General features: G+C 66.7%; 85 protein-coding genes and 2 tRNA genes (2 of these 87 only partly in view). 42 read left to right on the forward strand and 45 right to left on the reverse strand.

Annotation, left to right across the window (positions count from 1 at the left end; all coding sequences use genetic code 11):
* From IEQ11_RS02820 to IEQ11_RS02830, 3 genes are all read left to right on the forward strand, one after another.
* A protein-coding gene (locus IEQ11_RS02820) for a TonB-dependent receptor (RefSeq protein ID WP_191821291.1) crosses the window boundary here: on the forward strand, window positions 1–1,431 show its 3' portion. The gene continues 798 nt to the left of window position 1, outside the view; the window shows 1,431 of its 2,229 coding nt (coding positions 799–2,229); the start codon falls outside the window, past its left edge; it ends in the stop codon at window positions 1,429–1,431.
* A 49-nt stretch (window positions 1,432–1,480) separates the two neighbouring features.
* The gene (locus IEQ11_RS02825) at window positions 1,481–2,368 is read left to right on the forward strand and encodes an alpha/beta fold hydrolase (RefSeq protein WP_191821290.1); all 888 of its coding nucleotides are present in this window, start codon (window positions 1,481–1,483) and stop codon (window positions 2,366–2,368) included.
* A gap of 100 nt (window positions 2,369–2,468) precedes the next feature.
* A complete protein-coding gene (locus IEQ11_RS02830; RefSeq protein ID WP_191821289.1) occupies window positions 2,469–4,052 on the forward strand; it encodes a class I adenylate-forming enzyme family protein in 1,584 nt (527 codons plus the stop codon).
* A gap of 312 nt (window positions 4,053–4,364) precedes the next feature.
* Here the strand turns inward: IEQ11_RS02830 and IEQ11_RS02835 are convergent, their stop codons facing one another.
* The 17 genes from IEQ11_RS02835 to IEQ11_RS02915 form a co-directional block, all read right to left on the reverse strand.
* The gene (locus IEQ11_RS02835) at window positions 4,365–4,577 is read right to left on the reverse strand and encodes a hypothetical protein (RefSeq protein ID WP_056115669.1); all 213 of its coding nucleotides are present in this window, start codon (window positions 4,575–4,577) and stop codon (window positions 4,365–4,367) included.
* A gap of 119 nt (window positions 4,578–4,696) precedes the next feature.
* Window positions 4,697–6,772 carry a M13 family metallopeptidase gene (locus IEQ11_RS02840; protein WP_191821288.1) on the reverse strand — a complete coding sequence of 692 codons (2,076 nt, stop codon included), beginning with the start codon at window positions 6,770–6,772 and terminating at the stop codon, window positions 4,697–4,699.
* 79 nt (window positions 6,773–6,851) lie between these two features.
* Window positions 6,852–9,692, reverse strand: a complete 2,841-nt coding sequence (locus tag IEQ11_RS02845; RefSeq protein ID WP_191821287.1) for a type 2 lanthipeptide synthetase LanM family protein — start codon at window positions 9,690–9,692, stop codon at window positions 6,852–6,854.
* Window positions 9,693–9,802: 110 nt separating this feature from the next.
* Entirely contained in the window at window positions 9,803–10,012 is a 210-nt protein-coding gene (locus tag IEQ11_RS02850) for a DUF6229 family protein (RefSeq protein WP_096412480.1), read from the reverse strand.
* A 439-nt stretch (window positions 10,013–10,451) separates the two neighbouring features.
* Window positions 10,452–10,691, reverse strand: a complete 240-nt coding sequence (locus IEQ11_RS02855; protein ID WP_191821286.1) for a hypothetical protein — start codon at window positions 10,689–10,691, stop codon at window positions 10,452–10,454.
* 217 nt (window positions 10,692–10,908) lie between these two features.
* Window positions 10,909–11,862 (reverse strand): S24/S26 family peptidase, encoded by a 954-nt coding sequence (locus IEQ11_RS02860; RefSeq protein WP_191821285.1) that lies wholly within the window; start codon window positions 11,860–11,862, stop codon window positions 10,909–10,911.
* 52 nt (window positions 11,863–11,914) lie between these two features.
* The gene (locus IEQ11_RS02865; RefSeq protein ID WP_191821284.1) at window positions 11,915–12,910 is read right to left on the reverse strand and encodes a hypothetical protein; all 996 of its coding nucleotides are present in this window, start codon (window positions 12,908–12,910) and stop codon (window positions 11,915–11,917) included.
* Window positions 12,911–12,992: 82 nt separating this feature from the next.
* Entirely contained in the window at window positions 12,993–13,907 is a 915-nt protein-coding gene (locus IEQ11_RS02870; RefSeq protein WP_057920619.1) for a hypothetical protein, read from the reverse strand.
* A gap of 230 nt (window positions 13,908–14,137) precedes the next feature.
* Entirely contained in the window at window positions 14,138–14,719 is a 582-nt protein-coding gene (locus IEQ11_RS02875; RefSeq protein ID WP_057920620.1) for a hypothetical protein, read from the reverse strand.
* A 178-nt stretch (window positions 14,720–14,897) separates the two neighbouring features.
* Complete coding sequence (locus tag IEQ11_RS02880) at window positions 14,898–18,311, reverse strand: TonB-dependent receptor (RefSeq protein WP_191821283.1); 3,414 nt, start codon at window positions 18,309–18,311, stop codon at window positions 14,898–14,900.
* A gap of 314 nt (window positions 18,312–18,625) precedes the next feature.
* Entirely contained in the window at window positions 18,626–19,705 is a 1,080-nt protein-coding gene (locus IEQ11_RS02885) for a FecR family protein (RefSeq protein ID WP_191821282.1), read from the reverse strand.
* A 139-nt stretch (window positions 19,706–19,844) separates the two neighbouring features.
* Entirely contained in the window at window positions 19,845–20,417 is a 573-nt protein-coding gene (locus IEQ11_RS02890; protein ID WP_036102446.1) for an RNA polymerase sigma factor, read from the reverse strand.
* 198 nt (window positions 20,418–20,615) lie between these two features.
* Window positions 20,616–21,422, reverse strand: coding sequence for a TetR/AcrR family transcriptional regulator (locus IEQ11_RS02895; RefSeq protein ID WP_232526241.1), 807 nt, complete (start codon window positions 21,420–21,422; stop codon window positions 20,616–20,618).
* 324 nt (window positions 21,423–21,746) lie between these two features.
* Window positions 21,747–22,145, reverse strand: coding sequence for a hypothetical protein (locus IEQ11_RS02900; protein ID WP_191821281.1), 399 nt, complete (start codon window positions 22,143–22,145; stop codon window positions 21,747–21,749).
* A gap of 70 nt (window positions 22,146–22,215) precedes the next feature.
* Window positions 22,216–22,824, reverse strand: coding sequence for a DUF1294 domain-containing protein (locus tag IEQ11_RS02905; protein ID WP_191821280.1), 609 nt, complete (start codon window positions 22,822–22,824; stop codon window positions 22,216–22,218).
* 295 nt (window positions 22,825–23,119) lie between these two features.
* On the reverse strand, window positions 23,120–23,341 hold the full coding sequence (locus IEQ11_RS02910; RefSeq protein ID WP_247024707.1) for a helix-turn-helix transcriptional regulator: 222 nt from the start codon (window positions 23,339–23,341) through the stop codon (window positions 23,120–23,122).
* Window positions 23,341–23,763 (reverse strand): DUF2178 domain-containing protein, encoded by a 423-nt coding sequence (locus tag IEQ11_RS02915; protein WP_036102439.1) that lies wholly within the window; start codon window positions 23,761–23,763, stop codon window positions 23,341–23,343. The genes IEQ11_RS02910 and IEQ11_RS02915 overlap by 1 nt, the downstream gene beginning before the upstream one ends.
* Window positions 23,764–23,960: 197 nt before the next feature.
* Here IEQ11_RS02915 and IEQ11_RS02920 point away from each other — a divergent pair, with 197 nt between their 5' ends.
* Entirely contained in the window at window positions 23,961–24,377 is a 417-nt protein-coding gene (locus tag IEQ11_RS02920; protein ID WP_191821279.1) for a hypothetical protein, read from the forward strand.
* Between the two features lie 205 nt (window positions 24,378–24,582).
* Here IEQ11_RS02920 and IEQ11_RS02925 read toward each other — a convergent pair whose 3' ends face one another.
* The gene (locus IEQ11_RS02925) at window positions 24,583–24,837 is read right to left on the reverse strand and encodes a hypothetical protein (RefSeq protein WP_191821278.1); all 255 of its coding nucleotides are present in this window, start codon (window positions 24,835–24,837) and stop codon (window positions 24,583–24,585) included.
* 321 nt (window positions 24,838–25,158) lie between these two features.
* Here IEQ11_RS02925 and IEQ11_RS02930 point away from each other — a divergent pair, with 321 nt between their 5' ends.
* From IEQ11_RS02930 to IEQ11_RS02960, 7 genes are all read left to right on the forward strand, one after another.
* Window positions 25,159–25,641, forward strand: a complete 483-nt coding sequence (locus IEQ11_RS02930) for a fasciclin domain-containing protein (protein WP_157753766.1) — start codon at window positions 25,159–25,161, stop codon at window positions 25,639–25,641.
* Between the two features lie 164 nt (window positions 25,642–25,805).
* The gene (locus tag IEQ11_RS02935; protein ID WP_191821277.1) at window positions 25,806–34,586 is read left to right on the forward strand and encodes a glycoside hydrolase family 94 protein; all 8,781 of its coding nucleotides are present in this window, start codon (window positions 25,806–25,808) and stop codon (window positions 34,584–34,586) included.
* Window positions 34,583–34,816, forward strand: coding sequence for a hypothetical protein (locus IEQ11_RS02940; RefSeq protein WP_228464493.1), 234 nt, complete (start codon window positions 34,583–34,585; stop codon window positions 34,814–34,816). The genes IEQ11_RS02935 and IEQ11_RS02940 overlap by 4 nt, the downstream gene beginning before the upstream one ends.
* A gap of 109 nt (window positions 34,817–34,925) precedes the next feature.
* Window positions 34,926–37,769 carry a M16 family metallopeptidase gene (locus tag IEQ11_RS02945; RefSeq protein ID WP_247024709.1) on the forward strand — a complete coding sequence of 948 codons (2,844 nt, stop codon included), beginning with the start codon at window positions 34,926–34,928 and terminating at the stop codon, window positions 37,767–37,769.
* 304 nt (window positions 37,770–38,073) lie between these two features.
* Window positions 38,074–38,541 (forward strand): OsmC family protein, encoded by a 468-nt coding sequence (locus IEQ11_RS02950; RefSeq protein ID WP_191821275.1) that lies wholly within the window; start codon window positions 38,074–38,076, stop codon window positions 38,539–38,541.
* Window positions 38,538–39,494: a pirin family protein gene (locus tag IEQ11_RS02955; RefSeq protein WP_191821274.1), complete on the forward strand. Its 957-nt coding sequence runs from the start codon at window positions 38,538–38,540 to the stop codon at window positions 39,492–39,494. The genes IEQ11_RS02950 and IEQ11_RS02955 overlap by 4 nt, the downstream gene beginning before the upstream one ends.
* A complete protein-coding gene (locus tag IEQ11_RS02960; RefSeq protein ID WP_191821273.1) occupies window positions 39,494–39,910 on the forward strand; it encodes an OsmC family protein in 417 nt (138 codons plus the stop codon). The genes IEQ11_RS02955 and IEQ11_RS02960 overlap by 1 nt, the downstream gene beginning before the upstream one ends.
* A gap of 137 nt (window positions 39,911–40,047) precedes the next feature.
* On the opposite strand, the gene IEQ11_RS02965 is transcribed toward IEQ11_RS02960, so the two are convergent.
* The 3 genes from IEQ11_RS02965 to IEQ11_RS02975 are packed head-to-tail and all read right to left on the reverse strand — an operon-like array spanning window position 40,048 to window position 41,809.
* Complete coding sequence (locus IEQ11_RS02965) at window positions 40,048–40,482, reverse strand: hypothetical protein (protein ID WP_191821272.1); 435 nt, start codon at window positions 40,480–40,482, stop codon at window positions 40,048–40,050.
* Window positions 40,479–40,916, reverse strand: a complete 438-nt coding sequence (locus tag IEQ11_RS02970; RefSeq protein ID WP_191821271.1) for a hypothetical protein — start codon at window positions 40,914–40,916, stop codon at window positions 40,479–40,481. The genes IEQ11_RS02965 and IEQ11_RS02970 overlap by 4 nt, the downstream gene beginning before the upstream one ends.
* 14 nt (window positions 40,917–40,930) lie before the next feature.
* The gene (locus IEQ11_RS02975) at window positions 40,931–41,809 is read right to left on the reverse strand and encodes a tetratricopeptide repeat protein (RefSeq protein WP_191821270.1); all 879 of its coding nucleotides are present in this window, start codon (window positions 41,807–41,809) and stop codon (window positions 40,931–40,933) included.
* 422 nt (window positions 41,810–42,231) lie between these two features.
* On the opposite strand from IEQ11_RS02975, the gene IEQ11_RS02980 reads away from it, so the two are divergent.
* The 3 genes from IEQ11_RS02980 to IEQ11_RS02990 all read left to right on the forward strand — a co-directional run bounded on the left by IEQ11_RS02980 (window position 42,232) and on the right by IEQ11_RS02990 (window position 44,222).
* Complete coding sequence (locus tag IEQ11_RS02980; RefSeq protein ID WP_096412547.1) at window positions 42,232–42,666, forward strand: PepSY domain-containing protein; 435 nt, start codon at window positions 42,232–42,234, stop codon at window positions 42,664–42,666.
* A 154-nt stretch (window positions 42,667–42,820) separates the two neighbouring features.
* The gene (locus IEQ11_RS02985) at window positions 42,821–43,606 is read left to right on the forward strand and encodes an ATP-grasp domain-containing protein (protein ID WP_157753769.1); all 786 of its coding nucleotides are present in this window, start codon (window positions 42,821–42,823) and stop codon (window positions 43,604–43,606) included.
* A 196-nt stretch (window positions 43,607–43,802) separates the two neighbouring features.
* A complete protein-coding gene (locus IEQ11_RS02990) occupies window positions 43,803–44,222 on the forward strand; it encodes a VOC family protein (protein WP_057920628.1) in 420 nt (139 codons plus the stop codon).
* A 175-nt stretch (window positions 44,223–44,397) separates the two neighbouring features.
* Here the strand turns inward: IEQ11_RS02990 and IEQ11_RS02995 are convergent, their stop codons facing one another.
* From IEQ11_RS02995 to IEQ11_RS03010, 4 genes are all read right to left on the reverse strand, one after another.
* Window positions 44,398–44,958 carry a DUF3016 domain-containing protein gene (locus IEQ11_RS02995; protein ID WP_191821269.1) on the reverse strand — a complete coding sequence of 187 codons (561 nt, stop codon included), beginning with the start codon at window positions 44,956–44,958 and terminating at the stop codon, window positions 44,398–44,400.
* 126 nt (window positions 44,959–45,084) lie between these two features.
* Window positions 45,085–45,447, reverse strand: a complete 363-nt coding sequence (locus tag IEQ11_RS03000; protein ID WP_191821268.1) for an excalibur calcium-binding domain-containing protein — start codon at window positions 45,445–45,447, stop codon at window positions 45,085–45,087.
* Between the two features lie 75 nt (window positions 45,448–45,522).
* On the reverse strand, window positions 45,523–47,442 hold the full coding sequence (locus IEQ11_RS03005; protein ID WP_191821267.1) for a beta-propeller domain-containing protein: 1,920 nt from the start codon (window positions 47,440–47,442) through the stop codon (window positions 45,523–45,525).
* 227 nt (window positions 47,443–47,669) lie between these two features.
* Entirely contained in the window at window positions 47,670–48,044 is a 375-nt protein-coding gene (locus tag IEQ11_RS03010) for a YciI family protein (RefSeq protein ID WP_036102411.1), read from the reverse strand.
* Between the two features lie 277 nt (window positions 48,045–48,321).
* On the opposite strand from IEQ11_RS03010, the gene tsaA reads away from it, so the two are divergent.
* The 5 genes from tsaA (at window position 48,322) to IEQ11_RS03035 (ending at window position 53,315) form a co-directional block, all read left to right on the forward strand.
* Window positions 48,322–48,852, forward strand: a complete 531-nt coding sequence (gene tsaA, locus IEQ11_RS03015) for a tRNA (N6-threonylcarbamoyladenosine(37)-N6)-methyltransferase TrmO (protein WP_036102773.1) — start codon at window positions 48,322–48,324, stop codon at window positions 48,850–48,852.
* 283 nt (window positions 48,853–49,135) lie between these two features.
* Window positions 49,136–49,642 carry an SRPBCC domain-containing protein gene (locus tag IEQ11_RS03020; protein WP_191821266.1) on the forward strand — a complete coding sequence of 169 codons (507 nt, stop codon included), beginning with the start codon at window positions 49,136–49,138 and terminating at the stop codon, window positions 49,640–49,642.
* A gap of 221 nt (window positions 49,643–49,863) precedes the next feature.
* A complete protein-coding gene (locus IEQ11_RS03025) occupies window positions 49,864–50,886 on the forward strand; it encodes an ABC transporter ATP-binding protein (protein WP_191821265.1) in 1,023 nt (340 codons plus the stop codon).
* Window positions 50,883–51,644: an ABC transporter permease gene (locus IEQ11_RS03030; RefSeq protein WP_191821264.1), complete on the forward strand. Its 762-nt coding sequence runs from the start codon at window positions 50,883–50,885 to the stop codon at window positions 51,642–51,644. The genes IEQ11_RS03025 and IEQ11_RS03030 overlap by 4 nt, the downstream gene beginning before the upstream one ends.
* A 291-nt stretch (window positions 51,645–51,935) precedes the next feature.
* Window positions 51,936–53,315: an amino acid permease gene (locus tag IEQ11_RS03035; protein ID WP_191821263.1), complete on the forward strand. Its 1,380-nt coding sequence runs from the start codon at window positions 51,936–51,938 to the stop codon at window positions 53,313–53,315.
* A gap of 191 nt (window positions 53,316–53,506) precedes the next feature.
* Here IEQ11_RS03035 and IEQ11_RS03040 read toward each other — a convergent pair whose 3' ends face one another.
* Window positions 53,507–55,051 (reverse strand): vWA domain-containing protein, encoded by a 1,545-nt coding sequence (locus IEQ11_RS03040; RefSeq protein ID WP_425494673.1) that lies wholly within the window; start codon window positions 55,049–55,051, stop codon window positions 53,507–53,509.
* 354 nt (window positions 55,052–55,405) lie between these two features.
* Here IEQ11_RS03040 and IEQ11_RS03045 point away from each other — a divergent pair, with 354 nt between their 5' ends.
* Window positions 55,406–55,885 (forward strand): tetratricopeptide repeat protein, encoded by a 480-nt coding sequence (locus tag IEQ11_RS03045; protein ID WP_191821261.1) that lies wholly within the window; start codon window positions 55,406–55,408, stop codon window positions 55,883–55,885.
* Between the two features lie 210 nt (window positions 55,886–56,095).
* On the opposite strand, the gene IEQ11_RS03050 is transcribed toward IEQ11_RS03045, so the two are convergent.
* Entirely contained in the window at window positions 56,096–56,356 is a 261-nt protein-coding gene (locus IEQ11_RS03050; protein ID WP_036102402.1) for a DUF3297 family protein, read from the reverse strand.
* Window positions 56,357–56,569: 213 nt separating this feature from the next.
* On the opposite strand from IEQ11_RS03050, the gene IEQ11_RS03055 reads away from it, so the two are divergent.
* Complete coding sequence (locus IEQ11_RS03055; RefSeq protein ID WP_191821260.1) at window positions 56,570–57,280, forward strand: SIMPL domain-containing protein; 711 nt, start codon at window positions 56,570–56,572, stop codon at window positions 57,278–57,280.
* 122 nt (window positions 57,281–57,402) lie between these two features.
* On the opposite strand, the gene IEQ11_RS03060 is transcribed toward IEQ11_RS03055, so the two are convergent.
* A complete protein-coding gene (locus IEQ11_RS03060; RefSeq protein WP_191821343.1) occupies window positions 57,403–57,564 on the reverse strand; it encodes a hypothetical protein in 162 nt (53 codons plus the stop codon).
* Here IEQ11_RS03060 and IEQ11_RS03065 point away from each other — a divergent pair.
* From IEQ11_RS03065 to IEQ11_RS03075, 3 genes are all read left to right on the forward strand, one after another.
* Window positions 57,563–58,708 carry a lactonase family protein gene (locus IEQ11_RS03065; RefSeq protein ID WP_228464492.1) on the forward strand — a complete coding sequence of 382 codons (1,146 nt, stop codon included), beginning with the start codon at window positions 57,563–57,565 and terminating at the stop codon, window positions 58,706–58,708. The two genes, IEQ11_RS03060 and IEQ11_RS03065, sit on opposite strands and share 2 nt — an antisense overlap.
* A gap of 858 nt (window positions 58,709–59,566) precedes the next feature.
* Complete coding sequence (locus IEQ11_RS03070) at window positions 59,567–60,595, forward strand: aldo/keto reductase (RefSeq protein ID WP_036102393.1); 1,029 nt, start codon at window positions 59,567–59,569, stop codon at window positions 60,593–60,595.
* Between the two features lie 217 nt (window positions 60,596–60,812).
* Window positions 60,813–62,057: a hypothetical protein gene (locus IEQ11_RS03075; RefSeq protein ID WP_191821258.1), complete on the forward strand. Its 1,245-nt coding sequence runs from the start codon at window positions 60,813–60,815 to the stop codon at window positions 62,055–62,057.
* A gap of 81 nt (window positions 62,058–62,138) precedes the next feature.
* Here IEQ11_RS03075 and IEQ11_RS03080 read toward each other — a convergent pair whose 3' ends face one another.
* The gene (locus IEQ11_RS03080; RefSeq protein ID WP_191821257.1) at window positions 62,139–64,265 is read right to left on the reverse strand and encodes a hypothetical protein; all 2,127 of its coding nucleotides are present in this window, start codon (window positions 64,263–64,265) and stop codon (window positions 62,139–62,141) included.
* 324 nt (window positions 64,266–64,589) lie between these two features.
* On the opposite strand from IEQ11_RS03080, the gene IEQ11_RS03085 reads away from it, so the two are divergent.
* The 6 genes from IEQ11_RS03085 to IEQ11_RS03110 all read left to right on the forward strand — a co-directional run bounded on the left by IEQ11_RS03085 (window position 64,590) and on the right by IEQ11_RS03110 (window position 72,438).
* Complete coding sequence (locus IEQ11_RS03085) at window positions 64,590–66,509, forward strand: N-acetylmuramoyl-L-alanine amidase (RefSeq protein WP_228464491.1); 1,920 nt, start codon at window positions 64,590–64,592, stop codon at window positions 66,507–66,509.
* 265 nt (window positions 66,510–66,774) lie between these two features.
* On the forward strand, window positions 66,775–68,997 hold the full coding sequence (locus tag IEQ11_RS03090; protein ID WP_191821256.1) for a SpoIID/LytB domain-containing protein: 2,223 nt from the start codon (window positions 66,775–66,777) through the stop codon (window positions 68,995–68,997).
* A gap of 68 nt (window positions 68,998–69,065) precedes the next feature.
* Entirely contained in the window at window positions 69,066–69,833 is a 768-nt protein-coding gene (locus IEQ11_RS03095; RefSeq protein ID WP_191821255.1) for a M23 family metallopeptidase, read from the forward strand.
* A 164-nt stretch (window positions 69,834–69,997) separates the two neighbouring features.
* Entirely contained in the window at window positions 69,998–70,921 is a 924-nt protein-coding gene (locus IEQ11_RS03100; RefSeq protein WP_191821254.1) for a HEAT repeat domain-containing protein, read from the forward strand.
* A 532-nt stretch (window positions 70,922–71,453) separates the two neighbouring features.
* Complete coding sequence (locus IEQ11_RS03105) at window positions 71,454–71,666, forward strand: cold-shock protein (RefSeq protein WP_036102375.1); 213 nt, start codon at window positions 71,454–71,456, stop codon at window positions 71,664–71,666.
* A 220-nt stretch (window positions 71,667–71,886) separates the two neighbouring features.
* Entirely contained in the window at window positions 71,887–72,438 is a 552-nt protein-coding gene (locus tag IEQ11_RS03110) for a DUF6630 family protein (protein ID WP_191821253.1), read from the forward strand.
* A 257-nt stretch (window positions 72,439–72,695) separates the two neighbouring features.
* On the opposite strand, the gene IEQ11_RS03115 is transcribed toward IEQ11_RS03110, so the two are convergent.
* The 5 genes from IEQ11_RS03115 to IEQ11_RS03135 form a co-directional block, all read right to left on the reverse strand.
* Window positions 72,696–73,598, reverse strand: a complete 903-nt coding sequence (locus IEQ11_RS03115; protein ID WP_057920642.1) for a glycosyltransferase — start codon at window positions 73,596–73,598, stop codon at window positions 72,696–72,698.
* A 185-nt stretch (window positions 73,599–73,783) separates the two neighbouring features.
* Window positions 73,784–75,118 (reverse strand): condensation domain-containing protein, encoded by a 1,335-nt coding sequence (locus tag IEQ11_RS03120; RefSeq protein WP_096412619.1) that lies wholly within the window; start codon window positions 75,116–75,118, stop codon window positions 73,784–73,786.
* 126 nt (window positions 75,119–75,244) lie between these two features.
* Entirely contained in the window at window positions 75,245–76,867 is a 1,623-nt protein-coding gene (locus IEQ11_RS03125) for an N-acetylmuramoyl-L-alanine amidase (protein ID WP_191821252.1), read from the reverse strand.
* Between the two features lie 431 nt (window positions 76,868–77,298).
* Window positions 77,299–78,570, reverse strand: a complete 1,272-nt coding sequence (locus IEQ11_RS03130; RefSeq protein WP_046659968.1) for an MFS transporter — start codon at window positions 78,568–78,570, stop codon at window positions 77,299–77,301.
* A gap of 548 nt (window positions 78,571–79,118) precedes the next feature.
* Window positions 79,119–83,030, reverse strand: a complete 3,912-nt coding sequence (locus IEQ11_RS03135) for a M48 family metallopeptidase (protein ID WP_191821251.1) — start codon at window positions 83,028–83,030, stop codon at window positions 79,119–79,121.
* Window positions 83,031–83,390: 360 nt separating this feature from the next.
* Here IEQ11_RS03135 and IEQ11_RS03140 point away from each other — a divergent pair, with 360 nt between their 5' ends.
* The 6 genes from IEQ11_RS03140 to IEQ11_RS03165 all read left to right on the forward strand — a co-directional run bounded on the left by IEQ11_RS03140 (window position 83,391) and on the right by IEQ11_RS03165 (window position 97,792).
* On the forward strand, window positions 83,391–84,623 hold the full coding sequence (locus tag IEQ11_RS03140) for a M48 family metalloprotease (RefSeq protein WP_191821250.1): 1,233 nt from the start codon (window positions 83,391–83,393) through the stop codon (window positions 84,621–84,623).
* Window positions 84,620–90,130: an AAA domain-containing protein gene (locus IEQ11_RS03145; RefSeq protein WP_191821249.1), complete on the forward strand. Its 5,511-nt coding sequence runs from the start codon at window positions 84,620–84,622 to the stop codon at window positions 90,128–90,130. Before IEQ11_RS03140 ends, IEQ11_RS03145 begins: the two co-directional genes overlap by 4 nt.
* Window positions 90,131–90,261: 131 nt before the next feature.
* Window positions 90,262–90,939: a DsbA family oxidoreductase gene (locus IEQ11_RS03150; protein ID WP_191821248.1), complete on the forward strand. Its 678-nt coding sequence runs from the start codon at window positions 90,262–90,264 to the stop codon at window positions 90,937–90,939.
* Between the two features lie 723 nt (window positions 90,940–91,662).
* On the forward strand, window positions 91,663–92,673 hold the full coding sequence (locus IEQ11_RS03155) for a hypothetical protein (RefSeq protein WP_191821247.1): 1,011 nt from the start codon (window positions 91,663–91,665) through the stop codon (window positions 92,671–92,673).
* Window positions 92,674–92,981: 308 nt separating this feature from the next.
* Window positions 92,982–97,367 (forward strand): RHS repeat-associated core domain-containing protein, encoded by a 4,386-nt coding sequence (locus IEQ11_RS03160; RefSeq protein ID WP_247024711.1) that lies wholly within the window; start codon window positions 92,982–92,984, stop codon window positions 97,365–97,367.
* Window positions 97,364–97,792, forward strand: a complete 429-nt coding sequence (locus IEQ11_RS03165) for a sel1 repeat family protein (RefSeq protein ID WP_191821246.1) — start codon at window positions 97,364–97,366, stop codon at window positions 97,790–97,792. Before IEQ11_RS03160 ends, IEQ11_RS03165 begins: the two co-directional genes overlap by 4 nt.
* A 95-nt stretch (window positions 97,793–97,887) precedes the next feature.
* On the opposite strand, the gene IEQ11_RS03170 is transcribed toward IEQ11_RS03165, so the two are convergent.
* Complete coding sequence (locus IEQ11_RS03170; protein WP_191821245.1) at window positions 97,888–98,067, reverse strand: hypothetical protein; 180 nt, start codon at window positions 98,065–98,067, stop codon at window positions 97,888–97,890.
* A gap of 311 nt (window positions 98,068–98,378) precedes the next feature.
* Here IEQ11_RS03170 and IEQ11_RS03175 point away from each other — a divergent pair, with 311 nt between their 5' ends.
* From IEQ11_RS03175 to IEQ11_RS03190, 4 genes are read left to right on the forward strand one after another with little or no spacing between them, the layout of a single operon-like run.
* Window positions 98,379–99,575 (forward strand): efflux RND transporter periplasmic adaptor subunit, encoded by a 1,197-nt coding sequence (locus tag IEQ11_RS03175; protein ID WP_046659973.1) that lies wholly within the window; start codon window positions 98,379–98,381, stop codon window positions 99,573–99,575.
* 12 nt (window positions 99,576–99,587) lie between these two features.
* Window positions 99,588–102,782: an efflux RND transporter permease subunit gene (locus IEQ11_RS03180; RefSeq protein ID WP_191821244.1), complete on the forward strand. Its 3,195-nt coding sequence runs from the start codon at window positions 99,588–99,590 to the stop codon at window positions 102,780–102,782.
* Window positions 102,775–104,214 (forward strand): efflux transporter outer membrane subunit, encoded by a 1,440-nt coding sequence (locus IEQ11_RS03185; RefSeq protein WP_191821243.1) that lies wholly within the window; start codon window positions 102,775–102,777, stop codon window positions 104,212–104,214. Before IEQ11_RS03180 ends, IEQ11_RS03185 begins: the two co-directional genes overlap by 8 nt.
* Complete coding sequence (locus IEQ11_RS03190) at window positions 104,211–104,831, forward strand: TetR/AcrR family transcriptional regulator (RefSeq protein WP_036109060.1); 621 nt, start codon at window positions 104,211–104,213, stop codon at window positions 104,829–104,831. Before IEQ11_RS03185 ends, IEQ11_RS03190 begins: the two co-directional genes overlap by 4 nt.
* Window positions 104,832–105,222: 391 nt before the next feature.
* Here the strand turns inward: IEQ11_RS03190 and IEQ11_RS03195 are convergent, their stop codons facing one another.
* Window positions 105,223–106,644 (reverse strand): aminotransferase-like domain-containing protein, encoded by a 1,422-nt coding sequence (locus IEQ11_RS03195; protein WP_191821752.1) that lies wholly within the window; start codon window positions 106,642–106,644, stop codon window positions 105,223–105,225.
* 329 nt (window positions 106,645–106,973) lie between these two features.
* On the opposite strand from IEQ11_RS03195, the gene IEQ11_RS03200 reads away from it, so the two are divergent.
* Entirely contained in the window at window positions 106,974–107,885 is a 912-nt protein-coding gene (locus tag IEQ11_RS03200; RefSeq protein ID WP_191821753.1) for a DMT family transporter, read from the forward strand.
* 160 nt (window positions 107,886–108,045) lie between these two features.
* On the opposite strand, the gene IEQ11_RS03205 is transcribed toward IEQ11_RS03200, so the two are convergent.
* The 8 genes from IEQ11_RS03205 to IEQ11_RS03240 form a co-directional block, all read right to left on the reverse strand.
* Entirely contained in the window at window positions 108,046–108,330 is a 285-nt protein-coding gene (locus tag IEQ11_RS03205) for a hypothetical protein (RefSeq protein WP_046659980.1), read from the reverse strand.
* A gap of 227 nt (window positions 108,331–108,557) precedes the next feature.
* Window positions 108,558–109,778 (reverse strand): RtcB family protein, encoded by a 1,221-nt coding sequence (locus tag IEQ11_RS03210; protein ID WP_191821754.1) that lies wholly within the window; start codon window positions 109,776–109,778, stop codon window positions 108,558–108,560.
* The gene (locus IEQ11_RS03215) at window positions 109,775–110,662 is read right to left on the reverse strand and encodes a hypothetical protein (RefSeq protein ID WP_191821755.1); all 888 of its coding nucleotides are present in this window, start codon (window positions 110,660–110,662) and stop codon (window positions 109,775–109,777) included. Before IEQ11_RS03215 ends, IEQ11_RS03210 begins: the two co-directional genes overlap by 4 nt.
* A gap of 139 nt (window positions 110,663–110,801) precedes the next feature.
* Entirely contained in the window at window positions 110,802–111,932 is a 1,131-nt protein-coding gene (locus IEQ11_RS03220; protein WP_191821756.1) for a slipin family protein, read from the reverse strand.
* Between the two features lie 425 nt (window positions 111,933–112,357).
* Window positions 112,358–112,426 (reverse strand) — tRNA-Ser (locus IEQ11_RS03225).
* A gap of 1 nt (window position 112,427) precedes the next feature.
* A tRNA-OTHER gene (locus tag IEQ11_RS03230) sits at window positions 112,428–112,496 on the reverse strand.
* Window positions 112,497–113,524: 1,028 nt separating this feature from the next.
* The gene (locus tag IEQ11_RS03235; protein WP_191821757.1) at window positions 113,525–114,088 is read right to left on the reverse strand and encodes a cysteine hydrolase family protein; all 564 of its coding nucleotides are present in this window, start codon (window positions 114,086–114,088) and stop codon (window positions 113,525–113,527) included.
* A gap of 178 nt (window positions 114,089–114,266) precedes the next feature.
* Window positions 114,267–114,629 carry an antibiotic biosynthesis monooxygenase family protein gene (locus IEQ11_RS03240; protein WP_036109047.1) on the reverse strand — a complete coding sequence of 121 codons (363 nt, stop codon included), beginning with the start codon at window positions 114,627–114,629 and terminating at the stop codon, window positions 114,267–114,269.
* 129 nt (window positions 114,630–114,758) lie between these two features.
* Between IEQ11_RS03240 and IEQ11_RS03245 the strand changes: the two genes are divergently transcribed.
* Window positions 114,759–115,193: an Lrp/AsnC family transcriptional regulator gene (locus tag IEQ11_RS03245; RefSeq protein WP_191821758.1), complete on the forward strand. Its 435-nt coding sequence runs from the start codon at window positions 114,759–114,761 to the stop codon at window positions 115,191–115,193.
* A 37-nt stretch (window positions 115,194–115,230) separates the two neighbouring features.
* Here the strand turns inward: IEQ11_RS03245 and IEQ11_RS03250 are convergent, their stop codons facing one another.
* Window positions 115,231–115,343, reverse strand: partial view of a polysaccharide deacetylase family protein gene (locus IEQ11_RS03250; protein ID WP_191821759.1) — the end only. The gene runs 934 nt beyond the window's last position; the window shows 113 of its 1,047 coding nt (coding positions 935–1,047); the start codon falls outside the window, past its right edge; it ends in the stop codon at window positions 115,231–115,233.

Raw genomic sequence — 115,343 nt, forward strand, 5'->3', positions numbered from 1 at the left:
AATCCGCGCGGCGCCAAGATGCTTAAGGCCAACCGCTTCTATCCGTCGTACCGGCCGCTGGACAGCGATTACGACACCCGCAGCGGCATGCCGCAGGTCAATCACAGCGAACTCGAAGGCGCCGCGCTGACCTTCAAATGGATCGCCAATGCCGACTGGAGTTTCAAGTCGATCACCGCGTATCGCAGTTCGGAAACCCGCTCGAACATCGATTTCGACACCTTGCCGCAGAAGATCGGCGACGCCGGCGGCAGCTACAGCGATCACCAGTTCAGCCAGGAGCTGCAGGCGAATTTCGATTCCGGCGGCAGCGTGCACGGCGTGCTGGGCCTGTTCTATTTCAACGGCGCGGCCGGCGGCATCAACCGCAGCACGTTCCTGGGATCGCCGCCGTACACCTTGCTGGGCCTGTCGCAGTTCGCGGTCAGCAGCGGCAAGGTCGACACCCGCAGCGTGGCGGCCTACGCCGATTTCAGCTGGGACATCGACCCGGACTGGAGCCTGGACGTCGGCCTGCGCTTCACCGACGAAACCAAGCGCGCGCTGATCCTCAACTACGCCTACGCCGATCCGGCGTTCCAGCGGCCGATCGCGGAGCTGGCCAACTTCACCGGTTCCAATTCCTCGCGCAATGTGTCGCCGAAGGTGTCGCTGTCGTGGCGCGCGAACGACCGGATCAACCTGTATGCCAGCTACAACACCGGCTTTCATTCCGGCGGCTACAACATCCGCGCCAACTGCGCGGTGATCCCGAGTTCGTGCCGGCCGATCGACGACGAGAAGGTCCAGTCCTATGAACTGGGCAGCAAGATGAGCTTCTTCGACGATCGCCTGATGATCAACACCTCGGTGTTCCACAACGACTATTCCAACATCCAGCTGTCGGTGTTCACCTCCTACACCTTGCCCGGCGGCAGCACCGGCTTCTTCGGCGACTACACCAATGCCGGCAAGGGCTACATCCAGGGGCTGGAGCAGGAGTTCGCCTGGAAGCCGTCGGAACATTGGACGCTCAGCGGCAACCTTGCGTATCTGCGCACCAAGTACAGCGAATACCTGAGCGGCGGCGTCGATATCGCCGACAGCCAGCGCTTCACCAACGCGCCGCGCTGGTCGGGCGGACTCAGCCTGGAAGGGCAGTATCCGCTGGCCCGCGGCGGCAGCCTGGGCGGTCGGATCAATTACAGCTACCAGACCCGGATCTATCCGGAGACCACGTTGTCGCCGCTGATCGCGCAGCGCGCCTACGGGCTGTGGAACGCCGGGGTGATCTGGCGGATCAACGAGCCGTGGACGCTGAGCCTGCAAGGCAGCAACCTGGCCGACAAGTCGTATCGCACCACCGGTTACAACGTCGCCGCGCTGGACATCGTGACCGGTTTCTATGGCGCGCCGCGCACGGTGACCTTGTCGGCGCGTTATGAATTCTGAGCGCTCGCCAGTCGCGAACCCATCGCTTGCAGAGGATTTGACCGCCACCATGTCGGCCGAACGATTCAACACGCTGCGCTGGCGCAGCCAGGACGGATTGCAGCTGTACGCGCGCGATTACCCGGGCGCGCCCGGCGCCGAAGCCTTGGCGCGTTGTCCGGTGATCTGCATTCCGGGCCTGACCCGTAATTCGGCCGATTTCGACCAGATCGCGGCGACGGTGGCGGCGAGCGGGCGGCGGGTGCTCGCCGTGGATCTGCGCGGACGCGGGAAGTCGCATTACGCCACGGATCCCGCGACTTACGGCGTCGATACCTACGCGCTCGACGTCCTGGAGTTGATGCGTTCGCAATCGATCTCGCGCGCGGTGTTCATGGGCACCTCGCTGGGCGTGTGGGTGACGCTGACGATCGCCGCCAAGCGCGCCGACGCGGTGGTGGCGGCGGTGCTCAACGATGCCGGGCCGGAAGCGCCGAAGGCCGCGCTGGACCGGATCGCGCGTTACGCCGGCATCCCGGTGCCGCCGATGACGCGCGAGGACGCCGCGGCCTATATCGAGCGGATCGGCGCCGCAGCCTATCCGCGTTATACGCGGGCCGACTGGGTGGGCATGATCGACCGGATGTTCCGCGTGCGCGACGACGGGCTGCTGGTGCTCGACTACGACCCGCGCATCATCCGCACCCTGGGCCCGATCAAACTGTGGTTGCTGCGGCCGCTGCTGTGGCGCCTGTACCGCAAGCTCGCCACGCAGCGGCCGACCTTGATCCTGCGCGGGGAGTTGTCGGACGTGCTCGAAGCGCGCACCGCGCGGCGCATGGCGGCGGTGTCGCCCAACGCCCGTCTGGTCGAAGTCGAGCAGGTCGGGCATGCGCCGTCGTTGTCGGAGCCCGATGCGGTCGCCGCGATCATGGCCTTGTTGCGCGAGGTGGACTGAATCGATCGCCCGGGTTCGCCGCGACCCGGCGCAACGCATCGGGGCTCAGACCCGCCCATAAAACCTCGTGGCTGGCTCGCAGCCCGGAGACTCCCGCGCCATGCTCAACATCCCCGCGCCGTTGCTGCCCGAGATCTTCGCGACCCATGGCCGATGGCTCGGCGCCAAGCCGGCGATCGTCGCGCCGGACCGCAGCCTGGACTGGCGCAGCCTCGACGCGCAGACCAACCGCATCGCCAACGCGTTGATCGCGAGCGGCGCGCGCCATGGCGATCGCATCGCGATGCTGATGTCGAACTGCATCGAGATGGCCGAGCTCATCGTCGGCATCATGAAGGCCGGCTGCGTCGCGGTCCCGCTCAATACCTCGGTCAGCGATGCCAGCGCGGCGGCGATGATCGCCGACGCGGGCGCGACGATGGTGTTCGCGACCGCCGATCATGCCGCGCGTGTGCAACCCACGGCGGGCGTTATGCGGATCGAGGTCGGCGCGGTCGCGAGCGCTCGCGATGACAGTGCGAGCGCGGCCGGATGGAAGGCGTATCCGGATTGGCTCGGCACCGCCGGCGTCGAGCCGCCGAAGCTGCCGATCGCCGGCTCGGACCTGTGCAATATCATCTATTCCTCCGGCACCACCGGCGAGCCGAAGGGCATCGTGCACAGCCACCAGGCCCGGCTGCTGTGGGCTTACGACGTCGGCCTGGCCCTGCGCCAGCATTCGGGCACGCGCAGCCTGATCGTGACCGGGCTGTATTCGAACATCAGCTGGGCGGCCTTGCTGGGAACCTGGCTCAGCGGCGGTACCGTCGTGCTGCGTCACGGCTTCGATGTGGCCGACACCCTGGCGACGATCGCGCGCGAGCGGATCACGCATACCGCGATGGTGCCGGTGCAGTATCAGCGGCTGCTCGATCATCCCGCGTTCGCCGCGACCGATCGTTCCTCGCTGCAGATGGTGATGAGCGTGGGCTCATCGTTGCCGTTGGCGACGAAAGCGCGCTTGATCGAGACCTGCCGCTGCGATGTGGTCGAGGTGTACGGCACCACCGAAGGCATCCTCACCGCCTTGGCGCCGGAAGACGCGCAAGGCCGGCTGGCCTCGGTCGGCAAGCCGCTGCCCGGGGTGGAGCTGTCGATTCTCGATGCGGACGATCGCCCGGTCGCGGCGGGACAGGCGGGCGAGATCGTCGGCCGCAGCCGGTTCGCGATGGACGCGTACTGGCGCCGGCCCGCGGCGACGGCCGAGGCGATGTGGGTCGATGCCGATGGGCGGCCGTGGCTGCGCACCGGCGACATCGGTCGTCTCGACGACGAGGGCTATCTGTACATTCTCGACCGCAAGAAGGACCTGATCATCTCCGGCGGGCAGAACCTTTATCCGGCCGATATCGAGGCGGTGCTGATGCAGCACGAGGACGTCGGCGAATGCGCGGTGATCGGCATCCCCAGCCCGACCTGGGGCGAATCGCCGCTGGCGCTGGTGGTGCTCAAGGACAGCGACCTCAAGCCCCGCGGCGCCGGCGATGCCGAGCAAATCAAGGATTGGCTAAATCAGCGCGTGGGCAAGCAGCAGCGCGTGGTCGCGGTCGAGTTGCGCGAGCGCTTGCCGCGCAATCCCACCGGCAAGCTGCTCAAGCGCGAACTGCGCGCGCCGTATTGGTTGGATGTTCGGTCGGGGGGCTGAGCGGCCGCATCCGACTGTCGTCTGACAACTGCGGTGCTGGTGTCGCGCAACGATCGGCGGCGAGCCGTCACGACGATATCCGGTCGTAGGACCAGACGTTCGAACCGCCCGTCATCGGCTGCGAACGCGGTCGGCCCGCGCCGCGCCGTCGCGCGCGATCCGGACCGCGCGCCGGGGCCAGGCCCCGGCGGCGGCTTGTGCATGGCGAATGGCCGGACGCTTTCGATCCGCGCGGCCGATCCGCTTAGAGCGTCGACTATCCAGCAGGCCGGGCGTCAGCGACCGCGCGCGCGGCGCCACGCCCGTGCAGGCTCATTCGTCCTCGCCTTCCTCTTCCTCTTCTTCGTCCTCGTCTTCTTCGTCCTCATCTTCGTACTGCTGGCCCAGTGAGTAGCGAATCCACGGCTCGCCTTCGGTGTGCTTGCCGGTGGCGATGGCGATGAGCACCCAGCCTTCGTCCAGCAACCGATTGACGTCCTGCACGCTGTCGGTCTCCTGGACCGTTCCGATCGTTTCCAAATCCACGGTGAGTGTTTCCTTGAGGGCGGCCGACAAGGATAAATCAGCGGCGTGTCATCGGTAAGAACGAGATGTCGTCGGCGCCGACCCGGCGGGCGGCAGCAGGCGGATGCGGATCGCGGCGCTTACCAGACCGCGGCGCGCTGCTCGGGCGCGAGGAACAGTTTCGCCCCGGCGTCCACGTCGAACGCGTCGTACCAGGCCTGCAGATTGCGCACCACGCCGTTGACCCGATACCGCGAAGGCGAGTGATAGGCGCGCTCGATGTCGGCCCGCAGCGAGGCATCGGTGTCGAGCGAGCGCCACAGCTGCGCCCAGCCCAGGAAGAAGCGTTGTTCGCCGCTGAATCCGTCGCGCATCGCCCGGGTGTCGATGCCCCGCGCCGCCGCATACAGGCGATACGCGTCCAGGGCCACGGTGACGCCGACCAGATCGGCGAGGTTTTCGCCGAGGCTGCGGCGGCCGTCCAGATGCACGCCGGGCAGCGGCGCATACGCGGAGTATTGCGTCGCCAGCACCTGCGTCCTGGCGTCGAACGCGGCGCGCGCGGGCGGCGACCACCAATCGCGCAGATTGCCTTGATCGTCGAAGCGCGAGCCCTGATCGTCGAAACCGTGCGCCATCTCGTGACCGAGCACCGCGCCGATCGCGCCGAAGTTCACCGCGCTGTCGGCGCTGGCGCTGAAGGCCGGCGCTTGCAGCAGCCCGGCCGGAAACGTCACCGCGTTGAGTTGTGGGCTGAAACTGCCGTCGACCGACTGCGGCGGCAGATGCCAGCGATACGGTCGCTCGGGATCGCTGAGGTAGAGCGCATCGAGCTCGATCTGCGCGGCCTTGAGGCGATGGATATTGCCGATCGGATCGTCCGGCAGGATTTCGACCTCGGCGTAGTCGCGCAGATCGTCGGGATAGCCCAGGCGCAGACCCATCCGGTCGATCTTCGCCAGCGCGGTCGCGCGCGTCGCCGGGTCCAGCCAGTCGGCCTTGGCGATGCGCGCGCGGAACGCCTGCTTCATGAAAGGCGCCATCGCCTCGACCGCGTCGCGGTCGGCCGACTTGAAGAACTGCGCGACGTAGCGGGCGCCGACCAGTTCCGGCAGGTTCTGGCTGACGAACTGGATGCCGCGTTCGGCGCGCGAACGGCGGGTCGTCTGCCCAGCCAGGGCGGTGCCGTAGAACTGGAAGCTCGCGTCCTGGAACGCGGTCGGCAGCAGGTGCGCGTGGTTGTGGACCCAATGGAAGGCCAGGTACGAACGCCAGGTATCCACGGCAGTCGCGGCGAAGATGGCCGCGCTGTCGCGGATGGCGGTGTCGGTGTTGAGCACCACGGTCTCGACCGAGGGATAACCGCTGGCGGCGACGAACGCCCGCCAGTGGAAACCGGGCGCGTAGTCCGACAGCTCGGCGAACGGCATCGGGTGGTAGTTCAATTTTCGATCGCGCAACTGCTGCGCGTTCCACTGGACCTTGGCCAGCTTCGCCTCCAGCGCCAGGATCGCGGCGGCGCGGGCCGGGCCGTCGGCGATGCCGACGCGGGCGAAGGTCTGCGCGATGTAGTCGAGGTAAGCCGCGCGCTGGCCGGCGTATCGGTCGCTGGCGGTGTCGTAGTGGTCCGGATTCGGCAGGCCGACGATGCGGCCGCTCGCGGTCTGCTGGTCCAGGTGCAGCAGGCTGCGGCGGGTGTCGCCGGCATCCAGGAACACGTAGCAGCCCACGATGGTGTGCGAGAGCGGGTGGGCCATGCGCTGCGCGACCTGGGCGTGGTCGGCGATGGCGAGGATCGCATCCAGGTCGGCGCGGATCGGCGCGAGGCCGGCGCGGTCGATCGCCGCGACGTCCGCGTAGCTGGTGTACAGGTCGGCGAGCTTGTCGCCACGCGCCGGTTGCGCGGCGGCGGCTTCGATGATGGTCTTGATGCGCGCTTGCGTACGCAGGAACATCGCGTTCAATTCGCCGTATTGCGCATAGCCCGCGGGTCGCGCGGCGGTGTCGATCCAGCCTTGATTGACGTACTGGAAGAAGTCGTCGCCGGGCGTCAGTGTGTCGCTGATACGGGCCAGGTCGACGCCCCAGTAGGCGACCGGCGGCGATGCGGCAGCGGCGAACCCGGTGCGAGTTGCCGCGGCCAAGGGCAGCAGCGCCAGCCCCAGGCAGATCCGCCTGCGTTCGAGGGACAGACCCTGCGGTTCGCGCTCGCTCATGCACGTCTCTCGTGTGACTACAAGTGTAGTCACACTAGCACGAGGCGAGGCCGCGACGACGGGCCGGACTTGCCGCGCCTCAGGCCATCGACACCCGCCGTTCCAGCAGCAACGGCGAGGCCAATCCCGATTGCGGATGCATGCGGTTGAGGCCGTGGATCGCGCCCGACAGCCCGGTCATCAGGCCCGGGGTGAACGCGGCGCGGGTCAGGCCGCCGACCATGCCGCGATGTTCCTCGATCGAGGAGACGATCTGCGCGGTGGCTTCGTCGGGATCGGTCGCGCACTGTTCCGGATCCAGCGCGGCCGCGGCGACCAGCAATTCGCGCAGCGACATATCGCCGTGGCACAGGGTGTGGCTGGTGCCCCATTGGTCGCGCACGGTGGCGACCGCGCGGCGCATGGTGCGCAGGTGGCGCGGGCTGCGCGTGCGCGCGTACAGATCGCAGGCGCTCAGGCCGATGCCGACGCTGCCGTGGCACCAGGTCGGGAAGTTGAAGCTGCCGTCGAGCTCGCGCGAATCGAGCCAGTTGCGCAGGGTTTCGTCGTAGCACGATTCCTGAAAGGCGAAGGCGGCATCGGACAAGGCGCTCCAGCGCGCGCGTTGCTGCGCGTCGCCGGCGCCGGCCAGGACCAGCCGCGCCAGCGCCCAGGCGATGCCGGTGGCGCCGTGGGAAAATCCGTTCGACGGGTGCGGCGATCCGCTGGTCGGCCAACGCGCGCCGCGCTCGTCGACGATCGCGCCGGCTTCCAGCCGTTGCGCCGCGCGCGTGGCCAGCGCGGTCCAGCGCGCGTCGCCGGTCGCTTCGGCCAGTCCGAGCAGCGGCACGATCGCGCCGGCCGCGCCGTCGATGATGTCGAAGTGCTCGTCGTCGTCGAAGCCGCGCTGTTCCAGCGCCCGCGCGCTGGCGACCGCATGCGGCAGCAGCTCGGGGCGCTTGAGCAGATCGTGCAGGGTCAGCCAGGTCCATACCTGCGAGGCGTAACCGGTGAAGCCGCCGACCTTGTCCGGCACGTCGATCGCTTCCATCGCGATCTGGCTTTGCAGCGCGCCCTCCAGCGCCTGCTCGACCCCGTCCACCGGATCGGCGCGGCCGTGCTCGACTTCATGCAGATAGCCGGCGAGCACGACGGCGACGCCGCCGAGCCCGAAATACAGATCGGCGCGCACCGGCTGCACCAGCCAGCCGCCTTGGGTGATCTCGGGCGTGATCCAGGTCGCCGAGCCGTCCTCGCCGCGCACCGACAGCCGCAGCAGCCGCGCGATCGCCTCGGCCGCGACCTTGCGCCGGCGTGTTTCGAGTCGATCGCGATGCGGATGGCGGGCGACGTAACGATGGCCGCTGCGCTCTTCTTCGCGATCGCGCATGCGTTGATTGAGATCGGTGGCGACCAGCGCGCTGCGGATCGTCAGTTCCTCCAGATCGGTGCGCATGCCGCGCCAGTCCAGCAGCACGCTGTCGATGCGCTCGGCGCTCAAGGGCTCGACGAAGATCGGGACGTCGCCGTAGCGCAGCGCGTCGATCTCGGCCATGACGTCGGCGTCGCTGGAGCGCTCGTTGGGCAGCATGATCGCGTTGCGTTCGAACAAGTCGCGCGCGCGTTCGATCGCCTCGGCTTCCTTGTGCAGCGAAGCCGGGTGCCACAGCATGCGGCCGACTTCCACGTAGGCGCGGGTGGTGCGGCGGATGTCGCGCACCTTGCAGCCCTGGAAGCGCGCGAGCAGCGGCGCGAGTTCGCCGGCCTGGTCGAGCCGGCGCAGGCGGGCGGTGATGTCGAGGAAGCCTTCGCTGATCTCGTCCCAGTAACGCGACACGTCCGGGCGCGGGCTGGGGTGGTTCTGGGCGACGTCGACCTCGATCTCGATGACTTTCAGCCGCGCCTGGGTCGTGCCGTCGTCGACGATGGTCGGCGCGCGCACGCGCGGCTGCTGGTCCGGCAACGCGCCGGCGGCGGACATGTCGACGCCTTCGAAGCCGAGCGCGCGGGTGCGGAACGGCACGATGCCGGTGCGCAACACCGAATTGCGGATCAGCGACTGGGCGAAGTCGAAGGCCTGGCCATACGGCGTGGGCACCGGCTCGGGCACGATCTCGAACAGGCTTTCCACATCGATCACCACCGGCACCGGGCCGACCGCGATCAGATTTTCCAGGTGGATGTCGGTGCCGCCGAGCAGGCGCAATACCGCCAGCCAGTGGCCCAGGCCGCGATAGAAGCTGCGCAGTTCCTCGTCGCTGTCGCAGTGGCGATGCCTGGCGAACGCGGCCCAGCCGTAGCGGTCGCGATCGATCACCGCGGGCACGCGCACGCGATCGGCGAGGTCGCCGAAAACGCGCGCGAGGAATGCGTCGAGCACCGCGTCCACCCGCAGCGAACGCGGCTTGTACATGATCGTGCCGCCTTGCATCGTCAGCTTGGCCACGGTCTGGCCGCCGTCGTGCAGATCGCCCTGGCCGAGCGAAACGCCGGTGAGCCGTCCGCAGGGCGCGCCCAGCAGCGGCGTCAGCAGGTCGCGATCGGCGACGAAGCGTTCGACCATGGTTTCGATCGCGCGGCGCTGCAAGTCGAGCGTGCGTTGCAGTCGCTCGCGCAGCGGCGGGTAACGGCGGTCGAGGTGTTCGGCGAACGCCGGCGTCAGGCATTGCGCGACGAACTGGGCGAAGCGGCCGGCGTCGTCGTCGGCGGTCAGTTCGCCGGCGCGCCGCGCCGCATGCAGTTCCAGCAGCAGCACGCGGTTGAGCTTGAGCTTGGCGTTGGTGTACAGCGCTTCGTCGCCCGCGGCCTGGATCGAGGCGATTTCCGCGTCGTCGAGCTGGCCCGAGAACGTCGCGAGTTTGGCGGTGAAGGCGGCGCGCGTGGGCGCGGCGAAATGATCGATGATGCGGGCGAACGCATCCGTTGAAGCCGTTTCGCTCATCGCAGCTGCGAATCCTTGCGGTGGGACGGAACCGGTCGCGTTGCGCGACCCGTTATCGATGAAAGCACGCGGCCGGACGCGAGGCCCGGCCGCGCGCCATCACGCATTACTCAGCAGCAAAGGCAGCCGCCGCCGTAGCTGCAGGTGGTCCCGCCGAACGTGCCGCACACGCCGAGCGTGGCGCGCATGTCGGTGTTGCCGAGCGCTGCTTCGGCCACGGCCTGACCTTCGATGTAGAGCGAACCGGCCGGATTGTCCTGGCCGTCGATGCTGTCGGAACCGTTGAGCCAGCCGGACACGACGTCGTCATTGTTCTGCATTGCCCTATCTCCTTTTTGGGGTTCATTTAGAAGCGCGAATTCGGACAAGCCCTCCCCGGCTTGCGAGTCGAACCGTTCCGAATGTGGCGTATCAACGCATGCGGCGCCTGCGTCCGGCCAAGCTTTGCGAGTGTCGGCAGGACGCGCTTTTGGCGCCGCACACCTACGCTGCGCGCGAAGCGCAATGTGCGTCAACTGTTATTTTGGTGGTGCGTTGCAGCACATGCTGCGCGACCGAAACAAACTGTGATTGGCGTCTTAGGTGAACGCGACGCAGGTTGTCTGAACAGGCGAAAGCCGTTGCACGAGGCTATCCGAAGCGTCGATCGCAAGGCGGCGCATGCGGCGCGTGGTGAGGTCGGCACGTGTTTCGGCTTGGCCGAATGACGGCCGGCGGAGCGAGCGCTCTGCCGGCGTGGATCGAGTCATCGGGCGTCGTTTACTGCACCGGACCGTAGTAAGCGTCGATCAAGGTCAGATACCCGTACACGCTGTGATCCACGGTGGGGGCGCAGCGCGAACGCGACAGGAATTCGTATACGCCGCTGTTATCGGACTGATAGATGCAGTGCCAGTACGAAGCGGGAAATGCGGCGGCTCGTGCGTTGGTTGCGTCGGCGACGGCCGCGCCCGAGAAGCACAGCGCCATCAGTACCGCTGCGTTCGATAATCTGTTCATTGGCGAATTCCTTTTTCGGATGCGATGCCGGACGGCCTGTCCGGTCCGCCCATCTTGGACAGGCGTCGGCGCACGCGCCATCGGCATTTTTCGCTTGCTGGACGCAGTGCCCGCTGGGCGATGACATCCCGTCGCAAATCCACCGCCGATCGCATCGATGAATCCGGGCGTTCGCCGGGGCCGAGCGATCGGGTGCGCCAAGCTCTCGACGACATGCCTAAAACTCGCAGGCGTCCCAACCCGGTGGCGTGGTGTGGGTCGAAGGGCCGTGGAAATCGCGCAGCTTCGTCTGCGCCCATTCGTCGGCCTCGGCGCGTTGCGCCGGACTCAGGTTCGCCGCGGTCGCGGCCAGTTGCTGATCGAGCTGGGCGACACGATGCTGTTCCGCGCCCAGGCGATACAGCTTGAGGTAGCGATAGTGCCGCGCCGGATCGGTGCCGACCACGCCGGCGAGCAGGCCTTGCGCGCCCGGTTCGTACGCCTTCTGCAACAGATCGACGACTCGCCAGTCGCCCTTGGCCAGTCCGGCGTCGATCATCGAGGTCGCGGCGGCGCGATAGTTGCGGATCGAATCGGGATGCTTGAGCAGGCTGCGCGCGTCGTACAGCGGACCGCGTTCGAGATAGCACGCGCGCGCGCGCTCGTCGCCCAGACGCGCGGCCTGGGCGATGTTCGGCACCAGGCTGTCGAGCATCGCGTCGCTGACGCCGTCGCACAGTCGCAGGCTGTTGCTCTCGGCCTGCCGACGCAGTTCCACCGCGTCGAGCAGCATCTGGTAGGTGCGCAGCTGCGCCGCGCTCATTCCCTCGGTGGATTTACGGGTGAGCGTGTCGGTGGCGTTCGCGTTTTTCCATTGGGTGGCGCGCAGCTGAGTGCATTGGTTGAGATCGCGCAGCAGACGCGCGGCCGCGTCGACGTCGCCGGCGTTCGCGCGCGCCTGCAGCTTGGCGAAGATGTCCTTGAGCGGGGTTCCGGCGGTCGGCAACACGCCGCCCTTGATGACGGTCGGCGGCGTGGCGAAATCGGGCGTCGCATCGGTCACGCCCGCAGCGGCGTCGCGCGGGCCGACGGACGCGGCGGCGTGGGGCCGGCTTACCTCCGCGCGGCCGACGAAGTACGCGCCGGTCACCGCGGCGATCACGGCCACGCCCAACAGGATCGATCGCTTCATCTGCATAAGGTCCGGCCAGCCTGGGTCGGCCCACGGTCGCTCGTGGGCATGCTCATTCGTAGGGAAACACGCAAGGGTCCCACAGCGGTCCGTCCGCGCCGATCGGCTTGCCCTGGAAGTTGCGGGTAAAGGTCTGTTCGGCCCAGGCGTCGGCCTGGGTGATCTGGGCGGCGCTGAGTTTCATCGACGCCGCGCGCAGGTCCTGGTCGAGTTGTCCGGGGTCGGCGATCGAGCGGTCGGATCCGGCGCCAAGCCGGAACAGCTTGAGATAGCGATAGCGCTGGTACGCCTCCTTGCCCACCGCCGCCGACAGCAGATTGGCCGCGCCGGGTTCGTAGGCGCCGCGCAGCAGGCTGACCACTTGCCAGTCGCCGTTTTCGATGCCGGTGTCGATCATCTGTTGCGCGCTGCGCCGGTAATCGCCCAGCCGCTGCGGATGATCGAGCAGGCTGGCCGGGTCGTAGTTCGGGCCGCGGTCGAGGTAACAGGCGCGCGCATAGGCGTCGCCGAGTTGCGCGGCGCGTTGCAGGTTCGGCACCAGGCTGTCGAGCATGTCGGCGCTGGCGCCGTCGCACAGCGCGCGCAGGCCGCCGAGATTCTGCCCGCGCGATTCCACCGCGTCGAGCTGGGCGCGATAGTTTTTAAGCTGCTGCGGAGTCATGGTGTCGACGGCCTGGCTGAGCAGTTCGTCGGAGAGTCTGGCGTTGTCGCGATCCAGGCGCTCGTAACGGCGACACAGGTTGAGATCGCGGTACAGGCGAGTGGCCGCGGCGGCATCGCCGGCATTCGCGCGGGCCTGCAGATCGGCGAATACGTATTTCAACGGCGTGCGCGGGGCGGGGAGTTTCTGCGCTGCGGCGGAGCTCGCGGCGAGCGTCGGCGCGGGTTTTGCCTGGCTGTTCGCCGCTTCGGACGACACGGCGGCGGTGTCGATGCCGCCGGTCGCAGGGGCCGCAGCGGGCGCGCCTTGAACGCGACCGCCGAAATAACCGGCGGCCGCGGCGACCGCGGCCAGCATGATCGCGGCGGCTATGTTCCGGCCGCGCATCGCGCTACGACTGCGCAGCGGTTCTCGCGAACCGCTGCGCATCCGGAATGAAGCGAACTCGATGCATCGACACCCATTCCACTCAGTTTTCGCTGTCCAGTACGTAAGCCGCCGCGGCGATCGAGGCGTTGCCAGTCATGATCGCGGTGTTCTTGCCCGCGGCCGACGGCAAACCGACCTTGAGGTTGACCGCGCCGGAGACCAGGGCGTCGAGGATCGGGGTGATGATCGGCAGGCCCAGCGCAATATTGCCGCAACCGCTGGCTGCCGGCACGGCGAAAGCGTTGTCGACCAGGCTGGTGTCGTCGATCTGCAGGTAGCCGATGAAATTCGGCTCATCCGTCCATACCGTGGTCGCCGTGCCAGGACTGCCCGAAATCGGCAGGTTCGGCAACGGCGGCGCGGTGGTGCCGGTCTGCAGCTTGATCACCACCGGGTTCTGCGCCGAACCGATGTAGCAACTATTGCCGAGGAACGGATTCTGCAGGTGCACGCGAACGGCCAGGCGTGCCACCGTGGGATCGCTGCCGTCGGTCGGCGGAAACAGCGCGTTGCCGAAATTGGTCTGCAGGCCCTGCACCGGTTCGATCGTCGCGGTGACGTCGTTAAAGGTGGCGACGAAGCCCCAGAACGCCGTCCACAGCGGGCCGGGCCAGTTGGGCGCGGGGTTGACGATGCCGAGCAGGCCGCCGGGCACCTTGGCCGGAGGCGCGGACAGGGTTGGACCGCCGACCGCGGCGTACAGCGGCGAGGGGCCGATGCTTTCGATGCCGCCCTGCAGCACGATCGGCTTGTCGATCGGCATGGTGGTGTTGCCGATCTTGAGCACGCCGGAGTTGGTGGTGTTGATCACGCAACTGCCGACCGAAGGATTGGTGTACGGGCAGTACTTGAACATCGCATACGGGCCCGACGGCGTGCCGGCGATGGCCGCGGACGCGCTGGTGAGCGTCAGCGCCGCCGCAACCGCGGCCGTGTAAAGCGGGGTCTTGCGCATTCTGGGATCCTCCTGAAAGTTGAGTGCGGCCGACGCGCTTCATTTGCGGCCGGGCCTGCCCGCGACGACCGCATTGCGCGGTCGCGGACAAAAAGGGGAGGAAATACTCCTCCCCCGCGCCGAAATCCTTGTCGGCTCATCGACCTGTCCGGGGTTGTTGGAAACCGCGGTCCGCGCGCGCCACGCATGAAGCGCGGCGGATCACCGGTCAACCGGACGATGTCGGATGCTTACGGAACCACGCGTACCAGCGTAGTCGCTCCCAGCCAGCCGTTGTTCTGGGTCTGCACCGAGCAGGCGCCCAGCGCGCCCTTGAACACGAACTGGTTGTTCTGGGTGGCCGTGGAGGTGGAGTCCAGCACGCCGTTGATGCTGCCCGAGCCGGTCGAGCTGGGGCAGTAGACGTTCAACGGAGCCGGGATGTAGATACGCACGCCGCTGATGGCGACGCTCCATAGCGTCGGGGTCAGGGTCGGAGAGCCGCTGAACGGCGGATTCGCGCCGCTGTACGCGCTGGGCGTCATCGCCCACGGCAGGTTGTAGGCGGTGATGCCGGTGCAGGCCGAGGAACCGCTGAAGCTCGCGGCGGTCACCGAAGCGGCGCCGCCGCTCACTGTGACGGTGAAGCTGGCGTTGCAAGGCACGGCGATGCCGAGGTAGCTGGCGGTGGTCGGGCCGAAGAAGGTCAGCGAGCCGGTGTTGGTCCAGCCGCTGCCGTTCCACAGTTCGAACGATGCCGCGGAGGCCGAACTCGCGCCGAAGACGGCCGCGGCCGTGGCCAGAGCGAGAAGGGAGTTCTTGAGCTTGGACATTGCGTTTCTCCTGTGAGGCGTCGATGTATGCGGACACGGGGTGTGTCCTAACGGGCTGTCACGGATGTAGCGGGCGCCGTGGCTGCGCTGCCTGACGGCTACGGTGAGCGGTCCGTAGCCGTCAGGCTCTGCTCGTCGTCATCCCGTTCGCGAACGCGACCGGGGAACGACACTCAACTCAGAAAAAGCCCTTGCGCACGGACAAGCCGATGATGCGAGGGTCTTGCAGGAAGACATTGCTGCTCAAACCGGTGTCGTCGCTGTTGAGGAAGGTGCCGGTGATGGCTTTTCCACCCAGCGCGTTCTTCACGTACAACTGCACCGCCAGATCGTTTTCGATCTTTAGCCAGGTCAGTGACAGGTTGACGTTGCCCCAGTCGCTGAGGCGATCGATCTTGTCCTGGTAGATGCGCGCCCAGCTCGGACCCTGGTAGTACAGGTCCGCACGCGCGGTGAAGTCGCCGTGCGCGGTCATGAAGGTGTACTGCGGGCTTAGGCTGACGGTGATGTGCGGCGCATTGGGCAACTCGTTGCCGCCGACGTTCTTGGCGAAACCCGCGCCGCCGTTAGGAGCATCCCTCGCCGGATCGTAGGTGAATCCGTAGGCGCCGTCATAGGGTCCGCCGGACGAGAATCCTTTCCCGTTCAGCGGCAAATTGGTCGAGCAGAAACTGTTGAGGATGTTGGCGGCGTTGTTGAACGGAGGATCTTGCGGATAGGTCGCGGCCAGCACCGCTTCTACATATTCCTTGGGCGCGATGCAGTTGGACGCCAGCTGCAACCACGGTTTGACCACCACCCAATCGGAATTTCCCGCGGTGCGGTCCATCACGTCGATCGAGTACTGGTCCGAGCCGATTCGGGTACGCAGCAGACCGACATTGCCGCTGAGCTGAAACGCATCGGTCGGACGCCACACCGCTTCGAGTTCGGCGCCCCAGGTCTTGGCGTTGAAGTTCTCGTTGAAGGTGGAGCGGTCCTGGATCTGCGAGACCTGGTAGTCCTTGTAGTCGTTGTAGAACAAGGTGCCGTTGAGGATGAACTTGCCGCCGGCCATGACGTTCTTCATGCCGACTTCGATCGCGTTGACGAACTCGGGTTTGAACTCCACGTCGCGTTGGGCAAAGCTGAGCGCTTCTGGATTGGCGCCGATCGCCGGAGAGTTGGTGCCGCCGGCCTTGTAACCGCGCGAGAGCGAGGCGTAGAACATGGTGCTGTCGGTGAACGACAGGTCCGGCGACCAGTCCAGCACCAGGCGGCCGGTCGGCTCGTTCCAGGTCTGGGTGATCTTCGGCAGCGCCGGATAGCCGTAGCCGACATAGCCGCCGAAGAACTGCGGAACGCCGGTGGTGCCGGTCGAATCGGCGAGCAGGGTCTGGCTGGGATACGGCGTGGTGATCTTGCGGTCGTTGGTGAAACGCACGCCCGCGGTCAGCCGCACCGTGTCGCTGAGTTTCCAGTAGCCCTCGCCGAAGATCGCGGCCGAACGGGTTTCGGCGACGTTGCGGCTGCGGAAGTAGTTGTGGCCCATGCCGTCGATCGAGCCCAGCGGATTGGGATCGATGTAGACGCAGGGAATCATCTCGCCGGAGATCGGATCCAGCCGCGTCGCGCTGCCGGCCGGGCACTTGCCCGGCGCGTTGCCGGCGCCGTTGCCGTTGAAGAACAGGTCGGCCAAGGCGGTAAACACGTTGCTGAAGACGTAGTAGCTTTCGTCGACCTTGTACTCGAGGTAGTTGGCGCCGAGGCTGAAGTTGAAGGCGCCGTCGAACGAGGACTGCAGACGGAATTCCTGCGACCACTGGCGGCTGTCGGAATCGACCAGATCGGCGATCAGCAAGCGGTCCGAGCAACCCAGTTGCGGATCGCAGTAGGTGCCGTTGGGCAAGGAGTTGAACGCCGGTTCCACCCCGTCGGGCCCGAACCGCGACACCCCGGTGGAGGTGTTGGTGAAGATCGGCTGCGACTGGAAGCGGCCGTAGTCCTGGGTCGAGTAGTACTGGTCGCGGGTGTAGGTCGACTGCGAGATCAGGCGCAGATGATCGCTGAGGTCGGCTTCCAGGTTGAACTGGAAGATGTCGTTCTTGGCGTTGAACTTCGGGTCGTAGGTGGTCGCGATTTTGCGCAGGTCGTGCGACTGGGTCACGCCGGCATACGGATCCAGGCCGCGAGGAATCAGCGAGGCGACGTCGAGGAAATTGCCGTCGGGATCGAGCAGATAGCCCACGCCGGTGGTCTGCGCGCCGAGCACGAACGGAATGCTGGCGCCGTTGGGAACGCCGAACGCGCCGTTGTCGTACAGCGAGCCGTCCGAGCAGCCCTGGCTCATGTAGTTACGGTCGATCGTCGAAACCTGGGTCGCGCCGATCCGGGTCGGGCCCGGATCGTTGTGGCACAGCTGCTTGCCGGTGCGCGCGCGGCCGTCGTCTTCCTGGAAGTGTTCCCACACCAGGCTGGCGTTGAACTTGTCGCTGGGCTTGAACGCCAGCGAGGTGCGCACCGACAGCAGGTCGCGGTCGTTGACGTCGCGATTGGTCACGGTGTTTTCGTCGTAGCCGTCGCGCTTGGTGTATTGCGAGGCGACGCGGAAGGCGAAGGCATCGCTGAGCGGCACGTTGACCATGCCGGTGACCCGGCGGGTGTCGAAGTTGCCGACCTCGCCCTTGACCTCGGCTTCGAACGCTTCGGGGTTGGCGAGGTTGGGAATCATGTTGACCACGCCGGCGGTCGCGTTGCGGCCGTACAGCGTGCCCTGCGGGCCGCGCAGCACCTCGACGCGTTCCACGTCGAGGTATTCCTGTTCGAACAGGCGGTTGCGGATCATCGGCGTGCTGTTGAAGCTGACCGCCACGGCCGGGTCGGTGGTGACCGACAGCGCCTGGGTGCCGATGCCGCGGATCTGGAAGTTGTAGCTGGCGAAGTTGGTCTTGGAGAAGGTGACGTTCGGGGTCGCGGTGACCAGGTCGCCGCCGGTCTCGATCTTGCGGTCGCCCAGGTCCTTGCCGCCGAACGCGGTGATCGCGATCGGCACCTTCTGGATGTTCTCGACCTTCTTCTGCGCGGTCACCACGATGGTGTCGAGGGTCGTGGCGCTGGAGCGCTTAGCGGGGTTTTCCGCCGTCGTTTCGGCCGCCGATTGGTCTGCCTGGGCTTCTTGGGAGGGCGCCGTCGGCTGCGTTTCGGCGACCTCTTGGACGTTTCCCTGCTTCTCCCCGTCGAGCGGCTTGCCGCTCGCGCCGCCACCGCGGCTGCTGCCGTCGCTGATCAGGATCGCGCCGGAGGCGCTGGTGGCGTAGTTCAGGCCGGTGCCGGCGAGCAATTCGTCCAGCGCCTGGCGCGCGGTCTTCTCGCCGCGGACCGCTTGTCCGGTTTTCTTGCCGGTGGCGAGTTCGGGCGAGTAGAGCAATTGGGTGCCGCTCTGGCGCGCGTACTCGGACAGCGCGGTGTCGAGCTTCTGCTGCGGGATGTCGAACCTGGCGGTGCCGCCGGCGCCTTCGGCCGCGTAAGCGCTCAGGCACGGCAGCAGCGCGAGGAACAACACGCACGGCCGGGCCGCCTGCCTCCACGAACGTTTCGGATCTTGCACTTGCATTCGCTCTCCCCTCCGGTTTCGGGTCGTCTTTGGTTGCGACCTCAGTTAGTACAGACGCGAGCGCATGCAAAACCCGAACCTGCGAATGTGTCGATGTGTGTTCGCGCGTGTTGTTGAACCCGCGAGTTCACTTTTGCACTGCAACACCGATGAGGCGAGCGCGTGGTCGCGGGCGTGCGGTTGCGAGCGGTTCGTCGCGCGCGCGCGCGGGCGCTCGCGCGTGTCGATCACGCGTCGATGGATGTCCGCATGGGATGGCGCGCGGCGGCGCGATGCGAACGACGCATCCGGCCTCGCGCCGCGACACTCGCGGCTCAGCCGCGGCTGACGGGACGCGGCTTGAGGACGATGGTGTCGTCTTGCGCGGTGCTGCGCTCGATCGGGAAATACGCGGTCAGCGCTTCGACGAAGGTGCCGGTATCGCCGGTGTTGAACGCGCCGCTGATCTTCAGCGAAGCCAGGTGGGAATCGCTGAGCACGACTTGCCGGCTCGAATAACGATTCATCTCGGCGATCGCGTCTTCGAGCCGTTCGTTCTCGAACACGATCTGGCCATGGCGCCAGCTGACCACGCGCTTGACGTCGGCCACGCGCACCTGCGGCTGGGTCTTGGCGATCGCGACGAACTGCTGGCCCGGACGCAATTCGGCCAGCGGCGAAGCGGCGCTCGACTTGGCCGAGGCGACGGCGCGATCGCGGGTGACCGTCACCCGTCCTTCCAGCAAGGTCACTTCGAACGCGCGCTTGGACAGGTACACGTCGAACTCGGTGCCGAGCGCGGTCACCTGGCGTCCGGCCGCGGTCACCACGAACGGGCGGGTGTGATCCTTGGCCACCTTGAACAGCGCCTGCCCGCGTTCGAGCGTGACCGCGCGCAGACCGGCGCGGTAATGCGCCGAAATGCGGCTGTCGGTGTTGAGGGTGATGACCGAGCCATCGTCGAGCGTCACCACCGCGCGCTGGCCGACGCCGGTCTGGTAGACGTTGCCGGCCGACGCTTCGCGGCTGTCGCCGGAGCGGTTCCAGTTCATCTGCGAACTCAGCGCCAGCACGCCGAGCACGGCGGCGACGAACAGCGAGGCGGCGATCGACCAGCCGCGGGTGCGGCGCGAACGGCGCACGTTGCTGTCGACCATGCGCGCCATCGTCTCGTGGCGCAGCGATTGCATTTCCGGGGTGAACGCGAGCGCCGAGGCCAGCGCGTGCGCGGCCTGGGCGCGATCGAACGCGGCGGCGTGTTCGCGCGACTGCGCGCGCCAGGCCTCGAACGCCTCGCGGGTCATCGCGCTGGTGTCGTCGCGCAGGATCTCGCTCCAGCGCGCCGCGACCTCGTACACGCCTTCGGGCGCGAGGTCCGTCGCTTCGTCACCCAACTGCGAGATTTTGCATTTCATCTGCCGTTACCTCTTCGCGGGATCCGCTTACGTTTTCCAGCGCCGCCCCGACCCGCATGCCGATCCGTGACGGATCGCTCAACCGAACCCCGTGCCGATGCGCGGACTCACCTGCCGTCCGCGACGGTTCGCGCCCCGATCAGTCCCGATCCTGTGCCTTGCCCATGATGCCGCCCAATTGCGCCAGCGCCTTGGCCATGTGCTTTTCGGCCGCCCGCACCGATATCGCCATCATGACCGCAATTTCCGCATATTTCTTCTTCTCCAGCACCCGCAGCACGAACACGTCGCGGGTCCGTTCGGGCAGCGCGCGCAGCACGGCGCTGACCAGTTTTATTTCTTCCTTACCCAGTAAGACGCGCTCGGGCGAAATATCCGTAGCGGGCTGGTGAATTTCCGCGTCGAACGACTCGTGGGCCTCCTGGTTGCGGGCCCGCCGGCGCCGGCCCCAGTCGCGCAGGGTGTTGGCGGCGACCTGGAACACGTACTGCTCGACATGCTCGATCGGCCCGCCGCGGGCGCGGCGGATCAGGTGCAAGAACACCTCCTGGGTCAGGTCCTCGACCTCGGCGCTGTCCTTGACCCGCTTGGAGAAAAAGCCCCGCAACGGCACCCGGTACCGCAGCGACACGTTGTTCCATTGCTTGACGCAGTCCTCTCCGTAATCGGCTAGCGATGCGGACTCGTGCGGCCATGACGCCGGATCGGTCATTGTCTCTTCCCCGTACCGCATGGAATGGCGCCGGCGCTCAGGTCGGCGAGTGGACGCTATCGTCCGCCGATGTCGTCGGCCGCGACGGCGCGGGCCGTCGCTGCCGCCGCGCGCGCAAGGGTTTCGCCCGCGACCGGCCGTGGCCGGTCGCGACGCGGGGTCCGGCGTTCCCCAACGCCGCACCGTATTGCTTCGCCTTCATGTCCCCACCACTTTTTCGGCCCACAGCGGCAGGATCCCGCGCGGCTTGCGCGAACCGGCCGACTCGCCGTCGGCCTGGACCTTGGAGTCGGCCGCCTGCGCGGCGGCCGCGGCCATCTCCATGATCTGCTCCACGCCGCGGATGTGTTCGCGATTGTCGAACGGCACGGTCAGCATCGGCGAGACGAACGCGATCAGCCGCGCCAGCATCAGCGAGTCGCTGACCGGCTCGCCCATGCACAAGGCCGAAATCAGTTCGTCCATGTCCTCGCTGGCGAGCACGCCGGACAGCGCCTTGAGGGCGAAATGCAGGCGCATGCCCAGTTCGTTGCGCGACAGATGCGGCAGGGCGCGGGCGAAGGCTTCGAAGAAGCGTTCGTAGATCGGCTGGTAATGTTCGTGCAGATAATCGCGAATGAACGGCGACGGGTCGCTGTAGACGCGTCCGAGCAGACGCATGAAACCCATGCCGCCGGTGCGGTCGCGGCTGATCCGCACCGCCGGCACGAACAGCACCCCGAACACCGCCGAGGCGTCCATCGCGTGTTCGCCGTAGCGCGCCTCGCACAGCGACAACAGCGCCAGGCGTTCCTGGTTCAGGCGGTCCAGCCGCGCCGACAGCAGTTCCTGGACCAGCGCTTCCTTGCTGCCGAAGTGGTAGTTCACCGCCGCCAGATTGACCTTGGCGTGGCTGGTGATCTGGCGCAGCGACATGCCTTCGTAGCCGTGCTTGACGAACAGCAGCTCCGCCGCCTCGAGCAGACGCCCCCGGGTGTTGCCTGGGATAGGGCTGTGACTGTTCACGGCGGGTATCCGCGGAGGGTTTCAGCTCGGGCGGCCGACAGGGCGTTTCAATTCCCGGTCTGAGTGGCTGGATTGAAACGGGCGTTAGACTAATCAGATCAAATCGGCGCATGCACGCTGCAGCGCAATATCTGTGCCGCTGCGAGTCGGTGTGAGCGCGCCTGTATGTCGCGAATCTGGAATCTGCATCGCGCTATCGGGGTGCTCATCGCTCGCGCACCCCATCCGGGCCGCCGTGCCCCTGCGAGCGAGGGAGCAGGGAACGCCTGTGTGGCATGCAGACGCCGAGCTGATTCGTACCGAGGGTCCGGCGCGAGTTGATTGTCAGGTCTGTGAAGGCTTGGGGCGTTGCGCCAGGAGAACGGCAATCGCCGCCGCGCCGCTGATGGCGACGCCCGTGATGACAAACGGCGGGTGCCAACTTATCGAGGTCAGCATCCCCGACACGGCCGCTATGAGCAGGATCACAGCGGCACGGCGTCGAACCAAGAGCAATGCACCGCCCACGACGAGCAGCGCGGTCGACAACGTTGCCCCCACGAGTGCCACAGGCGCGATATCGCCGTGCTTGAGCAATTCGAACCCGCGTGGCAGCGAGAAAAACGTGACCGGCAGTTGCAAGGCAATCAAGCACGCCAGCAAGCGCCGGGTAGAACTTGCCAAGCCCGGTTGTGCCACGCAGACGGGCGCATTCGGCGGGGTGTAGGGGTTCGAATGATCCATTGATCGATCCAGCGAGGCCTGAGGTGTGAAGTACGCCGCATCCAGATGCTGGTTCGGCTTGAAGCGAGGGTTAGCCGCCGAACCGCCCGGCCAACTCGGCGAACATGCCGGACCTCAGAAGCCAGGCGACGACGGTCAAGTTGACGACGACCGTAGCCCAAAAAACCAGTTGGAACGATTGTTTCGCGGTCTTGTGGCGGAACTGTTGTTGGGCCACCAGCGCTCCCGGCCATCCGCCCAGCAGGTCCGCGAGATGCAGATTGGCCTCCGGCGTGCGCGGCGCCTGGCTCTGCGCGGCGATCTTGTCGGACCGGTACATCAGGTACGACAGCGCACTCATCGCGATGTATATCCCCACCAAGACCGCCGGGAGCAGGCCGAACGCGGCGGCCGCAACACCACCCAGCAGGGCTCCCAGGCCCAGCGACGCTCTTGGAACCCGAGAGGGCGTGCGCGGGGCTTCTATTTTTTGACCGGCATGACGAATCTGCCGAGCGTTGGTGCGTCCTCGCGCGTCGACGACAGGAAGGTAAGAAATCAGGTCGCCCACGAGCGGTCTACGCGAGCCGCGCTGAAACTCATTGATATGGACGAACGCGCGGGCACCGCCGCCGGCGGGTACGACGAAGCCAAAGCCTTTGTCGTCGTTCCAGTCCGTGATCCGACCTGCCAGTCGCATGGCTGTCCCCATCAGCGGTTAAGGCCTGAATTGAGTCGCGCGGCAAAGCCGGTTCGGCTTGAATGAATCATCGGGCATTGATCCAGGCGGATCGAACATGATGGGCGGTCATTGTCAGCTGCGAACCATGGCTGTCCATGGAGTCCTTGGAAAACTTTCTGTGCCGGTGATTAAAAAACCAAGCTGCGGTGATCCAGAAGGCAAGGCGCTTCTTTCTCCGTCGCCCGCGAAGCAACTTAGGCTATTGCACAACCGCCCGCGATTCGCCGGCACGCCTGTCGTCGCCGCACCGGCGTCAGTCAGAGGTATCCGGTTGCCACTGGAACACCTCGGTCAGCGGCACGCCGAAGACCTGCGCGATCCGGAACGCCGCCTCCAGCGACGGTGAGTACTTGCCGGCTTCGATCGCGGCGACCGTCTGCCGGGTCAGGCCGATGCGCTGACCCAACTGCGCCTGCGACATTTCGCCGTGGTGGAAACGCAAGGTCCGGATGTTGTTCGAAATCGTTCCTTGCATCAGGCCTGCCTGCGATAGTTCAACACGGCGATGCCGTAGTGAACGACCTGCGAGGCGGTGATCATCGCCAGCGCGGTATTGACCAATGTCCAGCCGCCGGTCGTGAACGGCATGATGCAGCCGACGACGATCATGCCGGCGATGAGCACGTAATAGGCCCAGGTGGTCGCGCGCTGACTGATGGCGCGATCGCGTTCGTCCGCGGGCATGCGCGCTTCCTCGGGCGAGGCGCGGCGCAGGTACAGGTGCCCGGCGCCCAGGATCAGCAACTGCACGATCGCCACCGTGGCGTACAGGCCGAGCTGGCGCAGGTTGGGCAGGGTGCCGCCCGGCGGGTTGATGGCCACCATGGCGAAGTAGGGGCCGAAGGTAACGGCCAGCGCGATCAGCGACAGCCAGGCGGTCTTCTCTCGGTGCGACACGTGGGCGTCCTCGGTTCAAGGTAGGATGAATGTAAAAAATACTTTACATGGTGTCAAGTAATGTTTGCATCCATGGCCTGGCGCCCGGTCCGGGCCGGGTGGTTCGACCGCCGCCGCGGCGCGCGAGCGCTTGCCGCGGCGGATCGCTTGCTTACTTATATGTGCGTCGCGCTGGACGCTTCGGTCCCAAGCGCGTCTTGTCCGGCGAGGGCGCGGGATTCGGACCGCGCGGCGACGACTGCAATGTGCGGCCTGCATGCGTGCGAACCGGCCAGATCGCGGGTTGGGTCTACAATCGCCGGATGGATCAACAACTCATCATCAAGTTCTGGCGCAAGTCGCTGGCCGACGAAGCTTTCCTGGCGACGATCGAGGACGAGTTGAAGGCGGTGCTGGGCAAGACGGTGGAGCTGGAGGGCTACGACGTCAGCGCGAAGGAGATCAATCTGTTCATGCTGACCGCCGACCCGCGCCACTCGTTCCGCCGCGCCAAGGACATCCTGGAAGGCAAGGGCATCCACAACGGCATGTCGGCCGCGTTCCGGCTGGTGGGCGGCGCGAAGTTCACCTCGATCTGGCCGCTGCGCTCGACGCGCAAGTTCACGCTGCCCTGATCGGTTCGCCCGCGCATGGGCAAGCGACGCGCACTCGTTCGCGCGAGCGCATGCGGCGCGATCGCGCCTGGGATGAGTTGACGGACGGGACGGCAAGGGCGTGCCGCCGACGCCCGTCGCGAACGCGCGATGCAAACCGGCGATGTTCATTTGATAGCCGGGCCGGTCGACCGCGACACCGCTCAACGCATCGGCATCGTCGGCGTCACTCGCGCCATGCACGCATCGATTGGACGATCGACCAGCGCCCCTGCCCGTCGTGGACCTGGATCGCGATCGATCCGCCGTCGTCGCCGAAGTAACGCCGGCCGGACATCGTCGCCGTCGCTCGTTCAGGCGAATCCGGCCGCATCGGCCAGCCTTCGCTTTCCGCCGTCTCAACCGCCAGGGCATAACCACGCGCCGCCGATTGCGCCGGGCGGTCGATGCGATTCAAGTGCGTGCGAACGCGCGAGTGCATGGGTGTTCCGGCTGCGCTTGTGGCGACGCGTGAGGGCGACGAACAGCGGTCGCGCGAGTACTTGCAGCGATACCACCATAGCAGTCATCGCCGCCGCGCATGTGACGATCGCCCGCTTCGAACGCGCACGGATCACGGTTAGCTAACACTCGGCGGCGCAGTGTAGGCCGGCGACACGACGCAACGTCGTGGCAGTGACTCAGGCGCGGCGATTGACATTGCCCAACCGCACGAGCCTAGAACTCCCCGCGTTTGTGGGAGATGCGGCTTAGGCCGTTGATTGATCCGTTTCTGACGGATCGTAGCGAAGGCGAAATCTTGATGAATACCCCGATGGCCCCGGCCGGCGCGATGGCCGATTCCGCTGCCCGTGCCTTGCCCGAAACGGCGCCGAAAAACCTGCTCGAAGTCGCCGCCGCGCAAGGCTCGTTCTCGATCTTCTGCGACGCGGTCGAGCGCGCCGGCCTGACCGAACTGCTCAACGGCAACGGCCCGTTCACCGCGTTCATTCCGATCGACGCGGCATTCGGCAAATTGCCCGAGGGCATGCTGGAGACGTTGTTCAGACCGGAAAACAAATCACAACTCGCCGACGTGCTGTATGGCCATCTGGTGCCCAAGCGCAAGACGGTGGTCGAGTTCGAACGCTGGGACGCGTTGAAGACCGTCAACGGTCGCAACGTCGCGATCCAGTCGGTCAACAAGCAGGTCAGCTTCGGTACCGGCAAGGTCATGCTGCCGAACATCTATTCGAGCAACGCGGTGATCCACGGCATCGACCGGGTCAACCTGCCGACCAATTAGTTTTTTCGTCGCGCCGCGCGGCCAGCGATCGCTGGTCGAGCGACGCGTGGTTCCGATGTTTTATCTACGGTACTTCCTTGGGTCTGCACGCCAGAGTTTTCGACCCCGACGGTGGATCGTCCGAGTCTGGCTGAACCTGGCGGCCGCTAAAGTTTGGATATCGTATGTCCTATGTGTGGCGAATTCTCAGTCATTGGTTGCGCCTGCACCGGCGTTTGTGGCGCTGGGGACGCATAGCGAAAGGCAGGCCGTGGCTGGCCGAGGAGCCGCTGCGATCGCGCCTGCTCAGCGCCGAGCAGATGGAGCAGCACGGCAAGGCGCTCGCCCAGAGTCATCGGGTGCAGGCGGCGGAAGGCTCGGACCTGCTGCTGGCGCGGCTGAAGGACAACGAAGGCGTGCTCGGCGACGCCAGCGCGCTGCTGACCCAGATGGTGCAGGACGAAGTCCGCATCACTCCGGCCGGTGAGTGGCTGCTCGACAACTATTATCTGATCGAAGAACAGATCCGCACCGCGCGCCGGCATCTGCCAAAAGGCTATAGCCGCGAACTGCCGGCATTGAGCGAAGGCCCGGGCACCGGCATGCCGCGCGTCTACGATCTGGCGATGGAGGCGATCGCCCACGGCGACGGCCGCATCGACGCTGAGACGATGACCCGCTTCGTCGCCGCCTATCAATCGGTCACTCCGCTCAAGCTCGGCGAGCTGTGGGCGATCCCGATCATGCTGCGTCTGGCGTTGATCGAGAACCTGCGGCGCATGGCGGTGCGGGTGATGCGCGACGGCCTGGACCATCGCCGCGCCGCGGAATGGTCGCAGCGGCTCAACGAAACCGCCGACAACAATCCCAAGGACGTGGTCCTGATCGTGGCCGACATGGCGCGTTCGGACCCGCCGATGACCGGCGCCTTCGTCGCCGAACTCGCGCGCGGACTGCACGGTCGCAGCGCGGCGCTGGCGATGCCGATCAGCTGGATCGACCAGTGGCTGACCGACAGCGGCCACAGCGTCGAGGAACTGGTGCGCTCGGAAAGCCAGCAACAGGCCTCCGATCAGGTCTCGATCAGCAACAGCATCGGCAGCCTGCGTTTCCTGGTCAACATGGACTGGCGCGAGTTCGTCGAGACCATGAGCCGGGTCGATCACATCCTGCGCGAGGATCCGCTCGGCGTGTACGCGCTGATGGATTTCAACACCCGCGACATGTACCGGCATGTGGTGGAAAAACTCGCGCGCCGCAGCGGCACCAGCGAGACCGACGTGGCTCAGATCGTACTCGAACTGGCGCGCGCGTCCGGCGATGCGCAAGGCAGCAAGGCCCATGTCGGCTATTACCTGATCGACGACGGCACCGCGCAGATCAAGCAAGCGCTGGCCGCGTCCGGACGCGCGCGCAAACCGGTAAGCCTGAGCCGGCGGCGGGTGCCGCTGGGCGCGTATCTGCTGCCGATCGGATCGGTCGCGGCGATCTGCACCTACGGCCTGCTGTGGCAGACGCGCGAGGTGTCGCTGAGCCTGACGCCGCTGCTGGTGTTGGCGGCGCTGGCCTTCATCGCCTTCAGCGATCTGGGCATCCATCTGGTCAATTGGCTGGCGACGGTGTTGATCGCGCCCAAGCCCTTGCCGCGCCTGGACTACTCCAAGGGTTTGCCGGCGCGGGCGCGCAGTCTGGTGGTGGTGCCGGCGATGCTGACCAGCGCGCAGGCCATCGATCGCCTGGTCGAAGGCCTGGAAGTGCGCTTCCTCGCCAATCGCGACACCTATCTGCATTTCGCCCTGCTGACCGATTTCCTCGACGCCGACGAGCAGACCTTGCCCGGCGACGAAGCGCTGGTGGCGCACGCGGCGCAGCACATCGAACGCCTCAACGGCCGTTATGCCGGCGAACGCGGCGACCTGTTCTTCCTGTTCCATCGCCCGCGCCTGTGGAACGCGCAGGAACGCAAGTGGATGGGCCTGGAGCGCAAGCGCGGCAAGCTGGCCGCGCTCAACCGCTTGCTGCGCGGCGGCGCGCGCGATTCGTTCTCGCAGGTCACCGGCAACACCGAGGTGCTGGAGAACGTGCGCTACGTCATCACCCTGGACACCGACACGCGCCTGCCGCGCGATGCCGCGCGCGAATTCATCGCGACCTTGTCGCATCCATTGAATCAGGCGCGCTTCGACGAGCGCCGCCAACGGGTCACCCGCGGCTACGGCATCCTGCAGCCGAGCGTCGGCAGCGGCATGAGCGAACGCCGCGGCTCGCGCTATGCGCGCATGTTCGGCAGCGAGGCGGGCATCGATCCGTACACGCGGATCGTCTCGGACGTCTACCAGGATCTGTTCGCGGAAGGCTCGTTCGTCGGCAAGGGCATCTACGATGTCGACGCGTTCGAGTACGCGCTGGCCGATCGCCTGCCCGACAACCGCGTGCTCAGCCACGATCTGCTCGAAGGCTGTTACGCGCGCGCCGGCCTGATCAGCGACGTGCGCCTGTTCGAGGACTATCCCTCGCGCTATGCGGCCGACGTGAAGCGCCGTTACCGCTGGATCCGCGGCGACTGGCAGCTGTTGCCGTGGCTGCTGCCGTGGGTGCCGCGCATGCATGGCGGCTTCGAACGCAATCCGCTGTCGTGGCTGTCGCGCGGCAAGCTGCTCGACAATCTGCGCCGCAGCCTGGTGCCGGCCGCCGCGTTGGCGTTGCTGGTGTGGGGTTGGGCCACGTTGCCGCAGCCGTTGGCCTGGACCTTGTGGCTGCTCGCGCTGTGGCTGGCGCCGATGCTGGTGCTGGCCGGGTGGGAACTGGTCCGCCGGCCCTCCGACATGGCGCTGGAAACCCATCTGGTGCAGGTCGGCGGCTCGCTGGCGCGGCAGTTGCAGCGCGCCTTCGTGACCCTGGCCTGCCTGCCGTTCGAAGCCTTCTTCGCGCTCGGCGCGATCGTTCGCACCTTGTGGCGGATGACGGTCAGCCATCGCCGCCTGCTGCAATGGAATCCGTCCAGCGAGGTCGAGCGCAGTCTCGGCGATCGCTTCGGCGCCGAGCTGCGCGAGATGTGGTCCGCGCCGGTGTTCGCGATCGCGGTCGCCGCGCTGTTGGTGCGGGTGCAGCCGATGTCGCTGTGGATCGCCGCGCCGTGGCTCGCGGCCTGGCTGATCTCGCCGCTGTTGATGGCTTGGCTGGGGCGTCCGCCCAGACAGCGCCGCGCCGGTCTGTCGCACACGCAGACGCGTTTTCTCGGCCGCCTGGCCCGGCGCACCTGGGCGTTCTTCGAAGTGCATATCCGCGCCGAGGATCACTGGCTGCCGCCGGACAATTTCCAGGAACACCCAACGCCGGTGGTGGCGCGACGCACCTCGCCGACCAATATCGGCCTGTCGTTGCTGGCCAACCTGAGCGCCTACGACCTGGGCTATGTGCAGGCCGGCGCGGTGATCGAACGCACGCGTCTGGCCCTGGCCACGCTGGAAACGTTGCCGCGTCATCGCGGGCATTTCTATAACTGGTACGACACCGAAACCCTGCAGCCGTTGCCGCCGCGTTACATCTCCACGGTCGACAGCGGCAATCTGGCCGCGCATTTGCTGACTCTGCGCCAGGGTTTGCTCGGCTTGATCGACGAACCGGTGCTAAGCGCTGTGGTGTTCCAGGGGCTGGCCGATACCTGCGGCGTACTCGAGGAAAACCTGCGCAACGCGCAGGCCGCGGCCAAGTCGCCGGCGCAAGCCCAGGCCGCGGCCGCGTTTCGCGAGCGGGTCGAAGCGATCCTGGCCGAACCGCCGCGGGCCGTGGACGCGATCGAACGTTGTCTGTCGGAGTTGTTGGCGCTGGCGCAAGCGATCGAATCCAGTCGTACCGACGTCGACAGCGCCGTCGACGACGAGACCGCCTCGCGCTGGCCGCGCGCATTGATCGACGCCTGCCGCGAGGCCCTGCGGGAACTGTCCGACTTCCTGCCCGCGCAGGCCGTTACGGCACGACCGTCCGCCGACGAAACCGAATCGACCCTCGGCGCCGCCGCCATTCCCAGCCTGCGCGACCTGCTGCGGCAATCCGACGACGGCAATGTGCGCGAACGCGCGCGCCGCCGCATCCGCGAACTCGAACGCCTGGCGCACATCGCCGGCCAGTTCTCGCTGATGGAGTACGAATTCCTGTACGACCGCGGCCGCCATCTGCTGGCGATCGGCTACAACGTCGACGAACGCCGCCTGGATGCGGGCTATTACGATCTGCTCGCGTCGGAAGCGCGCCTGACCAGCTTCGTCGCCATCGCCCAGAGCCAGTTGCCGCAGGAGACTTGGTTCTCGCTGGGCCGGCTGCTGACCGAGATCGACAGCGGCGCGACCTTGCTGTCGTGGAGCGGCTCGATGTTCGAGTACCTGATGCCGCAGCTGGTGATGCCCAGTTATCCGGACACCTTGCTCGACCAGACCGCGCAGCACGCGGTGCTCGCGCAGATCCACTACGGTCGTCAGCGCGACGTGCCGTGGGGGATTTCCGAGTCGGGCTACAACACTGTCGACACGCGCATGAACTATCAGTACCGCGCGTTCGGCGTGCCGGGATTGGGGCTCAAGCGCGGTCTCGGCCAGGACCTGGTGATCGCGCCCTACGCCAGCATCATGGCGCTGATGGTGATGCCCGAAGCGGCCTGCCAGAATCTGCAGCGTTTGACCGATCTGGGCTTCGGCGGCGAATTCGGCCTGTACGAAGCCATCGACTACACCCCGGCGCGGGTGCCGCGCGGCCAGACCCATGCGGTGGTGCGTTCATTCATGGCCCATCACCAGGGCATGGGCCTGCTCGCGCTGGACTATCTGCTGCGCGACCAACCGATGCAGAAGCGCTTCGTCGCCGACGCCGAATTCCAGGCGACCTTGTTGTTGCTGCAGGAACGCATCCCGCGCACCGGCGTGTTCCATCCGCACGAAGCCGAAGCCAGCGGCGCGCGCGCCGCCCCGCCGGTCACCGAGACCCAGCTGCGGGTGTTCCGCAATCCCGCGACCGCGCGGCCGGCCGTGCAGTTGCTGTCGAACGGCCGCTATCACGGGCTGCTCAGCAGCGCCGGCGGCGGTTACAGCCGCCTGGGCGACATGGCGGTCACGCGCTGGCGCGAGGACGCCACCCGCGATCATTGGGGCGCGTTCTGCTATCTGCGCGATGTCGACACCGGCGAGTACTGGTCGGCGACCCATCAGCCGACCTGCGTGCCGGTCGAGCATTACGAGGCGATCTTCTCCGACGCCAAGGCCGAGTTCCGCGGGCGCAAGAACCGCTACGAAACCCATCTGGAGATCGCCATCTCCGCCGAGGACGATATCGAGCTGCGCCGGCTGCGGGTGAGCAATCATTCGCGTCGCACCCGCACCATCGAGATCACCACCTACGCCGAAGTGGTGCTGGCGCCGGCGCTGTCGGACGAACTGCATCCGGCCTTCAGCAATCTGTTCGTGCAATCGCAGATCGACCGCGACAAGCAGGCGCTGCTGTGCACGCGCCGGCCGCGCGCGCACGACGAAGTGCCGCCGTGGATGTTCCATCTGATCGCGGTGCACGACGCCGACATCGGCCAGATTTCCTACGAGACCGATCGCTCGCGCTTCCTCGGCCGCGGCAACACCCCGCGCACGCCGCAGGCGATGAGCGGCGATGCCGCGCTGTCGGATTCGGTCGGCTCGGTGCTCGACCCGATCGTCGCGATCCGCACCCGGATCGAACTGGCGCCGGACCAGACCGCGATCATCGACATGGTCACCGGCGTCGGCGCCGATCGCGCCGCCTGCACCGCGCTGATCGATCGCTATCGCGACCGCCGTCTGGCCGATCGCGTGTTCGACCTGGCCTGGACCCACAGCCAGGTCGTGCGCCGCCAGATCAACGCCTCGCAGGCCGACGCGCAGTTGTACGAGCGCCTGGCCGGTTCGATGGTGTATGCGCATCCGTATTTGCGCGCCGAGCAATCGGTGCTGCTGCAGAACCGGCGCGGTCAGTCGGGGCTGTGGGGGCATTCGATCTCCGGCGATTTCCCGATCGTGCTGTTGCAGGTCAGCGAGGCCGACAACATCGAACTGGTCCGGCAGATGGTGCAGGCGCATGCGTATTGGCGTCTGAAGGGCCTCAATGTCGACCTGGTGATCTGGAACGAAGAGCAAAGCGGTTATCGCCAGCAGCTGCAGGAACAGATCCTGGGGCTGGTCTCGGCCGGCCCGGAAGGCAGCGTGCTCGACCGGCCCGGCGGCATCTTCGTGCGGCCGATCCAGCAGATGTCGCAGGAAGACCGGATCCTGTTGCAGGCGGTGGCGCGAGTCATCATCAGCGACAAGCGCGGCACTCTGGCCGCGCAGGTCAGCCGGCACGTGCCGCCCGAACGCGGCGCGGCCTTGCTGTGGCCCGACGGCGCGCCGGTCGCGACCGAACTGCCGGCGCTGCCCGCGCCGGCCGCGACGGGCGATTCGAACGTGCTGCCCGGCCTGCCGCCGCCGCATGTCGACGGCGACGACGACAGCCGCTTCGACAGTTGGCCGTTCGAACCGGTCAGCACGTCGTTGAATTTCGACAACGGCACCGGCGCGTTCGCGGCCGATGCGCGCGAGTACGTGATCGAGCTGCGCGAAGGCGAACCCACGCCGGCGCCGTGGTCGAACGTGATGGCCAATGCGCAGCTGGGCACGGTGGTCAGCGAGAGCGCGCCGGGCTATACCTGGTTCGAGAACGCGCACGAGTTCCGCTTGACGCCCTGGCATAACGACCCGGTCGCCGACACCGGCGGCGAAGCCTTCTATCTGCGCGACGAGGACACCGGCCGGGTGTGGTCGCCGATGCCGCTGCCGTGTCGCGGCCGCGGCGCGTATCGCACCCGCCACGGCTTTGGTTACAGCGTGTACGAACACGTCGAGGACGGCATCGCCAGCGAGCTGTGGGTGTATGTCGGGCTGGAAGACGCGGTCAAGTACTCGGTGCTCAAGCTGCGCAACCGCTCCGGCCGCGCGCGGCGGATCACCGCGACCGGTTATGTCGAATGGGTGCTCGGCGACATCCGCGCGCGTTCGCAGATGCACGTGGTCAGCGAAATCGATCCGGCCAGCGGCGCCTTGACCGCGCGCAATCCGTACAACACCGAGTTCGAAGGACGCGTGGCGTTCTTCGACACCGACAGCGACGGTTGCACCTTTACCGCCGACCGCACCGAGTTCATCGGCCGCAACGGCGACCTGGGCCATCCGGCGGCGATGCTCAACGAGCGTCTGTCCGGGCGACTGGGCGTCGGTCTGGACCCGTGCGCGGCGATCCAGGTGCCGGCATCGCTGGTCGCGGAGGAAACCTGCGAGATCGTGTTCCGCCTCGGCGCCGCCGCCGATGCCGCCAGCGCGGCGCAGCTGATCGATCGCTGCAAGGGCGAATCGGCGGCTTACGACGCGCTCGACGCGGTGCGCATGCACTGGACCCGCACCCTGGGCGCGATCCGGGTCGAGACGCCCGATCCCAGCGTGGATGCCTTGGTCAACGGCTGGCTGCCGTATCAGGCGCTGGCCTGCCGTTATGTCGCGCGCAGCGGCTATTACCAGTCCGGCGGCGCGTTCGGTTTCCGCGACCAATTGCAGGACACCATGGCGACCGTGCATGCGCGGCCGGCGCTGAGCCGCGAGCATCTGCTGCTGAGCGCCGAGCACCAGTTCCCGCAGGGCGATGTGATGCACTGGTGGCATCCGCCGTTGAACCGCGGCGTGCGCACGCGCTGTTCCGACGATTTCCTGTGGCTGCCGCTGGCGGCCTGCCGTTATCTGCAGGTCACCGGCGATATGAGCCTGCTCGACGAGCAGGTCGGCTTCGTCGAGGGCCGCGCGCTTAACGCCGACGAGGAGTCTTATTACGACCGGCCGTGGACCACCGATCGCCGCCAGCCGTTCTACGACCACTGCGTGCTCGCCTTGCAGCGTGGCATGGAGTTGCTCGGCGAACGCGGCCTGCCGCTGATCGGCAGCGGCGACTGGAACGACGGCATGAACCTGGTCGGCCAGGCCGGCCGCGGCGAGAGCGTGTGGCTGGGGTTCTTCCTGTTCGACACCTTGAATCGGTTCGAGCCGATCGCGCGCGCGCGCGGCGATGCCGCGTTCGCCGATGCCTGCGTCGATGCGGCAAAACGCCTGCGCGAGAATCTGCAAACCCATGCCTGGGACGGCGAATGGTACCGGCGCGCGTGGTTCGACGACGGCACCCCGTTGGGAACGCATGAGGGCGACGAATGCCGGATCGATTCGATCTCGCAGAGTTGGTCGGTGCTGTCGGGCGCGGCCGATCCGGCGCGCGCGCGCCAGGCGATGGATTCGCTCGATCGCCATCTGGTGCGTCGCGACGCCGGCCTGATCCAGTTGCTCGATCCGCCGTTCGACAAGACCGTCAAGGACCCGGGCTACATCCGCGGCTACGTGCCCGGCGTGCGCGAGAACGGCGGCCAGTACACCCATGCCGCGGTGTGGGCGGCGATGGCCTTCGCCGAGTTGGGCGACGGCGCGCGCGCGTGGGAACTCGCGCGCATGATCAATCCGATCCATCACACCGCCGATGCCGCCTCGACCGCGCGTTACAAGGTCGAACCGTACGTGCTGGCCGCCGATGTCTACGGCGTGGCGCCGCATACCGGCCGCGGCGGCTGGACCTGGTACACCGGTTCGGCCGGCTGGATGTATCGCTTGCTGACCGAATCCTTGCTCGGCTTGAATCGGCGCGGCGACCGCTTGGAACTGGCGCCGTGCATCCCACCCGAGTGGACGCAGTACAAGATGCATTACCGCTATCGCGAGACGCCGTACCTGATCCAGGTGCGGCAGGTCGAGCCCGGCGGCGATGAGAACGTCGCCGGCGTGAAACTCGACGGCGTCGCCCAGGACGGACTGAGTTTCCCGCTGGTCGACGACGGCGCATTGCATCAGGTCGAAGTGCTCTGGCCGCGCGCGCAGTCATGACTACGCGCCTGCAACTGGATATCGAGCTCGACCGGCTGGAGCAGATGCTGCCGCACTGGCGCGAGACGATGCGTCACGAAGCGCAGTTCTGGCCGCAGTTTCGCGCGCTGCTGGAGCCGATCGTCGACGGCCTGGACCGCGACGATCGGCGCTATGTGGAAGAGCGGGTCGCGCGCATGCTGACCTTGAACGGCTGCGATCCGGGCAAGCGGCACGGCGAGGGTTGGTAGCGCCGGCTCGCGTCGCCGACGCCCGGATGACTTATGCCATAGGGGGCGCGGCCCGGCGATTCGTGCAAACTCGGCGCCAACCCATGGCTCAGGCGTTCCGCGAATGCGCGTGCGGTATTTCCCCGTCTCTTTGGCCGTCGCGGTCGCCGTCCTGTCGTGCCTGAGCCTGCAGGCGACAGCCGCAGCATCCGGACCGTCCGCGCTCGAACCCGCGTACGAAACTTCGCTTCCGCCGGCGCCGGCCTTCACCCAACGCACCCTCGCCAACGGCCTGCGCGTCTACGCGATGCGCGACACCTCGGTGTCCGAGGTCGCGGTCAACGTGTGGTACGACGTCGGCGGCAAGGACGATCCGAAAGGCCGCTCCGGCCTGGCGCATCTGTTCGAACACCTGATGTTCAAGTCCAGCCGCAACCTGCCGGCGGGCGGTTTCACCGGCCTGGCCGAGGACGTCGGCGGCAGCAACGACGCGTCCACCGAAGACGACTACACCCGCTATTTCGAGACCGTGCCGGCCGCGTACCTGGAACGCATGCTATTCGCCGAGGCCGATCGCATGGCCGGTCTGGTCGTCGACGCGCCGACGCTCGCATCCGAACGCAAGGTGGTGAAGGAAGAAATCGGCACGCGCGTGCAGTCGCAGGCCTACGGTCGTCTGGTCCAGGAGTATCTGCCGGCGCTGTCGTACGCGCGCCTGCCGTATGCGCGTCCGGCGATCGGGTGCGGCGACGATCTCGACGCCGCCACGCTCGAGGAAGTTCGCGCGTTTCATGCCACCTATTACCGACCCGACAACGCGGTGCTGGTGGTCGCCGGCCATTTCGATCCGGAACAACTGGATCGCTGGATCGATCGCTACTTCGCGCCGATTGCGCGTCCCGCCACGCCGATCCCGCGCGTCGACTTGTCAGAACCGCCGCGCGAAACCGCCAGCCGCCAGACCGTCTACGAACCGGCGACGCCATTGCCGGCGGTGGTCAAGAGTTATCCCTTGCCGCGTGACGATCATGCCGATACGCCGGCGTTGATGGTGCTCGATGCGTTGTTGTCGGCCGGCGCGAGCGCGCGGCTCAATGCGCATCTGGTCCGGCAGCGTTCGCTCGCGCAGAGTGCGTCGACCCGGTTCGAACGGCGCAGGCTCGGCGGCTATCTGGCGGTCTACGCGATCCTCGCCGGCGATGTCGACGTGGATGCCGGCGAAGCCGCGTTGAGCGAAGAGGTGGCGAAACTGCGCGACGCGCCGGTGACGGCGGAGGAACTGAGCCGGGCGAAGAACCAGTTGCTGACCGCGGCGCTGCGCAGCCGCGAGACCCCCGACGGCCGGGCCATGGCGCTGGGTCGCGCGGTGTTGGTCGCTGGCGATGCGCGCGCCGATCAGCGTCAGCTGGCCGCGGCCTTGGCGGTGAGCGCGGCCGATGTACAGCGCGTGGCCAATACTTATCTGCTCGAGCGCCGCGCCGCGACCCTGCGCTATCTGCCGATCGACGCGGCGCCGGCCGGAACCAAGGGCGACACCATCGCGGTCCGGCCGACGGTGGTCGAAACCACGCTGACGCCCGCGCCTGACCTGCCGGTCGTGACCCTGGCGCCGCCGGACGAACGCATCGCATTGCCGGCCGCGGGGCCGGCGGTGCTGCCGACGATTCCCGCGCCGCTCGAATGGCGCCTGCGCAACGGCCTGCGCGTGGTGCTGGTGGAAAAACGCGGCGCGCCGCTGCTGACCTTGGCGATGGTGACGCCCGACGGCAGCGCCAGCGATCCGCTCGGACGCGCGGGTCTGGCCGAGCTGGGCACGGCGCTGATGACCACGGGTCGCGCCGCTGCATCGAACGGCGACATCGCCGCTCGGGTCGAAGCGCTAGGCGGCAGCCTCGGCAGCGGCGCCGGCCTGGATGCGGCCTCGGTCACCTTGAACGTCGGCGCGGCGTCGCGCTCGGCCGCGCTCGCGATCCTCGCCGACATCGTGCGTCGTCCGGCGTTCGCCGCCGACGATATCGAACGCGCGCGCGGTCAGGCGCTGGATGCGCTCGACGGCTACGGCGAAGACCCGATGCGGATCGCGCGCCGCGTTGCGTCGCGCGCGGTGTTCGGCGATGCGCCTTACGGCCGGCCATCATCCGGCACGGCGGCGAGCTTGAAAGCCATCACCCGCGACGACCTCGCCGCCGCGCATGCGCGCGCCTGGCAACCCGCGCGCGCGAGTCTGGTCATGGTCGGCGATGTCAGCGCGGCGCAAGCGCGCGAGCTCGCCGAAGCGGCGTTCGGCGATTGGCGGGTCGATGCGGTCGGTGAAGCATCGCCGCCGCAGGCGACCTCGACGCCCAAGCCGCGGGTGATCGTGGTCGACATGCCCGAGGTGAGTCAGGCCGCGATCGTCGTCGCCCGGCCCGCGCTCGCGCGCAACGATCCCGACTGGTACGCGGCCTTGGTCGCCAACGCCGCCCTCGGCGGCGGCAGCGCCTCGCGCCTGAATGCCGAACTGCGCTACAAGCGCGCATTGACCTACGACGCCGGCAGCGTATTGAGCCAGACCCGTCAGCCCGGTTCGCTGGTCGCGGCCACCTTGACCCGACCTGAGGTGGCCGCGAGCGCGGTCGAACTGATCCTGGCCGAACTGCGCCGGCTCGGCGCCGAGCCGATGGACGCGGCCGAATTGCAGGCGCGCAAGCAACTGGTGATCGGCGAATTCAGCCGCAGGGTCGGCACCGGCGCGGGCGTGGCCGGCCTGATCGGCGATCACGCCGCGCAGGCGATGGCCTTGAGCGAACTCGACCGATTCATCGCCGCGGTGGAGCGGGTCACGCCGCAGGCGGTGCGGCAGGCGGCGCGGCGATCGTTCGATCCGGACGGCGCTAGCATCGTCGTGGTCGGAGACGCCAAACGCTTCGCCGATGCATTGCGCAAGACGCATCCGCGGGTCGAATCGATGTCGGTGAGCGACGCGCTGCGTTGAGTGCGCGCGAACCGCGGCGTGACCCGGTGTGTTGTCGAATCCAGTGGCTAGTGGGGCCTTGTCGCGCTCGCGCGTCGGCGTCGCGATGCCAAGCTTTTCGCAGCTCCGCGGCAGGCTTCGCGGCGTGATCGGCGCCCACGCCCGCCTCGATCGATTGTTCGCCGGATGGGACTGTGTGTGTAGATTCCGGCAACCGCGATACCGCCGGGTCTGCGCTATGGTTCGCTCATAACCGCATCGCCGGTATGGCGCGTCGACGATCGGCGCGCGGCAAGGGCGATGCGCTTCATCATCAGGATATCCAATGCCCGACTCCAACCTCGTGGTTCCCAGCGTGCATGCCGCCAGCGCGGCCGCGCCGTACCGGGTCGACCTGCGCGACGATCTCGGCCATCTGTGGCAAGCCGACGAGCCGGCCGATCTGGGCGGCGGCGACACCGCGCCGTCGCCCGAGCGCTTGCTGCTGTCGAGCCTGGGCGCCTGCACCGCGATCACCGTGCGCATGTACGCGGCGCGCAAGCAGTGGCCGTTGACCGAGGTGCGGGTCGAGCTGCAGTTCAATCCCAACGGCAAGCCCGAGGCCGGTACCGAGCTGACCCGCGTCGTTTCCTTGCACGGCGATCTGTCCGACGAACAGCGCCAACGCTTGCTGCAGATCGCCAACGCCTGTCCGATCCACAAGGTGCTGACCGGCGAGGTGCGCATCGCGACCTCGTTGCAGGCGGCGGTCGGGTCGAACGAAGCCGCGCCGACCACAGGAGTATCGCCATGAGCCGTCCCGAAGCGTCCGCCGAACCGGTGCGCAGCAGCGACGGCGCGCAATGCGCCGGCCAGCCCGTGCTGGAACGCATCGCCACGCGCAGCCGCGAGATCGCGCCGGGCTTCGAAGTGCATCGCGCGGTGCCGTCGCGGACCCGGCGCAAGGTCGGCGCCTGGTGTTTTCTCGATCATGCCGGCCCGATCCAGCACGGTCCCGGCGCCGGTCCCGCGGTCGGCCCGCATCCGCATATCGGCCTGCAGACCTTCACCTGGATGCTCGAAGGCGAAGTGCTGCATCGCGACAGCCTGGGTTCGGAGCAGCTCATCCGTCCCGGCCAGGTCAATCTGATGACCGCCGGCCGCGGCATCGTGCACGCCGAAGAGCCGCCCGACGGCAACGCCGGCCGCGTGCATCTGACGCAATTGTGGATCGCGCTGCCCGACGCGCAGCGGCAGCGTGAGCCGTCGTTCCATCACTACCCCGACTTGCCGATCCTCGAGCGCGGCGGCTTTCGCATCACCGTGCTGGCCGGCGAAGCCCTGGGCGAGCGCGCGCCGGCGCGGGTGTTCACGCCGCTGGTCGGCATCGATCTGGCCGCCAGCGCCGCGGCTTCCACCGAGCTGCCGCTCACGCCCGGATTCGAACATGCGGTGCTGTGTCTGCAAGGCGAGATCGAGGTCGAAGGCGAACGCATCGAAGCCGACACCCTGCTGTACCTGGGCCTGGGCCGCGACACATTGCGATTGCGCTGCGACGGCGCGGCGCGGTTGTTGCTGATCGGCGGCGAGCCGCTGGAAGAGGACTTGCTGATGTGGTGGAACTTCGTCGCGCGCACGCCCGAGGAAGTGTTGCAGGCCAGCGAGGACTGGAATGCCGGCCGTTACTTCGGCGACGTGCCCGGCACCACGCTGGAACGTATTCCCGCGCCGGTGCCCGCCAACCTCAATCTCAAGGCGCAACGCTGATGAAAGCCATCTCGACCGCGCGGGTTTGCTCCGAAGGCCCGCAGTATCGTCATCGCATCCGAACCGGCGAGCACGATCTCATCGCCGACGAGCCGGTCGCCGCGGGTGGCCAGGATGCTGGCCCGGCGCCCTACGATTATCTGCTCGCCGGGCTGGGCGCGTGCACCGCGATCACCTTGCGCATGTATGCCGAGAAGAAAGGCTGGGAACTGGGTGAACTGCGGGTCGAGTTGACCTTGCTGAAAAATCGCGAAGGCGATACCCGGATCGAACGCGTCCTGCACAGCGATGCCGGCTTGAGCGAGGAGCAATGGCAGCGCTTGCTCGAGGTGGCGGGCAAGACGCCGGTGACGCGGACCTTGCAGGAGGGCGCGACGATCGACACGCGCCGTGGCGATGAGGCGCCGGCGGCTTAATCGTGAGGTCGCGGTGGGCTCGTCGCGTTCAACGGTTTGCGTTCGCGCCACGAATGGCTCGTGGCTTCTATGTCGGTGCGCGGCTGGTCGGTGCGGTGGTTTCGGATCGCGCGCCGCGCTTTTTATTTTCTGCGCGCTTAATTGATGATGCTGAAACCCGCCGGCGCCCGCGTCGGCCGCGGCGCATCGCAGTGGTACATATCCAGGTAGACGCGGATCTTGGTCTCGCCGCACGCCACCTCGTAGCCGTCGACGATGTGATAGTCGGCCTCGCCCGGCTGCAGGGCCTTGTAGCCCATCATGTCCTCGATCAGCCGATTGGTAGCGTCGTCGCTCAGATCGCCCGGCAGCGGCGTGCGTTCGCCGAAATTGCCGCTGCGCTCGAACGTCGCATGCTCGCTGTCCGGGCAGACCAGGCGGGCGAGGTACTCGTGTTCGCCGCGCGGCTTGCAGACCTCCACCGCCTGTTCCTTGGACAGGCCGTAGCTGTCGGCGGCGACCTTGGCCGGTGCTTCGGCGCCGGCGGCGCCGGTCACGAACAGCAGCGTCAATGCAGCGGTACGAAGATTCATCGCGGCGGTTCCTTGGTGGTGGGCGCGGTGGGGGGGCAGGTCGCGTCGTCGGCTGGCGGCGCGATCCATGGCGGCGTTTTCAGCCAGTACATACAGTGAACACAGTGGTCGATCCAGGTGGCGGCTTGCCTTTGCATGCCGGTCGGGTTGCGGCCGCAGTGCGGGCAACACAGATCGACGGCGTGGCGCTCGTGATCCAGCGCCAGCAACAGCGCCGCAAGCAGCGCGCCAGCCAGACCCGATCCAAACAGCACCAGAGCGACCGCGCCGCCATGCAGCGCGGGCACGCAACTCAATCCCAGGCCGGCCACCGCGACCACCGCCGCGACCGACGCGGCTTTGCGGAACAACGGCGGGTGTGCGGCCAGGGCCTGTTGCCAAGCGCGTACAACCCGCGGATCGTAGGTGGCGCGCATCGTCGGCGTGTCGGCCATGGCGGCGGTCTGGGTTAGTTATAGCCGCCGCAGATCGCGCACTCGCCGGCCTCGTCGCCGTCCTTGCGAGGCTTGGCCAGGATCGCGCGGATATGCGCCTGCCGGCGTTTCATCAGCGCGTCGTGCGGCGCGCCGTAGGTCACGGCGAGTTCGTACAGCGTGTTCGCGTTCTCGATCGATCCGCCGACCAGGTGCAGGGTCGCCCAGTCGCGCAGCACGTTGGCGACGATCGGGTCGGTCGGCTTGACGAACTGGGTGCGTTCGAACAGCTGATAGCTCATCGAACGTTGCAGCATGGTTGGAGTCACCGGCTTGCCGTCGTTGCCGGCCGGCATGGCCGGCATCGGCGGAACCAGCGCGTCGCCGAACTGCACTCCGGCCACCGAATGCTTGGCGAGATAGTTCGGGTCCTTCGCCAATGCGATCTTGCTTTCGAGAATCCGCGCATGCAGCCATTCCGATTGCAGATGGGCATCGTTGTTGCGGCGCATGCCGATGCGGATCCAGCGCAGCGCGACCTGATCGTAGCCGGCCAGTTCCAGCGCGGTGCCCAGGTTGGCCGCGGTCTCGTAACGTCCCGGCGAGGTTCGTTCGATCATCAGGAACTGGCGGATCGCGATCGGGTACTGCCCTTGATAGATCAGCAGCACGCCCAGGTTGTTGAGGTGATCGAAGGTGGGCTTGGCGCGCGCGTCGGCGATCACCTCCCTGGCCCGCTCCATCTGCCAGCGCCGTCCCACCTGTCCGGTCATGTGCTCGGTGAGCTCCTCGCCGACGATCCAGTCCGGCGAGAACGAGTGTCCCTGGTGATCGGTGCCGATGTAGTTGATGCAGGCCTGCGCGGCGGCGGCCGGCAGCAGCAACGCGGCCAGCAGCAGTGTCCTTGCGATCATTGCCATCCCCCAGGGCCGCATCCGGCGGCCGCATGCCGCCACGTTAGCCATTGGCGGGCGCGAAGCCAAGAGCCGCGCGGATGGGTTCGCGGGGCGCCTGCGCGAGACGTGCGGTCCAGCCGTATCGCGAGTGCCTGAAGGATGCGAAGGATCGCGGTCGAAACAAGCGCTTGTGGCAGCAGCGACGACTCGGGCTCTTGATCTTCCAATTCCCGATTCCCGGCTCACCCAAAGCGACGAACGCGGCGGCCGAAGAGACGTTAGTGAACAGTGAGCGCGGCATGATCCCGGGATAAGAATCGCGTAGGCAATTGGTGAGCATTCATGGCGAATGTAAGCTCGATATGACTGAACACGCGCACATTCATTCCGCGTTTGCATGCGCTGGCCACAATCGAAACCTCCTCAAGCAGGAGCACATCATGAAACCGATCATGCTGGCACTGGCCTTGGCCATCGGCGTACCGACCGTCGCCGCGGCGCAGGAACCGCAGGCCCAGACTTCGCTGACCGAGCATCAGATCCGCACCCGCCTGGCCGAGCAGGGCTATACCAAGGTCAACGATCTGGATTTTGACGAAGGCGTGTGGAAGGCCGATGCGCGCAGCGCCGACGGCAATCGGGTGCAGGTGCTGCTGGACCCGCGCACCGGCAACGTATACGCCAACGAACAAGTCACCCAGTTGAGCGAGCGCGACGTGCGCGCCGCGCTGTCGAGCGCCGGGTACACCGACATCCATGACGTCGATTACGACGAGGGCATCTGGAACGCCAAGGCCGAGGACACCGGCGGCCGCGACGTGAAGCTCAAGCTCGATCCGCGCAACGGCAAGATCTTCGGTATCGAGAAGAACTGATACGGCGCGGTAACCGCCTGATGATGGCCGCCCGGGCTCCGGGCGGCCATCGCCGGCGATCGAGCGGTGGCCGTCTCAGGCCATGCTGGCCAGCGCGAACGACCGCTTGCGCCGTTGCTACACTGGCCGCAGTTCCACTGCCGCGAACCGCGCCATGTTCCAGATCGCCTATATCGAGAGCCGGGGCAACGGCCCCCTGGGCGACGAGGAGACGCGCGTCGTCGGCGAACTGCAGCGACGCGGCGTCGCCATGAAGTTTTTTACCCGCAAGCAGATCGACCGGCGCAGCCTGCCGCTGGACGAACGCAGTTTCGTGATGGGCGCGATGCCGGCGATGCTCGGCGCGATCAAGCAACTGGGCATCGAGGTGCCGCCGCCCAACGATTATCCGCGGGTGCTGCGCGATCTGCTGCGTCGCGAGGTCTGGCAATCCACCCTGGGCGAGATCGAACAACGCATCTGGGACGACCGGCAGCAGCCGGTGTTCGTCAAGCCGGCCGAGCGGATCAAAACTTTCACCGGCCGGGTCTTCGAAAGCAATGCCGATCTTTACTTCCTGGGTTCCGCGTCGCGCCGGCAGAAGGTGTGGTGCTCGCAGGTCGTGAAGTGGCGCTCGGAGTTCCGCGCCTATGTGATCGGTACCCAGGTGGTCGCGCTGGATCCCTACGACGGCGACGCGCAGCTCGTGCCTTGCGCCCGGACCATCGCCGAGGCGGTGCGGGCCTTTCGCGACAGCGGCGAGGCGCCGGCGGCGTACGCGATCGATTTCGGTGTGCTGGCCGACGGCCGGACCGCCCTGATCGAGGTCAACGACGGCTATGCGCTCGGGGCGTACCGGATCGCCGCCGCGCCGTATACCGATCTGTTGCTGGCGCGCTGGGCCGAACTGCTGGCCGGGCGCCGGGTGCCGGCACGTGAAGCGGCGCTTCCGGCCGGTTGAGCGAGCGGGCCGATGTGGGCGCGGCCGGCGGATCGGGGCGGCCGGCCGCGGCCTCGGAACCGGCGCGAAATTTTTTTATCGGGCCTGTCGATTCCCGCAATCGTGGCTCGTCGCTAACAGGAGCAGGCAGCAAACGCAGGGTCATCCAGGCCTGCGCCGCCGGCCAAACCAATCCTCACCAACCAGGACCTTCGCCATGACCACCCACTCGCAACTGTTCGTCAATCTGTCCGTCAAGAGCCTGCCGCGCGCGGTCGAGTTCTACACCCAGCTCGGTTACAGCTTCAATCCAAAATTCACCGACGAAAACGCGACCTGCATGATCCTCGGCGAGAACATCTTCGTGATGCTGCTGGTCGAGCCGTTCTTCCAGTCGTTCACCAAGAAGACCCTGGTCGACGCGAGCAAGCAGGTGGAATCGCTGATCGCGGTCAGCCTGCCCGGCCGCGCCGAGGTCGATGCGCTGGCCGACAAGGCCGCCGCGGCCGGCGCGACGATGCATGAGCCGAAGGACTACGGTTTCATGTACCAGCGCTCCTACGACGATCTGGACGGCCACACCTGGGAAGTGTTCTACATGGACCCGGACGCGGACCCGAGCGCTGCGCAGCAGTAAGCCATCGCGCGATCGCGGCGGCGCGAACGGTTACAGCCGTTCGTGCCGCCTGGTCCGGGCCGCATGGTTCAAAGCGCTGGCGCGATCGAAGCGCGGCGATGCAGGAAACGAAAAACCCCGCGCGATGCGGGGTTTTTCATGCGGTCGACACCGGTGGGTTGCGACCTCGGCGCGATTACGCGCTCGGACTCTTGAATTCCTGATACAGCCAGTCGTCGATCAGGCGCTTCTCGTAGCGCAACGGATCGCTGTCGCTGCCGGTGCGCGGGCCCATCAGGAAGCTCATGTCGCGCAGGGTGCGCTGGCCTTCCTCGACGGTCTGGCCGTTGGCGTCGGTGCGCTTGAAGTTCAACACGATCCGCGGCGGGTAGATGTCGCGGATGAAACGGGTGTCGTCGAACTGCGGCCCGTGCCAGGGCTCGTAATCGCCGGCCCGCTTGATGTCGGTGATGTCGACCTGCAGGGTCTGGCCTTCGGGCAGCTGTTTCTGCGCGCGGGTGCGCAGATGCTGGGCGAGTTGTTCGACCCAGTTGCCGCGGCGCGCGTCGAAGCGGTTGCGGCTGTGCCGGATCTCGGTGAAGTTCGTCGGGTCTTCCCAGCGCACGCTGACCGGGCCCTGGTCGGGCAGGCTGCGCGGCGCGGCGGGATCGGTGACGGTGCGCGAAGCGGCGCCGACGTCCGCGGCCGCCAGCACGGCGACCGACAGGGCGATGGCGAATGCGGTCCGCAGGTTCATGACGGGCTCCGATGCGGTGGGGACGCTTCGATTCTCCGCCTCGCCACCGGCACTGCATAGCGGCAATGCGTTAAACGCCGTGGCCGTTGCCGCGAATTCACGATCGTGGCGATGCTGCGACCGGATTCATTCGCAGCCCTTGCCGTCGCCGTCGCGGTCCAGATGCGGGCCGTAGCCCGGGTCGCCGCGCCGCACCGGGGCCGCGCCGGCCGCGCGCGCGGCGCTGCAGTTGCGGTAGTAGGCGGGGCCGGATCCGGCCGCCAGCGCCGATGGCGCCAGGCCTTGCGCTGACTGTGGCCGACGCGGCCGCGGCGCCGCGTCGGGCATCAGCGACGCCGCGCCGGCGGCCGGGCCGCGATGGCAGTGATAGCCGCCGCGCTTGCGATCGTGATGGCAGCCTTCGGCGTTGAGACCGCCGCCGTGGGCGCCGGCCTGCGTCGCGCAACACAGCCCGACCAACGCGAGCCATCCGATCCGTACCGATGCCATGCTGTCCCCCTGTCCCGATCGCCACGGGACAGGGGTTTCAACGCGCCCCGGCGCGGGCGGCGGCCACGCCCGCGCTCAGGGCGAGACTTTGGCGCGCGGGGAGAAGTCGGTCCTGCGTCGTTCGCGGATGCGGTCGCCGTCCTCGCGGCCTTCGACCAGTTCGTAGCCGAGCAGGGCGAACACGCGATCGCCGATGAAGATCGGCCGCGCGTTGCCGTACCAGTCCACGCAGCTGACCTTGCAGCCGTCGTCGACGTTCGGGTCGCCCTTCGAACTCAGTTGGCCCAGCGCGCTCAACGTGAGTCGCTGGTTGCGCAGGAACAGCACGCTGGCCTGCTCGCGGTCGCTGTTGTCTTCGCTGAGCACGGGCAGGCCGAGAATGCCGCGATCCTCGTCCTGGGCGCGATAGAAAAAGCCGTGGGTGCGCTCGTCGCCTTGGCGGGCGTCGCGCTGCACGTAGGTGTCGGCGATGCGCGCGCCGCGGTCGAGGCGGACGCTGCTGAAGTACAGATGGTCGTCGTCGTCGTTGCCGCCGACCAGCACCGCGTCGTCGCCGAGCGCGTCGACGCGTTCGACCTGGTGCTTCAATGCCAGCGTGGTGACCGCAGCGGTATCGGCATAGCGCAGGGCATAGGCGCGCAACGGCGGGGCTTTGTCGCTCCAGTTGTCGCCGGCGCCATACACCAGCCAGTCGCCGATGAAGCGCGCGTGCAGATCGGCGTCTTCGCCATTGAGCTCGGGCAACACGCGGTAAGCCTTGCGCGCGGCGACCGCGCGGCCGTCGCCGAAGCTGTCCAGCCTGACCCGCAGCAGCGCCAGTTCGCCGGCGTTGCTGCGCGAAGACCACATGCCTTCGCCGTCGCTTTGCGAGCCGACCAGCACGTTGAGCCAGCCGTCGCGTTGCAGGAACGACATCTGGTCCCAGGGCGAACCGCTCGCGCGCAGGCCGGTCGGCGCGGCGCCGTCGAGCGGAATGCGCACGATCGCGGCGTTGGGCGTGCCGGGTTTCGGCCTCCAGCTCGAGGTCCAGACATAGACCGAATCGGACGAGACATAAAAGCTGCGGCTCGCCGGTCCGAGCACCGCGGTGGCGGTGCAGCGCATCGGCTGGGCGTCGAGATCGCACGAGGCGACGGTGTGCAGGGTGAGAAAGTCGTCGTGGTCGACCGGCGCGGCGCTGCGGTAGATGCGGGTCGCCGGCAGGATGCGCTTGAAGTCGGCCGGGGTGGCGCCGCGGCGCCAATGGCGCAGGGCCGGCATCGACTGGGCGAGGTCGCTGCCTGGGCGCAAGGCCAGCGGCGAATAGAAGATCAGGGTGCGGCCGATCAGACGGCTGGCGTAGTTGCTGGCCGAGTAATAGTCGTTGCTGCGCAGCTGATAGGTGGCGCGGTATTTCAACTGGCCTTGCGCGTTCAGATCGAACACGCCGACCTCGGTGCCGCCGCGGTCGTAGCTGTAGCCGATCACCACCACGGTGTCGCGCGAGACCAGCATTTCGTCGTACCAGGTCTGGTTCGGGTCCGAGTTCGGCGCGAAGGCGTCGATCGACGACACCGGCTGCAGGCGGTCGCCGCCGATGCGCACGGTGAACAGGCGGCCGCGGCGCAGCACGATCAGGTAGTCGCCTTGTTTCTTGACGATGTCGCCTTCGTCGACGCCCAGGGTCTGGACGTTGGTGATCGATTCGTCGGCCGGGGCGCTGACGCGCGAGCCGGTGACCTGAATGCGATCGAGCGTGGTCGAGTCGGCCTTCGCCGACGCGGGCGGCGACAGCATGGGCGCCGGCATCGACGCGACCGGGGACGGTGGCGGCGCTTCGTGGACCGGTTGGCTGCGCCGCAGGGTCGCGACGAACGCGCGGAATTCGCGCTCGCTGGCGAACGGGCGCAAGGTCTTGGTGTTGGTCTTGGCGGCGGCCGCGGCTGACGCCGGATACGCGCCGAGCGACGCGGCGAGGGCGAGCAACAGCCAACAGGTCAGGTGCGGCAGTTTCATGCGGACATCCTTGTAGCGTTCGGGCGGTGGGCGAAGCGCGTCGGCGACCTCGCGATGCAACTGCGAACGCGCCGGGTCGCGGTTCGGGGTCGATGCCGTGTCGCTGCATCGACCTGTCGGCCGGACCGGCCCGTGCGGCGGGTCCGTCCGCCTTGCTTATAACGCAAGCAAGCCGGCATGCGCCGGCTTGCTAAGGTGATGCGGGGTGGCGACGTGGTGCCGGCGGGTCAGGCGTCGAACGCGAGCCGCACCTGTTCGAAATCCATCACCGGGCGCACTTCGATCCGGCCGGTGCGGCTCCAGGGGAATTCCTGAGCGACGCGGACCGCTTCGTCCATGTCGGCCGCTTCGATCAAGTTGAAGCCGCCCAGGTACTCCTTGGCTTCGGCATAGGGACCGTCCATGAAGGTGGTGCGGCCGTTGCGGGTGCGCAGCGAGGTCGCCTTGGCGGGCGCGGCGAGCATCTGCGAATCAAGCAGCACGCCGGTCTCGCGCAGGTCGTCGGCGTGGGCGATGCAGCCGCGCATCATGGTTTCGTATTCGCCGGCGGGCAGGGCTTCGATCAGGCTGTCGTCGTTGTAGATCATGACCAGGTATTTCATGGCGTCCTCGTGGCGGGCGGGGGAGACGGCAGCGCGGGGCTGCGGCGCGTGCGCTCGGCGCCGAGCATACCGCCATCGGCGCAGGGTGCAGCAGTGACAAAACGCATGCGCTGGCGGTCGTGCCGGGGCTTGAGCGGGTCGAGCGGCGCAGCCTGGGCCGCGGCGGTCTCGCAGGCTGCGATGAGGGTCGCTGGCGTTGTTGGAAGCGCGGACCCGTTCCCACAAACACGCTCGTGGCGGCGACAATGATCGCCGCACCGCCGCGAAGCCTGGTCCGATGTCCGACGCGTTTTCCTGCCGCCCGATCGCCTATCTGCGCTCGCCGTATGCGCAACGCATCGATGCGCCGCACCAATCGACGGTGGTGCAGGGCACGCAGAGCGGCGAGGCGATCGAGGCGCGGCTGGAATTCGTCGACGAGCTGCCGGCGCTGGCGTACGCCGATCTGCACGGGTTCGAGCGCATCTGGCTGATTTTCGCGTTCCACCGCAGCCAGGGCTGGACGCCTCAGGTCAAGCCGCCACGTGGCGGGCCCAAGCGCGGGGTGCTGGCCACGCGTTCGCCGCACCGGCCCAATCCGCTCGGGCTGTCGGCGGTGGAACTGGTCCGGGTCGAGCCGCGGGCGTTGATCGTGCGCGGCGTGGATTTGCTCGACGGCACGCCGATCCTCGATATCAAGCCGTACGTGCCGTACGCCGATGCCTTCGCCGGGTCGCGCGCGGGCTGGATCGACGAGATCGATGCGGCGCAGGGCCGGCATTCGGCGCCCGGGCCGAAGCGGCCGCGCAAGGCCACGCCGGCGGGCTGAGGATCTGCGGCGCCGGGAAGGCCGCAATCGGGATGTGTGTGTGCCCGACAAGATGCCCGGACACAAGGTTCGAACGCCGCGAGCCGCCGTCTCAGGCTCTGGGACGAAGACGTGGATTCTGTGTGCCGATCGGCTTGACGCTTGCACCTTCGGGTTGTAGTTTCCCGATTGGTTAATTAGCAGGCCGATTCATCCGCCGGCGTCCATGCCGGCATCCGGCCCGCAGCGCGCGGACCGCGGCCTGGCCGTGGCCGGCGCGGTTATCCATGCTCAGGAGTTCGACATGACGTCCGACGGTTCCGGCACGCTCGTCGCCGCGCCCGCGCGCACCACGCATTGCATCGACGAACGCAGCATCACCGTGCAACGCATCATCGACGCGCCGAGCGATCTGGTGTTCCTCGGTTGGACCGACCCGATCCATGTCGCGCGCTGGTGGGGGCCGCGCGGTTTTCGCGGCGTGGTGCGGCAGATGGATGTCGCGGTCGGCGGCCGGTTCCGGATCTGCACGGTCGGCCCGGACGGCGCCGAATACCCGATCAAGGGGACGTATGAGGAGGTCGTCGAACCCCAGCGGTTGGTCTACGTCGACGATTGGGACGACGAGCGGCCGTCGCAGCCGTCGCGGGTGACCGTGCTGTTCGCCGGACACGGCCCGGAGCAGACCCTGCTGAGCGTGCGGATCGAGTTCGCCGGCCAGGCCGAACGCGAGGCGGCGCAGGCGCGCGGCATCGTCGCGGGCTGGGGCGAAAGCTTCGAGCGCCTGGACGCGTACCTGGCCGAGCGTTGAGCGCGCTTGGACGCACGCGTGCAACGGTGCATCGCATCGGCATGAATCGCGCCGTCGTCGCATCGCTCTACCCTGCGCCAGCCGTACACTGAGCGCCACGCACGCGATCGCGATGCAGTGACGTGCCGCTGTATCGATCCACGCCCGCATCGCATCGCGCTTCCGCTCGACCGTCCGTTTCCGGCGCAGCATCGCCACGCACCCTTCGCCACGGAGAGTCCATGCCGTCCGATTCCACGTCCGTCCGTCCACCCGCCGCCCACGCCGCGGGTGCGTCCTCCATCGTCTCCATCCAGGGTTTGACCAAGACCTACGCCGGCGGTTACCGCGCGCTCAAGGGCATCGACCTGGAGATCCGCCGCGGCGAAATCTTCGCCCTGCTCGGGCCCAACGGCGCCGGCAAGACCACCTTGATCAGCATCGTCTGCGGCATCGTCAACCCCAGCGAAGGCCGGGTGCTCGCCGACGGTCACGACATCGTGCGCGACTACCGCGCCGCGCGTTCGGCGATCGGGCTGGTGCCGCAGGAGCTGCACACCGATGCGTTCGAGACCGTGCACGACACGGTCCGCTTCAGCCGCGGCCTGTACGGCAAGGCTCCGAATCCGGCGTATCTGGAAAAAATCCTGCGCGAGCTGTCGCTGTGGGACAAGCGCGGCGAGAAGATCATGGCGCTGTCGGGTGGCATGAAGCGGCGCGTGCTGATCGCCAAGGCGCTGTCGCACGAGCCGAGCATCCTGTTCCTCGACGAACCCACCGCCGGCGTCGACGTGGAACTGCGGCGCGAGATGTGGGCGATGGTCTCGCGCCTGCGCGACAGCGGCGTCACCATCATCCTGACCACCCACTACATCGACGAGGCCGAGGAAATGGCCGATCGGGTCGGGGTGATCAACCAGGGCGAGATCGTGCTGGTCGAGGACAAGCGCGTGCTGATGCGCAAGCTCGGCAAGAAACAGCTGAGCCTGCAACTGCAGGCGCCGCTGGACGCGGTGCCGCGGGCGTTGGCCAGCGATGCGTTGACCCTGTCGGACGACGGCAACGAACTGGTCTACACCTTCGATGCGCAGGCCGAGGACACCGGCATCGCCGCGCTGCTCAAGCGCCTGGCCGAGCACGGCATCGAATTCAAGGACCTCAACACCAGCCAAAGCTCGCTGGAGGAAATCTTCGTCAACCTGGTCAAGTCGCCGCAGGCGGAGAAGAAGCCCGCGCCGGGCGCCGCGCAGGAGGTGCGCGCATGAACCTGCACGCGATCAAGGCGATCTATTTCTTCGAAATGCATCGCACCTTCCGCACCCTGATGCAGTCGATCGCGACGCCGGTGCTGTCGACCTCTTTGTACTTCATCGTGTTCGGTTCGGCGATCGGCTCGCGCATGGTCGAGATCGGCGGGATCAGCTACGCGGCCTTCATCGTGCCGGGCCTGATCATGATGTCGCTGCTGACCGAGAGCATTTCCAACGCGTCCTTCGGCATCTACCTGCCCAAGTGGTCGGGCACGATCTACGAGCTGCTGTCGGCGCCGGTGTCGTTCGTCGAGGTGATCTGCGGCTATGTCGGCGCGGCGGCGAGCAAGTCGGTGATCCTGGGCTTGCTGATGCTGATCACCGCGCGCTGCTTCGTCGATTTCACCATCGTCCATCCGGTGTGGATGGCGGTGTTCCTGGTGCTGACCGCGGTCACCTTCAGCCTGTTCGGCTTCATCATCGGGGTGTGGGCCGACGGCTTCGAGAAGTTGCAGATGATCCCGATGATGATCGTGATGCCGCTGACCTTCCTGGGCGGCAGCTTCTATTCGATCGACATGCTGCCGCCGTTCTGGCGCGGGGTCTCGCTGTTCAATCCGGTGGTGTATCTGGTCAATGGGTTTCGCTGGAGTTTCTACGGCAAGTCGGATGTGGATATCGCCTTGAGCATGGGGATGACGGCGGGGTTCATGGTGTTGTGCCTAATTGCGGTGTGGTGGATCTTCCGCACGGGGTACAAGCTCAAGAGTTGAGGGCTTCCCTTCTCCCTTAAGAGCCGGCTGTTTTCCTTCTCCCGCATGCGGGAGAAGGTGCCCGAAGGGCGGATGAGGGCAAGCGCTGTCGCCAACTGCGGCGCGCATGCCCTCACCCCAGCCCTCTCCCGCAAGCGGGAGAGGGAGTAGGTGCGGCGGAAGAGGGAGCACGCGAAAGCGGCCGCTAATCCGCCGCTGCGCAGACACCCGGAGTATGCTTCGCCGATTCCGGACCGGTCGCGTTGAGCGCAGCGCCGCCGTCGCGCCGGGAGCCTGCGGAGAGTCCGGCGGATGCAGACCAATCAACAGCAACTCCATCGCGGCCTGAGCGAGCGCCACATCCGCCTGATGGCGCTGGGCGCGGCGATCGGCGTGGGCCTGTTCCTGGGCTCGGCCAATGCGATCAAGCTCGCCGGTCCCGGCATCCTGCTGGCCTACCTGCTCGGCGGCGCGGCGATCTTCATCATCATGCGCGCGCTGGGCGAGATGGCCGTGCACAACCCGGTCGCCGGCTCGTTCAGCCGCTACGCGCGCGATTACCTCGGCCCGCTGTCGGGCTATCTGACCGGCTGGAACTACTGGTTCCTGTGGCTGGTGACCTGCGTGGCCGAGATCACCGCGGTCGGCATCTACATGCAGATGTGGTTCCCGGATTCGCCGCAGTGGGCGTGGGCGCTGGCCGCGCTGATCGCGATGGGTTCGGTGAACCTGATCACGGTCAAGGCCTACGGCGAGTTCGAATTCTGGTTCGCGATGATCAAGGTCGTGACCATCGTGGTGATGATCCTGGCCGGCCTGGCGATGATCGTGTTCGGCTTCGGCAACAACGGCGTGGCGATCGGCATCAGCAACCTGTGGGCGCACGGCGGGTTCTTCCCCAACGGCGCGCAGGGCGTGCTGATGTCGCTGCAGATGGTGATGTTCGCCTACCTGGGCGTGGAGATGATCGGCCTGACCGCGGGCGAGGCGGCCAATCCGGCCAAGTCGATTCCCGATGCGATCAATTCGGTGTTCTGGCGGATCGTGATCTTCTACGTCGGCGCGCTGTTCGTGATCTTGTCGCTGTACCCGTGGAACGAACTGGGCACCACCGGCAGCCCGTTCGTGATGACCTTCGAGCGCCTGGGCATCCGCGAGGCGGCCGGCATCATCAACTTCGTCGTGCTGACCGCGGCGTTGTCCTCGTGCAACGGCGGCATCTTCAGCACCGGGCGCATGCTCTACAACCTGGCCCAGCAGAAGCAGGCGCCGGCGTTCTTCGCCCACACCTCGGCCGGAGGCGTGCCGCGCGCCGCGATCCTGGTGTCGGCGGTGGCGTTGCTGATCGGCGTGGTGGCGAACTATCTGGCGCCGGCCAAGGTGTTCGTGTGGGTGACTTCGATCGCGACCTTCGGCGCGATCTGGACCTGGGGCGTGATCCTGGTCTCGCACATGAAGTTCCGTCAGCGCCTGAGCGCGCAGGACAAGGCGGCGCTGGCGTTCCGCATGCCGATGTACCCGGTCGCCTCGTGGATCGCGCTGGCGTTCCTGGTGCTGGTGATCGGCCTGATGGCGTATTTCCCGGATACGCGCGTGGCCTTGTACGTCGGGCCGGCGTTCCTGATCTTGCTGGTGGTGCTGTACTTCGCGACGGGGATCAACAAGCGCGATGGCGCGGTGCCTTCGGCTTGATCGTCGAGCGTCTAAAAGCCCCTCTCCCGTTTACGGGAGAGGGGTTGGGGTGAGGGAAGCGCGTAGCGCGAACTGTGTGGCTTGTGAATTCGAGCCGGAGCGGCCCTCACCCTAGCCCTCTCCCGTAAACGGGAGAGGGAATTCAGCGCGGATCTTGAAGGTTGTACGGTAAGTCTCAGGAACCGTCGCGCTTACTCGCCCGCGACCGCCACGCCCTTCACCGGCCCGCTCGCCTGCAGGCTGCTCGCGGTCTGCGCCAGTTGCAGGAACTCGCCGCGGTAACCGTTGCGATCGTCCCCGCGCGCGCCGCGGGCCAGGCCGATCACCCCGTTCCAGCCGAAATCCTGGCCGACGTAGGTGCCGCCTCGCAGCAGATCGCCGAAGGCGGCGACCGAGGCGGCGAAACGCAGGCGTTCGCTGGGTTCGCCGGCGATGTCCTTGCGCAGCAGCGGGGTCTCGATCAGGCGGCTGTCGTTCTCGCCCGGACGCTTGTAGCGCAGCCGCAGCAAGGCCAGTTCGCCGCTCTTGGCATCGCCGGCCGCGGCCCGCGGCGCTTTCGCATCGGCCGCCGCCTCGCTGCCCTTGCCGTAACGCAGCGGATCGACCGACTCGCCGCCGGAACCGACCAAGGTCACCTCGTACAACGCGGTGACGTCGTGGCCGGCGCCGATCTCGCCGGCGTCGACCTTGTCGTTGTTGAAATCCTCGCGCTTGAGCATGCGGTTTTCGTAACCGATCAGGCGGTACTCGGCGACCACGGCCGGGTTGAACTCGACCTGCACCTTGACGTCGCCGGCGATGGTCAGCAGGGTCGAACCCAGTTCCTCGACCAGCACCTTGCGCGCTTCCAGCGCGCTGTCGATGTAGGCGTGGTTGCCGTTGCCGACATCGGCCAGTTGCTCGGCCATCGCATCGTTGTAGTTGCCGGTGCCGAAGCCCAGCGTGCTCAGCGCGATGCCGCTCTTGCGCTGGTCGGCGACCAGGGTTTCCAGCGCCTCCTGATTGGCGGTGCCGACGTTGAAGTCGCCGTCGGTCGCCAGCAGCACGCGGTTGATGCCGCCGTCGACGAAGGCCTGGCGCGCGACGGCGTAGGCGAGCTGGATGCCTTCGCCGCCGTTGGTCGAACCGCCGGCCGCCAGGTTGTCGAGCGCGGCGAGGATTTCGCCGCCGCGGTCGCCCGGGGTCGGCGGCAGCACCAGCCCGGCCGAGCCGGCGTAGGCCACGATCGAGATCCGGTCCTTCGCGCGCAGTTGCGGCACCAGTTGCGCGAACGCCTTCTTCAGCAGCGGCAGCTTGTCGGGTTCGTCCATCGAACCGGAGGTGTCGATCAACAGCACCAGGTTGGCCGGCGGCAGTTCGGCCTTGTCGACGTCATAGCCCTGGATGCCGATCTGCATCAGCACGTGCTTGGCGTTCCACGGCGCCGGCGCCAGCTCGGTAGTGACCTGGAACGGGGTGTCCTTGGACGCCGGCTTGGGATAGCCGTAGTCGAAGTAGTTGAGCAGCTCCTCGACCCGCACCGCGTCCTTCGGCGGCAGTTCGCCGGCGGCGAGCATGCGCCGCACGTTGGCGTAGCTGCCGGTGTCGACGTCGATGGAGAAGGTCGAAACCGGTTGTTCGGCGACGCGGTGGATCGGGTTGGCGGCGATCTTCTCGTAGTTTTCGGTGTTGGCCGCGACGGGGGCTTCCTGCAGGAAATAGGTTTTGCTTTCCATGGCCGGCACGGGCGCCGACATGGCGACCGATTCGGCTTGATCCATGGCCGGCGCATCGGCGCGGTCGACTTTCTTGCCGCAGCCGGCGACAGCCAGGACGACGGCGATGCCGAGCGCGAGCGCGGCGACAGGGGCGGTACGGGGAGTGGCGCGCAGCAACATGGTGATCCTCCAATGATCGGGTTGTGCGACTTGAGAACGCCGGCCGGGGCCCGACGGGGTTGGACCGTCGGAAATTCCTTGGCGAGGCGAGCGCAACATAAGCAAGCGCGTCTTCGCTTTTCGTTATGACGAGCGTCGTTTTTCGTTGGCCCCGGCTGGGGCACAATGCCCGGCCATGAAACGGCGCGCGCCGGGGAGGCGCGGCAGTCACGCATGATCGACGAGCGGCTCGACACTGCGACCTTGTTGCGCCACGCGCTGGACGCCATCCAGGGCGCGCGCGACGTCGAGGCCGTGCGCCTGCTCAAGACCGTGCTCGAACGCGAGCCCGACAACCTGCACGCGCAGTACCTGCTGGCGATCCAGCACGCCCAGCTCGGCCTGTTCGAGCGCGCCGAGGAGCGCCTGCGCGCGCTGTTGACGGTGGTGCCGGAGTTCGTGGTCGCGCGCTTCCAGCTGGCCCAGTTGCTGGTGATGCGCGGCACCGCCAAGGACGCGCGCGAGTGGCTGCAGCCGGTGCTGGTCCAGGCCGATCCGCTCGGCGCTTACGCGCGCGGCCTGCTCGCCGCGGCCGAGGGCGACCGCGACTGCGCGACGATCGAGGCGGCCTTGCGCCTGCCGCAGCCGGTGCCGGTGCTGGCCGAGGATATGCGCCGCTTGTGCGGGCAGTTGCGCGACAGCGCGGCGGCATGAGTTCGCAGGGTCCGGGCGAACCGGATCGGGGCTGAGGTTCTTCCCTCAACGCGGCTTGTTGCCACGCCGGCCGTGTGGGTGCCCGCGGACCCTCGACGCTCCGGTGCGAGCATCGGCATCCATCGCCTGCAACGGCGCGGTCGCTGAATCTCCATGGACGGGGCTTCAGCCCCGACGCGCGTCGTCAAGTCGCCGTGGCGAGGGCGGCGCTTACTTGCTGTCGGCGTCCGGCGCCGGCGACAGATACCAGGCTTCGACCTGGCCCTTGTGCTTCATGGTCATGGCATTGCCGCGACGGTCGAGCGACTTACCGACCGGCAACCGCACCCAGCCTTCGCTGATGCAGTATTCCTCGACGTTGGTGCGCTCCACGCCGTTGAAGCGGATGCCGATGCCGCGTTCGACCACGGACGGATCGAAGAACGGGCTGCGGGGATCGTTGGAGACGCGGTCGGGCGGGGTATCGGTCATGACGGGACTCTTGAGGCGGACGTACGAAAGGGCCGCGGGCGCGACAGCGGCCGGGCGGCGCCTAGGATACGCGCGCGCGGCGGCGCGGCCCAGTCCGGGCGGCCTCGGGCCGGCTCGCGGACGAGCGTGGAATCCGTGGGATTCGCCCGGTCGCATCGACACCGGCCGGCGACGGCAGCAGAATCCGGCCATCGCCCGCGCCCGGAGTCGCCGATGAATTACCTGGGCTTGACCTTGCTCGCGGCCGCACTGTGGCTGTCGCCGACGGCGCGCGCGCAGGACGTCGACGGCGGCCGTTTCCACGTCGCCGGATTCGGCCGCGTCGCCTATCAGCCGGACCTGTTCGAACTGTCGTTTGCGGTGGTCAGCGACGCCGCCGATGCGCGCGCCGCCCTGCAACGGCATCAGCCCGTCGTGGCCGCGGTGCGGCGGGTGCTGCAGACGCACCGTGGCGAGCTGAGCGAACTGTCGGTCGACGCGCCGCGCCTGACCACGCGCGACGGCGGCGAGGGCGCGGCGGGCTATCGCTACTCGACCCGCTTCGTGCTGCGGGTGCGCGGCGACGATGCGCTGGCGCTGTTGCAGCAACAACTCAGCCAGGCCGGGGTCGGCGAATTCGAAAGCTTGCGTCCCTTGTCCGATCGCCTGCCCGAGTACGGCGACCAGGCGCGTCGCCTGGCCTTGCAGGATGCCAGGCGCAAGGCCGCGGTGATCGCCGCCGAACTGGGCTGGACCCTGGACGCGGCCACCGCGGTGAAGTTCGAGGACGATCGGCCGTGGTGGACGCCGCAGACGCCGACCGCGCGGCAGTACGGCGCGCGCGCCTACGACTATGCGGCCGAGGCGCCGGCGCAGACCGGCGAGGTGACCGCGCAGGTGGACGTGGAGTATCGGTATTCGCGCTCGGGTGGCGGGGTGCGTTGATGCGGCGGTGCTTGCGGCGCCGGTCGTTGCGGCCGTCGTCGCATGCGCGCTGTCTGTCTTGAGTTGCGGTCGTCGTGATCGGCGCGCAGCGCACCGGGGCTCGAGCTTCGGCGCGCTTCGCTTCAATCGCGACAATCCCACATTCGCCCGACCCGACAACCGCGCAGTTTCATCCCGAGCGGCTTGGCTATTTGGGTGATGTGATCCAGGATCGACCCTCGCGCCGCCGCGCCGGAGAACCCGATGAACCCGCGATCCATCCTGCTTGCCTGGAGTGTGCTCATGACCTCGATCCTTGCCGGCGCCGATGCCGCGCCACGCACCGCCGAGGGATCGGCCGAACTCCTGGTCGGTTGCTACACCGGCGCGAGCTGCAAGGGCATCGGCCGTTATCGCTTCGACCTTGCGAGCGGGCAGATCCAGGCGCAGCTGTTGGAAGTGATCGAAACCGACAATCCGTCGTGGGTGACGTTGTCGGCGGATGGACGCCAGCTGTTCGCGGTCAACGAGAACGGCCCGGCCTCGGCCGATCCGGTCGGACGCGCGAGCAGTTTCGCGCTCGCGCGCGGGCCGGCGGCGTCGCGTCGGCTGTCGCAGGCCAACAGCCTCGGCGACGACCCCGCGCATGCCTCGGTCAGCCGCGACGGCCGTTACCTGTTCGTCGCCAATTACTCCGGCGCGCAATCGCCCGGCGGGACGTTGGCGGTGTTGCCGATCGATCGCGAAGGCCGCTTGCAACCCGGCGTACAAGTACTGAGCCATCGCGCCAGCCTGGCCGACCGCGAACGCCAGCTCGGGCCGCACGTGCATGCGGTCGTGCCCGCGCCCGACGGCCGCTACGTGCTGGCCGCCGATCTGGGCGCCGACAAGGTCTATGTGTACCGCTACGATCCGGCCCGCAGCGCCGAACGGCCGTTGCTCGCCGCGGCGACCGCGTCGGTGGACCTGCCGCCCGCCAGCGGCCCGCGTCACCTGCTGTTCGACGTTGCCGGGAAGCACGTGTATCTGACTCTGGAAATGACCGGCGAGTTGGTCGTGTTCGATTACGACGACGGCCGCTTGCACCCGGTGCAGACCGTGGCGATGGACCCGGGCCGGCGCGACGGCAACGCCGCCGCGGCCCTGCACCTGTCGGGCGACGGCCGTTTTCTGTATGCGAGCAACCGCGGCGAGGACAACCACATCGCGGTGTACGCGGTCGACGCCGCCAATGGAACGCTCACCGCCATGCAGCGCCGCAGCACCGAAGGCCGGGGCCCGCGCGAGTTCGCGCTGTCGCCCGACGGCCGGCACGTGGTGGTGGCCAATCAGCACAGCAATACGCTGGTGGTGATCGAGCGCGACCCGCGCAGCGGGCGGTTGGGCGATACGGTGCAGACGATGGAGGCGGTGTCGCCTTCGGATGTGAAATTTGTGTCGGTGGAGTGAGGCGTCATCGGATCGGTTGAACCGCAATCGCAATCGCAATCTCGACCTCGACCTCTGAGCCCGTCATCCCCGCGAAGGCGGGGATCCAGAGCCTTCAGCGACATCTTTCCAGATCGCCATCTCGCGGAGCCTTCAGCGCCATCCCACCAGAACGTCATTCCCGCGAACGCGGGCTCCGCTTTACTTCGGCGCAGCCGAACATCCAGTGACTTTGTCCTCGCAAGACTTCAAGCGTTCCCGCGCGAAAGGCCCTGGATGTTCGGCTACGCCGAAGTGAAGCGGAGCCCGCGTTCGCGGGAATGACGGTAGGAGAGCGGCGCGCAAGCGTGCTGTTTCGTCTGGATTCGGATTTGGACTCAGCACGGCGCCAGGGCCATCTCCCGGACCGCCATCCCGCGGAGTCTTAAGCGTCATCCCACCAGACCGTCATCCCCGCAAAGGCGGGGATCCAGAGCCTTCAGCGTCATCTCTCAATACCGTCATTCCCGCGAACGCGGGAATCCAGCGACTTTCCTCCCAAAACTTCAAGCGTTCTCGCACGAAAGGCCCTGGATGTTCGGCTGCGCCGAAGTAAAGCGGAGCCCGCGTTCGCGGGAATGACGGTAACGAGTGGCGCGCGAGCATGTAGTTCGTGTTTGGACTCAGTGAAGGCCCGGCCGTCCCCCGGATCGCCATTCCTACCTTCGCGACAATGACGGTAGGTAGATGCGTAATGGTTTGACCGACACGCATCCAGCGCATTTCAACCCGCCCCACCGATCCGGCACCCCATCCCAAAACGCACCATCCCACCCATCCCCTTGAGCCCCCGCACCCATTGGCGTGCAATGCCCGTCTGTCCCCCATCAGGAGTGCGGCATGGAACATCGTTTTCTGGGCGCGTCCGGTCTGCGCGTGCCGGTGCTGAGTTTCGGCACCGGTACCTTCGGCGGCGAAGGCGACTTCTTCAAGGCCTGGGGCCAGACCGACGTCGCCGGCGCGCGGCGCCTGCTCGACATCGCGCTGGAGGCCGGGGTCAACCTGTTCGACAGCGCCGACATCTATTCCAAGGGCGCGGCCGAGTCCATCCTCGGCGAAGCGATCAAGGGCCGCCCGCGCGACAGCCTGCTGATCTCGACCAAGGCCACCTTCCGCTTCGGCGACGGCGAGAACGAAGTCGGCTCTTCGCGCCATCATCTGATCCGTTCGATCGACGCCGCGCTCAAGCGTCTGGGCACCGACTACATCGACCTGTTCCAGTTGCACGGCTTCGACGCGCGCACGCCGATCGAGGAAACCCTGTCCACGCTCGACGATCTGGTCCGCGCCGGCAAGCTGCGCTACCTGGGCGTGTCGAATTTCTCCGGCTGGCATCTGATGAAATCGCTCGCGATCGCCGAGCGTCACGGCTGGTCGCGCTACGTCGCCCATCAGGCGTATTACTCGCTGATCGGCCGCGATTACGAATGGGAGCTGATGCCGCTCGGCCTGGATCAGGGCGTCGGCGCGGTGGTGTGGAGCCCGCTGGGCTGGGGCCGACTGACCGGCAAGATCCGCCGCGGCCAGCCGCTGCCGGACAACAGCCGCCTGCACGTCACCGCCGACATGGGGCCGCCGGTGCAGGACGAGTATGTCTACCGCGTGGTCGACGCGCTCGACGAGATCGCCGCGGAAACCGGCAAGACCGTGCCGCAGATCGCGCTGAACTGGCTGTTGCAGCGGCCGACCGTGGCGACCGTGGTGATCGGCGCGCGCAACGAGGAGCAGCTCAAGCAGAACCTCGGCGCGGTGGGCTGGAATCTCACGCCCGAGCAGGTCGCCCGACTCGATGCGGCCAGCGCGACGGCGAAGGCGTATCCGTATTGGCATCAGGCCGGGTTCGGCGAGCGCAATCCTTCGCCTGTCTGATCGCGCAATAGTGGCTGCGGGAATGTTCGCTGCGCGGCGATCCCGGACGAGCGCGTCGGGCTGAAGCCCGCCCGCAACGGGCTTGGTCAGCTGCGTCGAGGGTGGTGGGAACACGGCGTCGGGCCGGATGCGCTCCAGTGGGATCGGCGCGCACGCGCAAGCGGTTTTGACGCCGTTACCCGAGCGCGTCGACACTGTGCGTCCTGTCGGATCAAGGATGACCCATGCCGCGCCGCCCACCCGCGCTGTGTCGACGCCACACCGGTTCGTCCGCATGGACGCGCATATGTACCTGACGATTCTCGAACAGGGCGACGAACTGATCGTCCGCCGCAGCCGGTGGCTGGCCACGCTGGGCTTCGTCGCGGTGAGCCTGCTGTTGATACTCAGCGCTCCCCTTCTGATCGGGCTGGACGAAGCCTATGGCACCGGTACCTTCCTGCGCCGCATGCGCAGGCAGGGCGGACTCGATGTACTGCTGATGCTGTCGATGTATTCGCTGGTGTGCGCGTTGGGTGTCGGCTTGCTGTTGCAGGCGCGGCCATGGCTGGAGCTGCGGCTCGCGCTCCAGGCCGGTCGCTGCGAGTGCGTCGGCTGGGATGTGTTCGGCCGGCGCCGATTGCAGCGCAGCGCGACGTTCGCAACACCGCGAGCGGTGCAGGTGCGTCATTGGAGCGGCAAGGGACTGTTTCGCCGGACCGGCCTGACCCTGATCGATGCGGACGGCCGCGAACACGCCATCACCGACGAGGAGTTCGCGTTGCCGCAGTGGACCGGCGAGATGCATCGTCTGCACGAACGGGTGCGACGTTACCTCGGGCTGGACGCGACGGTCGGCAGAACGCGGGCCGGCGCGTCGATCGCGGCGGCGCGGGCGGCCGCCGCCAAAGCCACGCAAACCGCTGCGGTCGCGCCGGAACCCACGCCGGAACCCGCCCCAATCCGCGAAAAGAAAGTCCGCCGCAGCGAACGCATCCGCCGCGAGCGTGAGCGTGTTCGCGCCGACCGCGAGCGCCGCCGCGCCCGTGCTGCCAACGGTCATCACGACGACCACGCCCGCGCTGCAGCCCCGCCGCGGCCACGGCCGCCGCAACGACCGCCGCAACACACGACCGCCGCGCCCGCGCGCGAACCGGAACCTCGCGAACCCGCCCGCATCACCGCCGCGCGGTCGAGCGCCGGCACGCGCATCGCCGGCGCTCTGGGCGGCGCGTTCTTCGGTCTGCTTGGCGTGTCCATGGCGCGCGATATGTTCGTCGCGCTGACCACCGGCGCGCTGTACATGGGCCGGTCGCGCTTTGGGTCGTCCAGTACGCTCTTGCTGTTTTCCGATGCGCCGGTGTGGTTTTCGTTCGGGGTGTTTTGCCGGGGCCTGCTCGTGCTGCTGTGCCTCGGCCTGGTCTGCGGCGGTCTCAAGATGCTGTTCGGCGATCCCGACGATACGCGCGCGCGCCGACGCTGATTCGTCCCGGACGCGGCCGACGCAAACGAAAACGCCCGGCCAGGCCGGGCGTTCGCGCAAGCATCGCGAGCGATGCGGTCCTCAGCCGGCGTCCTTGATCTGGAACGTGCCCGGCAGCGCGGTATTGCGCTGGTCGCCCCACATCATCATCGTCACGAAATCCTCGCAGCCAGCCTGGCCGCTGCGCGAGATCGCCGCGAACACCTCGTCGGGCGTCTTGGCGATCGCGATCTGCTCGGTCAGGTCGTTCGGGAACGGGGTGATGCGGCCGGCATCCAGGTCTTTCAGGCGCTCGCCGCCGTGCTCGTCGCCGCCCAGGTTGCCCACGCTCTCGCGGGCGCGGTCGCGCAGCGACATCAGGTCCTTGTCGCTGAACTCGAACTGCAGATGCTGCTTGCCGTCGAACTTCTTGTTGAGTTCGCCGGGACGATAGGACGAGTTGAAGTACGAAGCCGCGACGTCGCTGGTGTTGGGCAGCACCAGCGTCCACTCGGTGGAGTCCTTGACCGGCTTGCCGTCGGCGCCGACCTGGAACTGCACCTCGGTGGTCTGGCCCGCGCCCTGGTAGCTGTTGGTCTGGTCGATGGTGCCGTCCTGCCAGACGTTGCGGGTGATGGTGAGCTGGCTGCTGTTGCCCACGCCGATCGAGATCGGGCCGGCGTCGATGCCCAGGCGCGCGGCGTGTTCGGCGTTGAACACTTCGGTGGTGCCCGAGCGCTGCACGCCCGGCGGATTCCAGTCGGGAATCTTGCCGCCGCTCATGAAGGTCTGGTACGCCTGCTGGCCTTCTTGCGTCGACAGGTCGATGCGCGCGGTCTGCAGCGAACGGTTCTCCATGCTGGTTTCCACGCTCAGGCCGATCGAGGCGGTGCCGACCTTGCCCAGGCCGAACATGGTCGCGTTCTCGACGGTTTCCATCGGGCCGGCATAGACCTCGACCACCGAGCCTTCCATCTTGCGCACGCCGAAACCGGCGCCGTCGAGTTCGGTGTGGGTGCCGCCGATGCCGCCGTACATCTTGTAGTTGATGGCGAAGTCCGAACCGGTGAGGTTCTGCCCGCGCATCAGCACCGAGGTGCCTTCGGGCATCGCCTGCGGATCGAGCGGGTTGGGCATCGCGCTCATGTCGCCGGCATCGAGCTTGGCGCCCTGCTGCGGGGTGACCGTGGCTTCGTAGCTCAGGCGGGTGCCTTCGAAGGCGACCAGATGGCCCGACACCGGCAGGCCCTTGACCACGTTGCGCAGCAGCGGCGAGCTTTCGACCATCTGCTTGGTCTCATCGGAGACCTGACGCAGCAAGGTGGCGGCCTTGTACAACTTGTTGAGCGGGGTCTTGCCCACGTCCAGGCCGGCTTCGCCGCGCACTTCCACCGAGGCCTTGAACTGCTGGGTCTGCTCGAAGTCCACGCCGGTCTGCACGTCCGACAGCTCGACCTTGCCCTCGACCACCACGTCGGCGCCGACCCGGGCCGGAATGAACGACGGCGTGCTGACGCCGGCGACCGGGGTGGTGTAGGTGACCGCGGTTCCGGGATTGATCGCATACGACAGCACGTCCTGCGGCAGCGCGCCGAGCAGTTCGTAACCCGAGGCGATCTGCTGCGGGGTCGGATTCTCCGGCAGCTTCACCCCGAGCGTATCGAGCGCGGTGCGCACGCTGTCGAGCTTGAGGTTGGACACCGCGCTCGGATCGGCCTGGGTGCTTTGATTGGTCAGATAGCTCGGTACCTGGGTCGGCTTGTCGGTCGCCTCGGTGACGATGCGCTGCAATTCCTTGACGTAGGGATTGCTGTTGAACGCGTTGCGCGACTCCTGGTACTCCATGTTCGCGGTGGCGCCGTTGAGGCCGCTGTTGCGGAAGTCCTCGAGCTTCGGCTCCATGCGGTCGAGCGCGGCCTGCGCGTCCTCGCGGCGCGCGGTGGTGAACTGCTCCACGCGCGGCTTGTAGATCGAATCGAACACCGGGCCGGGCATGCCGCCCAGGTCGTCGGTCTTCGGCAGCGGCTGGGCGTTGATCGAGGCGACCGCCTCCTGCGGGGTCTGCGCATCGGCCGGCTTGGCCGGCGGCGGCGCCGGCGGCGGCGCGGGGTCGGCGGCCGGTTCGGCCTGCACCTGCGGCGGCTTGGCGGCCGCGTCGCGGATCGCCTGCTGATCCTCCGGCGGGAGGTTCTTGTAGACCTGCCAGCTGACGCCACCGATTCCGCTCATCTTCGTTATTCCTCAAGTCGTCGTTTTCGCACGCGCAGTGCGGCGTAAGCGCTAGACGATAAGCAAGCCGGGGTCGCCGGGGAACTGGGGCCAACCCGAGTATGAACAGGGTGAACGAGGCGATTTTGGCGCAGCGCACCACGTCCGCAGGGTCGCGGCGGGCGGTTTCGGGGCCGGTATCGGCCGTGCGGCGCAATCGCGAAGTGATCGCAGTCGCGGATCGGAAATCGCCCTACAAAAACCGGACCTGACAGCACTTGCCGGTCGGACAAATGCAGTACAAGAGCCCCGCGGGAATTATTAATTCTTCTGGGGAGATTTGATATGAATGAATATTCCATTGCGCGCCATGGGGCCGGTACCGGCGTGCGTTCGCTGTCGTGGTCGCTGACCCTCGCCCTGCTGGCGCTCGCCGCGCCGTGGGCCGCGCAGGCCCAGGCCGCACCCGAAGACCGCGCCCTGGCCCAGCGCCTGCAGATCGAGGAGTCGCTGCAACGCGTCGACCGCGCGCTGTACGCGGACTACTTCCGCCAGGCCTATGCGCGTTACCCGTCGATCCCGGCCGGCACGCTGGAATCGATCGCCTACGTGATGAGCCGCTGGCAGCAACTGCAGCCCGGCCCGGCCGCGGGCTATGGCGAACAGCACCAGCACATGCCGCGCTCGTACGGCGTCATGGGCCTGTACCACGGCGAAGGTTTCGCCGATCAAGTCAGCGAAGGAGCGCGCCTGATCGGCGTGCCCGCGGCGCGCGTGCAGCGCGATCCGCTCAGCAACATCCTCGCCTCGGCGGCCTTGCTCGATCGCGAACTGCGCGCCGACGGGGTTGGCGCCAAGTCGGCGATCGAAGCCACGCGTCCGGCGCTGGAGCGTTACGCCGGTTTCGCCGGCAACGTGGGCAAGAGCGTTATCCAGGATCACGCCCGTTCCAGTTTCGCCTTCGACGTGCTGCTGGCGCAGGACAAGGGCGTCAACGACCGCGGCATCGTCGTGCCCACGCGCGCGGTCGCCTGGGAACGCGCCTTCGACGCGCGCAAGCTGGTGCAACTGCGCGCGCCGTTCGTGCGTCTGGACGTGAGCCGCGATCGGGTCGAGGCCGGCGCGTTGAAGGACGACGGCGCGTTCGCGATCGATCCGCTCAGCGAAACCTTGCGCGCGCCGTCGCTGACCGCGGCCGACGAAAAGAGCACCGATTACGGCCCGGCGCTGTGGGTCGCCTCGCCCTATCACTCCACGCGCACGTCGTACGACTCGGTGACCATCCACACGATGCAGGGCTATTACGCCGGCAGCATCTCGTGGTTCCAGAACAACCCCAACAGCGTCAGCGCGCATTACCTGATCCGCAGCTCCGACGGCCAGATCACCCAGATGGTGCGCGAGAACCGCGCGGCCCATCACGTCGGCGTGCATAACAAGACCACGCTCGGCATCGAGCACGAAGGCTTCATCAACAACGCCAGCTGGTACACCGCGGCGATGTACAACGCCTCGGCGGCGTTGACCCGGCATTTCTGCGCGACCTACAGCGCGATCAGCTGCGCGAGCGCGTTCAAGGGCCCGGCCGGCAGCGGCATCAACGTGTTGCCGGCCAGCGTCAAGGTCAAGGGCCACCAGCACTACAGCAGCCAGACCCACACCGATCCGGGCATCAACTGGGATTGGGCGCGCTACTACAACCTGCTCAATCCGGGCAATCCGCCCGGCAGCGGCAGCGTGATCGACAGTTTCGAAAGCACGGTCGGGCATTTCGACACCGGCCCGGCGTATTCGGGCAGCACCACCGGCATCGCCGCGACTTCGCTGAGCGAACGCAACTGCACCACGCGCAAGAACGGCGAGTGCTCGCTGCGGCTGCTGTTGAAAGACGATGCCGCCAGCGCCGATGCCTGGGCGGTGCGGCTGTTGTCGGGCAGTGGCAATCCGGGCAGCAACGCGGCCCTGACGCGCGCCAACGGCAAGGTCGGTTTCTGGGTCTTCACCGGCGCGACCGGGATGAGCGCGGCGATCGGCATCGACGACAGCGACGGCACCGAGCGCTCGGTGAGCCGCGCGATTGCGGCCAACACCTGGACCTATCTGGAGTGGAGCTTGACCGACGACGCGCAGTGGGATGCGTGGGTCGGCGGCGCCAACGGCGCGATCACCGCCGCGTCGGTGAAGCTCGATGCGGTGTGGTTCTACCGCGATCAGACCTCGTTCGATGTGAACGTGTACGTCGACGATGTGCAGGTGAAGAACTGAGGTCCAGGCGCGCGGTCCGCCGGGTGGCGGTCCGCGCGCTGTTTGAATGAACGAGAGCGGTTGAATGCGCGATCGCGGCGCCGGCGCAGGAACAGGGGAAGCGCCGTCATGCGCGGTTTGGGCGTTGCGAATGCGATGTCTTCGTGGGCGACCGCGGCAACGCACGCACGACCTCGCGATCGCCGGGTGATCTTGGTCGCGCTTCGCGCAATCCGGGTCGCCGCGCCGCCGATCACCGCCACCACTGCAACATCGCAAGCCGATCATGAGCGACTCGCCGAGCGACCAGCGCCGACCGGCCTCCAGGGGAACGCCGATGCACGATTCCAACCCATCGCCGTCGTCGCCCGATCCGGGCAGCGAGCGGCCGCATCGCGCGCGCCGCGTGCCGACCTGGCTGGCGATCCTCGCCCTGCTGATCGCCGGCGCGGTGTTCGCGCAATGGCTGCGCGCCGCGGCCGCGCCGGCGACGATCGCCGCCGCCAGTCCGGTCGATGCCGCCCGCGCCGCGCCGGTGAACCAGCGCAGCCTGGACATCCGCGTGCGCGACGCGGTCAGCGGCCGCGCCTTGGACTCCAACCTGCTCGTGCATCCGCGCGGCGAGACCGCGCGGGTGCACGACCTGCGCGTCACTGGCCCGGGCGGCCGCTTCGCGACCCTCGCCGCGGGCGAGTACGAACTGGTCGTGAGCGCAAGCGAGCACGCCGGCCTGAGCACGCGCGTAAGCATCGACGCCGCGCAGCCGTTGCCGCTGACGCTGTGGTTGCCGCCGTCGCGACCGTCCGACGCGCTCGATCTGCTTGCCTTGAAGGCCGCGTCCTGCGCGCGCTGCGCGGTGTTCAGCGGCCATGTCTACGACCAGGTCAGCGGGCGACCGCTCGGCGGCGCGCAGGTGCGCAGCAGCCAGGGCACGCGCACGAACACCGACGATCAAGGTTATTTCGAACTGCCGGCCACGTTGCCGGCCGCGCTCAATCGCGACAGCGAGGCATTGCCGGCGACGATCGAACTGAGCATCGCCGCGGCGAATCACCGTACCCAGCGCCTGCTCGGTCTGCCCTTGCTCAACGACAGCCGCCATCTGATCGTCGACCTGATGCCCGGCGCCGGCAGCGCCAGCGAGGATCGCAGTCACGTGCAGACTCAGGCGCGTCAGCGCCAGGATCAACAACGGCCCGTATCGCCCGCCGATGCGGCGCGCAATGCGGCCGATGCCGAACGCATCGATGCCGACGCCGCGCTCGATCCGCGACGGCCGGCCTCGGTCGCGATCGCGAAGAAGCTCGCCGCGCAGGCCGCGACCGTGCCGGTGCCGGCCAGCATCCGCGTCGGCACCAACTGCTCCGGCCGCTCGTGCAGCGCGGTCTCGGTGTACGCGTTCGAAGACTATGTCGGCCGCGGCCTCGACGAAGAATGGATCCCGTCGTGGGACGCCGATTCGCTCGCCGCCGGCGCGGTCGCCTATCGCAGCTACGCCGCGTACTACGTCGCCCATCCGGTCAACAGCCGCTACGACATCTGCAGCAGCACCTCGTGCCAGGCCTTCAACGCCGACAGCGTGGCGGCGACGGTCGCCGCGGCCGCGGCCACCCGCGGCGTGCTGCTGACCCGCGACGGTCAGACCGCGGCGTTCAGCGAATACTCCTCGGAAAACAACGCCTGGGACGATCCGGGCGACGGCCTGTCGTGCGTCAACAACGATCTGAGCTGCGGCAACGGCCGCAACGGTTCGCCGCGCAACAACTGGCCGTGCATCAGCGATGAAGTCGGGCGCGGCCGCGGCTGTTTCGGTCACGGCCGCGGCATGAGCCAATGGGGCAGCCAGCGCTGGGCCGCCAACAACGGCCGCGACTGGAAGTGGATCGCCAACCACTACTTCAATAACAACAACAGCCCGGCCGGCCTGCGCAACGCCTTCCTCGCCAACGACGGCGGCGGCGCGCCCGGCGGCGACGCGATCGTGTTCGATGCGTTCGAAAGCGGTGTCGGCCGTTTCAATAGCGCGCCGACGTTATCGGGCAGCACCACTGGTATCTCGACTGCTTCGCTGGCCCAGCAAGACTGCGCCACGCGCAAGAACGGCAGTTGTTCGCTGCGGGTGTTGCTCAAGGACGATCCCGCGGTCGCGACCGCTTGGGCGGTGCGCCTGCTGTCCGGCGGCGGCACCCCGGCCAACAATCTGGAATTGATCCGCGCCGGCGGCAAGATCGGTTTCTGGATCTACACCGGCGGCAGCGATCTGAGCGCGTCGCTGAGCATCGACGACAGCGACGGCGCCGAGCGCGCGATCGCGCGGACCATCCCGACCGGCCAATGGACCTACCTGGAATGGGCGCTGGACGATCCGGCGCAGTGGAACGCCTGGGCCGGCGCCAGCAACGGCCAGATCGACGCCGCCAGCGTTCGCCTGGATGCGGTATGGCTGCTGCGCGAGCAGACCAGCTTCGACGTCAATCTCTATCTCGACGATGTACAGATCGCGCACTGAGTTGTTGTCTCGTCCCTACCGTCGCGCCGTCGGCAACGGCGCGGCCTCATCGATGGAGTGATCCCGCCATGAATCCACGCAATCGCACCGCCGGCGCCGCCGCGCTGTTCGCTTTCGCCGCCTTGTTCGGCACCGCCGCGCAGGCCGCGCCGACCTTCCAGATGCCGTTTCCTTGCGGCCAGGTCTGGTCCGGCCAGACCCGCACCAATCACAGCCCGCAGAACTCGGTGGACTTCAACCGCGCCAACGACGAAGGCGACACCGTGGTCGCGGCCGCGGCCGGCACGGTCAGCGTGGTGCGCAACCTGGGCGACACCAGTTACGGCAAGTACGTGGTGATCGATCACGGCGGCGGCTGGACCAGCCTGTACGCGCATCTGAATTCGTACTCGGTCTCGGTCGGCCAGAGCGTGGCGATCGGCAAGTCGATCGGCACGGTCGGCACCACCGGCGGTTCGACCGGCCCGCATCTGCACTTCGAAGAACGCCTCAACGGCAGCGCGCAGAAGATCAAGTTCAACGGCGCGCAGATCAACTACTTCGGCACCGCCAACTACACCAGCCGCAATTCCTGCGGCGGCGGTGGCGGCGCGAGCGGCACGGTCAACACCAACGGCACGCCGCTCAACGTGCGTTCCGGCCCGGGTACCTCGTACTCGATCGTCGGCAGCCTCAGCGACGGCGCGGGCGTGACGATCCAATGCCAGACCACCGGCACTTCGGTGACCGGCACCTACGGCACCAGCAATCTGTGGAACCGGATCGGCAGCGGCCGCTTCATTCCCGACGCCTACACCTACACCGGCTCGGACGGACGGGTGGCGCCGGATTGCTGATTCACTGGACGGTGTTCGATCCAACCCCTCTCCGGTGCACCGGAGAGGGGCGGTTCCATCGCCGCCCGCGCGCTGCGTTCGCAACAGCGGCATCGCGCCGGCCTTTCATTCGTGACCCGCGAGGCGACCGGTATGCTTGCAGCGCTTCCCTTGCCTCCGGACCGATGAACTTCAAGCACGCGCTGTCGATCGCCGTTGTTTCGGCCGTGGCCGGCGCCTTCGCCGGCGGCGCCTATGTCGCCCATCGCGCGCCGGCCGTGCCGACGCGCGATGCGAAGCCGCCCGCGGCCGAAACCGACGCGAACGCGCATCGCGCGAACGGCGCGCAGCCGCATTCGCCCTATCCCGACTATCTGTCGCTGGGCGGCGACGCGCCGGTCAGCTTCGAATCGCTGCGCCAGCGCGCCAGTCGCGATCCGGCCTTCCTGCAAAGCCTGCTGCAGCGGTTCCGCAACGAAACCGATCCGGCCGCGCGCGGCGAACTGCTGTCGCTGCTCAATGCCGTGTCCGGCGAGGAGGTGCTGCGCTTCGCGCTGTCGCTGAGCGCGAGCACGCGCGCGCAGGACGAGCGCGACGGCCTGGCCTTGCTCAGCGCGTACTCGATGGACCGCGCCGAAGTACGCCAGACCCTGTTGGCCAAGCTGGAGCAGGGCGGCGATCCGCAGCGCCGGACCGAACTGGTGGCGATGCTGACCCCGGCGACGCTGCCCAGCGAAGACGCCGCGCCGGTGGTGGCGCAGCTGGCCGCGCTCGCGCGCGATCCCGACCCGGCGCTGCGCGCGCAGGCGGTGCTGCAGCTGGCGCAGTGGGACGACAGCGAGCAGACCGAGGACCTGCTGCATCGCGCGATCCTCGACTCGTCCGCGCCGGTGCGGGCCAGCGCGATCGCCGGCGTGCAGGGCTCGCGCCTGCGCAGCGACCGGCTCAAGGAAGCGCTGCTCGACATCGCCGCCGACCCTGCCAGCAGCGCCGCCGATCGCGGCGCGGCGACCTTCGCACTGCAGGACTTCCGCCTCAACCGCGCCGAGTACGGCATCTGGCGCCGCGCCCAGGCGCAGGCCGACGCCGACAGCGGCGAGGGCGGTTGAGCCGGGCGGCCGGCCCAGCCGAGCTTCATTCCGGCCCGCCGGCCCGGGACGCCGGGAGGCGCGGTTCGCGCTGGGGCGACCGATTCGGCGCGGATTTGTCCCAAAAGCGACGATCCGGCGATCGGGAGTGCCGTTCAGGCACATTCATTCGCCTGGGCCGCGGCGGCTTTGCCGAAATCGGTTTTTCGACCCGGCGCCGAAGCATTAAAGCCATCAAAATCAATCGGCTAGGCGCGCGATCGGGTCCGGGAACCGGGCGAAAACCGGGCTGAGTCGCAAAGACGGATGTGCCAAACCGTGCGCCAGTTGTCGAATCGGCTGAACATCGGTGGCCCTTGCCAATTGATTTTCGGGTCAGACGCTACTACGGTGTGCGAGCTGAGTTAGTCAAGGGTCACCGTAGGCCGTGACCCGATGCCGTAGATCGTCGATTCACAGATCCACTCCATCGTTCCACCTCGCTTCCTCCTTGCTACCAGCCCCAACGCCGTGAAAACGGCATTCCAACACCATGTTTCAAGGAGTTAGCAATATGTCGGACGCTCGCGAAGTCGGTACCGTCAAGTGGTTCAACGATGCCAAGGGCTTTGGCTTCATCTCCCGCGAGAGCGGCGATGACGTGTTCGTGCATTTCCGCGCGATCCAGGGCCAGGGCTTCAAGAGCCTGCAGGAAGGCCAGAAGGTCTCCTTCGTCGTGACCCAGGGCCAGAAGGGCCTTCAGGCCGACCAGGTCCAGGCCATCTGAACCTGACGGTTCTGTGATGACCTCGCGACTCGCGGCGCAAGCCGCGGATCGCTAGAAAAGCCCGGCGCAAGCCGGGCTTTTTCGTTTCCGGCCGCGGCCCGCGCGGCGGCCGCCGCCGTTCGACGCGCCGACTTGTCGCGCGCGGGCGAATGGCCACGCCGGCTTTTCAAGCCGCGCCCCAGGTCGCACCATGCGCGCATCCCCTTGCGAAGCCACCGCCATGACCGCACCCGACAACGAATCCGATTACGAAGACGACGGCTTCGACTTCACCGGTGACGAAAACGAGGAGCTCAGCCAGGAGGCGTTGATCTGGCAGCTGTTGCTGCTGATCAATCCCGGCGACGAGGAGACCGCGCTGCAGCAGTTCTCGCGTTACCGCGAAGCGCGCGAAGCCGAGCAGGACGAGAATTTCGGCGAGATCGACACGCTCCAGGACGTGATCGACTGGACCTCGGGTTTCCACGTGGACTGGAAGGACACCGAATCCTTCGTCGATTCGATCGCGGAGATGGCCGCGCGCTGGAACCTGCAGGTGGACTGGGGCGTGGAAGACCCCACCGACGACGAATTCCTCGACGGCACCGACGTGCCTGAGCTGATGGCGCGCGCCCACGATCGCCTGCGCGAGTACGGCTACACCTTGTGGAACCGCTCGACCGGCGGCGACTCCTATGCCGGCTGGATCACCTTGCGCCGCGACGACGAGAACATGCAGGCGGTGGCGGTGGGCCTGGGGATCGATGTGCGGCCCGGCAGCGACGCGTACTGAGGGCGCGGGTGTCGTCCGATCAAGCATCGGGCGATCCGATCGAACAGCGTCGGGCCTGAAGGCCCTCCCACAAACGACCTCGCGAGCGCGCGAGGTCGTCCTGCCGATTTATCGGTGGCTGTCCCAGCGATGGTCCCACTGATGACGGATAAGACGGTGGCGGATCCACAACGCCATCGGCGTCGCGGCGAGGTTTATCGTGGGAGGGCCTTCGGGCCCGACGCTCTCGACTCAGCTCGCCTTGAACCCACCCGGCCTCAATGCCGGCAGAACGCCGCCAGCCGCGGATGCCGCTGCTCGAACGTCCCCAGCTTGCCGAACACGCCGTCGACATAGCCCACCGCGATCGCGATCACCTTGCGCAGCTTGTGCTCCTCGCACACCAGCACGCAGGCCACCTGGTGCAAGGTCAGCAATTCGATCAGCCAATGGATCGACCAGCGATCGGCGTTCGAACGCAGCGCATGCACCGCGTTGCGCGAGGCGTAGTAGCGCCGCCACGCGACGTGGTTGCTGGTCGAGAAAATGCCGCGCTTGACGAACTGGCCGACCTGCTGGCGCAGTTCCACCGCGGTGTTGATGTAGACCGGCACGCCGTGGCGGGTCGCGCGCAGGCCGTATTCGATGTCGACGTATTCGATGAAATAGTCCTCGCGGAACGCGCCGATCTTGCGGTACGCCGTCGCCGAGATCGCCGAGCCCGAGGAAATCACGAACAAGGTCGGCACCAGGCCCTCGGGGTGATCTTCGATGCGTTCGGGCTTGGGCATGCGCGCCTGCGGCGAGAATACCGGCAGGTAGCGACCCAGATTCACCTCGAACACCTTCGGCCCGACGATGAAGGTGTCGCTGCCGGTGTTGGCGCAGGCGCGCATCATGCCGTCGAAGAAATCCGCGCCGAGCTGCGAATCCTGGTCGAGCAGGAACAGCACCTCGCAGCCGCGCGCGAGCAGGCACTGCGCGCCCTGGTTGTAGGCGCCGGAAATGCCGCCGTGGTTGGCGTTGTGGATCACTTCGATGCCGGCCGCGCGCAGCCGCGCATGCAGCCCGGTATCGGCTTCGGGCGAGTTGTCGACCGCGACCACGTGCCGGCAGATCGCGCGGGTATCGTCCAGGTGGATCAGGTGCGAGGCGTTGGGCTGCCATAGCACGAAGATCACCCCAAAAGCGTCCGGATCAATGGAAGTCCCAGCGTAAGTGAAGCCTCGAGCGGAGAGTTCCGGCCCACCCGCGGCACGGTCCGAAGCGACAACGAGATCGCCCAAACCCTCACGCCGGCCGCCCGGCAAAACCCCATCGCCGCCACTCATCGCGGCCGTATCCACGCCATCGTTGCGATCCTCGCTCATGCCGCTTCCCGTACAAGCGCCGCATCGCGCGCCGGCGCGGCCGCGCCGCGTTCGCGCATCAGGCGAGTGGCGAAGTCGCGCACGCGCGCGGCCTGCTCGCGGGTCAGCGAGGCTTCGTCGCAGGTGAAGGCGAAATCGAGCTCGCCGGCATACCCCGACATCAGCACCGCGGTGGTCGAACGCCACGGCAGGCGCGCGGTCGGGCTGAACACCGTTTCCACGCGGAAGCCCTGGTACTGCTGCTGAATCTCGATGCGGCCGATGTTGGACAAGGTGGTGTCGAACTGGTCCAGGTCGGAACGGCGCTCGGCGATGAACTGGCCAAAGATCGAATGCAGCATCTCCAGGCCGATGAAATATTCATGCACGTTGCGGGTCAGGCGTTCGACCCGCTGGTTGAGCCGGGTCTTGAACGCGCGCGCCTGCTCCCAGAAACCGGCGTCGTCGACCTGTTCGGGCGCGGTGCCGGTGTCGAGCGCGACGATCGTGCCCGGCGCGGCCGAGAACAAACCGTCGGGGCGGATCAACGGCAGGAACTTGCGGATGTCGACCGGCGAGAACACCTTGCCGTTCGCGCTGGCGCCCTTGACGCTGCGGAAGGCCAGCGAGAACGCCACCGCGAGCGCGGCGAACAAGGTCACGCCCTCGGCGCGCGCGCGCGCGGCCAGCGCGGCGGTGTCATCGCGCGACAGCTTCCAGTGCAGCACGTAGAACTCGCCCTGCGGCACCGGCTTGCGCTTGCGCCGCAACGAGAAGAACAGCCGGAACGCGAGCGCCTTCAACGCCGCCTTGCGGCGGATGCGGCGGTCGCCGAGGATTTGCGCCGGAAGAATGTCTTCCAGGCCGTTGAAGCCGCTCAGGCGGCCGATGTCGAGTTCCGGACGTTCGCACAACGCCAGCGTTTCGCGCAGCAGGGTCATCATCGACATGCCGTCGCAGATCACGTGATGGCAGACGATCAGCAGTTCGCCGACCGGCTCGCCGTGGCTGTCGTCGCCGTGGATCCACACCGCGCGCATCAGCGGCGCGCGTTCGCTGGCGAAGCGGGTCTCGCGTTCGATGTGCGATTGATGCTGCCAGTCCTCGTCGCCCTTGCGTTCCACCAGGCGCAGCGGGATCGGCGCCGGATCGTCTTCGAGCACGACCTGCGGCGGGTCGCCGTCCTCGATCGAACAACGCAGCATCGGATGCTTGAGCTGGATCCGGTCGAGCGCGTGCCGCAGCCGCGCCGGATCGAGGCGGCCGCGAATGCGCGCGGCCTGGACGATGGTGAAGGTGGTGTCGCGATCGACGTACATGACGCGCTCGCAGAGCATCATTTTGCGTTTCATCGTGGACTCTGCAGGAGTGGGGAGTGGTGCCGGCGAGACGGAAACCCGTCTCGCCGTTGTCGTCGCGGCGCAAGCCGCCGTCGCCGGTGGTCCGCGCCGCGGCGGATGACGCATGCGCCGGAACGATCAGCAGTCCGGGATCACCGCGCCGTTGTTGTCGCGCGCTTCGTCGTTGCCCCAGCGGCTGAGGTAATACGCCGATACCCAGGCGCCGGCCGGGCCGACGTCGAGATCGGTCTTGAGCCAGTAGTGGTTGTAGCTGCTGCCCGAGCGCACTTCTTCGCCCCAGGCCTTGCAGTAGACGTAGTTGGTGCCCTGGTACAGGGTGCCGACCGGGGTCAGCGTCGACGGCCATTTGTAACCGATGGCGTTGGCGAAGGTGTCGACCCAGTACTTGCCCGGCGGGTTGGGCGGCGTGCCGCCGCCGTTGATGAGGCCGTAGTAGTTCGACCACGGGAAGTACTTGCCGGGGTCGTAGCGGTTCTCGTTGCCGGTCAGCATGCCGTGGCCCTTGACCCGCACGCTGTCGGGGACCAGGTGATAGGTGTCGTAGCCCGGCCCGCTCCACGCGCTGGCGCAATTGACTCCGCGGCGCGCGCAGATGCTCTTGGTCAAACGCGCCGAGGCATTGACCATCGCCGCCGACCAGTTGCCGGCGTCGGCGGCGCGCCCGTCGTGCTCGATGCCGATCGTGTAGTAATTGTGGTTCTTCGCGTGCCAGGCCTGATGGTACTCGCGCACCATCTGGGTGATCTGGCCGTCGGACTTGCGGATCAGGTAATGCGCCGACACTTGCGCGCTGGGGTTCTGGAACCACGAGATCGAGCCCGCGTACGAACCTTCCATCGTGTGCAGGATCACCGCGCTCGTCGCATTGGAGGCAGTGCTGTAATTACTGGAGCTGGCCGGGTTCCAGATCGCCTCGCCGAAGTCGACCGCCTTGGTGCCGACATCGGTGGCCGGCGCGGCCGTGATCGCGGGGGCGGCCAGATCGTTGGCGAGCGCGCGGTTGAGCTGGACGCTGTCGTCGCCGGTATTCATCAGCAAGGCCGGCGCGCGCAGTTTGCGCAGCTGATCGGAATCGAAGGCGCGTTCGAGTTTGAGCGGCTGCGCCTTGATCTGGATGCCTTGCTCGGCGACGCCGCGCTGCAAGGTCTGCAGCACGCCGTAGGCGAAGCTCTGGCGCGCGTAGTCGGCGATGCCGCCGTTGCCGGCGCCGTAACCGGCGTAGCGCGCGAGCACCGGCGCGAGTTGTTCGGGCGCGGCCAGCGCGCGGCTGCGTTGGTCTGGCGCGTCGGCGGCGAGCGCGCGATCGAGCAACGCGGCGGCGGCGAGGATATTGCTTTCCGGATCGTCCATGACCTGGCGCGCGCTGCGGCCGATCAAGCGCGCGCCGTCGCCGACCTGATCGGCGAAACCGCCGCCGTGGTACAGGCCCATGACGCCATAGGAGCGCGGCATGTGCAGGTCGCGCGGGTCCTGCGCCGGGTCGGGACGCACATGCACCCAGTTGGTTTCGGCGTAGGCGATGGCTTCCAGCGCGCCGGCCGGCAGGTTCGGGTAACGCGCGTAGGCGCGACGGAAATACTCGGGATACGACGCGCGTTGCGCTTGCGCGAGCACCAGGGCGTTGGTCTTGTCCAGTTGCAGGCGCAGCGTGTCGAGTCGGGTGCTTTGGCTTGCGTCGGCCACGGCCGCGGTCAACAGCAACGAGCAGCCCAGGGCTGCGGCGAGAGAGTGAAGATGCATCGAACGATCTCCTTCGTACGCGGCCGCGATAAAGCCGCGCGGTTACAAGGCAAGCATGGATCCCGTCCGTTCATTGTCGTGAGCGAGGTGGCGCGTTACGTGATCCGTTACCGGAAACCGCAGCGAGATGACAGATCGATTTGTGCCCGCGTTTCCATATCCGAGGTTTGATCGCGGGGTGCGCTGCGATTCACGCGGATGAATGGGTCGATGGCGGGAATCGGGAATGGGCAGTGGGGAATCGGAAAAGCTTTAGCGGCCAGACAACGAAAAAGGCGGCCAGTGGCCGCCTTTGCGATTCGATTCGATTTACCGGCGATTTGTCATCGCATTGCAACCGCGCTTGGCTACATCGGCGGCGTTTGATGCGAGTGCGATTTATCGCGCAGGCTGATTGCCGATATGTGCGATGCCATGCCGTCGCGATCGGACTACCAGCTGTCTTCCAGCATCCGCGGCTTGCACGCCATGCGTCCGCCGATCACCAGGATCACCAGGCAAGCGCCCAGCATCGCGAACGGCCACACCCAGCCGTGGCTGAGTTCGTGCAGCCAGCCGAACGCAAGCGGGCCCAGGCAGCTGATGGTGTAACCCAGGCCCTGCATGAACCCCGACAGCGCGGCCGAGCCGGCCGGCGAGCGCGTGCGCAGATTGATCAGGGTCAGCGCCAGCGGGAAGGTGCTCGGGCCCAGGCCGATCAGGCCGACCCAGACGAAGGTGCCGTGCATCGGCGCCAGCAACAGGCCGGCGAAGCCGCCGAGATACGCGAGCACGCACACCAGCACGATCGGAAACGGATTGGCCACCCGCACCGCGAGCGCCGGCATGCACAGCGCGCTGATCATGCCCAGGGTCGAGAACAGCGCGACCATGCTGCCGCCCAGCGCGGGGCTGCCGCCGGCTTCGATCAGCAGCTTGGGCAGCCAGGTGAACATCGAGTAGGTGATCAGCGAGGTCATGCCGAACATCAGCGCCATGCCCCAGGCCACCGGCGAGCGCCACACGCGGCCGCGCGGCGCGCTGGCGGCGAGTTCGGGCGCGGCGTCGCCGCCGTGTACCGCGTGATCGTGCGCGCGGGCGAGTTCGCGCGCCGGTTCGGAGCGGCCGCGCGCTTCCATCCACAGCACCGCCAGCCACGGCAGCGCCGCGGCGACCGCGACCAGCGACCACGAACCCAGCGACACGCGCCAGCCCGAGGCCTGCATCAACGGCACCGCGGCCAGCGCGGGCAGGATCGTGCCCAGTTGCAGCACGGTGATGTAGGCGGTGCTGACGGTGCCGACGCGATCGGCGAAATAGCGTTTGACCAGCGGCGGCAGCACCACGTTGCCGATGCCCATGCCGGCCAGGGCGAATGCGTTGGCGAGCAACAGCTGCAAGGTATCGCCGACGAAGGCGCGCGCGAGCAGGCCCAGGGCGGCCATCGCCATCGCCAGCAGCGCCGCGCGTTCCAGGCCGATGCGGTGGGCCAGGGCCGGGGTCGCCACGCCGAACAGCGCGAACGCGGCGGTCGGGACCATGCCGAACACGCCGGTCATGGTCGCGCCGAACTGGAATTCCCGGCCCAGCGCATCCAGCAGCGGAGTCAGCGAAGTGACCGCGGTGCGCAAGGTGAACGCCGACAGCACGATGCCGGCGAGCACCCAGGCGCGACCCTGCCAGAGCGGGCGCGCGAGGGACGAAGGGACAGTGCTGACGCTCATGCGGTTACGGATTCGAAGGGGGAAGGCGAGATACGCACGGACCGCGCGAGGCGGGCGTCGCGCGCAAGGGGCGGATCGATGGCGCCGCTGCGCGGACCGCGCGCGGGCTGATGGGGCCTGCACAGTGTGCGCAGTGGGGAGCGAAGGCGCCAGGGGCGGCTTGGCAACAGTCAGTTTCGCGATCAAGACGGCCATTGCGGCAAAGCTGGGGGCGCCGGGACGGCAATTTCGCCGCATGATCGGGTTTACTCAGCGCGACTTGCACGCCGTCATTCCCGCATGGGCGGGGAAGCGGGGCTTCATTGCGACATGACTCTGAAGTCTCTGGATCCCCGCCTTCGCGGGGATGACGAGCAAAAAATGCGCGGGGATGGGTTGTGCCGTCGGACTGCGAGGCGTCGTCGGAATGCGAACGCCATAACGAAAGCGGCTGCCGTCGCGAACGATCGGCAGCCGCCATTTTTCTACGAACTACGAACTACGATTGCGAATTCCCGATTCCCGATTCCCGATTCCCGATTCCCGATTCCCGAATCCCGAATCCCGGCTCAAGAAAAATACGGCCGCTCCACCGTAAACAACAACCGCTTGGCCCCCTCGCGCCAGGCCTGCGGACAACGCTCGCCCAGCACGATCGCCGCGGTGCTGTAAGCCAGCCCGCGCGAACGCGCGGTGACCGGGCCGAGCGCGCGTTCGGCGTCGGCGCTGCTCGCGCCGCGCTTCACCGCATCGAAGAACGCGGCGATCTTCGCCGCTTCGCGCGGGTCCGACTGCAGCGCCAGTTCGCGCAGGCGCGGGTTGTCGTCGTGTTCGCGCGTGGCCAGCGCCAGCGCGGTCCAGGCGCTGACATCGTTCATGCCTTCGTGCGGCATCAGCTTGAGCGCTTCGGCCACGGCCTCGCGCGGAGCGCCGTCGGACGCGGCGACCAGGCGCAGCATCTGCGCGCGCAGCTCCTCGTCGCCCTGGGCGATGCGCAAGGCCGACTGCAGATCGCCGCGCTTGAGCGAGGTGTAGGCCGAGTACGGCGAGTCCGGCGGCAACTTGCCCTGTTCGACCGTCATCAGCCGTTCGAACTGGGTCGAGCTGACCTTGCCGCCCAGGTCGACCGCCGCCTCGCCGCCGATCGCGCGCTGGGCGCGGGCGATTTCCAGCGCGACCCATTCGCCGACCTGCGGCATCTTCGCCGCCTGCTGCAGCAACGGCAGCGCGCTGGTCCACTGCGCATGCTCGGCGCGCGAATAACCCGAGGCCAGGGCGAACCAGCCGTTGTCGGGCCAGCGCGCATGGCCGTCGTGGAAGGCCTGGGTCTGGGCGTCGTCGTCGTCGCCGCAACGCGTCGCGACATAGTGCAGATCGGCCGATTGCGGCGACTGCGCCGCCAGCGCGCGATGGCGTTCGCACACCCGGGCATAGGCCGACGAGCCCCAGGCTGCGTCCTGTTCGGCGCGCAGGGTGATGACCTCGGCCGGGGCGCGACGCAGGCGTTGCGCGATCAGGTCGGCGAAATCCTTGCGCTTGCCGGCGAGCGCCAGCCAGGTCGACAGATACTGCGAATCGCCGGCGTCCCAGCGCGCGTGCGTGGCCGCGATGTCGGCCTGGCGTTCCTCGCCGTCGACCAGATCCATCTGGTACACCGGCGACAGATCGGCATAACCCATCAACACCGTGCGGCTGCCGCCTTCGCCCTTGGTGCTGATCTGCTTGGGCGGCTCTTCGAAGATGTAGTCGGCCGAGGTCGTGGTCCAGCGCGGCGCGCCGAGCTTGCGTTCGGGCACTTGCGCGCGCGAGCCGTACACCGCGGTCCATTCCACCAACGGCGCGGCGCCGGCGATGTTGTAGACGAAGTGCCCGCTGGTGGCGCCGGCGTCGCTGTCGAACTCTTCGACCGAGGCGCCGTCGGCGGTCGAGGTGACCACGTGGTGGCGGCCTTCGCCGGGCAGTTCGAAGGTGAGGTGCTGCAACGGCCCGACCTCGACCGTGGTCTCGTCGACCCGCACCTTCATCGCCTGGGCCAGGCCGTTGATCACGGTGATCTTGGCCATGCCCAGCGACGCGCCGAAGAACAGCACCGTGCCGACGATGCCGCCGGCCGCGGCGACCCGCGCCAGCGCCGGCACGAAGCCGTCGGCGGTCTGGAAGCGATCCCACCAGCCCAGCTTGGTCTGCAGGCGGCGATTGCCGTTGGGTAGCAGGCGCGGGTAATGCGAGGGCGCGGCGGCGGCCGTGTCGGGCCGCGCGATGGGCGCGTCGACGACGGCTTCATCCGACGGCGGCTGGACGAGTGCGGCGTCGCTGGACGCTGCTTCGCCCAGCGTCGTTGCATCCGCCGCGGGCCGATCGAACCGCGAGCGTTCGAACGCGGCCGGCTCAGGTTCGCCGTTCGCCCGAGCATGCAGGCGCTGCGCGACCTCGTTCTCGGTCGCCAGCAGGCTTTCCAGCGCCGCGTTGCGCAGCGCCGACAGCGGGCCGGTGGTGCCGCGCACCCAGTTGTCGATCGCCTTCAGCCAAGGGTCGATGTTTTCCTGGCTCGCCGGCGGCAGGGTGAACGCGCCCATTGCCTCGGCCCAGTCGTTGACCCCGAGTTTTTCGGCGATGCGCCAGTCCAGCTTCACCTGCGCGGCGTGCTCGTGCAGTTCGCGCAGCACGCCGTGCAATTCGTTGGCCGAGCGCAGCAGCCGGGTGAGTTCGCTCGACGAGACCTTGCGGTCCGCGGTCACCACCTCGTAGGTGTTGACGAACAGCGCGTTGGCATCGAGCACGTTGGCGCAGCTGTGGTCGGCGTAATGCAGCACCGCCAGCTGGCCGCGCAGGAATTCCTCCCACGGCCCGCCCAGCGCGCGCGCGGCGGCGAGGTGGACGCTGCGGCAGCGACGGTCGTGTTCGCGCACGTCCTTGCGCAGCGGCGCCAGTTCGGCGTCGAGTTCCTCGATCACCTTCGGCAATTGCTTGGCCGGCAGCTCGCTGCCGCGCCAGCGCAGCATGCCGCCGGGCGCGCGCAGGTGGCCCTGGCGCATGGCTTCCAGAACGCCGCGTTCGGATTCCAGCTCGCGCAGGCGCTCCAGGTTCTGGCCGTGCGATTCCGGATACAGCCCGGCCAGATGCTCGCCCAGGTCGGTGCCGGCGGGAATGCCGTAGTACAGCTCGCCGGGCTGCTCGCATTCGCGCACGATCGAACGGCCCAGGTACGTGCCGCGGAAGCGGCGGTCCAGGGCCAGGTCGGCGTAATCGCTTTGCAGGTGCCGCAACGATTCTTCGATCGGCACGAACGGCAGCGGATCGGGCGTGTCGATCATCTCGCGCGACATGCGCTGCTTGAGCGCCTGCGGATCGCGCAACAGCGACACCGCCGGACGCGGGTCGATATCGCAGGCGATGTACACGCGCTTGATATTGTGTTCGCGATCGCTGTTGGCCGGATGGGTCGACCACATCTGCGGCGGCTGCGCCATTTCGTTGCGGAACACGCGGTGGCGATCGCGGTCCTGCGCCGGCAGTTGCGGCGGCTCGCCGTACTGCGAGTCGGCGAACACGCTGCGCAGGTTTTCGATGATGCGGGTCTGGATCGCGAACAGGTCGACCACCGGACGCTTGTTGGCGTATTCGCGGTTGGCGAAGTTCAAGGTGCGGTCCCAGGCGTCGTCGGCCGCGCCCAGGCGGTGCAGGGCATGCACCAGCGCATCGCTGCCGGTCAGCGAGGCGGCGACCAGATCGGCCTGGTATTCCATCTCGCGCGACAGCGCGCGCTGGGCCAGCACCACCACCCGGAACACGATTTCCACCAGCGAGCGGATCGACCACACGATCAGCGACAGCAGCCAGCCGATCCAGGCCACGCGCAGGTCGAAGCGCGACAGCCCGCGCAGGAAATCGTCGAACGCATCGCGCTTGGCGATGATGTGCGCGGCGATCTGCTGGGCGATGTAGACCCAGCGTCCGACCGCCATCGTGCGCTGGGCGAAATGGCCGAATTCGTGCGCGAGCACGGCCTTGAGTTCGCCCAGGTTGAGGACGTTGACCAAGGCCAGGCCGATTTCCAGGTTCTTCTTCGACGGCACGATCAGATTGGCCAGCGACAGGTCGTAGAACACCCCGGCGTTGACCCGCGGCGACAGGAACACCCGGTGCGGGCGCGGCGCGCCGGCTTCGTCGGCCAGGCGGTGCAGGAACGCGAACAGCTCGGGCTGATCGGCCGGCTTGAGTTCCATGTCCTGCGCGTCCTTGCCGCCGCGCTTGGTGAACACCAGCGCCTTGGCCATGAACACGCACAGGAACGCCGCGCAGATGCCGGCGCCGGCGGCGAGCACGACGTTGTCGGTGCTGCCGCGCACGATGCTGGCGAGCAGTCGGTACGCGGTCCAGCCGAACCAGCCCAGCAGGGCGAAGTAGATCGACACGAAGGCCAGCAGGCCGGCCATCGCCAGCCAGGCGTGACGCTTGTAGGCGGCACTGGGTGCAGTCAATTGCGCGGGCACGGACGCAGGTCCGGCCGGATACATCGTTTCCATGATTTCCCCTGTGCGATGGCGCACCGGCTCGCGGGCGGCCCGTTCGATGATCGGCGGTCGCCCCATTGCCGGCCGCCATGGTTATTCTGCGCCGATTTTTGTGATCTAGTCATCACTCTTGGCGGGGTTTTTCGAAGCCCGCCCAAACCCGGGGCGGGACCGTCGCGACCGCCTGGGCCGCTTCGGTTCGGCCCGATCCGAGTCGATTCGGCGAGCGGCCGGCGCCGCCCTGTATCGTGACGGCTTGACCAAACCACGCCGACCCGCGGTCGCCCGATGCGGCCGGCGGCGCCCGGCCCGGAGAACACGAACGCGATGGATGCAGCACAGCCCAAGGACGACGACATCGACGCGGCAGCCGGCGCGCAGGCCGCGCCGCATGCGCTGGCGCCGTTGCCGTATCACCAGGCCCTGGTCGCGCATTTCAAGCGCGCCGAACCCGAGGTCTGGGCCTGGGCCTCGTCGCTGAGCGTGCAGACCCAGCACGCCCAGGAACTGCGCACCGAACTGCTGCGCAAGACCTATCGGCTGACCGCCGGCTCGCATCCGCGAGTGCATGCGCTGTGCGGCGACGTGCTCGCGCGCCTGGGCATCGAAGCCAACGTCACTCTGTACCAGGCCGGCGACGGCGCGATGGGCGCGAGCCTGTGGTTCCTGCCCGGCGAGGCGCACGTGGTGCTGGCCGGCGCGGTGCTCGAACGCCTGGACGAGATCGAACTGAGCGCGCTGCTGGGTCACGAACTTGCGCATTACAAACTGTGGACGCTCGACGGCGGCGATTACCACACCGCCCAGCGCATCCTCGACCACTGCATGGCCGATCCGCAGGCCGCGAGCAGCCACGCCGAAAGCGCGCGCCGCTACAGCCTGCACACCGAGATCTTCGCCGACCGCGGCGCCGCGGTCGCGGCGCAGGCGGCGCTGCCGGCGGTCGCGATCCTGGTCAAGGTGCATACCGGCCTGGGCAATGTCGATCCGACCGCGTACCTGGGTCAGGCCGAGGAAGTCGAGCGCGACGATCCGCGCCACAGCCGCGGCGAAACCCACCCGGAAGCATATCTGCGCGCGCAGGCGGTCGATCGCTGGTGGCGCGGCGCGGCCGATACCGACAGCTGGCTGCGCCAGCGCCTGCAGGGGCCGTTGTCGTTCGATCGGCTCGACCTGCTCGATCAGATCGAACTGCGCGCGCTGACCCGGCGTTTCATCGCGCGCCTGCTGGCGATGCCGGCGCTGGATTCCGACGCCGCGCGGCAGCAGGCACGAAGCTATTTTCCCGATTGGGGCGATCAAGAGCCCGCGGCCGACGACGAAGCGCTCGCGCCCGATCGCATCGACGACAGCGTGCGCGGCTATCTGCACAGCGTGATGCTCGACTTCGCCTTGATCGACGCCGATCAGCGCGAGACGGCATTGCTGGAAACCGCGCGCCTGGCCGCGAGCATGGGCGGTCGCGGCGAGTTCCTGGCCGCGCTCAAGCGCGACGCCGGGCTGGGCAAGCGCGAACTCGACAAGCTGGTGCGCCGGCTCGATCAGGAGCGCGCGGCATGAGTTCACCGACTGTGACGCCTGAAAGCGCGATACCGACCCCGATCGACCCGGCCCGCATCGACGGCGACAACCTGCGCGCGGTGATCGCGGCCCAGCGCGGCGCCGGCCTGGCCACCGACGACGTGCTGTTCCTGGCCTTGCCGCTGCTGCGCGCGGTCGCGCAGCTGCATGCGCACGGTCGGGTCGCCGCGCTCAACGCCGACGACATCGTGTATGCCGCCGACAGCGGCCTGGGCTTGCGCGCGCCCGAAGGTCGCCTGCCGACGCTCGACATCGAACGCCTGCGCAAGGTCCAGCCGCCGCCGGGATCGACCCTCAACATCGTCGGCGAACTGCGCGTCACCCAGGACGCCGCCCACGGCAGCAGTCTGGAAAACCTGCACACCCACCACGATCTCGCGCAACCGATCGAACGCCCGGTGTACCTGCCGGGTTATCGCTGCTGGGAACTCGCGCTCGGCCATCACGACGAAATCGGCGACATCTTCCAGCTCGGGCAGGTGCTCGCCAGCCTCGCCTGCGGCCTGGATTTCGACGACACCGACGATCTGGATATGTTCGCCGCGCAACGGCAGAACCTGTTCCGGATCAATCCGCGTCTGAATCCGGTGCTGGCCGCGATCATCGTCGAGATGACCGCGTTGAACCGGCACGAACGCGCGACCGATCTGGCCGAACTGGTGCAACGCCTGGAGACCTATCGCGACCAGCCGATGAGCCTGGATGTCGAGCGGGTGCTGTCGGATGCGAAAGGCCACAGCCCGCGCCGGATCGCGGTGCTGTCCCACCTGCGCGATCGCCTGTTCGATTTGTCGCGGCGCAATCGCCTGCTGCAATTCCGCGCGACCCAGGCCAGCGTCAATCTGACGATCGCCAGCGTGCCGATCGTGCTGCAACTGGGCAGCATCCGACCCGAGCAGCTATGCACCTGGAGCGGCGAGTTCGCCAACGAGGTGATCGCCGGCAAACCGGTGAGCCTGCATCGCTGGCTGCGTTTCGACGATCAGCCGTATCTGCCGGCGGCGCTGGACCGGATCGCCCAGGAAACCCGCCGCGACCGCGCCGAGTTCGGTTTCAGCCATCTGCGTCTGGTCGTGGCCTTCCTGCGCTGGCACAACCTCAAGGAAGACCTCGAGCAGCGCTTCGTTTCGCCGCTGCTGTGGCTTCCGGTCGAACTGGTGCGAAAGAAGGGCGTGCGCGATCAGTACGTGATCCAGTGCGAGGACGGCGAGGCCGAATTCAACCCGGCCTTGCGTCATTATCTGCGCCAGCTCTACGACATCCAGTTGCCCGAAACCGTCGATCTGCAGAAGGTCTCGATCGAATCGATCCACGCCGACCTGGCCGCGCAGATTCGCGCGTCCGAGCCCGGGGTCGAACTGCGCCTGCAGAGCAAGCCGGCGATCGAGCTGATCCGGCGCAAGGCGGTACAGCGTTTGCAGCAGTACCAGCGTCGCAGCGGCGGGCGGATCAAGCCCGACGCGCAGCGTCCGGATTTCAGTTACGAACGCGAGGATTACCGTCCGCTTGGGCTGGCCTTGTTCCGCCAGCGCGTGCAGCCCAGCCCGCTGCCGTTGCGCGCCGCGGTCGGCGCCGCGCCGATTCCGCAGCCGCAGCGCATGAGCGCGGCCAGCGATGAGATCGAACACACCACCTACGCGCTGCAGGACGATACCGGGCATGCCTACGCCTGGGACTTCGACCTGACCCAGGTCACCCTGGCCAATTTCAACTACAAGAAGATGTCGCTGGTGCGCGACTACGCGCAGTTGATCGAGGACGACCCGACCTCGGCCGACGCCGCGCGCGGCGGCTTCGACCGGATCTTCTCGATCGAGCCGCGCGAGGTCGATGTCGCGCCGCCGGCGCCGATCGCGCCGGATCAGCAATGGAACGTGGTCGCCAGCGACGCGACCCAGAACGCCGCGGTCGCGCTGGCGCGCGGCGGTCGCAGCTTCATCATTCAAGGCCCGCCCGGCACCGGCAAATCGCAGACCATCACCAACCTGATCGCCGATTACGCCGGCCGCGGCCAGCGCGTGTTGTTCGTTTGCGAGAAGCGCGCCGCGCTCGACGTGGTGTTCCATCGGCTCAAGCAGGCCGGCCTGGACGAGTTGTGCTGCCTGATCCACGACTCGCAGACCGACAAGAAAGCCTTCGTCCACGATCTGCGCGATTGCTACGAGCGCTGGATCGCCCAGGCGCATCAGCACGAGTCGCTGACCCAGGCGCGCGCGGCGGTGCACGAGGCGCTGGCCGCGCAGCTGCGCCAGATCGAGCGTTACGAAAACGGCATGGCCGCGATTCCGCAGCGATTGGGCGCCAGCGTGCGCGCATTGCTGCGACGTGCGGTCGAACTGCCGGCGCCGGTCGAGCTGGGCGCGCGCGAACGCGAGCAACTGCCCGATTACGCCCTGTGGGAGCGCGAACGCGGCGCGCGCGAAGGCTTGCAGGCGCTGCTGCGCGAGCGCTACGGCAACGACCGACTGGCCGCGCATCCGTTCGCGCGTCTGTCGGCGCGGCTGCTCGGCGGCGAGCGCGCCTATGCCGACACCGAGGCGGTGCTGGCCGATTGCGATGAACAAGTCGACCGGCTCGATGCGGCCTTCGACGACGAACGCAGTCTGCTGACGCCGCAGACCACGCTCGCCGATGCGGCCACCCTGACCGCGATGGCGCGCAAGATCGACGACGCCCGGCTGGCCGCGCATCCTGATCTGCTCGACCCGGCATCGGCCGCGAGCAGCCAATTGCGCCAGGACAGCGAGGCCTTCGAACAACTCGAGCGCCGCCGCGCCGAAGCCGGCAAGCACACCGTGCATTGGAAGGTGTCGTTCTCCGAACCGGACACGCAGGCGGCGTTGGCGATCGCGCGCAGCGAAGAGCGCTCGCCGCTGCGTTGGCTCAAGCCCTCATGGTGGCGTTTGCGCGGCACCATGGCGCGCAGCTACGACTTCAGCCAGCACGCGGTGCGGCCGAGCCTGGTCCAGGTGCTGGAAGCGCAGGCCGCGCATCAACATGCCGCCAACGAATGCGTCGCGTTCGAAGAACGGATGCGCGCGCGTCTGGATACGCCGGCATTGAGCCCGTTCCTGCAGACCCTGCAGCTGTGGCGCAACGCGCTGCCGACCTCGCCGATCCTGCGCCGCCTGCACGAACACCTGCAGGCCACGCCGGACCCGGTGGCTTACGCACAACGCGAAGCCGGCTTCGCTGGCGCCGCCGTGCGTCTGCAGGAGATCGCCCAGACCTCGCTGGATCTGCCGGACACGCTGAGCCTGGGCGAATTCGCCGAATGGACCCGCGACCTGCGCGAAAGCCTCGACGATTTGCCCGATGCTTTGCCGCCGCTGCGCGCGATGCACGCCGCCGGCCCCGCGTATGCGCGCGCCCTGCAACAACTGGACCTCGCGCCGGCGCAGCTGGATGGCGTGATCCTCGACGAGTCGCTGGCGCGGCTGCATCGCGAACAGCCCGAACTCGCCCGTTTCGATGCGCGCGCCCTGGCCGACGCCGCGCACCGCGCCGCGCGCGCCGAACGCGAGCTGTTGCAGCGCAATGCCGGGGTGGTGCGCGCGACCCTGCATCGCCAGTTCCTCGAACGCGTGCGCCAGTCCTCGTTGTCGGCGAGCCAGCTCGATGCCGACGGCAAGCTGTTCAAGAAGCGCTATGCCACCGGTCGGCGCGAACTCGAGCACGAATTCGGCAAGAGCATGCGCTATCGCTCGATCCGCGAACTCGCCGGCGGCGACACCGGCCTGGTGGTCAACGATCTCAAGCCGATCTGGCTGATGAGCCCGCTGTCGGTGTCCGACACCCTGCCGCTCAGCGCCGATCTGTTCGACGTGGTGATCTTCGACGAAGCCAGCCAGATCCCCACCGAGGAAGCCGTGCCGGCGCTGAGCCGCGCGCCCCAGGTGGTGGTGGTCGGCGACGAAATGCAGTTGCCGCCGACCAGCTTCTTCTCCGCGGCCGGCGATGACGACGACAACGCCATAGTCGCCGAGGAAGACGGCGAACGCATCGCGATCAATCTCGATGCCGATAGCCTGCTCAATCAGGCCGCGCGCAACCTGCCGGCGACACTGCTGGCCTGGCATTACCGCAGCCGCCACGAAGCGCTGATCAGTTTCTCCAATGCCGCGTTCTACGACGGCCGCCTGATCACCATTCCCGATCGCGGCCTGGACACGCGCAGCGAACAATCGCTGAACTTGCGCGCCGCCGACGAGCAGGCCGCCGTCACCGGCGTCGATGCCTTGCTTGCCCGGCCGTTGAGCCATCACCGGATCGAGGACGGCGTCTACGCGAACCGCTGCAATCTGGCCGAAGCGCGCTACATCGCCGGGCTGGTGCGCGAACTGCTGCGCCGCGACAGCGGCCTGAGCCTGGGCGTGGTCGCGTTCTCCGAAGCGCAGCAGGGCGAGATCGAATCGGCGCTGGAGGCGCTGGCCGCGCAGGACGCCGACTTCGCTGCGCGCCTGGAGCGCGAATACCTGCGCGAAGACGAGGACCAGTTCAACGGCTTGTTCGTCAAGAACCTGGAGAACGTGCAGGGCGACGAGCGCGACGTAATCCTGCTGAGCATCTGCTACGCGCCCGGTCCCGACGGCCGCATGCTGATGAACTTCGGCCCGATCAACCAGCGCGGCGGCGAGAAGCGTCTCAACGTGATCTTCAGCCGCGCGCGTCATCGCATGGCGGTGGTGACCACGATCCGCGCCGAGCAGATCACCAACACCCACAACGACGGCGCGGCCGCGTTGCGCGCGTTCCTCGCGTTCGCCGAAGCCAGCGCGCGCGGCGAAACCGAACGTTCGCAGAGCGTGCTAGGCGCCTTGAATCCCGGCGCCGAACGCGCGTTCTCCAGCGTCGCGCGCGCCGACGCGGCGCGCACGAGCCTGGCCAAGGCGCTGCGCGAACGCGGCCATGTCGTCCACGAGCATGTCGGCCGCTCGCAGTTCCGCTGCGACTTGGCCATCGTCGATCCGGACGGCGAGGGCTATGCGCTGGCGATCCTGCTCGATGCGCCCGATGCCGTCGCGGCGGACGTGCGCGAACGCTACGTGTTCCGTCCCGGCATCCTGCGCGCGTTCGGCTGGCGGGTGATCGATCTGCCGGCCGCGGATTGGTTGCGCAATCCGCAGGCGGCGATCGAACGCATCGAAGCGGCCTTGGTGGTCGAAGCGGCAAGCGAAGATGCGGCGGTCGAGGACGCGCAGCCGACCGAAGCGGCCGCCGAATCGGCGCCGCAACCCGAACCGATCGCGCCCGTGCCCGCATCGACCGCGCTCGCCTTGCGCGAGTTCGTGCTGCAGCAGGGCGGTTCGCACAAGTTCTGGCGGATCGGCCGGGTCGACGGCGAAATGACCGTGGTGTTCGGCCGCGTCGGCACGCGTGGACAGACCCTGATCAAGAGTTTCGACACGCCCGAGCGCGCCGAGCGCGAGATCGTCAAGCTGATCGAGGAAAAGCTGCGCAAGGGCTATGTCGAAAGCGTCGCCTGATCGTTCGATCGGTTGCAGGAGTGAATGCATGGAACGCACCGATCCGCTGATGCGCCGCCGCCTGGCTTGATGCCGGCGGCGGCCGGCCGCATCGTGTGGGTTCATACCAACGCCACGCGCGGAGCCGATCCATGAGCCAGTCCCCCGATTCGTCCACGCCGCGGGTCAAGATCGATTTCGTCTCCGACGTGGTCTGCCCGTGGTGCGCGGTCGGCCTGAATTCGCTGGAGCAGGCCATCGCCCGGGTCGGCGACGCGGTCGAGGTCGAGCTGCATTTCCAGCCGTTCGAACTCAATCCGCAGATGGCGCCGGAAGGCGAGAACATCGACGAACACCTGGCGCACAAGTACGGCCTGGGCGCGCAGCAACTGGCGCAGAACCGCGAGGCCTTGCGCGAGCGCGGCGCCGCGGTCGGTTTCCAGTTCAATGCGCGCGATCGCATCTACAACACCTTCGACGCGCATCGCCTGCTGCATTGGGCCGCGGCCGTAGGCGCCGCGCAGGAGCGCGCGCTCAAGCACGCGTTGCTCAAGGCTTATTTCACCGATGGCCGCGATATCTCCCAACATGACGTGCTTGCCACCGTGGCGGGCGAAACCGGTCTCGACGCCGATCGCGCACGTTCGCTGCTGGCCTCGGACGAGTACGCCGACGCCGTGCGCGAGCAGGAGCGTTTCTATCAGAGTCAGGGCATCCGCGCGGTCCCGTCGGTCATCATCAACGACCGTCATCTGATCCAGGGCGGCCAGCCGGCGGAGCAGTTCGAGGCGGCGATACGGCAGATTGCCGGGTTGGCGCGGGCTGGGTGATGGCCTGGTTGGCAGCAGCGGCAGGACAGCGTAGGGATTCGGGAATCGGGATTCGGGATTCGGGTTGAGCCTGACCGAACCCGCTTTTGCTCGTCGTCCCCGCCAAGGCGGGGATCCAGGGCTTCACCGAAGCATAGCTCTGAAGTCTCTGGATCCCCGCCTTCGCGGGGATGACGGCAAAGAAGTGAGATCGCACCCCGGCGACGTTCCACGCAGATCACCGCGCAACCTGCGAAGTCTCTAGCGGGACTGGCTACTTGAGCCTCCGCCCCCCGCACAACCCCACTGTGCCGCGTCTGTTCGAACACACCCATCGCCTTGTTAGCGACACCTGCGCTCCGTAGTATCCGCGGCGCGACCGATCTCGGTCGTACCCCCTCCTTGCCAGCCACGCGCTTCGCCAGCCAGCCTACTTTTTAAATCGCGGCGCTGCCCGAGCAATTCGGTGCGCCATATCCAGCACGATTGCGTCGTTGGCCACCGGGCCAAAGATGCCGGTATGAAACGCGACCACGCCACACTTCCGCAGCATCGCCCCACGTCGCCGATCTCCGCCATCGCGCCACCGTCGCATCCCCAAGTGACCCCGCTCCCAATCCCGACACTCGCCGTCGCCGATTAGCGAATCTGTGCGCCGTCGCGTCTTCGCATCAACGCCCCTGCAATACCGTTGCCACGAAGCGGTTCGCATCCTTCGGTCTTCCGCAACGCAAGGAGTGTTCGATGATCGGGTCCGGTGACACCTCGCGCGCGCTGCGCGCCTGCCTCGCAATCGGTGGCCTCGCCGCCGCGCTGTTCGCCACCGACAGCTTCGCCGCCGGCCTGTCCGCGCAATCGCCCGCCGACCGCGCCGCGCTCGCATTGCGCTGGGCGCCGGTGCATTACCAGGACGTCGATCAAACCGGCAGCCACGCGCTCGGCGGCGGCGCCGACTACATCACCCGCTACGACTTCGACGGCGACCTCGACGCGCGCAACAACTGGGACCGCGCCGGCCAATCCGCTTACCCGCTCGCCGCGCACGCGTACTACTCGGTCGTGGAGACCGGCACCCACTGGTTCATCACCTACCTGTTCTTCCACCCGCGCGACTGGACCGATTCGTTCTTCGACACCGAACACGAGAACGACGCCGAAGGCGTGCTGTTCGCGATCGCCCGCGACGGCTCGACCTACGGCACCTTGAAAGCCGCGGTCACCGTCGCCCACACCGATTTTTTCTCCTACGTCCCCGCCGGCAGCAACTGGACCGGCAACGCCGAAAGCGTCGACGGCTCGCTATCGCTCCTGAGCTACCAGGGCGCCCCGCACCCGGTCACCGCGCAGGAAGCCAAAGGCCACGGCCTCAAAGCCTGGCCCGCGTACAACATCAACGGCGACGGCGTGATCTATTACCCCTCGTTGACCACCGCCGAAGTCCCGTCGAACCCCGACGACCGCGACGTCAAATACAAACTCATCGACATCTTCGGACCCGGCGGCCTGTGGGAGCAGCGCAACAACAACTGGCTGTTCGCCGGCTACGGCAGTTTCGCAGGCGACAACAGCGGAGGTTGCGGCAGCGGCGCGATCGGTTGCAGCACCAACTCGGCGAATGCGCCGTGGGGGTGGGATGACAGCAACGATGGGCCGGGAAGGGGAATGTTGGCTACGGATCCGGTGGGGGTGGTGACGAATTACTTCAAAGTGCCCGAAGTTATAAGTCCAATTTACATCTACTCTCCATTTCGATGATCTGGCGAAAGTTTGTCGCTAAATATTCAGCGAATGGGATGCGTTATTGCAATGGCTAACTGCGCGGTTCTGCGAGATATGTGGCTTTAGTGGATTCCGTGACGATATTGATCATGCCGCCACGTGTCAATACATGCGTAGATTTCGTTGTAAGTTGATGTCTTGTTGTTTGATCCGATATTAAGATAACTTGGGGTCTGTCGCTTGTACTTCGACGTATATGGCTGCTCGTCAGGTATAGGATTTGCTCAATGTTTCAAGCGCTATCGAGGTGACGAGTGGGGCTCAATTTTCAGTTTAAAAGAATCGTGAATCTTCTGTTTCTGTTGCAGGCTGTCTCGGTGGTGGGGCGCGCGGAAGCAGCTGATTTCTATGACGCTCCCTATTACGACGATTATGCATATTGGAACAATCCGCGCTTCCCGTCGGTGGAGAGTGACGTCCAGGCTTGGTGGGCGGAGTACAAAAATGATTGGCCATCGGCATTTCCGGGATGCAGTTACACTCTGGAAAATCATGCGGATGGACGTCTCACGGGGCGTTTTGCAACAATGACGTTGCACGGCACTTGTGGCGGAAAAGGCACCGTGCGCGGTACCAAGTACGATTACGCGCCGGAGAAGAATTTGGGGCCGCCGAGTTGTATGGCACCAAGCACCCACTGCGGCAATCCGATCAACTTGGCGATCGGCAACAAATACCAAAGAGAAGACGACCTACAGGCCGGCCCCTGGCTCTCGTTTTCGCGGCATTACAACAGCCATGAGTCGACGCCGTCGGAGCAGTTCGGCCGGAACTGGAGGCACACCTACAGCTATCGCTTGCAACATCTGAGCGATTCCCTTGGGCAACAGGCTGTGAGGCTGTACCGCCCAGAAGGTACCAGCGTTGTCTTTAACTACGTTGCCGGTCAATGGCGAGCCGATGCGGACGTCTATGCCAAGCTCGCGATCAACACCGATGGATCGGGTCAGTTGTCGGGTTGGACATATACGCCACGCGACGGACGTGAGGTCGAACAGTACGACAAGTTAGGCCGGCTCGGCACCATCGTGAGGGCCGACGGCACATTCCTGGCCTTCACCTACAACGGCGGCATGGCCGTCACCAATACGCCCAGTGACTATCTGGTGACCCGGATCGAGTCTCAAGACGGACGCTACTTGACTCTCCAGTACGACAACAATCTGCGCATCATCAAGATGCTGGATCCGGCGAGCGGTGAGTACAACTACGGTTATGACGCGCAGAATCACCTTGAAACAGTGACCTATCCCGACGGTGCACAGCGTCGTTATCACTACAACGAGGCGGCCTACACAGGCGGCCGTAACTTCCCTAATGCGCTTACCGGAATCACGCGCGAGGACGGTCAGCGCTACGCCATCTTTACTTACGCGTCGGATGGGAGGGCGCAATCCACGGAGCACGCGGGAGGGGTGGAGAAGTTTTCGTCTGTATATGGGACGAATGGTTCGGCGACAGTCACCACGCCTAATGGCGGCGTCCAAGTACGCTCCTTCACCACGGCAGTGGGCGTCAAGAAAGCGTCGTCGGTCCAAGAACAGTGCTCGGGCTGTGCTACGCGTACGACCAGTTACACCTACGATGCAAACGGTTACATGGATCTGAAAACCGATCCGCGTGGAGTGATGACCGACTACGATTACAACGCGCGCGGTTTGCTGCTGCAAAAAATAGACGCCGCAAATGACAGCACAGGAAGCAAGCGAACCACCCAGACAGATTGGGACGCTTTCTTCGACGTTCCGGCTGAGCGACGGGTTTACGATGCGAACGGAGTGCTCGCGAAGAAGACTGCGTGGAGGTACAACGCTCGCGGACAAGCGATCGCCGTTGACCAAATCGCCCCGTCTTCGGGTGCGGTGCGAACGTCCGAGAACGCGTATTGCGAGCAGGCCGATGTCAGTGCGGGCGCTTGTCCTTTCGTCGGTTTGGTTCGATCTCAGAACGGCTCGCGGACCGATGTGGCCGACGTAACCCAGTACGCCTACTACACCGCCGATGCGCCTGGCTGCGCCACCGGTTCGGTGGCTTGTGATTACCGCAAGGGTGATCTTCGCAGGATCACCAATGCCTTGAATCAATCGAAGGAGGTGCTGCGATACGACGCGGCCGGCAGAGTTCGTTCTTTGGCCAATGCCGATGGGGTGGTCTCGGACTTCGAGTACAACGCTCGTGGCTGGTTGGTCTCCAGTAAAGTTCGTGGCCCCGATGACGGCGTAGAAGCCGACGATGTCGTCACCAAAATCGAGTACGAGCCTACCGGCTTGGTCAAGAAGATTACTCAGGCCGATGGGTCCTTTATTCGATATGGCTACGACGCCGGACATAGATTGACCAGTGTCCACGACAACGTCGGCAATAGTGTTCAGCTGACGCTGGACAATGCTGGGAATCGAATCAAAGAGGACACGCTGGGGAGTGACGGAAGCCTGAGGCGGACTTTGTCACGTGTGTACGACCAGTTGGGCCAACTGGCTACCTCAAAGACCGCTTACGACCATTCGACTGGCTTTACCTACGACGCCAACGGCAACGGCGAAGTCACTACCGATGCTTTGGGTCGCAAGATCGACAATGACTACGATCCGCTGAACCGGCTTGCGAAGTCACTGCAAGATGTCGGCGGAATCAACGCTAAGACCGAATTCAAATACGACGCTCTGGATCGTTTGACCAAGGTCATCGACCCTAAAAGCCTCGACACTAGTTACGGATATAACGGCTTCGGCGATCAGATCCAGTTGACCAGCCCCGACACCGGCGTTTCAACCTATACCTACGACAGCACCGGCAATCGAAAAACCGAAATTGATGCGCGTGGCATCACCCGCACCTACAGTTACGACGCGCTCAACCGCGTGATTGCCGTTGCGTACCCCACAACGAGTCTAAATGTCGGCTACGGATACGACACGGTGGCCACTGTTTGCGCCGCAGGCGAGACCTTCGCCAAAGGCCGCTTGTCGCTAGTGACCGACGCGAGCGGCAGCACTCAGTACTGCTACGACCGCTTCGGTCGCATGGTTCGCAAGGTGCAGAGCACCAACGGCAAGGTGTTCGCGGTGCGCTATGCGTACACGCTAGCGGGGCAGTTGAGCAGCGTGACCTATCCCGACGGCGCGGTCGTGAGCTATCAACGCGACGCGCAAGGCCGCGTGAGCCAGGTCGATACTAAACGGGCGGCTGCGGGCGCAACTACCGAGGCATTGTTGAGCCAGGCGGCGTATCACCCGTTCGGGCCGGTCTCGGGCTGGACCTACGGCAACGGTCGTACTTTGGCGCGGCCTATCGATCTGGATTACCGCACCACGGCCGTCACTGATTCGTCTTCTGGCGGCCTGTCGGTTGGCTTCGGCTTCGACGTGGTCGGCAATCTCAACCAGCTCACGCTGGCGGGCAGCAGCACGCCGCTGCTGAAGTACGACTACGACGGCCTCGACCGCCTGACTCATCTGCGCGACGGCCCCAGCAATACGCCGATCGAGACCTATAGTTACGACGCGACCGGCAATCGCCTGAGCCTGACTCAAGCCAGCGGCACGCAGACTTATGTGTATCCGGCTACGAGTCATCGTCTGGCTCAGGTCGGCAATAGCGGCCTGCGCGGCTACGACGCGAGCGGCAACACCACCGATATCGACGCCAACAGCTTCGTCTACAACGACGCCGGCCGCATGAGCCAAGTCAAGCAGAGCGGCGTGTTGAAGATGACGTATCTGTACAACGGCCTGGGCGAGCAGGTTCGCAAGTACACCGATACCTACAACCGCTACATGGTGTACGACGAATCGGGCCATTGGCTGGGCGAATACGACAGCAACGGCGCGACGATCCAGCAGGCAATCTGGATGGACGATCTGCCGGTGGGCCTGCTGGCCGGTGGCGGCGCGCAGCAGAAGCTGCATTACGTCGAGCCCGATCATCTGGGCACGCCGCGGGTGGTGATCGATCCGGTGCGTAATGTCGCGGTGTGGAATTGGGATCTGAAGGGTGAGGCGTTCGGCAACAGCGCGCCGAATCAGGATCCGGATATGGATGGGACCGCGTTCGTGTTCGATATGCGGTTTCCGGGGCAGCGGTTCGATTCGGTGAGTGGGTTGAGTTACAACTTCTTCCGGGATTACGAAGCAGGCACAGGGCGCTATGTACAGAGTGACCCAATCGGCCTTGCCGGCGGTATTAGTGGATATGCTTATTCGTCTCAAAATCCGATTCAGCTTCGTGACCCTCTCGGATTGCAAGCTGAATTGAATTTATTCAATGGAAGTGATGGTCACTTTCAAGCCAGTGCAAGACGACTTCATTCCCCGGTGGGCTCATATACAGTTGCGGGGCATGGCAATCCAGAATTCATGCTTAATAGTACTGGACAGGTCGTCTACCCTGAGCAATTGGCGGGAATTATTAAGGCTGATCCGGTATTCAAAGATAAAGGCTACGTGATGCTCCAGAGCTGCAACACGGGAGGTCCCAAGAGCGGTGGAAATTTCGCGCAAAATCTTGCTAATGCTCTGGGCAAGCCTGTTGTAGCTCCGAACAATTATGTGTTCTATCGGCCTGATGGAACTACTTACTTGGCTGACGCAAATCTAGGTAAAGGCGGTGCCGCGATTCCTAATACGGTCGGAAGTTGGTTGGTTTTCTTTCCGCAAGGAGGTGGTAAGTGAAAATTACTCCTTTCGTGATGGTTGGTGCCCTTGTCGCGGGGTGCGGGGATCATGCGGCTTCCGGGCGGGGGAATAAGCAGGTATCGGTGCCGCAGGAAGTATCATTTTCCATGCCAGATTCCAGCGAGATAGAGGGATTGAAATCGATTGCGTTGGCAGGCGGAGGGCGGGAAGCTGTCCGATTGGCAGCGTGGTACATGAAATTCCCAAGTGGGCCGGATACATTCGAGTATTGGTCGGTTATTGCTGCCGAGAATGGTAACGATGTTGGGCAATACAATGTTGGGATGCTGTATCTAAAGAAGCCATTGCCCGGTTATTGGGGGGCAAGAGCCAAATATTGGCTTGAACGATCCGCGAGGCAAGGAAATAAAAGTGCGCAGGCCGAACTTGAGCGGCTGGAGGCCGTATCGGGCCAGCGATAAATTACCGTGTTGTTAATTTTTACAATGAGTGCAACTGGGGTATTGATAATATTTGTGAAATTAATGGCGGCTATCGAATAGGGCTTAGGGCCTGGTCAGAAGAAAATGCCGTTGACGGCCGCACTGTAGGTGGGTTCGGCCGCGCAGCCCAACGGGCCGGCGGTGGCGAGGTTGAAGCTGCTCAGGTCGTTGCTGTAGCCGATGCTGCCGCTCACGGTGACGTTGGCTGGGTCCAGGCCGAAGCGGGCGTTCCGCAGTTGGACTTGCACAGCCACGTAGTCAATGAACTAGCTAATAGTGGTTGAGCCGCTATTCCTGCCGTGCCCCTTTGAGGGGTTATGGGTTCCAGGCGAGAGCAGCTAAGTAGCTAAGCGATTCTTTGCCCAATCAGCCCCCTCAATGCTGCTCCGCAGCAAAAACCCCAACACAATCAAACACAAACCCCCAACCCCGCCCAGGCAACTCCTCAGACCCGCTTGACCTCGCCCATCCAAAAAAAGAGAATGATCGTTCATTCTACGATGTGGCCGCGGTCTGTCTGACCGCAACAACGACCTGAGGCTCCCCCATGCCGTCGCGCAAGTCTATGTCCCGTAACGCTTTTTCCGGCGTGCCCGCTGCTATCTCCGTGGCTGTCCTGACCCTCGCCCTCGCGGCTTGCGGCAAGGGCGGCGATCAACAAGGCGGGCCTGGCGGCCCCGGCGGTCAGAAGGGCCAGGTCACCGTGGTGACCCTCAAGCCCGAGACCGTCACCCTGACCCGCGAGCTGCCGGGGCGCACCAGCGCGTCGCTGATCGCCGAGGTCCGGCCGCAGGTCAACGGCATCGTCGAGAAGCGCCTGTTCACCGAGGGCGGTCTGGTCAAGGCCGGGCAACCGCTGTATCAGCTCGACGACAAGACCTATGCCGCCGATCTGGAAACCGCCAAGGCGACCCTGGCGCGCGGCGAAGCGGCGTTGAATTCGGCGCGCTTGAATGCGCGGCGTTCGAGCGACCTGGTCAAGATCGACGCGGTCAGCAAGCAGGACGACGAAACCGCGGTCGCCACGCTCAAGCAAAGCCAGGCCGATGTGTCCTCGGGCCGCGCGGCGGTGCAGAGCGCCAGCGTGATTCTCGGCCGTGCGCGCATCACCTCGCCGATCAGTGGTCGTATCGGTAAGTCGGCGGTGACGCAGGGCGCCTTGGTCACGGCCAATCAGGCCGATGCGCTGGCGGTGGTGCAGCAGCTCGATCCGGTGCATGTCGACATCAGCCAGTCCAGCGCTGAATTGCTCGCGCTGCGCAAGCAGATCGCGGCCGGCACCCTGACCGAAGCGGTCACGCCGGTGACGATCGTGCTCGAAGACGGCAGCAAGTACCCGCTCGAAGGCAAGCTCGCGTTCTCGGAAGTCACCGTCGACGAAGGCACCGGCAGCTTCCTGCTGCGCGTGGTGGTGCCCAACCCCGACAACATCCTGATGCCCGGCATGTACGTGCGCGCGCTGGTCGGCACCGGCGTGCGTCAGAACGCGCTGCTGGTTCCGCAGCAGGGCATTTCGCGCGATCCCAAGGGCGCGGCGACCGCGATGGTCGTCAACGCCAAGGGCGAAGTCGAGCCGCGCGAAGTGCAGGTCAGCCAGGCCATCGGCGACAAGTGGCTGGTCGAGGGCGGTCTGAAGGCCGGCGACAAGGTCATCGTCGAGGGCCTGCAGAAGATCGGCCCCGGCATGCCGGTCGACGCGACCGAGAAGGGCGCAGCGCCGGCCAAGCCGGCCGCGGCCCCCGCCGCCGCGCCGAAGCAGTAATCGGAGAAATTCATGGCACGGTTCTTTATCGATCGCCCGATCTTTGCCTGGGTCCTGGCGATCATCATCATGCTCGGTGGCGCGATCGCGATCACCCAGCTGCCGATCTCGCAGTACCCGACCATCGCGCCGCCGACCGTATCGGTGAACGCGTCCTACCCCGGCGCTTCCGCGAAAGCCGTCGAAAACTCGGTGACCCAGATCATCGAGCAGAACATGAAGGGCATCGACGGCCTGCTGTACATGTCGGCGACCAGCTCGTCCGACGGTCAGTCCGGCGTCACCCTGACGTTTGAAAGCGGCACCGACCCCGACATCGCCCAGGTCCAGGTGCAGAACAAACTGCAGCTGGCGACGCCGTTGCTGCCGCAGATCGTGCAGCAGCAGGGCGTGAGCGTGTCGAAGGCCAACTCGGCGTTCCTGCAGGTCATCGGCTTCGTGTCCGAGGACGGCAGCATGACCGGCGCCGATATCGCCGACTATGTGGCCGCGAATCTGGTCGATCCGCTCGCCCGCGTCGACGGCGTCGGCAGCACTCAGCTGTTCGGTACCAAGTACGCGATGCGGATCTGGCTCGACCCGGACAAGCTCAACACCTACAAGCTGACCCCGACCGACATCATCAACGCCCTGCGCGCGCAGAACGCGCAGGTCGCGGTCGGCCAGCTCGGCGGCACCCCGTCGGTAAAGGGCCAGCAGCTCAACGCGACCATCACCGCGCAGGATCGCCTGCAGACCGCCGATCAGTTCAAGAACATCGTCGTGCGCGCCAATGCCAGCGGCGCGATCCTGAAGCTGTCCGACGTGGCCCGCGTTGAACTGGGCCAGGAGGACTACACCACCATCGCCCGCTTCAACGGCAAGCCCGCGACCGGTATCGCGATCTCGCTGGCGACCGGCGCCAACGCGCTGGCCACCGCGCAGGCGGTGCAGGCCGAACTCGAGCAGCTCAAGCCTTCGTTCCCGAAGGGCCTCAAGGCGGTGACGCCGTTCGACACCACGCCGTTCGTGCGCGTGGCGATCGAGGAAGTGATCAAGACCCTGCTCGAAGCGATCGTGCTGGTGTTCCTGGTGATGTACCTGTTCCTGCAGAACTTCCGCGCCACCCTGATCCCGACGATCGCGGTGCCGGTGGTGTTGCTGGGCACGTTCGGCCTGCTCGCGCTGTTCGGTTACTCGGTCAACATGCTGACCATGTTCGCGGTGGTGCTGGCGATCGGCCTGCTGGTCGACGACGCCATCGTCGTGGTCGAAAACGTCGAACGCGTGATGAGCGAAGAAGGGCTGTCGCCGGTCGAGGCCACGCGCAAGTCGATGGACCAGATCACCGGCGCGCTGGTCGGCATCGGCCTGGTGCTGTCGGCGGTGTTCGTGCCGATGGCCTTCCTCGGCGGCGCGACCGGCGTGATCTACCGCCAGTTCTCGGTCACCATCGTCTCGGCCATGGCGCTGTCGGTGCTGGTCGCGATCGTGCTGACCCCGGCGCTGTGCGCGACCATGCTCAAGCCGATCGAGAAGGGCCACCACGCGTCCGACAAGGGCTTCTTCGGCTGGTTCAACGACAAGTTCGACCGCGGCAACACGAAGTACCAGGGCGTGGTGCGCGGCATCGTCACCCGCGCCGGTCGCTTCATGATCGTGTTCGCGGCGATGGCGGCGTTGATGGCGGTGCTGTTCCTGCGTCTGCCGTCCTCGTTCCTGCCGCAGGAAGATCAAGGCTTTCTGTTCACCATCGTGCAGGCGCCGGTCGGCGCGACCCAGGAACGCACCGGCGAAGTGCTCAAGAAGGTCGAAGACCAGTTCCTCTCCGACAAGGCGGTGGATTCGCTGTTCACCGTGCAGGGCTTCAGCTTCGCCGGTAACGGCCAGAACGCGGGCATGGCGTTCTCGCAGCTCAAGCCGTGGGAAGAGCGCGCCACCACCTGGGGCGATCGCTGGCGCTGGATCAGCAGCTTCGGCAAGACCCCGATGCCCGACAACAGCGTCAACGGCGTCGTCGGCCGGGCGATGGGCAGCTTCATGCAGATCAAGGATGCGTTCGTGTTCGCGCTGGCGCCGCCGGCGGTGTTCGAACTGGGCAACTCCAACGGCTTCGTGTTCTATCTCAAGGACAACGCCGGGCTCGGTCACGATGCCCTGGTCGCCGCGCGCAACCAGTTCCTCGGCATGGCCGGCAAGAACGAGTCCATGCAGAACGTTCGTCCCAACGGCATGGAGGACACGCCGCAGTTCCGCGTCGACGTCGACAATCAGAAGGCTTCGGCACTGGGCCTGAGCATCGCCGACATCAACTCGACCCTGCAGGCGGCCTGGGGCGGCCAGTACATCGACGACTTCGTCGATCGCGGCCGGGTCAAGCGCGTCTACATCCAGGCCGATGCGCCGTTCCGCATGGCGCCGACCGATTTCAATCGCTGGTACGTGCGCAACGACAAGGGCGAGATGGTGCCGTTCTCGGCGTTCGCCACCACCCGTTGGGAATTCGGTTCGCCGCGTCTTGAGCGTTACAACGGCGTCTCGGCGCTGGAAATCAACGGCGAAGCCAAGCCGGGCGTGAGCTCGGGCCAGGCCATGGCCGAAGTCGAGAAACTGGTGGCGCAGTTGCCGCCGGGCATCGGTCTGGAATGGACGGGCCTGTCGTATCAGGAACGCCAGGCCGGCGCGCAGACGCCGCTGCTGTACACCTTGTCGCTGCTGATCGTGTTCCTGTGTCTGGCGGCGATGTACGAAAGCTGGGCGATCCCGACCTCGGTGCTGCTGATCGCGCCGATGGGCATCCTCGGCACGGTGTTGGCGACGTGGATGCGCGGCATGGAGCGCGACGTGTACTTCCAGGTGGCGATGCTCACGACCGTGGGTCTATCGAGTAAAAACGCCATCCTGATCGTCGAGTTCGCCAAGGAGAACCTGGAAAAGGGCATGAACCTGATCGACGGCACATTGGCCGCGGTACGCGACCGCCTGCGCCCGATCATCATGACCTCGCTGGCCTTCGGTCTGGGCGTGTTGCCGCTGGCGCTGGCGAGCGGCGCGGGTTCCGGCGCGCAGCGCGCGATCGGTACCGGCGTGCTCGGCGGCATGGTCGTGGGTACCTTCCTGGGTATCTTCTTCGTCCCGCTGTTCTTCGTGGTCGTGGAGAAAGTGTTCGTCAGGAAAAAGCACGCGCCCTCGCAGCAGGGTTCGGCAGGAGCGCAGAGCCATGAGTAAGTTTTCGATTCACGCCCTGGCGCTGGCGATCACGCTGGCGACCACCGGTTGCCTGAGCCTGGCGCCGAAGGTGCCGGCCGCGGACGCGGCGATTCCGGGCGAGTGGCCGTTGCCGCCGACCACCCAGGCATTCACCGGCGCCACGCCGGCGGCGGACGGCTCGCAGCCGGCTGTGGCCGGCACGGTCGCCGACATCGGCTGGCGCGATTTCTTCGCCGACCAGAACCTGGAAACGCTGATCGGCCGCGCGCTGGAGAACAACCGCGATCTGCGCGTGGCAGTGCTCAACGTCGAGAAGGCGCGCGCGCAGTACCGCATCCAGCGCGCGGACCGCGTTCCGGGTGTCAGCGCGATCGGCCAGTTGCAGCGCAGCGGCGGCGACAATCAGCCGGTCACCGACGCCTACACCGCCGGTCTGGGCATCACCAACTTCGAACTGGATCTGTTCGGTCGCGTGCGTAGCCTCAGCCAGTCGGCGTTGCAGCGTTACTTCGCCGAAGAAGAAGCGCGTCGCAGCGCGCAGCTGAGCCTGATCGGCGAGGTCGCCAACGCGTACCTCACCCTGGCCGCCGATCGCGAACTGCTGTCGGTGTCGGAAGCGACCTTGAAGAATCAGCAGTCGGCCTACGACCTGACCGAAAAGCGTCGCGAGCTCGGCGCGGTTTCGGGCCTGGAAGTGAGCCAGGCGCGGACCCAGGTCGAGCAGGCGCGCGCCGATGCGGCGCGTTATGCCGGGCAGGTGGCGCAGGACATCAACGCGCTCAATCTGCTGGTCGGCGAACCGGTCGATCCGTCGCTGTTGCCGCAACGGCTGACCGACGAAGTCAGCGGCGTCGGCGCATTGCCGTCCGGCTTGCCGTCGGAAGTGCTGCTGCGTCGTCCCGACGTGCTGCAGGCCGAGCACAACCTGCTCGCGGCCAACGCCAACATCGGCGCCGCGCGCGCCGCGTTCTTCCCGTCGATCAGCCTGACCGGTCTGTTCGGCAGCGCCAGCACCGAACTGTCGGGCCTGTTCGATTCGAACACGCGCGCCTGGTCGGTCAACCCGGTGATCAATATCCCGATCTTCCAGGGCGGCAAGCTGCGCGCGGGCCTGGCCTCGGCCAAGGCCGATCAGAAGATCGCGTTGGCGCAGTACGAGAAGGCGATCCAGTCGGGTTTCCGCGATGTCGCCGATGCCCTGGCGCTGACCAAGACCCTGGCCGAACAACGCCAGGCACAGGAAGCGCTGGTCGAAGCGGCCTCGCGCGCCGACCAGCTGTCGACCGCGCGTTACAAGGCCGGCCGCGACAGCTACCTCAATCAGCTCGATGCGCAGCGCACGCTGTACGGCGCGCAGCAGGGCCTGGTGACCACGCGCCTGAGCGAGCAGACCAATCGGGTGACGCTCTACAAAGTCCTTGGAGGTGGCTGGAACGAGCGCAGCCAATGAGCACCGCGGGCAAGCCCACCGCCAAGGCCGAGGCGCGCGCGCAGGCTCAGCGCGAGCGCATCCTGGTCGCGGCGCAGAAATGCTTCGTCGTGCATGGCTTTCATGCCGCGAGCATGGCCAACATCGCCGATACGGCCGGCATGAGCGCCGGCCTGATCTACCGCTATTTCAAGGGTAAGAACGACATCATCCTGGCCATCATCGAGCGCCAGCTCGAAGAGGCCCGGGCCGATGTGGCCAAGCTGCACGCGACCAGCGATCTGGTCGCGGGCATCGCCGAAGTGTTCCAGCAATGGCAGGCGAACGATCCCAACATCACCAGCGCGGCCTTGTTCCTGGAACTGACCGCCGAGGCCACGCGCGATCCAGAAATCGCCGCGGCCACGCACGCGTCCGACAAGGTATTCCGCGCCGATCTGGCGGCCTGGTTCGAGCGCAGTTCCAAGGACGGCGGTCTGGGCGTGCCGAAGCAGGAAGTCGACACCCGCGTGCTGATGCTGCAATGCCTGATCGAAGGGCTCGCGATGCGCGCGATCTCGCAGCCGGACTTGAGCGTGGCGCAGGTGAAGACGGCGCTGGAACGGTTTCTGCCGAGTCTGTTGTCGGCTCAGGTTTGAGGCGCGGGAATCGGGAATCGGGAATCGGGAATCGGGAATCGGGAATCGGGAATCGGGAATCGGGAATCGGGAATCGGGAATCGGGAATCGGGAATCGGGAATCGGGAATCGGGAATCGGGAATCGGGAATCGGGAATCGGGAATCGGTTTTAGATTCGCTGCGAGGTAAAAGTTCACGAAAAAGGCCGCCTTGCGCGGCCTTTTTGCTGCGTGCGACTTCGCTCCAATCGTCGCGGCCTTTGCTGTTGCCCCCTTTGACAAAGGGGGCGAACGGCCGCGAAGCGGACGTGGGGGATTTGCTTTTGCTTTCGTCATCCCGCGAAGACGAAAGCCTCGCGATTCACATCCGAACCGACGCGCGAACCGCCGAATCGCGCCACCGCCATCGCTATCAACCCTGCAACCGCTTGGCCACCTCACCCACCGTGCGCAGCGCCGACTCGGTCGTCTTGTCCCACACATGCCCGCAGCCCAGGCGCACGTGATGGGTGTAGTCGCCGCGGTTGGAGAACAGATGCCCCGGCAGAATGCCCACGCCCTTTGCCAGCGCGGCCTCGAACAAGGCCTGCCCATCGATCTCGGGCGGCAGTTCGACCCACAGGGTCATGCCGCCGGCAGGTTCCGACACGCAACTGCCCTCGGGCCAGTGATCGAGCACCGCCTGCCTATAGGCCTGCGCGTTGCCCGCCAGCGCGCGACGCAGCCGGCGCAAACCGCGCTCGATGTCGTGGCGGGCGAAGAAATCGATCAAGGCCATCTGCGGCAAGGTCGCTGTGGCCACGGTCGAAAAACTCTTGGTGCGAAGTAACTCCGAACGCCGTCGTCCGCCGAGCATCCAGCCCACCCGCAGGCCCGGTGCCAGCGTTTTGGAATACGAACTGCAGGTGACCACGTGCTCGCCGTCGTCGTAACGGCGCAGCGGCGGCGGACGCTCGCCCGAATACGCCAGTTCGCCGTACAGGTCGTCTTCGATCACCACCGTGCCGTGCGCGGCGCAGGCGGCGACGATTTCGCGCTTGGCCTCGTCGCCGGTCAGGCTGCCGAGCGGGTTGTTGAAGCTCGGCACCAGCAAGGCCGCGCGCACCGCGTGGCGTTCGAGCAATTCGCGCAGCTGCGCCGGGTCGATGCCACGGCCGGGGTGGTTCGGCAGTTCCAGCACGCGCAGGCCGTGCGCGGCCACCGCTTGCAGCAGGCCGTGATAGGTCGGCGTTTCCAGGATCACGATGTCGCCCGGGCGGGTCACGGTGCGCAGGGTCAGGCTGATCGCTTCCATCGCGCCAGCGGTGATGATGACTTCGTCCGGATCGATCTCGGCGCCGCATTGCGCGTAGCGCTCGGCGATGCGTTCGCGCAGTTGCGGTAAACCTTGCGGAACGGTGTAGCTGAGCGCGGTTTGCGGATCGCGGCGCATCGCGCGCGCGACCGAGGCGGCCAGCGCGGCGGTCGGCAGCAGCGAGGAGGCCGGGGTCGCGGTGTGCAGCGGGACCAGGTCGCGTCGCGACTGCACGTCGAGCACGCCGAGCAACGCCGGATTACGCACCGGCATCGGCGTGCGCGACAGGTGACGCGCGCGCGATCCGCGCGACGGCGCGGTCGGCGCGGCGCGCACGTAATAGCCCGAACGCGGTCGCGCCTCGATCAGGCCTTCGCGTTCGAGTTGCTGATAGGCCTCGACCGCGGTCGCCAGACTGATGCGTTGATCGCGCCCGAGCCGGCGCAGCGAGGGCAGGCGCTCGCCCGCGCGCAGCACGCCGCGCTGGATCTGGCGGCGCATGCGATCGGCGAGGCGTTCGTAGAGCAGGTCGTGGGTCATGGCGTGTTCCGGTGGTGGCGATGCAACACGAGCGATGGAAAGCCCCTCTCCCGCGTGCGGGAGAGGGGTTAAGGTGAGGGGCCCGGCGCAGCGGCGTAACTGCAATCCGAGTCAGCGCTTCACACACTGCGATAAGCGATGCCGGATCGACCTCGGCCTTGCTGCCCTCACCCTAGCCCTCTCCCGCACGCGGGAGAGGGGACTGTGCGGCGGCTGGGGAATGAAACTGTACCGGTCAAAATCCATCCTAACTGAATCTGTATCGGTCCGCGGCAGGCCCCTAACCTGAGCTTCCCACTTCCCGCGAAGCGTCCCGCGCTTCGACCGCCATGAGCCCCAGCGCCACCCCCGCCGAGTCGCGCACCGCCCTGATCCAGCTGCTGATCGCCGAACTGCTGATCGGCTCGGTCGGCGTGTTCGTCCACGAGAGCGGACAGAACGCGATCACCGCGGTGCTGTTCCGCTGCATCTTCGGCTGCGCGTTCCTGATCGTGTGGGGCTCGGCGCGCGGACTGTTCCGCGGACTGCTCGGCGAGCGCGCGCTGATCCGCTCGGCGATCGTCAGCGGCGTGTTGCTGGTGCTGAACTGGGTCGCGCTGTTCGCCGGGATGGCGCGTTCGTCGATCGGCGTGGCGACGATGGTCTACCACTTCTTTCCGTTCGTGATCCTGGGCATGGCGGCGATGTTCTACGGCGAGCGCACCCGCGCCGCCGACCTGGGCTGGACCGCGATCGCCTTCGTCGGCGTGCTGTGTTCGGCCGACCCGTTCAAGCTGTGGAACAGCGCCGGCAGCGGCTATCTGATCGGCGTCGGCCTGACCTTCGTCGCGGCGATCCTGTGCGGCGCGTCCTTGCTGCTGTCGCGCCGGATCAGCCGCGAGCGGCCGTTCGCGGTGGTGCTGATCCAATGCCTGGTCGGGGTGGTGATGCTCGCGCCGTTCGCCGACTACGCGGCGGTGTGGACGCCGGGCAGTCACTGGTTCTGGCTGGCCGGTCTGGGCCTGATCCACAGCGGCGTGTGCTACGTGCTGTTCTATTCGTCCTATCCGCGGCTGCAGGTCGCGACCATCGCCGTGCTGGCCTTCATCTACCCGGTGATCGCGCTGCTGCTCGACTACCTCGTCTACGGACGCACGCTGGCGCCGGTGCAGAGCGTGGGCGTGGCGCTGATCGTGCTCGGCACGCTCGGGGTTAACCTGAAATGGCAATGGCGTCGCCGCCCGCTGGCTGTCAGCGCCTGATCGCGCCGCTCGCGGTCGCGATGCCCATCATCGCGATCCACGATTTACTCGACCCGATTCGCGCAATCGCGTGGATCAGCAGACGTCTGTTCTGCTCGTTCGGCGCAGGGACGCGCCGGCGGGGAATTTAACGCGTCGCCGCGGCGGCGATGCGCGAGGTTCAGTCGGCCAGCACCAAGCGCCACGCGCCTTCGACATCGCCTTCGACGTTCTGCCACGGCACCCGGTCGTTGCCGCGCAGCCGATCCCAGCCGCGCGCGAGTTCCTCGCGGATATCGTCCCAGTGCCGTTCGCCGTGATGCAGGCGCGCGCCGATGCCGTAGGTGATCGCCAGTTCGCGGGTGCGATGCGAGATCGCGGCCGCCGCCGCGGCGGCCGACAGGCAGGGTTCGCACTCTGGTTCGGTGCGCTCAGAAGACAGCCTGTCGAGATGGCGATAGCTCATGAGCGAAGTCCGTTGGCGTTGCGCTTGCATTAGGACGATATCGGTTTTGCGTTCCAAAGGGGTTACGAAAAGTCGCCAGCGCACAGACAAAGCGCGAGCAATGTCGCAAACGCGCGTTCGAAATTCACTCCACCTCGACGTCTCCGCCAAAAGGCGGAGAGGCCCGCCCATCGCGGCCAAAAAAAACGCCGCCCGAAGGCGGCGTGGCAAGCGCGACGATGCGCGCTTCAACCCTTGATGCAGACCACCTGACGCAGGGTGTGGACCACCTCGACCAGATCGGCCTGCGCGGCCATCACCGCCTCGATCGGCTTGTACGCCGCCGGCGATTCGTCGATGACCGCCGCGTCCTTGCGGCATTCCACGTGGGCGGTCGCCTCGCGGTGTTGCTTGAGGGTGATCTGCTGCCGCGCCTGGGTGCGGCTGAGCACCCGGCCGGCGCCGTGGCTGCAGCTGTGGAAGCTGTCCGCGTTGCCCTTGCCGCGCACGATGTAGCTGCGCGCGCCCATGCTGCCGGGGATGATGCCGAGCTCACCCGCGCGAGCGCTGACCGCGCCCTTGCGGGTGACCCACAACGATTCGCCGAAATGTTCCTCGCGCTGCACGTAGTTGTGGTGGCAGTTGACCGCGGTCTTCTCCAACTGGAACTTGGGCAACTGCGCGCGTATCGCGTGCAGCACCCGTTCCATCATCGCTTCGCGGTTGTGGCGGGCGTAGTCCTGCGCCCACGACACCGCTTCGACGTAGTCGTCGAACAGCGGCTCGCCTTCCAGAAAGAAAGCCAGGTCGCGGTCCGGGACGTGGAAGCCGAGCACGCGCTTTTCCAGTTCGCGCCGGGCCAGCTCGATGAAGTAGCTGCCGATCAGGTTGCCGGTGCCGCGCGAACCCGAGTGCAGCATCACCCAGACGAAACCGGCTTCATCCAGACACACTTCGATGAAGTGGTTGCCGCCGCCGAGCGTGCCCATCTGCTTGTCGAACTTGTCGGTGCGCAGCTTGCGGTGTTTGTCGTGGATGCGGTCCAGCTGCGCGGCCAGTCCGGACTGGGCCAGGCGGGTGTCGATACGGTCCGGACGCTTGCGGTGCTCGCCGCCGCGGCCGTTGCCGACCGGGACCACCCGCTCGATCGCCGACCGCAACGCGGCCAGGCTGTCGGGCAATTGCTCGGCCCGCAGCGTGGTCCGCACCGCGGCCATGCCGCAGCCGAGATCGACGCCGACCGCGGCCGGGATGATCGCGCCGCGGGTGGGCACGACCGAGCCGACGGTCGCGCCCTTGCCCAGGTGGACGTCGGGCATCACCGCGACCCACGGCCCGACATGCGGCAGGGCGGCGATGTTGCGCAGCTGCCGCCGCGCGCCTTCGTCCACCGGCACGCCGCGGACCCAGGCCTTGACCGGTACCGAGCCTTGTTCGGCGTGCAATAGTTCGTAACTTGAAGTGTTCATGATGAATAGTCCTTGCGACGCGCGTCGTTTCGTATCGGCGCGCGGTATTTGTGCGAACGCCGGCGCCGGGTGTCGCGACCGGAGGTCTCGACGTACGAATCGGCGCTGGTGTCGTTCTTCAATCGGTGTTCGTTCAATTCGGATTGGCTGAGCTGCAGCTTTCGATGGGCATAGACCGCGCTGGTGCCGTACATGCGCCAGCGCGCGCTGGCGCAGTTCTTGGCCAGGCAATGCGTTACCGCGTCGTAGACGTCGGTTCTGGGCAGCGTGCGCGGCCTGCGTTGCGGACCGGGAGAGACCGACGGCTCGGGCATCGGCATCAATTCGATCCGATACCAGATGCCATCGATCCGGCGCAGTTGGGTGGTGGCGTCCAGCTTGCGTACGCCCGGTTCCCATTCGGCCTGGCGCGCATGCACCGCCAGGCGATGCTCGCGATGGCGTTCGATCTTCAGGCGGATCGCCGCTTCGTTGCGCATCAGGCAACCATTGTCCGGGTCCACGTACAGCTCGTGTCGGGCTTCGGCCAGCGGTTGCAGACCGCGCCAGTTCTGCATCACATACCTCGTTCCTTTGATATCGAACACCTGCATCGCGACGAAATCCTCGAGGTGCAGGTGGATGTGCTGTTGCACGGTATTGCGCCGATCCACGCGAGCGCACAGTTCCGAGTAGACGAAATCCCAGCGCCGCCCGACCTGGCCTTGCAGATAGCGTTGCAGGGGGCGCAAGTTTTCGTTGAGCCATTTGCGATTGCCATAGCGGTACTTCATCGCTTCGTGGCTCGGATGGTCGTCAAGATCGCGCGGCGGACGTGCGCGCGGCGTATTGCCGCCGCCGCGCCGTGGCCGTTCGACGATTACCTTGTACATATCGTTACGCATACAAATTTTTTCCGACAGATAGCGTCACGCCGGTTGTCCGGCGCGACATATCGGCCGCTCCACCGGAGCGGCCTTCGCGTTTTCGCTTACGGCCGACGCGCTATCGAAATCCAGACGGCGACGCCGTCCGGTCCTGCGTTCAGCCGTTGCCCTTCAGGCTGACCAATTGCTTCATGACTCCCTCCAGACCGCCGAACACGGTCAACTTGTCGATTTTCTCGGTGATCTTTTCCAAGGCCTCGAGTTCCTTCAGCCGCATCAGCACCGGACTTTCCTCGATCAGCTTGGCGGTATTGAGCAGGCTGCGGGTGGCGTTGGCCTCTTCGCGACGGCGGATCACGTTGGCTTGCGCGGTCTTCTCCGCCTGCACCACGCCGTTGAGGATCTCCTTCATCTCGCCCGGCAGGATCACGTCCTTGACGCCGACACCCAGCACCTCCACGCCGACCTGCGAGGCCTGGCCGCGCACGTAGCCGAAGATGTCGGCGTCGAGCGACGCCTTGTCGCCGAGCAGTTCGTCCAGGGTCTTGGCCGAGACCGCCTTGCGCAGGCCGTACTGCAACTCGCGATAGACATGATCGAGGTACTTCGCGACCTGGGTGCGCGCGGCGACCGGGTCGGACACGCGCAGGCTGGCGGCCAGGTTCACGCGCAACGACACCTTGTCGCGGGTCAATAATTCCTGGCCCGAGACCTCCATCGACTGCACGCGCAATTCGATCACTTCGACCGCGACGTTCTTGCGCACGTTCCAGAACGCGTAGGCGCCCGGCTCGAGACGACGCACGAACTTGCCGTCGACGAACAACAGGCCGGCCGACTGGGTCGGGACCACGCCGGCGACCGCGACCTTGTCGAGGTAGCTGAGCTGACGCAATGCATTGGCGAGGTCGCGCTCGACTTCCAGACCGTCGCTCAGGGCGACCGTGTGGATGGCGATCTCGGCCAGTCCTTTCCAGTACAGACGGCGGGTGCCCGGCGGCAGCACATCGGCGACGCGGCCGTTGCGCAGCATCAAACCGATCTCCTGCATGCCCAGGTCGGCCAGCACGAAGTGGCTCTGCAAACGCGGGCCGAGACCGGCGATCAAGGCCTCGGCGTCGCGGCCGCTGTATTCGGCGTTGACGATCGAGTGCATCGACAGTTCGAGCTCGCGCTTGAAGTCGCCGATGCGGTGGACGCCGGGGCCGAGCACGCGCTCGATGCGGCGGTTGCGGTATACCAGGACGCGCTCGGCATCGCCGACCACGACCTTCTTGATCCAGAACATGACGATCTCCCTGAGGTTCCGGTGGTCCGATCCGTGGTGATGGCCGTCGCGACCGAATCGGTTGTCGCGGTGGCGCCGGTGGCGTTGCGCGAAGGCGCAGCGGTACATCGTCGCGCACGCGATGCGTACGCAACCTGGGCTTGATTCGCCGCGCGAACGGTGAACGGAATAAGTTGGAAACGCCCCTGACGCCGTCATCGCGGAACCCGCGCGCGCTGTGCGCGGAGCCGGTGCGGCCGGGCATCGTGACGTTCCTTGTCGCGATGCGTTCGCCGCGCCGTTCCTGCGCCTTGCGGGCGTGGGTCCGGCGATGCCGTCGCTGCGGTGTCCGTTGCGCGTCCTGTCTGAGCGACGCCTGGCGAAACACCGCGCGGGGCGTTTCCTGGGTTGGAACTTTCGTTCCGTACGAACTGCTGGAAGGCAGTTTGGGATAACGGGAATCGAACCCGCGGCCACAGCATCAAGCTGCGCTCTACCGACTGAGCTATATCCAATTCGTAAGGGTCGGATTCGAACCGACGACCTGCGCACGCGTCGCCGCTCTACCTGCTGAGCTACCTTACCGGGAAGCAGCACCCATCCACGCACTTCGGCATACGCCACGGCAACGCCGCGCGCACCGGACGGGATGCGAACCCGTACCGCTGTAGTGCGTTTCATCGGATGCTGCGTATTGCCGTGTGTCGCCACACGGCAATGGGTTGGGCGCATGCGCCCGTTCGTTGTCACACGCACGCACCGCCCGTACCGAAGCACCGGGGTACAGCGCTACACGCGCCTCGACGGCTTAACCCCTGCGACTGCGATGCTTCGGGGCCTTGTGCGTATGCCTTGTTTTTAAGGGGTTACGACGATTCCTTTGCGAGCGCTGAAACGAAAACGCCCCCGGTGGTGAACCGAGGGCGTTCGCGTTCCTCGGGAGATCGGGGCGACCGATCTCCCGTGGCAAAGGGAGTCAGTCCGGCAGGTGCAGAACGTTGATGCGACCGCGCTTCGACCGCGCGCAGTCGCGCATGCCCAGGCGCGCGGGCCCGGTGGCGTTCTGCTTGGCGATGTAGGCGTTGAAATGCATGGAAGGCGGTCGGTTCGCTGAAGTCGCTAGGACGATGGGCGCGAACAATACGCGCGGGAAAATCGATATGCAAGACCGTTCGTCGTGTTGTGAGTGGTTTTGTTTGGGGATGGGTGAGTTGATTTGTCGTGAATGGGAAGGGGTGGAGTGTTTGGGCTTGGGTATCGATGCATGTATCCACGACAACGATTGCGTCGACATCGATACTGACACCGACAGGCAGCGACACAGAGCGACAGACTGCGACGATAGTTTCGGTGCAGGTCTAACCTTCCAGATCGTCATTCCCGCGAACGCGGGAATCCAGTGGCTTTGTCGTGGCCGCACGAAAGTCTCTGGATTCCCGCGTTCGCGGGAATGACGTGCTTGGGGGGCTTCGGCTCGTTGCCCTCACCCCGGCCCTCTCCCGCAAGCGGGAGAGGGAGACAAGCGCGCAAAGGCGTCGGGGTTTCGGGCGGCGATGGTGCGGCGGTGCCGCAGTGCCACGGTGCCGTCGATCCCGTGGATCGCAACGGTGCTGTCAAACTCCGATCATCGCGACGATCTCATCGACATTCATCACTTCGGCGAACTCCGCGCGCAACGTGGCCAGATGCGCGCGGCTCACCGCGTCGGCCGCGATCACCGAGCCATCGGCGTCGACCAGATCGAAACAGAAGCACGCATCGGCGATCACCAGCGTGCGATAGCCCAGGTTGCTGGCGACGCGCGCGGTGGTCGATACGCACATGTCGGTGCTGATGCCGAACAGCACGAGCGTGTCGATGCCGCGGCGACGCAGGCGCAGATCCAGGTCGGTGCCGATGAAGGCGGCGTTGACCGATTTGCCGACAACCGCCTCGCCGGCGAGCGGCTCGAAGCCGGGGCGGAACGCATTGCCCGGGTGCGAGGGATGCAGGGTCGAGGCCTCGATGATGGAGTCGTGACGTACGTGGATCAGCGGCAGGCCCTTCGCGCGCCAGAGTTGCAGCAGGCGTTGGCCGTTGGCTTCCATCAGCGGATTGTTGCGCGGGCCCCACGGCGGATAGTCGAAGCCGCGTTGTACGTCGATGGGAATCAGGGCGGTGCGTTGCGGATCGATCATGGGTCGTTGCCTGCTGCGTTGACTAGGGTGGGGTGGGTGGAGCCGAGGTGGCGACGTCGGTCCGAGGTCGATGGCCGAAGGTCGTGCGATTGAAGAGGCGTCGGCAAGGAGCGGCGCTAATGCTCAGACTCGGTAGATCAGAGGGACCATCGCGCCTGTGGCGCATCGAATAGCGGCCTCAGTCTTCGGCGTCCGCCCGCGCACTTCGCGGCCCGCCATAGGCGCGCTGCACGATCGCCACGCGCTGCTCGAAGCGTTGGTACCAACGCCGGTGGCCCAGGTCGCGCGCGACCGTGTGCTCGGCGTGCTCGCGCCAGGCGCGGATGGCGTGTTCGCTGTCGAAGTAGGCGACGGTGATGCCGAAGCCGTCGGCGCCGCGGGTCGATTCGAAACCCAGGAACCCGGGTTGCTGGCGCACCAGTTCGACCATGCGCGTCGCGGCTTGCTGGTAGCCGGCCTCGTCATGCGCGCTGCGTTGCGAGGAGAAGATCACCGCGTAATACGGCGGGGCGGGCAGATCGGCGAAGGCGGAAGCGGACATCGGCGGGCCGGATCGGGAAACCACGGGCACTGTGCGGGTTCGCCCGCGCCGGTCTCAACCCGGCACAATGCCGGTCTCGCCCGGCGCCGCCGGGCATCCGCTCGCGCCGCGCAACCGGAGCCGCCGCCGATGAAGACCCTGGACGATGTCGACCGCAAGCTGATCGCGCTGCTGCAGGACAACGCGCGGCTGTCGACGGTGGCGCTGGCCAAGGCGGTGGCGCTGTCGCGCAGCACCGTGCAGGAGCGGTTGCAGCGGCTGGAAGCCGGCGGAGTGATCGCGCAGTACACGGTGCGGCTGGGCAGCGGCGGCGATCCGCTGCGGGCCTGGTTGCTGCTGCGCTATGGCGAGGGTTTCAGCTGCGACGACGTGGTGCCATTGCTGGTCGAGCTGACCCAGGTGCGGCTGGTCCACAGCGTGGCCGGCGAGACCGACCTGATGGTGCTGGTGGAAACGCGCACGCCCAGCGAGCTGGCCGACCTGCGCGAGAAGGTCGCGGCGATGAAGGGCGTGGACGATGTGACCACGATTCCGGTGCTGCGCACGGCGCTGGATCGCTTGTAATCGCGGCTGGCCCGCGCCGGCACGACGCGCGGCGCGGTTATTCGGATTCGAGATCGGCCAGCTTCATCACCCAGGCCGGCACTTCGGGTTCATCGCCGAAGAAACTCGTCGGTTTCTTCTCGCCGATCGCCCAGCGGTGAATCCAGCTCG

It is taken from the genome of Lysobacter capsici, assembly GCF_014779555.2.
Classification (GTDB): Bacteria; Pseudomonadota; Gammaproteobacteria; order Xanthomonadales; family Xanthomonadaceae; genus Lysobacter; species Lysobacter capsici.

Coding starts and splice junctions, on each gene's coding strand:
- IEQ11_RS03020 (WP_191821266.1), top strand. CDS start 49,136: ATGACGTCCGACGGTTCCGGCACGCTCGTCGCCGCGCCCGCGCGCACC.
- IEQ11_RS03050 (WP_036102402.1), bottom strand. CDS start 56,356: ATGACCGATACCCCGCCCGACCGCGTCTCCAACGATCCCCGCAGCCCG.
- IEQ11_RS03065 (WP_228464492.1), top strand. CDS start 57,563: ATGACCTCGATCCTTGCCGGCGCCGATGCCGCGCCACGCACCGCCGAG.
- IEQ11_RS03235 (WP_191821757.1), bottom strand. CDS start 114,088: ATGATCGATCCGCAACGCACCGCCCTGATTCCCATCGACGTACAACGC.
- IEQ11_RS02985 (WP_157753769.1), top strand. CDS start 42,821: ATGTTCCAGATCGCCTATATCGAGAGCCGGGGCAACGGCCCCCTGGGC.
- IEQ11_RS03070 (WP_036102393.1), top strand. CDS start 59,567: ATGGAACATCGTTTTCTGGGCGCGTCCGGTCTGCGCGTGCCGGTGCTG.
- IEQ11_RS03100 (WP_191821254.1), top strand. CDS start 69,998: ATGAACTTCAAGCACGCGCTGTCGATCGCCGTTGTTTCGGCCGTGGCC.
- IEQ11_RS02830 (WP_191821289.1), top strand. CDS start 2,469: ATGCTCAACATCCCCGCGCCGTTGCTGCCCGAGATCTTCGCGACCCAT.
- IEQ11_RS03180 (WP_191821244.1), top strand. CDS start 99,588: ATGGCACGGTTCTTTATCGATCGCCCGATCTTTGCCTGGGTCCTGGCG.
- IEQ11_RS03130 (WP_046659968.1), bottom strand. CDS start 78,570: ATGAGCGTCAGCACTGTCCCTTCGTCCCTCGCGCGCCCGCTCTGGCAG.
- IEQ11_RS02975 (WP_191821270.1), bottom strand. CDS start 41,809: ATGATCGCAAGGACACTGCTGCTGGCCGCGTTGCTGCTGCCGGCCGCC.
- IEQ11_RS03105 (WP_036102375.1), top strand. CDS start 71,454: ATGTCGGACGCTCGCGAAGTCGGTACCGTCAAGTGGTTCAACGATGCC.
- IEQ11_RS03140 (WP_191821250.1), top strand. CDS start 83,391: ATGGATGCAGCACAGCCCAAGGACGACGACATCGACGCGGCAGCCGGC.
- IEQ11_RS03095 (WP_191821255.1), top strand. CDS start 69,066: ATGAATCCACGCAATCGCACCGCCGGCGCCGCCGCGCTGTTCGCTTTC.
- IEQ11_RS03010 (WP_036102411.1), bottom strand. CDS start 48,044: ATGAAATACCTGGTCATGATCTACAACGACGACAGCCTGATCGAAGCC.
- IEQ11_RS02960 (WP_191821273.1), top strand. CDS start 39,494: ATGAAAGCCATCTCGACCGCGCGGGTTTGCTCCGAAGGCCCGCAGTAT.
- IEQ11_RS03125 (WP_191821252.1), bottom strand. CDS start 76,867: ATGCATCTTCACTCTCTCGCCGCAGCCCTGGGCTGCTCGTTGCTGTTG.
- IEQ11_RS02900 (WP_191821281.1), bottom strand. CDS start 22,145: ATGGATCATTCGAACCCCTACACCCCGCCGAATGCGCCCGTCTGCGTG.
- IEQ11_RS02980 (WP_096412547.1), top strand. CDS start 42,232: ATGAAACCGATCATGCTGGCACTGGCCTTGGCCATCGGCGTACCGACC.
- IEQ11_RS02885 (WP_191821282.1), bottom strand. CDS start 19,705: ATGAAATGCAAAATCTCGCAGTTGGGTGACGAAGCGACGGACCTCGCG.
- IEQ11_RS03120 (WP_096412619.1), bottom strand. CDS start 75,118: ATGAAACGCAAAATGATGCTCTGCGAGCGCGTCATGTACGTCGATCGC.
- IEQ11_RS03155 (WP_191821247.1), top strand. CDS start 91,663: ATGATCGGGTCCGGTGACACCTCGCGCGCGCTGCGCGCCTGCCTCGCA.
- IEQ11_RS03220 (WP_191821756.1), bottom strand. CDS start 111,932: ATGTTCTGGATCAAGAAGGTCGTGGTCGGCGATGCCGAGCGCGTCCTG.
- IEQ11_RS02875 (WP_057920620.1), bottom strand. CDS start 14,719: ATGTCCAAGCTCAAGAACTCCCTTCTCGCTCTGGCCACGGCCGCGGCC.
- IEQ11_RS03185 (WP_191821243.1), top strand. CDS start 102,775: ATGAGTAAGTTTTCGATTCACGCCCTGGCGCTGGCGATCACGCTGGCG.
- IEQ11_RS02845 (WP_191821287.1), bottom strand. CDS start 9,692: ATGAGCGAAACGGCTTCAACGGATGCGTTCGCCCGCATCATCGATCAT.
- IEQ11_RS03240 (WP_036109047.1), bottom strand. CDS start 114,629: ATGTCCGCTTCCGCCTTCGCCGATCTGCCCGCCCCGCCGTATTACGCG.
- IEQ11_RS02860 (WP_191821285.1), bottom strand. CDS start 11,862: ATGAAGCGATCGATCCTGTTGGGCGTGGCCGTGATCGCCGCGGTGACC.
- IEQ11_RS02905 (WP_191821280.1), bottom strand. CDS start 22,824: ATGCGACTGGCAGGTCGGATCACGGACTGGAACGACGACAAAGGCTTT.
- IEQ11_RS03215 (WP_191821755.1), bottom strand. CDS start 110,662: ATGCGTAACGATATGTACAAGGTAATCGTCGAACGGCCACGGCGCGGC.
- IEQ11_RS02870 (WP_057920619.1), bottom strand. CDS start 13,907: ATGCGCAAGACCCCGCTTTACACGGCCGCGGTTGCGGCGGCGCTGACG.
- IEQ11_RS02825 (WP_191821290.1), top strand. CDS start 1,481: ATGTCGGCCGAACGATTCAACACGCTGCGCTGGCGCAGCCAGGACGGA.
- tsaA (WP_036102773.1), top strand. CDS start 48,322: ATGTCCGACGCGTTTTCCTGCCGCCCGATCGCCTATCTGCGCTCGCCG.
- IEQ11_RS03085 (WP_228464491.1), top strand. CDS start 64,590: ATGAATGAATATTCCATTGCGCGCCATGGGGCCGGTACCGGCGTGCGT.
- IEQ11_RS03110 (WP_191821253.1), top strand. CDS start 71,887: ATGACCGCACCCGACAACGAATCCGATTACGAAGACGACGGCTTCGAC.
- IEQ11_RS03045 (WP_191821261.1), top strand. CDS start 55,406: ATGATCGACGAGCGGCTCGACACTGCGACCTTGTTGCGCCACGCGCTG.
- IEQ11_RS02855 (WP_191821286.1), bottom strand. CDS start 10,691: ATGAACAGATTATCGAACGCAGCGGTACTGATGGCGCTGTGCTTCTCG.
- IEQ11_RS02935 (WP_191821277.1), top strand. CDS start 25,806: ATGTCCTATGTGTGGCGAATTCTCAGTCATTGGTTGCGCCTGCACCGG.
- IEQ11_RS02910 (WP_247024707.1), bottom strand. CDS start 23,341: ATGCAAGGAACGATTTCGAACAACATCCGGACCTTGCGTTTCCACCAC.
- IEQ11_RS02865 (WP_191821284.1), bottom strand. CDS start 12,910: ATGCGCGGCCGGAACATAGCCGCCGCGATCATGCTGGCCGCGGTCGCC.
- IEQ11_RS03060 (WP_191821343.1), bottom strand. CDS start 57,564: ATGAGCACACTCCAGGCAAGCAGGATGGATCGCGGGTTCATCGGGTTC.
- IEQ11_RS02970 (WP_191821271.1), bottom strand. CDS start 40,916: ATGGCCGACACGCCGACGATGCGCGCCACCTACGATCCGCGGGTTGTA.
- IEQ11_RS02965 (WP_191821272.1), bottom strand. CDS start 40,482: ATGAATCTTCGTACCGCTGCATTGACGCTGCTGTTCGTGACCGGCGCC.
- IEQ11_RS02940 (WP_228464493.1), top strand. CDS start 34,583: ATGACTACGCGCCTGCAACTGGATATCGAGCTCGACCGGCTGGAGCAG.
- IEQ11_RS03205 (WP_046659980.1), bottom strand. CDS start 108,330: ATGAGCTATCGCCATCTCGACAGGCTGTCTTCTGAGCGCACCGAACCA.
- IEQ11_RS02955 (WP_191821274.1), top strand. CDS start 38,538: ATGAGCCGTCCCGAAGCGTCCGCCGAACCGGTGCGCAGCAGCGACGGC.
- IEQ11_RS03030 (WP_191821264.1), top strand. CDS start 50,883: ATGAACCTGCACGCGATCAAGGCGATCTATTTCTTCGAAATGCATCGC.
- IEQ11_RS02930 (WP_157753766.1), top strand. CDS start 25,159: ATGAATACCCCGATGGCCCCGGCCGGCGCGATGGCCGATTCCGCTGCC.
- IEQ11_RS03025 (WP_191821265.1), top strand. CDS start 49,864: ATGCCGTCCGATTCCACGTCCGTCCGTCCACCCGCCGCCCACGCCGCG.
- IEQ11_RS03210 (WP_191821754.1), bottom strand. CDS start 109,778: ATGAACACTTCAAGTTACGAACTATTGCACGCCGAACAAGGCTCGGTA.
- IEQ11_RS03090 (WP_191821256.1), top strand. CDS start 66,775: ATGAGCGACTCGCCGAGCGACCAGCGCCGACCGGCCTCCAGGGGAACG.
- IEQ11_RS02995 (WP_191821269.1), bottom strand. CDS start 44,958: ATGAACCTGCGGACCGCATTCGCCATCGCCCTGTCGGTCGCCGTGCTG.
- IEQ11_RS03080 (WP_191821257.1), bottom strand. CDS start 64,265: ATGAGCGGAATCGGTGGCGTCAGCTGGCAGGTCTACAAGAACCTCCCG.
- IEQ11_RS03000 (WP_191821268.1), bottom strand. CDS start 45,447: ATGGCATCGGTACGGATCGGATGGCTCGCGTTGGTCGGGCTGTGTTGC.
- IEQ11_RS03055 (WP_191821260.1), top strand. CDS start 56,570: ATGAATTACCTGGGCTTGACCTTGCTCGCGGCCGCACTGTGGCTGTCG.
- IEQ11_RS03175 (WP_046659973.1), top strand. CDS start 98,379: ATGTCCCGTAACGCTTTTTCCGGCGTGCCCGCTGCTATCTCCGTGGCT.
- IEQ11_RS03035 (WP_191821263.1), top strand. CDS start 51,936: ATGCAGACCAATCAACAGCAACTCCATCGCGGCCTGAGCGAGCGCCAC.
- IEQ11_RS03200 (WP_191821753.1), top strand. CDS start 106,974: ATGAGCCCCAGCGCCACCCCCGCCGAGTCGCGCACCGCCCTGATCCAG.
- IEQ11_RS03145 (WP_191821249.1), top strand. CDS start 84,620: ATGAGTTCACCGACTGTGACGCCTGAAAGCGCGATACCGACCCCGATC.
- IEQ11_RS03150 (WP_191821248.1), top strand. CDS start 90,262: ATGAGCCAGTCCCCCGATTCGTCCACGCCGCGGGTCAAGATCGATTTC.
- IEQ11_RS02840 (WP_191821288.1), bottom strand. CDS start 6,772: ATGAGCGAGCGCGAACCGCAGGGTCTGTCCCTCGAACGCAGGCGGATC.
- IEQ11_RS02950 (WP_191821275.1), top strand. CDS start 38,074: ATGCCCGACTCCAACCTCGTGGTTCCCAGCGTGCATGCCGCCAGCGCG.
- IEQ11_RS03005 (WP_191821267.1), bottom strand. CDS start 47,442: ATGAAACTGCCGCACCTGACCTGTTGGCTGTTGCTCGCCCTCGCCGCG.
- IEQ11_RS02880 (WP_191821283.1), bottom strand. CDS start 18,311: ATGCAAGTGCAAGATCCGAAACGTTCGTGGAGGCAGGCGGCCCGGCCG.
- IEQ11_RS03040 (WP_425494673.1), bottom strand. CDS start 55,051: ATGTCGGCGCCCGTGCCGGCCATGGAAAGCAAAACCTATTTCCTGCAG.
- IEQ11_RS02890 (WP_036102446.1), bottom strand. CDS start 20,417: ATGACCGATCCGGCGTCATGGCCGCACGAGTCCGCATCGCTAGCCGAT.
- IEQ11_RS02925 (WP_191821278.1), bottom strand. CDS start 24,837: ATGCACTCGCGCGTTCGCACGCACTTGAATCGCATCGACCGCCCGGCG.
- IEQ11_RS03245 (WP_191821758.1), top strand. CDS start 114,759: ATGAAGACCCTGGACGATGTCGACCGCAAGCTGATCGCGCTGCTGCAG.
- IEQ11_RS03195 (WP_191821752.1), bottom strand. CDS start 106,644: ATGACCCACGACCTGCTCTACGAACGCCTCGCCGATCGCATGCGCCGC.
- IEQ11_RS03190 (WP_036109060.1), top strand. CDS start 104,211: ATGAGCACCGCGGGCAAGCCCACCGCCAAGGCCGAGGCGCGCGCGCAG.
- IEQ11_RS02850 (WP_096412480.1), bottom strand. CDS start 10,012: ATGCAGAACAATGACGACGTCGTGTCCGGCTGGCTCAACGGTTCCGAC.
- IEQ11_RS02990 (WP_057920628.1), top strand. CDS start 43,803: ATGACCACCCACTCGCAACTGTTCGTCAATCTGTCCGTCAAGAGCCTG.
- IEQ11_RS03075 (WP_191821258.1), top strand. CDS start 60,813: ATGACCCATGCCGCGCCGCCCACCCGCGCTGTGTCGACGCCACACCGG.